This window comes from Pseudomonas sp. ANT_J28 (assembly GCF_008370005.1).
GTDB classification, from domain to species: Bacteria; Pseudomonadota; Gammaproteobacteria; order Pseudomonadales; family Pseudomonadaceae; genus Aquipseudomonas; species Aquipseudomonas frigoris.
Window position 1 is genome coordinate 113,646 of record NZ_VOBM01000007.1, and the last position, 85,486, is coordinate 199,131.

The 85,486-nt window shown below is 58.9% G+C and carries 83 protein-coding genes, 2 tRNA genes, 4 pseudogenes and 1 riboswitch (1 of these 90 running past the window's edge); of the genes and pseudogenes, 46 read left to right on the forward strand and 43 right to left on the reverse strand.

What is annotated here, in order from left to right:
- Positions 1-88, forward strand: the 3' end of a protein-coding gene (locus FQ187_RS06685; RefSeq protein ID WP_149628869.1) for a PP2C family serine/threonine-protein phosphatase. Its footprint begins 731 nt before the window's first position; only the last 88 of its 819 coding nucleotides appear in the window; the start codon falls outside the window, past its left edge; the stop codon is at positions 86-88.
- 54 nt (positions 89-142) lie between these two features.
- On the opposite strand, the gene FQ187_RS06690 is transcribed toward FQ187_RS06685, so the two are convergent.
- From FQ187_RS06690 to FQ187_RS06710, 5 genes are all read right to left on the reverse strand, one after another.
- Positions 143-2,881: a LuxR C-terminal-related transcriptional regulator gene (locus FQ187_RS06690; protein ID WP_149628870.1), complete on the reverse strand. Its 2,739-nt coding sequence runs from the start codon at positions 2,879-2,881 to the stop codon at positions 143-145.
- Between the two features lie 176 nt (positions 2,882-3,057).
- Positions 3,058-4,422 carry a DUF1329 domain-containing protein gene (locus FQ187_RS06695; protein ID WP_129441335.1) on the reverse strand — a complete coding sequence of 455 codons (1,365 nt, stop codon included), beginning with the start codon at positions 4,420-4,422 and terminating at the stop codon, positions 3,058-3,060.
- 28 nt (positions 4,423-4,450) lie between these two features.
- A complete protein-coding gene (locus FQ187_RS06700) occupies positions 4,451-6,388 on the reverse strand; it encodes a DUF1302 domain-containing protein (protein ID WP_149628871.1) in 1,938 nt (645 codons plus the stop codon).
- A 336-nt stretch (positions 6,389-6,724) separates the two neighbouring features.
- Entirely contained in the window at positions 6,725-8,407 is a 1,683-nt protein-coding gene (locus FQ187_RS06705; RefSeq protein ID WP_149628872.1) for a fatty acid--CoA ligase, read from the reverse strand.
- Positions 8,408-8,568: 161 nt separating this feature from the next.
- Positions 8,569-9,198: a LysE family translocator gene (locus FQ187_RS06710; RefSeq protein ID WP_046048281.1), complete on the reverse strand. Its 630-nt coding sequence runs from the start codon at positions 9,196-9,198 to the stop codon at positions 8,569-8,571.
- A 91-nt stretch (positions 9,199-9,289) separates the two neighbouring features.
- Between FQ187_RS06710 and FQ187_RS06715 the strand changes: the two genes are divergently transcribed.
- The 3 genes from FQ187_RS06715 to FQ187_RS06725 all read left to right on the forward strand — a co-directional run bounded on the left by FQ187_RS06715 (position 9,290) and on the right by FQ187_RS06725 (position 12,136).
- Positions 9,290-10,255 carry a 2-hydroxyacid dehydrogenase gene (locus tag FQ187_RS06715; RefSeq protein ID WP_149628873.1) on the forward strand — a complete coding sequence of 322 codons (966 nt, stop codon included), beginning with the start codon at positions 9,290-9,292 and terminating at the stop codon, positions 10,253-10,255.
- A 34-nt stretch (positions 10,256-10,289) separates the two neighbouring features.
- Positions 10,290-11,288, forward strand: coding sequence for a class I SAM-dependent methyltransferase (locus tag FQ187_RS06720; RefSeq protein WP_149628874.1), 999 nt, complete (start codon positions 10,290-10,292; stop codon positions 11,286-11,288).
- A 51-nt stretch (positions 11,289-11,339) separates the two neighbouring features.
- A riboswitch (yybP-ykoY riboswitch) is annotated at positions 11,340-11,462 on the forward strand.
- Positions 11,463-11,551: 89 nt separating this feature from the next.
- A complete protein-coding gene (locus FQ187_RS06725) occupies positions 11,552-12,136 on the forward strand; it encodes a TMEM165/GDT1 family protein (RefSeq protein ID WP_008155932.1) in 585 nt (194 codons plus the stop codon).
- A gap of 142 nt (positions 12,137-12,278) precedes the next feature.
- Here FQ187_RS06725 and FQ187_RS06730 read toward each other — a convergent pair whose 3' ends face one another.
- On the reverse strand, positions 12,279-13,094 hold the full coding sequence (locus FQ187_RS06730) for a M48 family metallopeptidase (protein ID WP_129441321.1): 816 nt from the start codon (positions 13,092-13,094) through the stop codon (positions 12,279-12,281).
- Positions 13,095-14,381: 1,287 nt separating this feature from the next.
- Here FQ187_RS06730 and FQ187_RS30835 point away from each other — a divergent pair.
- Together FQ187_RS30835 and FQ187_RS30840 are read left to right on the forward strand one after the other, a co-directional pair.
- Positions 14,382-14,576, forward strand: a pseudogene (locus FQ187_RS30835) (HAMP domain-containing protein); the annotation flags it as partial.
- Positions 14,577-14,690: 114 nt separating this feature from the next.
- The gene (locus FQ187_RS30840; protein ID WP_370693218.1) at positions 14,691-15,434 is read left to right on the forward strand and encodes a methyl-accepting chemotaxis protein; all 744 of its coding nucleotides are present in this window, start codon (positions 14,691-14,693) and stop codon (positions 15,432-15,434) included.
- Between the two features lie 126 nt (positions 15,435-15,560).
- Here FQ187_RS30840 and FQ187_RS06740 read toward each other — a convergent pair whose 3' ends face one another.
- From FQ187_RS06740 to FQ187_RS06750, 3 genes are read right to left on the reverse strand one after another with little or no spacing between them, the layout of a single operon-like run.
- The gene (locus FQ187_RS06740; RefSeq protein WP_149628876.1) at positions 15,561-16,184 is read right to left on the reverse strand and encodes an SOS response-associated peptidase; all 624 of its coding nucleotides are present in this window, start codon (positions 16,182-16,184) and stop codon (positions 15,561-15,563) included.
- 35 nt (positions 16,185-16,219) lie between these two features.
- Positions 16,220-16,480: a putative signal transducing protein gene (locus FQ187_RS06745; protein ID WP_033061286.1), complete on the reverse strand. Its 261-nt coding sequence runs from the start codon at positions 16,478-16,480 to the stop codon at positions 16,220-16,222.
- 12 nt (positions 16,481-16,492) lie between these two features.
- Positions 16,493-16,675, reverse strand: a complete 183-nt coding sequence (locus FQ187_RS06750) for a CPXCG motif-containing cysteine-rich protein (protein ID WP_129441317.1) — start codon at positions 16,673-16,675, stop codon at positions 16,493-16,495.
- A gap of 142 nt (positions 16,676-16,817) precedes the next feature.
- On the opposite strand from FQ187_RS06750, the gene FQ187_RS06755 reads away from it, so the two are divergent.
- Positions 16,818-17,981 carry a 1-acyl-sn-glycerol-3-phosphate acyltransferase gene (locus FQ187_RS06755; protein WP_178122682.1) on the forward strand — a complete coding sequence of 388 codons (1,164 nt, stop codon included), beginning with the start codon at positions 16,818-16,820 and terminating at the stop codon, positions 17,979-17,981.
- Positions 17,982-18,000: 19 nt separating this feature from the next.
- On the opposite strand, the gene FQ187_RS06760 is transcribed toward FQ187_RS06755, so the two are convergent.
- Positions 18,001-18,285, reverse strand: coding sequence for a hypothetical protein (locus FQ187_RS06760; protein ID WP_149628878.1), 285 nt, complete (start codon positions 18,283-18,285; stop codon positions 18,001-18,003).
- Between the two features lie 190 nt (positions 18,286-18,475).
- Here FQ187_RS06760 and FQ187_RS06765 point away from each other — a divergent pair, with 190 nt between their 5' ends.
- Positions 18,476-18,682 (forward strand): hypothetical protein, encoded by a 207-nt coding sequence (locus tag FQ187_RS06765; protein WP_010458215.1) that lies wholly within the window; start codon positions 18,476-18,478, stop codon positions 18,680-18,682.
- A 189-nt stretch (positions 18,683-18,871) separates the two neighbouring features.
- On the opposite strand, the gene FQ187_RS06770 is transcribed toward FQ187_RS06765, so the two are convergent.
- The gene (locus FQ187_RS06770; protein WP_033061281.1) at positions 18,872-19,456 is read right to left on the reverse strand and encodes a YajG family lipoprotein; all 585 of its coding nucleotides are present in this window, start codon (positions 19,454-19,456) and stop codon (positions 18,872-18,874) included.
- Between the two features lie 203 nt (positions 19,457-19,659).
- Here FQ187_RS06770 and FQ187_RS06775 point away from each other — a divergent pair, with 203 nt between their 5' ends.
- Both FQ187_RS06775 and mqo read left to right on the forward strand, forming a co-directional pair.
- On the forward strand, positions 19,660-19,893 hold the full coding sequence (locus tag FQ187_RS06775) for a hypothetical protein (RefSeq protein WP_149628879.1): 234 nt from the start codon (positions 19,660-19,662) through the stop codon (positions 19,891-19,893).
- A gap of 740 nt (positions 19,894-20,633) precedes the next feature.
- Positions 20,634-22,142, forward strand: a complete 1,509-nt coding sequence (gene mqo / locus FQ187_RS06780; RefSeq protein WP_149628880.1) for a malate dehydrogenase (quinone) — start codon at positions 20,634-20,636, stop codon at positions 22,140-22,142.
- Positions 22,143-22,209: 67 nt separating this feature from the next.
- Here the strand turns inward: mqo and FQ187_RS06785 are convergent, their stop codons facing one another.
- The 4 genes from FQ187_RS06785 to FQ187_RS06800 all read right to left on the reverse strand — a co-directional run bounded on the left by FQ187_RS06785 (position 22,210) and on the right by FQ187_RS06800 (position 24,184).
- Positions 22,210-22,497, reverse strand: coding sequence for a PA4642 family protein (locus tag FQ187_RS06785; protein ID WP_008153397.1), 288 nt, complete (start codon positions 22,495-22,497; stop codon positions 22,210-22,212).
- A gap of 63 nt (positions 22,498-22,560) precedes the next feature.
- Complete coding sequence (locus FQ187_RS06790; protein WP_149628881.1) at positions 22,561-23,046, reverse strand: hypothetical protein; 486 nt, start codon at positions 23,044-23,046, stop codon at positions 22,561-22,563.
- Between the two features lie 102 nt (positions 23,047-23,148).
- Positions 23,149-23,622, reverse strand: coding sequence for a WbuC family cupin fold metalloprotein (locus FQ187_RS06795; RefSeq protein ID WP_129441302.1), 474 nt, complete (start codon positions 23,620-23,622; stop codon positions 23,149-23,151).
- A 4-nt stretch (positions 23,623-23,626) separates the two neighbouring features.
- The gene (locus tag FQ187_RS06800; protein ID WP_033061274.1) at positions 23,627-24,184 is read right to left on the reverse strand and encodes a hypoxanthine-guanine phosphoribosyltransferase; all 558 of its coding nucleotides are present in this window, start codon (positions 24,182-24,184) and stop codon (positions 23,627-23,629) included.
- 178 nt (positions 24,185-24,362) lie between these two features.
- On the opposite strand from FQ187_RS06800, the gene upp reads away from it, so the two are divergent.
- A complete protein-coding gene (upp, locus tag FQ187_RS06805) occupies positions 24,363-25,001 on the forward strand; it encodes a uracil phosphoribosyltransferase (protein WP_134418993.1) in 639 nt (212 codons plus the stop codon).
- Positions 25,002-25,003: 2 nt separating this feature from the next.
- Positions 25,004-26,278 (forward strand): uracil-xanthine permease family protein, encoded by a 1,275-nt coding sequence (locus tag FQ187_RS06810; RefSeq protein WP_134418994.1) that lies wholly within the window; start codon positions 25,004-25,006, stop codon positions 26,276-26,278.
- A gap of 127 nt (positions 26,279-26,405) precedes the next feature.
- Here the strand turns inward: FQ187_RS06810 and hemH are convergent, their stop codons facing one another.
- Together hemH and FQ187_RS06820 are read right to left on the reverse strand one after the other, a co-directional pair.
- Positions 26,406-27,431, reverse strand: coding sequence for a ferrochelatase (gene hemH / locus FQ187_RS06815; protein WP_149628882.1), 1,026 nt, complete (start codon positions 27,429-27,431; stop codon positions 26,406-26,408).
- Between the two features lie 13 nt (positions 27,432-27,444).
- Positions 27,445-28,347, reverse strand: coding sequence for a TIGR01777 family oxidoreductase (locus FQ187_RS06820; protein ID WP_149628883.1), 903 nt, complete (start codon positions 28,345-28,347; stop codon positions 27,445-27,447).
- Positions 28,348-28,543: 196 nt separating this feature from the next.
- Between FQ187_RS06820 and FQ187_RS06825 the strand changes: the two genes are divergently transcribed.
- The 11 genes from FQ187_RS06825 to FQ187_RS06875 all read left to right on the forward strand — a co-directional run bounded on the left by FQ187_RS06825 (position 28,544) and on the right by FQ187_RS06875 (position 38,403).
- Complete coding sequence (locus tag FQ187_RS06825; RefSeq protein ID WP_149628884.1) at positions 28,544-29,530, forward strand: NAD(P)/FAD-dependent oxidoreductase; 987 nt, start codon at positions 28,544-28,546, stop codon at positions 29,528-29,530.
- Between the two features lie 132 nt (positions 29,531-29,662).
- Entirely contained in the window at positions 29,663-30,622 is a 960-nt protein-coding gene (locus FQ187_RS06830; protein ID WP_149628885.1) for a DUF523 and DUF1722 domain-containing protein, read from the forward strand.
- Positions 30,623-30,632: 10 nt separating this feature from the next.
- A complete protein-coding gene (locus FQ187_RS06835) occupies positions 30,633-31,574 on the forward strand; it encodes a MerR family transcriptional regulator (protein WP_134419002.1) in 942 nt (313 codons plus the stop codon).
- A gap of 20 nt (positions 31,575-31,594) precedes the next feature.
- Positions 31,595-33,040: a deoxyribodipyrimidine photo-lyase gene (gene phrB / locus FQ187_RS06840; RefSeq protein ID WP_149628919.1), complete on the forward strand. Its 1,446-nt coding sequence runs from the start codon at positions 31,595-31,597 to the stop codon at positions 33,038-33,040.
- The gene (locus FQ187_RS06845; RefSeq protein ID WP_129441288.1) at positions 33,033-33,455 is read left to right on the forward strand and encodes a nuclear transport factor 2 family protein; all 423 of its coding nucleotides are present in this window, start codon (positions 33,033-33,035) and stop codon (positions 33,453-33,455) included. Before phrB ends, FQ187_RS06845 begins: the two co-directional genes overlap by 8 nt.
- On the forward strand, positions 33,452-34,234 hold the full coding sequence (locus FQ187_RS06850) for an SDR family oxidoreductase (RefSeq protein ID WP_129441286.1): 783 nt from the start codon (positions 33,452-33,454) through the stop codon (positions 34,232-34,234). Before FQ187_RS06845 ends, FQ187_RS06850 begins: the two co-directional genes overlap by 4 nt.
- Positions 34,231-35,478: an NAD(P)/FAD-dependent oxidoreductase gene (locus tag FQ187_RS06855; RefSeq protein WP_149628886.1), complete on the forward strand. Its 1,248-nt coding sequence runs from the start codon at positions 34,231-34,233 to the stop codon at positions 35,476-35,478. The genes FQ187_RS06850 and FQ187_RS06855 overlap by 4 nt, the downstream gene beginning before the upstream one ends.
- Positions 35,475-36,290 (forward strand): DUF1365 domain-containing protein, encoded by an 816-nt coding sequence (locus FQ187_RS06860; protein WP_046053441.1) that lies wholly within the window; start codon positions 35,475-35,477, stop codon positions 36,288-36,290. The genes FQ187_RS06855 and FQ187_RS06860 overlap by 4 nt, the downstream gene beginning before the upstream one ends.
- Entirely contained in the window at positions 36,277-37,548 is a 1,272-nt protein-coding gene (locus tag FQ187_RS06865; RefSeq protein ID WP_129441282.1) for a cyclopropane-fatty-acyl-phospholipid synthase family protein, read from the forward strand. Before FQ187_RS06860 ends, FQ187_RS06865 begins: the two co-directional genes overlap by 14 nt.
- Positions 37,541-38,044 carry a DUF2878 domain-containing protein gene (locus FQ187_RS06870; protein ID WP_149628887.1) on the forward strand — a complete coding sequence of 168 codons (504 nt, stop codon included), beginning with the start codon at positions 37,541-37,543 and terminating at the stop codon, positions 38,042-38,044. Before FQ187_RS06865 ends, FQ187_RS06870 begins: the two co-directional genes overlap by 8 nt.
- A gap of 53 nt (positions 38,045-38,097) precedes the next feature.
- Entirely contained in the window at positions 38,098-38,403 is a 306-nt protein-coding gene (locus tag FQ187_RS06875; protein WP_149628888.1) for a YkgJ family cysteine cluster protein, read from the forward strand.
- Positions 38,404-38,466: 63 nt separating this feature from the next.
- Here FQ187_RS06875 and FQ187_RS06880 read toward each other — a convergent pair whose 3' ends face one another.
- From FQ187_RS06880 to hemA, 6 genes are all read right to left on the reverse strand, one after another.
- Positions 38,467-38,985, reverse strand: coding sequence for an acyloxyacyl hydrolase (locus FQ187_RS06880; protein WP_046053445.1), 519 nt, complete (start codon positions 38,983-38,985; stop codon positions 38,467-38,469).
- Positions 38,986-39,073: 88 nt separating this feature from the next.
- Entirely contained in the window at positions 39,074-39,889 is an 816-nt protein-coding gene (gene murI / locus FQ187_RS06885; protein ID WP_149628889.1) for a glutamate racemase, read from the reverse strand.
- Positions 39,882-40,637, reverse strand: coding sequence for a molybdopterin-synthase adenylyltransferase MoeB (locus tag FQ187_RS06890; RefSeq protein ID WP_149628890.1), 756 nt, complete (start codon positions 40,635-40,637; stop codon positions 39,882-39,884). The genes murI and FQ187_RS06890 overlap by 8 nt, the downstream gene beginning before the upstream one ends.
- A complete protein-coding gene (gene prmC, locus FQ187_RS06895; RefSeq protein WP_149628891.1) occupies positions 40,631-41,461 on the reverse strand; it encodes a peptide chain release factor N(5)-glutamine methyltransferase in 831 nt (276 codons plus the stop codon). The genes FQ187_RS06890 and prmC overlap by 7 nt, the downstream gene beginning before the upstream one ends.
- On the reverse strand, positions 41,462-42,544 hold the full coding sequence (gene prfA, locus FQ187_RS06900) for a peptide chain release factor 1 (RefSeq protein WP_046048306.1): 1,083 nt from the start codon (positions 42,542-42,544) through the stop codon (positions 41,462-41,464).
- On the reverse strand, positions 42,541-43,830 hold the full coding sequence (hemA, locus tag FQ187_RS06905; protein WP_149628892.1) for a glutamyl-tRNA reductase: 1,290 nt from the start codon (positions 43,828-43,830) through the stop codon (positions 42,541-42,543). The genes prfA and hemA overlap by 4 nt, the downstream gene beginning before the upstream one ends.
- Before the next feature lie 182 nt (positions 43,831-44,012).
- On the opposite strand from hemA, the gene FQ187_RS06910 reads away from it, so the two are divergent.
- From FQ187_RS06910 to ychF, 8 genes are all read left to right on the forward strand, one after another.
- The gene (locus tag FQ187_RS06910; RefSeq protein WP_149628893.1) at positions 44,013-45,737 is read left to right on the forward strand and encodes a tetratricopeptide repeat protein; all 1,725 of its coding nucleotides are present in this window, start codon (positions 44,013-44,015) and stop codon (positions 45,735-45,737) included.
- A gap of 4 nt (positions 45,738-45,741) precedes the next feature.
- On the forward strand, positions 45,742-46,359 hold the full coding sequence (gene lolB / locus FQ187_RS06915; protein ID WP_149628894.1) for a lipoprotein insertase outer membrane protein LolB: 618 nt from the start codon (positions 45,742-45,744) through the stop codon (positions 46,357-46,359).
- A 2-nt stretch (positions 46,360-46,361) separates the two neighbouring features.
- Positions 46,362-47,213 carry a 4-(cytidine 5'-diphospho)-2-C-methyl-D-erythritol kinase gene (ispE, locus tag FQ187_RS06920; protein WP_149628920.1) on the forward strand — a complete coding sequence of 284 codons (852 nt, stop codon included), beginning with the start codon at positions 46,362-46,364 and terminating at the stop codon, positions 47,211-47,213.
- 37 nt (positions 47,214-47,250) lie between these two features.
- A tRNA-Gln gene (locus FQ187_RS06925) sits at positions 47,251-47,325 on the forward strand.
- A gap of 45 nt (positions 47,326-47,370) precedes the next feature.
- Positions 47,371-48,312 carry a ribose-phosphate pyrophosphokinase gene (locus FQ187_RS06930; RefSeq protein WP_003208392.1) on the forward strand — a complete coding sequence of 314 codons (942 nt, stop codon included), beginning with the start codon at positions 47,371-47,373 and terminating at the stop codon, positions 48,310-48,312.
- A 141-nt stretch (positions 48,313-48,453) separates the two neighbouring features.
- Positions 48,454-49,056: a 50S ribosomal protein L25/general stress protein Ctc gene (locus FQ187_RS06935; protein ID WP_129445115.1), complete on the forward strand. Its 603-nt coding sequence runs from the start codon at positions 48,454-48,456 to the stop codon at positions 49,054-49,056.
- A 170-nt stretch (positions 49,057-49,226) separates the two neighbouring features.
- Entirely contained in the window at positions 49,227-49,811 is a 585-nt protein-coding gene (pth, locus tag FQ187_RS06940) for an aminoacyl-tRNA hydrolase (RefSeq protein WP_008153430.1), read from the forward strand.
- A gap of 23 nt (positions 49,812-49,834) precedes the next feature.
- The gene (gene ychF / locus FQ187_RS06945; protein WP_134419017.1) at positions 49,835-50,935 is read left to right on the forward strand and encodes a redox-regulated ATPase YchF; all 1,101 of its coding nucleotides are present in this window, start codon (positions 49,835-49,837) and stop codon (positions 50,933-50,935) included.
- Positions 50,936-51,125: 190 nt separating this feature from the next.
- Here the strand turns inward: ychF and FQ187_RS06950 are convergent, their stop codons facing one another.
- Both FQ187_RS06950 and FQ187_RS06955 read right to left on the reverse strand, forming a co-directional pair.
- Positions 51,126-52,031 carry a DMT family transporter gene (locus FQ187_RS06950; RefSeq protein WP_134423132.1) on the reverse strand — a complete coding sequence of 302 codons (906 nt, stop codon included), beginning with the start codon at positions 52,029-52,031 and terminating at the stop codon, positions 51,126-51,128.
- Positions 52,032-52,204: 173 nt separating this feature from the next.
- A complete protein-coding gene (locus tag FQ187_RS06955) occupies positions 52,205-52,828 on the reverse strand; it encodes a glutathione S-transferase family protein (protein WP_149628895.1) in 624 nt (207 codons plus the stop codon).
- 83 nt (positions 52,829-52,911) lie between these two features.
- Here FQ187_RS06955 and FQ187_RS06960 point away from each other — a divergent pair, with 83 nt between their 5' ends.
- Positions 52,912-53,757 (forward strand): AraC family transcriptional regulator, encoded by an 846-nt coding sequence (locus FQ187_RS06960; protein ID WP_149628896.1) that lies wholly within the window; start codon positions 52,912-52,914, stop codon positions 53,755-53,757.
- A gap of 290 nt (positions 53,758-54,047) precedes the next feature.
- Here FQ187_RS06960 and FQ187_RS06965 read toward each other — a convergent pair whose 3' ends face one another.
- Entirely contained in the window at positions 54,048-55,265 is a 1,218-nt protein-coding gene (locus FQ187_RS06965) for an MFS transporter (RefSeq protein ID WP_149628897.1), read from the reverse strand.
- Between the two features lie 332 nt (positions 55,266-55,597).
- Between FQ187_RS06965 and FQ187_RS06970 the strand changes: the two genes are divergently transcribed.
- Entirely contained in the window at positions 55,598-57,655 is a 2,058-nt protein-coding gene (locus FQ187_RS06970) for a methyl-accepting chemotaxis protein (RefSeq protein WP_149628898.1), read from the forward strand.
- A 116-nt stretch (positions 57,656-57,771) separates the two neighbouring features.
- Positions 57,772-57,848 (forward strand) — tRNA-Met (locus FQ187_RS06975).
- A 251-nt stretch (positions 57,849-58,099) separates the two neighbouring features.
- On the opposite strand, the gene FQ187_RS06980 is transcribed toward FQ187_RS06975, so the two are convergent.
- The 3 genes from FQ187_RS06980 to FQ187_RS06990 all read right to left on the reverse strand — a co-directional run bounded on the left by FQ187_RS06980 (position 58,100) and on the right by FQ187_RS06990 (position 60,586).
- The gene (locus tag FQ187_RS06980; RefSeq protein WP_129441252.1) at positions 58,100-58,402 is read right to left on the reverse strand and encodes a hypothetical protein; all 303 of its coding nucleotides are present in this window, start codon (positions 58,400-58,402) and stop codon (positions 58,100-58,102) included.
- Between the two features lie 63 nt (positions 58,403-58,465).
- Positions 58,466-59,170: a YafY family protein gene (locus tag FQ187_RS06985; RefSeq protein ID WP_256667280.1), complete on the reverse strand. Its 705-nt coding sequence runs from the start codon at positions 59,168-59,170 to the stop codon at positions 58,466-58,468.
- Positions 59,171-59,476: 306 nt separating this feature from the next.
- The gene (locus FQ187_RS06990; protein WP_149628899.1) at positions 59,477-60,586 is read right to left on the reverse strand and encodes a DUF2817 domain-containing protein; all 1,110 of its coding nucleotides are present in this window, start codon (positions 60,584-60,586) and stop codon (positions 59,477-59,479) included.
- 165 nt (positions 60,587-60,751) lie between these two features.
- Here FQ187_RS06990 and ggt point away from each other — a divergent pair, with 165 nt between their 5' ends.
- Complete coding sequence (gene ggt / locus FQ187_RS06995; RefSeq protein ID WP_149628900.1) at positions 60,752-62,584, forward strand: gamma-glutamyltransferase; 1,833 nt, start codon at positions 60,752-60,754, stop codon at positions 62,582-62,584.
- Positions 62,585-62,776: 192 nt separating this feature from the next.
- Positions 62,777-63,148, forward strand: a complete 372-nt coding sequence (locus FQ187_RS07000; protein ID WP_149628901.1) for a type II toxin-antitoxin system HigA family antitoxin — start codon at positions 62,777-62,779, stop codon at positions 63,146-63,148.
- A 24-nt stretch (positions 63,149-63,172) separates the two neighbouring features.
- On the opposite strand, the gene FQ187_RS07005 is transcribed toward FQ187_RS07000, so the two are convergent.
- The 4 genes and pseudogenes from FQ187_RS07005 to FQ187_RS07020 form a co-directional block, all read right to left on the reverse strand.
- Positions 63,173-63,601, reverse strand: a complete 429-nt coding sequence (locus FQ187_RS07005; protein ID WP_149628902.1) for a molybdopterin-binding protein — start codon at positions 63,599-63,601, stop codon at positions 63,173-63,175.
- Positions 63,602-63,637: 36 nt separating this feature from the next.
- A pseudogene (locus FQ187_RS07010) lies at positions 63,638-64,130 on the reverse strand (D-alanine--D-alanine ligase A); the annotation flags it as partial.
- Between the two features lie 207 nt (positions 64,131-64,337).
- Positions 64,338-64,551: pseudogene (locus FQ187_RS07015) on the reverse strand (helix-turn-helix domain-containing protein).
- Between the two features lie 7 nt (positions 64,552-64,558).
- Positions 64,559-65,119, reverse strand: coding sequence for a DUF2975 domain-containing protein (locus FQ187_RS07020; RefSeq protein WP_149628903.1), 561 nt, complete (start codon positions 65,117-65,119; stop codon positions 64,559-64,561).
- A gap of 165 nt (positions 65,120-65,284) precedes the next feature.
- Here FQ187_RS07020 and FQ187_RS07025 point away from each other — a divergent pair, with 165 nt between their 5' ends.
- Together FQ187_RS07025 and FQ187_RS07030 are read left to right on the forward strand one after the other, a co-directional pair.
- Positions 65,285-66,094, forward strand: coding sequence for an AraC family transcriptional regulator (locus tag FQ187_RS07025; protein WP_149628904.1), 810 nt, complete (start codon positions 65,285-65,287; stop codon positions 66,092-66,094).
- Between the two features lie 76 nt (positions 66,095-66,170).
- Positions 66,171-66,539 carry a cupin domain-containing protein gene (locus FQ187_RS07030; protein ID WP_111451254.1) on the forward strand — a complete coding sequence of 123 codons (369 nt, stop codon included), beginning with the start codon at positions 66,171-66,173 and terminating at the stop codon, positions 66,537-66,539.
- Between the two features lie 12 nt (positions 66,540-66,551).
- Here the strand turns inward: FQ187_RS07030 and FQ187_RS07035 are convergent, their stop codons facing one another.
- The 4 genes and pseudogenes from FQ187_RS07035 to FQ187_RS07045 form a co-directional block, all read right to left on the reverse strand.
- Positions 66,552-67,151, reverse strand: a complete 600-nt coding sequence (locus FQ187_RS07035) for a flavin reductase family protein (protein WP_149628905.1) — start codon at positions 67,149-67,151, stop codon at positions 66,552-66,554.
- Positions 67,152-67,208: 57 nt separating this feature from the next.
- The gene (locus FQ187_RS30845; RefSeq protein WP_256661697.1) at positions 67,209-67,817 is read right to left on the reverse strand and encodes a methyl-accepting chemotaxis protein; all 609 of its coding nucleotides are present in this window, start codon (positions 67,815-67,817) and stop codon (positions 67,209-67,211) included.
- Positions 67,797-68,525 (reverse strand): annotated as a pseudogene (locus FQ187_RS30850) (PAS domain-containing protein); the annotation flags it as partial. The pseudogene FQ187_RS30850 and the gene FQ187_RS30845, both read right to left, overlap by 21 nt.
- Before the next feature lie 129 nt (positions 68,526-68,654).
- Positions 68,655-69,968, reverse strand: a complete 1,314-nt coding sequence (locus FQ187_RS07045) for an MFS transporter (protein ID WP_149628907.1) — start codon at positions 69,966-69,968, stop codon at positions 68,655-68,657.
- Positions 69,969-70,169: 201 nt separating this feature from the next.
- Between FQ187_RS07045 and FQ187_RS07050 the strand changes: the two genes are divergently transcribed.
- The 4 genes from FQ187_RS07050 to FQ187_RS07065 all read left to right on the forward strand — a co-directional run bounded on the left by FQ187_RS07050 (position 70,170) and on the right by FQ187_RS07065 (position 74,150).
- Entirely contained in the window at positions 70,170-71,588 is a 1,419-nt protein-coding gene (locus tag FQ187_RS07050; protein ID WP_149628908.1) for a short-chain fatty acid transporter, read from the forward strand.
- Positions 71,589-71,802: 214 nt separating this feature from the next.
- Positions 71,803-72,123: a hypothetical protein gene (locus tag FQ187_RS07055; RefSeq protein WP_149628909.1), complete on the forward strand. Its 321-nt coding sequence runs from the start codon at positions 71,803-71,805 to the stop codon at positions 72,121-72,123.
- Between the two features lie 185 nt (positions 72,124-72,308).
- A complete protein-coding gene (locus FQ187_RS07060; RefSeq protein WP_149628910.1) occupies positions 72,309-73,481 on the forward strand; it encodes a hypothetical protein in 1,173 nt (390 codons plus the stop codon).
- Positions 73,482-73,625: 144 nt separating this feature from the next.
- Positions 73,626-74,150: an SET domain-containing protein-lysine N-methyltransferase gene (locus tag FQ187_RS07065; protein ID WP_149628911.1), complete on the forward strand. Its 525-nt coding sequence runs from the start codon at positions 73,626-73,628 to the stop codon at positions 74,148-74,150.
- A gap of 6 nt (positions 74,151-74,156) precedes the next feature.
- Here the strand turns inward: FQ187_RS07065 and can are convergent, their stop codons facing one another.
- Positions 74,157-74,801, reverse strand: coding sequence for a carbonate dehydratase (gene can / locus FQ187_RS07070; RefSeq protein ID WP_149628912.1), 645 nt, complete (start codon positions 74,799-74,801; stop codon positions 74,157-74,159).
- A 151-nt stretch (positions 74,802-74,952) separates the two neighbouring features.
- On the opposite strand from can, the gene FQ187_RS07075 reads away from it, so the two are divergent.
- On the forward strand, positions 74,953-75,357 hold the full coding sequence (locus FQ187_RS07075) for a serine kinase/phosphatase (protein ID WP_149628913.1): 405 nt from the start codon (positions 74,953-74,955) through the stop codon (positions 75,355-75,357).
- Positions 75,358-75,400: 43 nt separating this feature from the next.
- On the opposite strand, the gene rimI is transcribed toward FQ187_RS07075, so the two are convergent.
- Together rimI and FQ187_RS07085 are read right to left on the reverse strand one after the other, a co-directional pair.
- Entirely contained in the window at positions 75,401-75,853 is a 453-nt protein-coding gene (rimI, locus tag FQ187_RS07080) for a ribosomal protein S18-alanine N-acetyltransferase (protein WP_008145534.1), read from the reverse strand.
- Positions 75,846-76,604 carry an energy transducer TonB gene (locus tag FQ187_RS07085; protein ID WP_149628921.1) on the reverse strand — a complete coding sequence of 253 codons (759 nt, stop codon included), beginning with the start codon at positions 76,602-76,604 and terminating at the stop codon, positions 75,846-75,848. The genes rimI and FQ187_RS07085 overlap by 8 nt, the downstream gene beginning before the upstream one ends.
- A gap of 206 nt (positions 76,605-76,810) precedes the next feature.
- On the opposite strand from FQ187_RS07085, the gene mksB reads away from it, so the two are divergent.
- Genes mksB through mksF form a run of 3 tightly spaced genes read left to right on the forward strand, consistent with a single transcriptional unit; the run spans position 76,811 to position 81,616 of the window.
- Positions 76,811-78,088 carry an Mks condensin complex protein MksB gene (mksB, locus tag FQ187_RS07090; protein ID WP_178122683.1) on the forward strand — a complete coding sequence of 426 codons (1,278 nt, stop codon included), beginning with the start codon at positions 76,811-76,813 and terminating at the stop codon, positions 78,086-78,088.
- Positions 78,078-78,779 (forward strand): Mks condensin complex protein MksE, encoded by a 702-nt coding sequence (mksE, locus tag FQ187_RS07095; RefSeq protein ID WP_149628915.1) that lies wholly within the window; start codon positions 78,078-78,080, stop codon positions 78,777-78,779. Before mksB ends, mksE begins: the two co-directional genes overlap by 11 nt.
- Positions 78,776-81,616 carry an Mks condensin complex protein MksF gene (gene mksF / locus FQ187_RS07100; protein ID WP_149628916.1) on the forward strand — a complete coding sequence of 947 codons (2,841 nt, stop codon included), beginning with the start codon at positions 78,776-78,778 and terminating at the stop codon, positions 81,614-81,616. Before mksE ends, mksF begins: the two co-directional genes overlap by 4 nt.
- A gap of 76 nt (positions 81,617-81,692) precedes the next feature.
- Here the strand turns inward: mksF and FQ187_RS07105 are convergent, their stop codons facing one another.
- The 3 genes from FQ187_RS07105 to FQ187_RS07115 are packed head-to-tail and all read right to left on the reverse strand — an operon-like array spanning position 81,693 to position 85,258.
- Positions 81,693-83,996, reverse strand: a complete 2,304-nt coding sequence (locus FQ187_RS07105; RefSeq protein WP_149628917.1) for an intermembrane transport protein PqiB — start codon at positions 83,994-83,996, stop codon at positions 81,693-81,695.
- Positions 83,989-84,612, reverse strand: a complete 624-nt coding sequence (locus tag FQ187_RS07110) for a paraquat-inducible protein A (protein WP_008145542.1) — start codon at positions 84,610-84,612, stop codon at positions 83,989-83,991. Before FQ187_RS07110 ends, FQ187_RS07105 begins: the two co-directional genes overlap by 8 nt.
- Positions 84,599-85,258 carry a paraquat-inducible protein A gene (locus tag FQ187_RS07115; RefSeq protein WP_149628918.1) on the reverse strand — a complete coding sequence of 220 codons (660 nt, stop codon included), beginning with the start codon at positions 85,256-85,258 and terminating at the stop codon, positions 84,599-84,601. The genes FQ187_RS07110 and FQ187_RS07115 overlap by 14 nt, the downstream gene beginning before the upstream one ends.
- Positions 85,259-85,486: the final 228 nt, after the last annotated feature.

Consider the following 85,486-nt stretch of genomic DNA (forward strand, 5'->3'; position numbering starts at 1 on the left):
TGACTGCTCCATAGGCTTACTGTCGATCCTGAAACGCTCCATCGACATGGGGCAGACATCCGAAATGAACGTCTCAGAGGAGAATTGACCAAAAACCTCTGATCGCAAGACCCAACTTGTTTCGCAGGTCTTCAAACGGCGATTACTGCAATACACCCAACTCTTTCGCCCTGGCGACTGCTTGCGTTCGCCGCTCCACCCCAAGCTTGCTGTTGATATGACTGGCGTGAGTTTTAACTGTGTGCAGCGAAATAAACAGCTGATCGCTGATTTCCTGATTCGAGCAGCCCTGGGCGATCAGTCGCAGGACAGCCATTTCCCGCGTACTGAGTTGCTCCGCCGCGGCGGATGACTCCGCTGCGGGACGGGCAGTCACTGCCGGAAGTTGTTCTGAAAGGCTCTGTGAAACGGGCGTCGGCGCACCGAGTTGAAGTTGGTTACGTAGCCAGTCCGGATGTTCAGCCAACAACCTGTCAAACGGTTGCAGCACTCCACCGGCCGCCGCTTCCAGCGCCTGACTCAGGGCCTTGCGGGCCTCGAGTTCGCGTCCGCACCCCAGCAATAACGTCACTTTCTGAGTCAGTGCCATCACGCTGAGCAGCTGCCTGCCGGTTTGCTGCCCATGCTCAAGCAACGCATTCAATCGTCCTTCGGCCAGCATCGGCTGCCCCTGAATGACCTCCAGCAAAGCCTGCTGCAACTCGATATGCAGCGGCAGTTGCGGATGGAACTCCGGAGGGGCTGCCGCGTGTTCGCCGTTGTAGGTCTGACCCAAGCGAGCGAGCCAGGCTTCGGCCAGATCGGTACGTCCCTGAGCCAGCCAGAGTTCGCATTTGACCAGGGTGATCATCGCCAGGTAGTAGATCGGTGGCACGTCCCAGATGTGCATCAGGCGCTCGGCTTCGGCGAGTTCGGCGAAGGCTTTGGCGAATTCGCCGCTGCTGCCCTCAAGCCTGGCGATCACGCAGTGGCCGATCAATACGCTGATATCGCGACAGGCGCGTGCCTCACTCAAACCGGCTTGCAAGCGTGCTCGCGCAGCTTGGGGTTGCAAGCGCAGGGCCAACAAAAAGCCTTCGTACAAGGTCAGTCGGGCACGCACCGCATACAGCCGTTGCGGGGATAACCGTTGCAGGCGTTGCAGCCCCTGACGCACTTCATCCAGCGCACGAAGGATTTCCCCTCGTGCTTGCAGCACGCGAGCACGGTCGTAATGGGCCAGCGCTTCGAACAGCGGGTTGCCGACCCGTTGCGCCAACTCCAGAGATTCACGGTTCAACCCGCGCGCACGCCACAAGTCGCCGTCGGCAATGGCCAGGTTAGACAGGGTCGAGAGGCACATCAGGCGTTGCCCGTAGCGTTTGGCGGGCAGGCTCTCCTGCGCTTCGGTGCAATAGAGCAGCGTCAGCTCGCGATTGCCGCGCCCGCGGGCGATGATCCCGCTCAGGGCCAGCCATTGCGCCAGCATGGATTTCTGCGCAGTGGCGGACGGGGCCGGCAGGAAGCGGCTCAAATGACTGGCCAGCTCCTCGGCGGCGTCCAGCTGACAAGCCAGCCCCAACGCCCAGCTGTACAGCACGATCAACCGTGGCGTGCTGATCAGCAGGCTGTCGGGCAAGTCCATTTTCCAGCGCAGTAACATGCCGACGTTCTGTTCGGCCAGCAGTTGTTCTTCGGAGAGGTTCTGCACCAGGTTCGCCGCGACGTCCAGGTGCCCGGCACGCAACGCCTGCTCCACCGCTTCATCGAGCAGCCCCTGGGCATTGAACCAGCGACAGGCGCGCAGGTGCAGGCTGGCCGCCGGTACTATCGCTTGCGCGGTAGGCCGGGTGCGCAACAGGTCGGAAAACAAATGGTGGTAGCGATACCAGTGACCGTTTTCATCCAGTGGCACCAGGAACACCTGATGGGCCAGCAGAAAACGCAGGATCTCGGCACTGTCATGGGCTTCGCGAACAGCGTCGCACAGTTCGCTGCAAAAGCGTTCCTGAGGTGCTGTGTCATAAAGGAATGACTGCACCTCGGCGGGCAGACAATCGATGACTTCTTCCAGCAGGTAATCGCGGATCAGCCCTTCCCCTCCATGCAAGGCCTGCGGTAAAGCACCCTGGGAGCCCGCTTCAGACGCCGCGAGCAGCCAGAAACGCAGTCCGGCGACCCAACCTTCGCTGCGCTGGATGAGGCTCTCCAGCGCTTTGCCGCGCAAGGAGCTGCTGTGCCGATCAAGCAGGGTCAGGGCTTCATCGTGAGTCAGGCGCAAGTCCTGTTCATTCAACTCGAGCAGTTGCCGCGACAGCCGCAGGCGCGCCAGATGCCAGTCCGGCCGCTGCCGACTGGTGACCATGACCAGCAAGCCGTCAGGCAGGTGATTGAGGAAAAATTGCAGGCAGCGATCGAGAACCGGGCCCTGCGCCAGATGGTAGTCATCCAGCACCAACAGCAGGGGCGTACTCGTAGACAGGTGCACGGCCAACTCATCGAGCAAACCGTCCAGCCATTCTTCAAAGGCAAACGGCTGATGCCGCTGGCGCATTTTCAGCAGGCCCAAAGACTGGCTGCCCAGTTGCGGAAAAAAGTCCTGGAGGCCTTCGAGCAACCGCTCAAGAAAACGTCCAGGATCGCTGTCTCGCGGACTCAACCCCAGCCACAGACTTTGCCAGTGAGCCGGCAAGCCCTGACAGAACTCCACCGCCAACGAACTCTTGCCAAACCCCGCCGGTGCGCTGACCAGCAACAACCTGCCACCGAGGCCCGCACTCAGGCGCTCGCACAGACGAGGCCGCAGCACATGGCCGTCAGGCAACGGAGGCCGAAAAAAACGCCCGTCCAGTGCCGCGACGGCAACGCTTGCAGGGCCCGGGTGTGGGGACAGATCAGTCATGGCCGGCTCTTGTTTGAATGGCGGTTGGCGGCGTTGCAGATGTCCGCAGCCTAGCGGTAAACGAAGAGGGAATGAAGGTTATTGCTACAAATGGCTACAAAAAGCCTACGAACAAAAAAAAACGCCCCGAACCAGTCGGGGCGTTTCTCGAGGATGCGGCCTCTGTTCAGAGCAGCTTAGCGAACACCATCCTGGCGCAGAGCGGCCGGAGTGAAGTCGCTGGTGGTGGCGGTGAAGCCGAAGTCATACGCCGATTTCTCTTCGTTCTTCATGCCCAGCGCCAGGTAGCGGCCCGATTGCAGGTCGTACAAGGTTTCCAGGGTGTACCACGGCACTTGAACGTTGTAGTAGTTCTGGGAGTGAGCTTCCGCCACACGCCACAGTTGATTACGACCGTCGTAGTGGTCGATCACGGCCGCTTGCCAGGTGTCTTCGTCGATGTAGAAGTCACGCTTGGCGTAGATGTGACGCTGACCTTCCTTCAAGGTAGCCACCACATGCCAGACCCGGCGCAGCTCGTAACGAGCCAGGTCCTGGTTGATGTGACCGGCCTTGATGATGTCGTCGTACTTGAGTTGCGGCGAGTCGAGTTTGTAGGCGTCGGAGGCGATGTACATCTCTTTCTTGCCTTCGAGTTTCCAGTCGTAACGATCCGGTGCACCGTTGTACATGTCCAGGTTGTCGGAGGTACGCAGGCCATCGGCTGCGGTACCCGGCCCGTCATAGGACACTTGTGGCGCACGACGCACACGACGCTGACCGGCGTTGTAGACCCACGCCGAACGCGGCTCTTTCACCTGGTCGAGGGTTTCGTGCACCAGCAGCACACCACCGGCCAGACGTGCCGGCGCGGTCACTTTCTGCTTGAAGTAGAACAGGATGTTGCCCGGGTTCGCCGGATCGTAATCCTTCATCTTGTCGCGGAACACGAACTGGTCCTGGAAGTACACCAGGCTGTACGAGCCGTTCGGCTGCGGCGTGGCCTGGGTCACCAGACGGGTCACGCTGCCACCGCGATAGCGGGTGATGTGGTTCCAGATGACTTCGACGCCGGTCTTCGGAATCGGGAATGGAACTGCAGTTTCGAAGTTCTCCAGACCGTTGCCGCCGGACACCAGGTTAGTGGCGGTAGCATTTTTCTTGATGGAGGCAAACACAGCATCCGGCACGGTCGCGCCGCGATGGGACGGGTAGACCGGCATTTTGAAGGTTTCCGGGTAGCGCTTGAACATCGCGTACTGACCCGGTGCGAGTTTGTCCTTGTACTGGTCGACGTTCTGCGCCGTGATGGTGAACAGTGGTTTTTCACTGGCGAACGGGTCGGACAGGAAACCTTTGCTGTCGGCGGTGCCGGCGTTTTTCGCCATCGGCTTCCAGGCCGGGATCGATCCGTCAGCGTTGCCCGCCATCTCGGCGCCCATCGGGGTCAGGCTCTTGCCCAGTTTGTCCGCTTCGGCCGCAGGGACCGCCGCCATGACACCGGTCGCCAGCAGCGAAAGCCCCAGAACACCGACGTGGAACAGACTCTTTGTTATTTTCATAGGTGTGTTCGTCCTGATAATGCAGTGCTTAGAAGTTCACGCCGAAGCTGAGCGCAACGAAGTCGCGGTCATCGACGGTGGTGTACTTGCCATCAAAGAAGTTGGTGTAAGCCAGGCTTGCGGTGTAGGTGTTCTGGTACTCGGCATCGACGCCCAGGCTCACCGCTTTGCGACCCTCCTCGAAGTTGCCGCCAGGGCCAGGCGAGTAGCCTTCCACGTCATGAGACCAGGCCACGTTCGGCTTGAGGTTCACACCGGCGAATACGTCGTTGTATTCCCAGATGGCACGACCACGGTAGCCCCAGGAGTTTGCGGTGGTGAACCCGTCGTTTTCGCAATAGCGACTGACGTTGTTTTGCGGTCCGCCTGCCAGGGTAGAGGTGTTCAATGCCACGCACTGACCACTTGGCAATGGGCCAGGGCCGTAGCTCGGGTCACGGCCATAGCGGGCTTTCGAGTTGCTTTCCAGTCCGCCGACGTGGGTCCAGCCAACCTCACCCACCAGAGTCAGTCGCTCAGCGCCCATCACTTGGTCGAAGAAGTGAGTAAGGGTCGTCTGGAGCTGGGTCACTTCCTTGCGGCGATAGCCTTTTTGATCCTGCCCTGGCGTACCCTGGAGTACGGAAACGTTAGGATTCAGAGGCGTCAGACCGGAAAAGAGAATGTCGGTGGTGTTGAGCTGAACCGGAGCATTCGGCCGGTAGCTGACTTCACCACTCCACGCAGTACCCGTAGGTAACGTGGTGGAGAAGCTCAAGCCATACAGGCGAATATCTTCAGGGTACTCGACGTAGTAGCTGGAGTTACCGGCCACATTCAATGGCAACAAGGTCGGTGCCAGGTTACGTGCGACAGCGAGAGGAACACCCCTGGCCACCAGCGAGCCCACCAGGCCCGCCGCGCTGTAAGCGCTCGCCGGAGCACCTTTGCCGCTGAAAATCGGCGCACGGCTGTGGTAGTTCATGAAGTAGGCGCCGAACTCGGTGTCCAGCGGATCGAACATGTATTTGAAGGACACGCCAAATTGACCGCTGTCACGGGCATCGCGATCCGGACCGCGACGAACGATGACACCTTCATCCGGGTCACCCCAGGTCACGCCCCTGGCAGCGAGGGTGTTGATGGTTGCATTACGCAGCGAAGCCGGCAGCCCTGCAGACGTCAGTGCACTGTTGAGTCCGTTACGGGTGCGCAGTACGGCCAGGTTGTTGTCGCAGCCATCCGAAATCACGTCCGGTTGCGAGAAGAAAGTGCCGCAGTTGTCGGTAACGGTCTGGTCCCATTCGAGCTGGTAGAAGGCTTCAGTCGAGAGGTTCTCGGTGAGGCTCTGGGACACGTAGAACATGTTGACCGGGATCAGGCCTTCCTTGATCTCGGCACCTGGACGACGGAACGCGGACACGTCGATCGGGTTGATCGAGTTGATGCCGCCGCCGATGAAGGTACTTTCACCCCAACTCACTACTTGCTTGCCCAGACGCACGGAACCCGGCTGATCGGCAACGGAATAGTTGTGGTAGACAAAGGCGTCGAGGATCTGACCGCCGGAGGATTTGGCGCCTTCCTTGCGGTTACTGTCGCTGATGTCCTTGAACTCGCGGCTTTCGTCCTTGAGTTCAAAGTCGTACCAGTATTTGCCACGGACGAAAACGCCGGTGTCGCCGTATTTCAATTCAAGGTCATGGATGCCCTTGAAGATCTTGGAGAACGTTTCGCCGCTCTTGAAGTTCAGGTGACCGTCGTCGGAAGTCTGGGACAGGCCGCGGCCGCCGTTGTTGACGCCGATGAGGTTCTTGTTGGCATTTTCAGTAGACCAACTGGCACCGATCGACAGGGACGAGTCGAACTGACCTTCGATTTCACCAACGTTGAAACTGACGCCGAATGCTGGCCCGGCGAGCGTAGAGGCAAGACTGACCGCCAGGGGCAGTTTCGCCCGGCGCCAGAACTGGTTTACTGATGTCATCGACGCTACTCCATGTGCATTATTGTTATGGCAGTGAGCACTTCTAAAAACGCTGTGGATGACTGGGAGCCAAGGTGTCCCTAAGTCATTCCAAAGTTGCATCGCCCCGGTTTGTGCGTTTGCTCCGTTCTTAAAAATCCTTGGGCGGACTATAGCCAGCAGGTAGTACTGCTTGATCCCTCTAAAGTGTGATTTGCAGCTGCCAGCCACTCTGGAACAGTCCTTTGCCAAGCCGACGCCCGTCGGCCCGTCTAGGATGGCTGAAAATTCGGATTTGACAAGCCAAGCGCTTGCTTGGTGGGGCTGGCGTGCCCTTTTGGGCACGCCAGGTGACGCTTAAAGCGTCGAGAGGAAGGTGCTGTTGTTGGCTTGCCATTCGGTGATGTCGACACGAATACGTTTCTTGTCGAGTTTGCCGACACTGGTCTTGGGAATTTCAGTAACAAGGGCGATCTGGCTCGGGATGGCCCACTTGCTCAGGTGCCCCAGTTCCACGAACGGTTTGAGGTGTTCCTTCAGTTCTTTGGCCCCGATCACATGGCCTTCACGGACCACCAGCAAGGCAAACGGACGCTCGCCCCACTGCGGATCGGCAATCCCCACCACTGCTACTTCGCGTACCGCAGGGTGGCGGCTGATCAAGTCCTCAAGGTCCAGGGAGGAGATCCACTCGCCGCCGGTCTTGATCACGTCTTTGATCCGGTCGCGAATGTCGATCACACCCATGCTGTCCAGGGTCGCTACGTCACCGGTGTGCAGCCAGCCACCGGCCCAGAGTTCGGCGCCCTTTTGCGGTTCGTTGAAATAGCCCTCGGTGAGCCACGGCGCACGCAGCACCAGTTCGCCTTGGGTCTCGCCATCGGCGGGCAGGAAGTTGCCGTCGGTGTCGACGATCGCCGCCTCCACCAATGGCCCCGGCACACCGGCCTTGATCCGGTACGTGGTGCGTTCGTCTTCGGTGCCGGCCATCAGCTCGTCGTTGAGGTGCGCGCACGAGATCAGCGGTCCGGTTTCCGACATGCCGTAAGCGGCGGTCAGCTGAATGCCATTGGCCTTGGCGGCTTCGTACAGCGTGCGGTTCAACGCACTGCCGCCGATGACGATTTTCCAGCCACCGAAATCCGTGCCTTGCGCCGCTTTGGAATTGAGGACCATTTGCAGGATGGTCGGCACGCAATGGGAAAAGGTGACCTTCTCCTTACGCCACAGCTCCACCAGGTACTCAGGGTCATAGCGACCGGGATAGACCTGCTTGAGCCCGAGCATGGTCGCCACATACGGCAGGCCCCAGGCGTGCACATGGAACATCGGGGTGATCGGCATGTAAACGTCGTTGGTGCCCAGCAAACGCACGCTGTCGATGGCGCCCATGATGGTCGACACGCCCATGGTGTGCAGCACCAGTTGCCGATGGGTGAAATACACGCCTTTGGGATTGCCGGTGGTGCCGGTGGTGTAGAACGTGGTCGCGACCGAGTTTTCGTCGAAGTCCTGGAAGTCATACTGCGTACTCGCCGCCGCCAGCAACTGCTCATACTCGCCGATCAGGTTCGGCAAGTCGGCGGTTTTTTCCGGCAGATCGGTCAGCAGCAGGGTTTTCTCCACCGAGGTCAGGTGCCCGGCAATGGCCTGGTACAACCCGACGAACTCGCTGTTGACCAGCACAAAGCGGTCCTCGGCGTGGTTCATGGTGTAGAGGATCTGTTCCGGTGACAGGCGCACGTTAATGGTGTGGATCACCGCGCCGATCATCGGGATGGCGAACATGCATTCCAGATAACGATGGCTGTCCCAGTCCATCACCGCCACGGTATCCCCGGCCTTGACGCCGGCCGCCGTCAACACGTTGGCCAGCCTTGCGACCCGTTCGATCAGGGTCGGATAGCTGTAGCGCAACTGGTCGCGGTAAATGATCTCGCGGGTCTTCTCATAACGAGCGCCGGACATCAGCAGCCGTTTAATCAGCAATGGATACTGGTAAGCGCCTTCGGCTGGGGGGATAACGCGAGTCTGCAACATAAGAGTCCCTTTTCTGACTGCACGGTCGTGGCTGAAAGTAAGCACTTTAGTGCCCTTGGACGCCAGCCAAATCAGCCAAAGGAATGATTTGCAAAGTCGTGCAAATGCTAGCGTTGCGCCAGCATCCGTGGATATTTCTTAATCCATGACTCGTAACGCGATCAATGCATCTCGGTAAACGCGAGTTTCACACCGATAGCGATCAGTACCGCGCCCATCGTCCGATCGAACCAGTGGCCCATCCGGGCAAAACCTGCACGCACGCGCTGCTGGCTGAACAGCATCGCCACCAGGCAGAACCACACAGCGGTGGCCACCGCGAGGTAAATGCCGTAGCCCGCCTGTACCGCCAGCGGCGTGTGCGGATTGATCACCACAGTGAACAGCGAGAGGAAGAACAGCGTCGCTTTCGGGTTCAGACCGTTGGTCACGAAACCCGACGTGAAGGCGCCGCGAGCAGTGCGCTCGCCCGCTTCCTTATGCAGATCGTCAGCCGCAGGTTGGGCCGGCTGTGCTCGCAGGGCCTTGAAGCCGATGTACAGCAGGTACGCGGCGGCCGCCCATTTCAGGGCATTAAACAGCACGATGGACTGGGACACGATCAGGCCAATGCCGAGCAACGAATAGCCGACGTGCAGGAAAATGGCCGTGCCGACACCCAGCGCCGTCCAGGTGCCAGCGCGACGACCATGGGTCACGCTCTCACGCACCACCACGGCAAAGTCCGGGCCGGGGCTGGCCACGGCCAGCAAGTGAATCAGGGCAACGGTCAAAAACTCTGTCCAGTACATGGGGGATCCTTTTGGCCAAGCGTAACTGTTTGTTTCATCTGGTAGGCTCGGCAGATTACGCCTTCAGTCCATTGCACAAAAGGTACAGTTGATGACGAACACTCACCGCGCCGTTTTCCTCGACCACCCGTCCCTGGACCTGGGCGACCTCGACCTCAGCCCGCTGCAAGAGTGTTTCAGCGATTTACAGCTTTTCGCCCAGACCACGCCGGACCAGGTGATCGAACGCCTCAAGGGCGCCACCGTTGCCATCAGCAACAAAATCCTGATCGACGCCGCCGCCATCGCCGCCAGCCCCGAGCTGAAGCTGATCCTGATCACCGCCACCGGCACCAACAACGTTGACCTCGCCGCCGCCCGCGCCCACGGAATTACCGTCTGCAACTGCCAGGGTTACGGCACGCCGTCGGTGGCGCAGCACACGATCATGTTGCTGCTCAATCTGGCAACGCGCCTGGCCGATTATCAAAAGGCTGTCGGCGAAGGTCGCTGGCAGCAGGCGAAACAGTTCTGCCTGCTGGATTACCCGATTGTCGAACTGCAAGGCAAAACCCTCGGCCTGCTCGGTCACGGCGAACTGGGCGGCGCGGTCGCACAACTGGCCGAAGCCTTTGGCATGCGTGTACTGCTCGGTCAGATTCCCGGGCGCCCTGCCCGACCGGATCGTTTGCCACTGGAGGAACTGCTGCCGCAGATCGACGCGCTGACCCTGCACTGCCCGCTCAACGAACACACCCGCCACTTCATCGGAGCCCGTGAGCTGGCCTCGATGAAACCCGGTGCGTTCGTGGTCAATACCGCACGCGGTGGCTTGATCGACGAACAAGCGCTGGCCGATGCCTTGCGCAACGGTCACCTGGGTGGCGCGGCCACCGACGTGTTGAGCGTCGAGCCACCGACCACCGGCAATCCTCTGCTGGCCCAAGACATTCCACGGTTGATTGTCACCCCGCACAACGCTTGGGGCAGTCGCGAGGCACGCCAGCGGATCGTGGGCCAGTTGACCGAAAACGCGCAGGGATACTTCAGTGGTAAAGCGCTGCGGGTCGTCAGTTGATAGACTGCGGCACTTTTTTTCACAGGAGCAGAGTATGGATCCGCGCAGTGAAGTACTGCTTCGTCAGGCCGAGTTATTCCAGGGTTCGGTGCTGCTGGCCGGTTTGCCCGCCGATGACCTGCTGGGCCGTCTGCCCGACGCTCATGGCTGGTGCTGGCATGCCGGCGATCAAGCAGCGCTGGATGCCCGCTTTGCCGAGCGCAGCCATTTCGGTGTGACTGTAACGGAGCGCGCGTTCGACACCGCCGTGGTGTTTCTGCCCAAGTCCAAGGACCTGACCGACTACATCCTCAACGCCCTCGCCTCCAGACTGGCCGGTAGTGAACTGTATCTGGTGGGTGAAAAACGCAGCGGCATCGAAGGCGCGGCCAAGCAACTGAACCCCTTCGGCAAACCTCGCAAGCTCGACAGCGCGCGGCACTGCCAGCTGTGGCAGGTGACCGTGGCCACTGCGCCAGAAGCCAAGTCGCTGGAAAGCCTGGCCCAGACTTATGAATTGCCGCTGGCCGAAGGTCCGCTAAAAGTCATCAGCCTGCCGGGCGTGTTCAGCCACGGTCGGCTGGATCGTGGCAGCGCGCTGTTGCTGGAACATTTGGACAAATTGCCGAGCGGCCATTTGCTGGACTTCGGTTGCGGCGCCGGTGTGTTGGGAGCAGCGGTGAAACGCCGTTATCCACACAACCAGGTCACCTTGCTTGATGTGGATGCGTTTGCGGCTGCCAGCAGTCGCCTGACATTGGCTGCCAACGGTCTGGAAGCTGACGTGATTACCGGTGACGGTATCGACGCAGCACCGATGGGCTTAAGTGCAATTCTGAGCAACCCGCCGTTCCATGTCGGCGTTCATACCGACTACTTCGCTACCGAGAACTTGCTGCGAAAAGCGGCCAAACATCTGAAAAATGGTGGTGAACTGCGCTTGGTGGCGAACAGCTTCCTGAAGTATCAGCCGCTGATCGAGGAGCATCTCGGGGTGTGCGCAATCAAGGCTGAAGGACAAGGTTTCAGAATCTATCGGGCCAAACGCGGCTAGAACCTCTTTTAAAAAAGAGGCTTGCCCAATGGGATTTGCCTAGGCAGAATCCGCTCCGTCCTAGGGGAGTAGTCTCCCACGAGCGCCATGCTCGTCCGGCATACGTCAACATACTTGGTCAACAGACCATGGCGTATGCGACCCAAGCGTCCGCATCAGACGGATCGCAGGGTTTGACAAGACCTATGACACGAACACCTTACCCGGGGCGGGAAGGCTGTACGTGTCATAGCCGTGTCGACCCGCCCCTTAGGAAACCCCTGATGTTGGATTCACTTCTCGTTCCCACCGCAATCGTTGCCTTGGCCGAAATCGGCGACAAGACGCAACTGCTCGCGCTCATTCTCGCCGCTCGCTTTCGCAAACCCTGGCCGATCATCGCCGGTATCGTCGCTGCAACCCTGGCCAACCACGCGGCAGCCGGTGCGGTAGGCGCCTGGGTCGGTAGTTTCTTCTCGAATGCGACGCTGCACTGGATCCTCGCCGCGAGCTTCACCGCGACCGCATTGTGGACCCTGGTGCCGGACAAGATGGATGACGACGAAGCCAGCACCGCCCGCAAGTTCGGACCGTTCCTGACCACGTTGATCGCGTTTTTCCTTGCGGAGATGGGCGACAAGACTCAAGTCGCCACGGTGATGCTCGCTGCGCAATACCCGGAACTGTGGCTGGTGATCATCGGCACTACCGCCGGCATGTTGATTGCCAACGTGCCAGTGGTTTTGGCGGGTAATTTTGCGGCGGATAAATTGCCGCTGACCCTGATCCGTCGCCTGGCGGCGTCGGCATTCTTCATCCTCGCCATTGTCGCGGTGTACAAGGCGATGCAGAGCAGCGGTTGGGTCTGATGCGGTAGGTCTATAGACCGCGTTATCGTTCTTCGCGAGCAAGCCCGCTCCCACATTCGACCGCATGCTCTGGAAGAACTCGGTCAAATGTGGGAGCGGGCTTGCTCGCGAAGGCGTCAGTGGCCTCACCACATGACTATCATTATTTCTTGGCTTTCTCGTACAGCGGCATGACTTTCGGGATCGCCGCCTGCAACGAAGCAATACGACTCGCCGACGCCGGGTGAGTGCTCATGAACTCCGGCGACGAACCTTCCGAAACCTTGGTCATCTTGTTCCACAGGGTGATCGCGGCGTTCGGGTTGTAACCGGCGCGAGCGGCCAGTTCCAGGCCGATCAGGTCCGCCTCGTTTTCATTGGCGCGACTGTTGGGCAAGGTCATGCCGTAGTTGGCCACGGTATCCGCCAACGCCAGGCTGTCCTGCCCCAGACCGAACAAGGCACCGGCGCCCTGTTTGGCCATTTCGATGCCATAAGCCTTGGACATCGCTTCACGACCGTGCTCGCGCAGGGCGTGGGCGATTTCGTGGCCCATGATCGCGGCGATCTCATCATCGGTCAGTTGCAGTTTGTCGATCAGGCCGGTGTAGAAAATGATCTTGCCGCCAGGCCCGCAATTGGCGTTGAGCTCGTCGCTCTTGATCAGGTTGACTTCCCATTTCCATTGGGCCGAATCCGGACGAAAAACCGGCGCCTGGGCAATCAGCCGGTCGGCAATCGCCTGGACACGTCTGGCCTCGTTACTGGTCTTGTCCAGCACGCCTTTGGTGTTCGCCTCGCCGACAGTCTTTTGATAAGACTGGGCGTACATCTGATTGACCTCGTCAGTCGACAACATGCTGAACATGTACTGTTTGCGCTCAACGCCCACCGCGCCACCGCTGGTGGTGTTGACCGACTGACAACCGGCGAGGAGCAAACCTGCGCTCAGCGCACACAAAACCAATGTCTTGTTCATCAAAAATCTCTCTGAAAACATGCCGCGTATCCTAGGCGGTGAATTGTATCGACGCCAGACACAACGGACGTGTAGCACACACTAATTCATTTACGACATCAAACATTCCAAAACAGCCAATTCGGCAAACCCCGCTCACGGCCATCGCCTCCCCTGCCGATACAGCACCGCAGACGTCCTCTTGCGTGCGGAGCACCCATGAAATTCAAGTCGATCCAGTTTTCCGTGGCGGCCCTCGCCGGCGCCATCGTTCTTAGTGTCGTGGCAGCCCTGGTGCTGTACGCGTTGTTTTCCGGCGCACGGACACAGGACATGGTCCAGCAGCGGACCCAGGCACAATTCGAGCAAGTCATCGAACAACGCCTGACGTCACTGGCGCAAACCCAGGTCAGCCAGATCCAGCGCGAGCTCGAAGCGCCCCTGCTGATTGCCGGCGGACTGGTGCGAGTCAACGCATTGATCGGCACACCGGGCGCCGATGGCCAGCCGCAGCTGAGCCTCAGTCGTGAGCAGTTAATCAGCCTGATCAAGGAAAACGTCACCAAGAACCCGAAAATTCTCGGCACCTACATCGGCTGGGAAAAAAACGCTCTTGATCACAACGACGCGGCCTACGTCGACACCCAGGTGGTCGGCATCGACGCCAGCAACGGCCGCTTCCTGCCTTGGTGGTTCCGCAACGAAGACGGCAGCCTGGGCCTGGACAAACTGGTGGACGTCGACGACCAGAAAACCCTGTCCACCGGCGTACGCGCCAGCGAGTACTACCTGTGCTCGAAAGAAACCAAAAAATCCTGCGTGATCGATCCGGCGCCCTACAAGGTCGGCGACAAGATCGTCATGCTCGCCTCCTTTATAGAACCGATCATGCTCAACGGGGCCTTCCAGGGCATCGTCGGCGCCGACCTCTCGGTGAACTTCATCCAGGAAATGCTCCTCGGCGCGAATCAGAAGTTGTACAGCGGCGCGGGTGAAATGGCCCTGATTGGCGGCAACAGCCGGATCGTTGCCTACACCAAGGACCCGAGCAAATTCGGCGAGAAGGTCAGCGACATCCTCGACAGCCAGCAGATCGCCAACATGGCCAATCTCAAGCGCGGCGAAGTCACCTACACCGTCGACAAAGCCCAAGGCCGGATCGAGTTGTACCTGCCGTTCGGTATTGGCCAGACCGACGCTCGCTGGACCCTCATGCTGCAATTGCCGCTGAACGCGGTGATGGCCGACCTGCAAAAACTTCAGGGCGATCTGGACGCCCAGCGCAAGTCCGACACCTTCGGCATGGCCATGGTCGGCTTGTTGATTGCCGGTATCGGCTTGCTGGTGATCTGGCTGGTGGGGCACGGCATTGCCCGGCCACTGAAGCAGATGGTTGCCATGCTCGACGACATCGCTCAGGGCGAAGGTGACCTGACTCGACGCCTGACCAGCGACCGCGCCGACGAATTGGGCTCGATCGCCAAAGGCTTCAACACCTTCCTGGCCAAGTTGCAGGTGATGATCACCCAGGTGGTGACTTCGGTGCAGAGCGTCAGTGATTCGTCGGAACACACCGCCGACATCGCCATCCGCACCAACATCGGCGTGCACAAGCAAATGGCCGAGATTGATCAGGTGGCCACGGCGGTGCATGAAATGACAGCGACCGCCCAGGACGTGGCACGCAACGCGACTCAGGCTGCGCAAGCCGCCAGCCATGCCGATCAAGCAGCGGCGCAGGGCATGCAAATCGTGCGCGATACGTCGAACTCGATTGGCGTGCTGGCGATAGAAATCGGTAAGGCTGTCGGCGTGGTGCAAACCTTGGCCAAGGACAGCGAGAACATCAATGCGATCCTGACGGCGATTCGCGGGATCGCCGAACAGACCAACCTGCTGGCCTTGAACGCGGCCATCGAAGCGGCGCGAGCCGGCGAACAGGGACGCGGTTTTGCAGTGGTGGCCGATGAAGTGCGCAACCTGGCGCAGAAAACCCAGAAGGCCACTGAAGAAATCCAGACCATGATCCAGCAGCTGCAACAAGGCACCCGCGATGTGGTGCGGGTGATGGAGGACAGTCAGAACCGTACCGACGAAAGCGTGCAGCACGCGGCGAAAGCGGCCGAGGCGCTGGAGACGATTACTCAGGCGGTGTCGGTGATCAACGACATGAACACCCAGATTGCCAGTGCGGCTGAGGAGCAGAGTGCGGTGGCTGACGACATCAACCGTAACGTGATCAACATCGGGCAAGTGGCCAATGAAGTGGCGGGCGGGGCGGATGAGTCGAGTGCGGCGAGTGCGGATCTGACCAAGTTGGCTGAGCAGCAGCGGCGGTTGATCAATCAGTTCAAGGTCTGATCAAAGGACCCCTTCGCGAGCAAGCCCGCTCCCACAAGGGACTCCCTGTGAACACATTATTTGTGAACACTAAAAGTCAAATGTGGGAGCGAGCTTGCTCGCGATGGCGGCGGTACAAGCGCCCAATCAGCCGGGGGTAAGACACTCCGGCCCATTCAGCTTCGGATCATTCACCAGATTCGCCAACACCCGCTCGCGCAACGCCGCGGGTTCACTGGCGAGCAACGCTTGCAAGGCATGCAACGGCGTCTCTGGATTGAGCCACGCCTCCTGCCCCGCCGCATCGAGAATCAACGGCCGACGCTGACTCGCCGCCGGTTGCGTGATCACCGCCGTGCTCAGCCACACCTGCTCCTGCACCGGATACGCTTCCCAAATCGCCGCAAAGAACAGCGTCGAGCCCTCCCCCGGTGTCAGCCAATACGGACGCTTGCGGGTCGTGCCGCGCCATTCGTAAAAACCGTTGGCCGGCAGCAGGCAACGGCGTTCGCGCAGGGCCTGGCGAAACATCGGTTGTTCAGCGACGGTTTCGGCCCGGGCATGGGCTGGCGTACGGGACAAATCGGTCAGCCACGGCGGCGTCAAACCCCAACGCGCGCGGGCCAACTCGCGCTGGCCGTCAACACCCGCGCGCAGCATCAACACCGAATCGTTGGGAGAAATATTCCACTGGGCATGCTGATCGGCGGGGAAGCCAGGCAGGGCCGCGAAGGCGGGATTCCAGCGAAACAGGGCATAACGTCCACACATGGGGCAACACGACTCTTGATAAAACGAACGTCAGCCTAACAGACCAGCGTGCCGGGAAAACTCTCCGGTTCATCACCGGGCATCGGTAGCGCGGCATTGTACGCAGTGATCAGCTCCCGAGCGTACTCGGCCTCGTCGTTATCGACTGACAGGCCCAGCAGGCCAAAGATCGGCAATTCGCCGCTGCCACCGAGCAAATCGCGGCCCACCAGATGCGCTTCGATGCCCTCGCTGGCCAACATGCTTTGCAGCAACTCACCTTCCATGAGGTTTTCCGGCTCGTAGATTCGCTGCATGGGGTGCCCCTTTCATTCGTTTTCGCTGTGAACTTCAAGCAACCATTCGTGACCGTCAGTCTGCAGAACAAACGTGATGGGGCGACAACACACCGGACAGTCTTCGATATAGGTCTGATCGCCACCGGACAAGTCCAGAACGGCCTCAGCCTCCTCACCACAATACGGACATTCGTAGCGCTCGGTTTCCAGCATCGCGGTCTCCCAGGTGACTTGTGCGTATAATCGCCGGTCTATTTGCAGGGCTATTTTTGTCTGGCTAACTTTTCAGACCGTGCCCCGTTGGTTTTCGATCAAAACCTTTACTTACCCTAGCCGTTTCTAACAAGAGAGCATGATGGGCGAATTCGATGCCATCCGACCTTACAATGACAGCGAAGTCCCGGCAGTGCTGGACCGGCTGCTCGGCGACAAGGCGTTTCTAGATATCCTCATCCACTTCCGCTTCCCGCGTTTTGCCGGTGCTTTCGGCTGGATGCTCAAACCTCTTATAGCTCATCGGCTGCGCCGTGAGTTCGCCGGCGTTACGTCGGTGGCCACGTTGCAGGATAAAGTCGAGATGTACGTCGACCACACCATCGAGCGAGCCACGGACGGTGTGACGTACACCGGCGTCGAGCAGTTCAAGTCCGGCAGCGCCTACCTGTTCATTGCCAACCATCGCGATATCGTGATGGACCCGGCCTTCGTCAACTACGCCGTGTACCACGCCGGCCTGCCGACACCGCGCATCGCGATCGGCGACAACCTGCTGCAAAAGCCCTTCGTCAGCGATCTGATGCGCCTGAACAAGAGCTTCATCGTGCACCGTTCGATCACCGGTCGCCGCGAGAAGATGGCGGCGTATCAGCTGCTGTCGGCCTACATCAACCACTCGATCCGCAAGGATTGCGCCTCGATCTGGATCGCCCAGGCCGAAGGCCGGGCCAAAGACGGCGACGACCGCACCGAGTCGGCCATCCTCAAGATGTTCCACATGAGCCGCAAGGACGAGCCGTTCGGCGAAGTCATTCGTTCGCTGAACGTCACCCCGGTGTCGATCAGCTACGAATATGACCCGTGTGATCAAGCCAAGGCTCGCGAGCTGTTCATCCGCGCCACCACCGGCAGCTACACCAAAGTGCCGGGCGAGGACGATGTGAGCATCGCCAAGGGCATCACCGGCTACAAGGGCCGGGTGCATGTGAACTTCGCCTCGCCGATCACCGAGCTGTTCGACGACACCAAGCAATTGGCGATCGAGATGGACCGGCAGATCCTCGGCGGCTACCGCCTGTTCCCGGTGCACTACCTCGCCTACGCCCAGTGGAAAGACGCCGACCCGCAATTGCAGGTGCCAAAAGCCTCTGAAGTGTTCGCGGCCGACGAACTGGCCAAGGCTCAGGAGCAATGGCAACAGCGTCTGGACGCGTGCCCCGAGGAGCATCGTCCGTTCATGGTCCTGCAATACGCGACGCCGGTGCGCAATCAATACCGTGTGAAAGCCGGTTTGCCGCTGTAGGATTTTATTTAAAGCAAGATCAAAAGCGTGTGCTGATCCACGACACCACCAGCGCCACACCCAGGCAGGCAAAACCGAAGCGATAGAAAAACCGGTTCATGCGCTGGGTGGCGCCATCCAGCATCAACGTCGCGTCATCAATAGGACGGTTCTGGGTGGCGGCCTCAAGCACGGCTAACGCGCGCTGTTCGCGGCGACGAGTGGCATGCAGCAACCAGCCGCCCGGAAAGGCAAACAACAAAGCCAACAGGTTGATCAACTTGGCGGGATGGTTGGTAAACAGCGAAATCAAATGCAACGACATCACGAACCTCAGCAAAACAGGTGGCAGACGCCGAACCGACGACCGCGGCGCGGATTCTACCGAAAGCCTCGCCACCTGCCCTTGCTTTCCGACAAATAACGAACCATTTGACCGATTCCTGTCCTGTGTCACGGCGCCGTCATTTGAATACGCCAGTCTGGCGCCCCTCGAAACCGACACGGAAACCGTCATGCTGCACGCCGAAAACCAGGATCGCCTCTACCTCATTGCTCAAAGCGACGAACAACAAAACCTCGTTGGCAGCCTCGCCTTCAACGTTCAGGACCGTCACTGGCTGGTGTATTGCGCATTGGGTGGGCATCAACATGCGGATTTGCCGGAGACGGATTTGCTGACGGGCGTGAGTGTTCTGGATTTTTATTCGCAGGCCGCCTGACACCGCTGAACCCTTGTGGGAGCGGGCTTGCTCGCGAAGGCGGTGTGTCAGCTGCATTGATGTTGACTGACACTCCGCCTTCGCGAGCAAGCCCGCTGTTGTTCAGTGCAGGTCCGTGGGAAATTGACAGACATGAAAAAGCCCGGCGCCATTGCTGGCCCCGGGCTTTTTTTTGAATCCAGCGAACGCTTACTCGCCGAGAATCTGACCAATCGTCGGATCCTTGAACAGACGCGTCAACGCGTCGCTCAACACATCGCTGACCAGCTTGGTATTGGTTTCCTGATTCGGCGCCATACCAAAACGCTGATCCAGGGACGCACCATAACGACCGCTGTAACGACGATTGGCATTCTGCACATCGGAGCGGAACGTCGCGCCAATGGTGGCCTCAGTCACATACATGCCTTCTTTAGGCGACTGATACTTCAGCTCGGCCAGGGTCACGGTCAACTGCGGAGCATTCAGCGCATTGGAGGTTGGGGTGAAGCCCAATAACCGCACGGCTGCTTCGGCCTGAGCCTGCAACTTCGGCAGAATCTGCGCGCCCTGTACGGTGATTGCGCTGGTCTCAGGGTACAGGCCACCACGGGTGCCCAAAGTCGGCGACGGACGACCGTCCACCACACGCACCACCACCGGCTGACCGTGGCCGACCGGTGCCAGCTGAGTCGTCAGCTTCGGTTCCGGATTCAGTTGTTGCGGGCTGTGGGCGCAGCCGACCAGGGTCAAACTGGTCACAGTGATCAAACCGAACAACAGGCGTTGCAACATGCGCTTCTCTCCAGAATCAGGCACTAAGGCCCGCAGTATAGCGGTGCGCCACTGCGGCTAACTAGAGCCCTTCAGTGATATCTGAAATGTCTGACAAACCCTTGGGAAGCGGGTTCCTGTCACAGAGATGTCACCGCCCATACACTTGCTCGTCACGGCTCGCTGGCAACCTTCACAGCAGTCACCCCACAAGGTACTTCGCCATGCGCTATCTCATCTCGCTGTTCACTCCGCGCCCTCTGCATCGCTGCTTCGCCCTGCTCGACCGCAACGGCCACTGCCAGGCATTCAAACAGTGCAACCTTCAGCCGATGGGCGATGGCTGGGTCGAAATCGAAGAAATCCGTCTCAACTGGCTGCACCATCCCCTGCCCCCTAGCGCCCGTGTCAACCAGCGCCAGCCACGTGCGCGGGCTCAGCAACTGTTGACCACCTGACCGAACACCTAATAAAAGTCATTAAACACGACCATTTCCCTGCGTTTCTTCGCTACAATCTCCCCCCGATTATAAGGACGTCTCCTGATCGGGCCTCGCAGCATCGTCAATGCGCTTGTATTGACACCCCGCACCGCCCTACAGAGAGCCGCCCACACAGATCGAGTGAAGCTGGCGCGCTTGCTGTTCCTTGAGCAAAACCCCCACTTTTCGCGGATCTGCAGAGCTGTCATTACGCTCGGTCACTGAGCTGTTTGCCCGTTTTGCCTGTCATGTATCCCATGGCGGCAATCCATCCGGGCACGGTGCCAGGCTGGGGCAGCCCTTTTTTGAGGTTCACGTCTTCAAAAGAGCGTGAAAAAAACGGGTTTTCACAACTTCACAAGAGTGTGGCGAGCAAATGAATAGTTTTGCGTCTGAATATGCACCATTAGCGTCTGAAACAGCCCAACGACACAGGACCGAGTACGCCTCGAACACCGGAGCCTGAAGCCTGTCCTCTACGGATTTGGTTGCACAAACGGATGTATCGACCATAAGTCGAATTGCCAGCCGCGCGTTGAAGTGAGTTCATGTAACTCTTTTAGACCCGGCCGGTAGCGTCCGTCGAAGTTGCGAAAAATTGCGAAGATTCGGACATGGCGATACTGCCATGGGTACCTGGGGCATCACTGACACGCCCCTGAACGCCTGGCAGCCATGCCGACAATTTGGTGCTGCAGATTTTGGAGACGCGTTAAATGGCGCATAACGAAGCAGTCGACGTAGTACTCGTTGGGGCCGGCATCATGAGTGCCACCCTCGCTGTACTGCTCAAAGAGCTCGACCCCGCGATCAAGCTGGAAGTCGTCGAGCTGATGGATTCCGGTGCCGCGGAGAGTTCGAACCCGTGGAACAACGCCGGTACCGGTCACGCCGGGCTGTGTGAGCTCAACTACACGCCGCAGGCCGCCGACGGCACCGTCGACATCAAGAAAGCCGTGCACATCAACACCCAGTTCGAGGTGTCGAAGCAGTTCTGGTCCTACCTGACCAGGAAAAGCACCTTCGGCTCGTGCAAGACGTTCATCAGCCCGGTGCCGCACCTGAGCTTCGTCCAGAACGACGATGGCGTTTCCTTCCTCAAGGAACGCTTCAAGACGCTGAGCAAGCACCACGCCTTCTCGGACATGGAATACACCGAAGACAAGGCCACCATGGCCGAGTGGATGCCGCTGATGATGCCTGGCCGGCCGGCCGACGAAGTCGTCGCCGCCACCCGCGTCATGAACGGCACCGACGTCAATTTCGGCGCCCTGACCAATCAACTGCTCAAGCACCTGACCAGCGCACCCGATGCCCAGGTCAAGTACTGCAAGCGCGTGACCGGCCTCAAGCGTAACGGCAGTGGCTGGACCGTCAGCATCAAGGACGTCAACAGCGGCAATTCCCGTGACGTCGACGCGAAATTCGTATTCCTCGGTGCTGGCGGTGCGGCACTGCCGTTGCTGCAAGCTTCGGGCATCGAAGAAAGCAAAGGCTTCGGCGGCTTCCCGATCAGTGGCCAGTGGCTGCGTTGCGACAACCCGGAAGTGGTCAAACACCACCAGGCCAAGGTTTACAGCCAGGCGGCTGTGGGTTCGCCACCGATGTCGGTGCCGCACCTGGACACCCGCGTAGTCGATGGCAAGAAGTCCCTGCTGTTCGGACCTTACGCCGGTTTCACCACCAAGTTCCTCAAGCACGGCTCCTTCATGGACCTGCCGATGTCGGTTCGCGCCGGCAACATCGGCCCGATGCTGGCCGTGGCCAAAAACAACATGGACCTGACCAAGTACCTGGTCAGCGAAGTGATGCAGTCGATGGAGCAGCGCCTGGATTCCCTGCGTCGCTTCTACCCTGAAGCGAAAGCCGAAGACTGGCGCCTGGAAGTGGCCGGCCAACGGGTGCAGATCATCAAGAAAGACCCGAAAAAGGGCGGCGTTCTGCAGTTCGGTACCGAACTGGTCGCGGCCAAGGACGGCACCCTTGCTGCCCTGCTCGGCGCTTCGCCAGGCGCGTCGGTGACCGTTTCGATCATGCTGGAACTGATCGAAAAATGCTTCCCGAACAAAGCGTCCGGTGAGTGGGCTGCCAAACTGGCGGAAATCTTCCCGGCTCGGGAAAAGGTTCTGGAAACCGACGCGGCGCTGTATCGCAAGATCAATGCGCACAACAACGTCGCGCTGGAACTGGTTGAAGCCAGCAACGAGACCGAAAGCTACGCTTGATTCGGCCGCATAAAAAACGCCCCGTTCTCATTGAGAGCGGGGCGTTTTTTTGTGCCTTTAAAAAATCTTAACCGCGAGCCTTTTCGATCAGTTCGATGTACTCGGCCGCATTGCGCTGATCCTTGATCAGGGCGACGAAGTCATTGCCGTGCTCATCCTTGCCGTCCAGATCCAGACCGGCTTCGACGAAGAACGTCAGAAAACGCCCGAAGTCATCGATGCGCAGGCCGCGATAGGCCTTGATCAGTTTGTGCAGCGACGGTGACGTGGCGTCGACCGGTTCGAAATCGAGGAACAGCTTGATCTGCTCATCGCCGATCTCGTCACCAATCACTTGCTTCTTATCTTTACGCATTGCCGACTCCAGCTCGCAGACATTTCACGGGGCGGGCAGTTTACCCCTCCCTTGCCACCGGGCTCAACGCGGACGAACAGCGCCCGTGTGCAGATCGGCCCAGACATGGCCGTTGGCGTAGCTGAGGAACTGGCAATACACCGAGTCATTGCGCAACAAGTCGATCACAACGCGGTACTGGGCCATCGGGTAAAACAGCGTCAGGGTTTTGCTCTTGTCGTCGTAGATCGGCTTTTTCAGGCTTTTGCTTTCGCCATCGAAATTGACAAGCACCTGGTTGATGGTCGCGCCCTTGTTCAAGGATTTGCCCTTGAGACGAATCAGCAACGGTGAGGTCACCGGAATCGGCTGCTGGTTGGACTGGCGCTGGCTGCCGACCACCACCGAGTACTCGGTGACCTGCAACAGCTGTTGCTGCTCGGGTTCCGCATCACGCAGGGTCAGGTCATCCGGAGGCAGGAACTGCGCATGCATCGGCGCCGGGCCGGCAGCCAGAGGCAGGCTGACGGTCAGCAACAGGGCGGCGCAGCTGCGGATCAAAAGGCTCATGACAGGCTCCCAAGGCGAAGCCGAGCACTGTAGCAGCTGGCGCAGCCTGCGTCCGGCTTGGGCGAGTCCATCCAATTACAGAAGTCTGCGGCGGGCTGAAGATCAATCGAACTGCGCGCGCATCCACGCCTGATACTCAGCCACACCCGGCTCGCCTTCACGCGGTGCCCAGTGCGCAAGTTCACCCTCACCAACCGGACGATAAGGGCCGGCCTTGCACTCGAACATCAGGCTGTCAGCTTCCAGTACCACCAAGCCATGGAACACACCGGTTGGCAGATCCACGCCGACACAGTCACCACCGGCTACGAGGACTTGTTTCGTCACGACCACGCCAGACTCATCGAAGATCAGCAAACCGAGCCGCCCTTTGAGGACCAACAAGGTTTCAGCCTTGTTGTCGCCCAAGTGTCGGTGAGGCGGGATATACGTGTTTGGCTGCAAGCCCACCGCCATGCGGTGGCACGACTCTTCCATCTGATGGAAGTTGTGATGCTGACGCCCGCGAGGATTCGCCGCCGCTTTCTCGGCCAACCCGGCGAACAGTGTTTGATCAAGAAAGCTTGGCGCGGTCATGTTCTTACATTCCTTTAACGGCAAAAATCCCGTTGGCGTTCCGCCAGTAGCCCTTGTAGTCCATGCCGTAACCGAAGATATAACGGTCGATGCATGGCAGGCCGACAAAATCGGCTTTCAGGTCCGGGCGAGCCTTGCGGTCGTGGTCCTTGTCGATCAGCACGGCGGTGTGCACGGCGCGGGCGCCAGCGTGTTTGCAGAAGTCGATGATCGCGCCCAGGGTGTGACCTTCGTCGAGGATGTCGTCGATGATCAGCACGTCACGGTCGATGAACGACACTTCCGGCTTGGCTTTCCAGAACAGATCGCCGCCGCTGGTTTCGTTGCGATAACGAGTGGCGTGCAGGTAGGACGCTTCGAGCGGGAAGTTCAGATAGGTCAGCAGCTTGCCGGAGAAAATCAGCCCGCCGTTCATCACGCAGAACACCACCGGATTGCTTTCAGCCAGCTGGTCGTTGATTTGTGCACCGACGCGGGCGATAGCCGCCTCGACTTCAGCTTCGGTGTACAGGCAGTCAGCCTCTCGCATGATTTGACGGATATGCTCGAGATCAGCGGACATGGCGCTCTCCTGGGGGGTGGTAACGGGGGGGGACTAAGTGAGGAAAAGCGGGCAAAGGTACGCATCAAGCGAGGCCAGATCAAGCGTTTGTGGACTAACGTACTGTATGTCTATAGGACAACACCCTCGGATAGATTAATCTAGGCCGGTTTTTTTGCCCGCCGCCGGAGCCTTTCCCATGCCCATCCTTGAGATCCGCCATCCGCTGATCCGTCATAAACTCGGCCTTATGCGCCGCGCCGACATCAGCACAAAGAATTTTCGTGAGCTCGCTCAGGAAGTCGGTGCCCTGCTGACCTATGAAGCCACCAAAGACCTGCCGCTGGAAACCTACGATATCCAAGGCTGGGCCGGCACTGTGTCGGTCGAGAAAATCGCCGGCAAGAAAATTACTGTAGTACCGATCCTGCGCGCCGGTATCGGCATGCTCGAAGGCGTGCTGAGCCTGATCCCGGGCGCCAAAGTCAGCGCCGTCGGCGTGGCCCGCAACGAACAGACCCTGCAGGCCCACACCTATCTGGAAAAACTGGTTCCGGAAATCAATGAACGCCTGGCGATGATCATCGACCCGATGCTCGCCACCGGCAGCTCCATGGTCGCTACCATCGACCTGCTGAAAAAGGCCGGTTGCCGGGATATCCGCGCGATGGTGCTGGTGGCTGCCCCTGAAGGCATCGCCGCCGTAGGCAAGGCTCACCCGGACGTGACCATCTACACCGCCTCCATTGACGAAAAACTCAACGAACACGGTTACATCATTCCAGGCCTGGGCGATGCCGGTGACAAGATCTTCGGCACCAAGCAGAAGGACGCTTGAGCATGCAGCAAGAGTTCAACGATCCGCTCTGGCGCACGGTGCTGTCGGGTGCGCAGATGCTGTTCGTGGCCTTCGGCGCTCTGGTGTTGATGCCGCTGATTACCGGCCTCGACCCGAACGTGGCGCTGTTCACCGCAGGCCTGGGGACGATTCTGTTCCAGATCGTCACCGGGCGTCAGGTGCCGGTGTTCCTGGCGTCGAGCTTTGCCTTCATCACCCCGATCATTCTCGCCAAGGGCCAGTTCGGCCTCGCGGCGACCATGGGCGGCGTGATGGCGGCCGGTTTCGTCTACACCTTCCTCGGCCTTGCGGTGAAGATCAAAGGCACCGGTTTCATTGACCGTCTGCTGCCGCCAGTGGTGATTGGCCCGGTGATCATCTCCATCGGCCTGGCCATGGCACCAATCGCCGCCAACATGGCGATGGGCAAGGCCGGTGACGGCACCGAACTGATTCATTATCAGACGGCCATGCTGATCTCGATGCCAGCGCTGCTGACCACCCTGATCGTCGCAGTGTTCGGTAAAGGCATCTTCCGCCTGGTGCCGATCATCTCGGGCGTGCTGGTGGGTTTTGCGATGGCGTTCTACTTCGGCGTCGTTGATACCGCGAAAATTGCCGCCGCACCGTGGTTTGCGATCCCGCACTTCACCGCGCCGGAATTCAACTGGCAGGCGATTCTGTTCATCGTTCCGGTGGCCCTGGCCCCGGCCATCGAGCACATCGGTGGCGTGATCGCCGTCGGTAGCGTGACCGGTCGCGATTACCTGAAGAAACCCGGCCTGCACCGCACCCTGCTCGGCGATGGCATTGCCACCACCGCAGCCGGCCTGTTTGGCGGTCCACCCAACACCACCTATGCCGAAGTGACGGGCGCGGTGATGCTGACCAAGAACTACAACCCTAAGATCATGACCTGGGCGGCGATATTCGCCATCAGCCTGGCGTTCATCGGCAAGTTCGGCGCGCTGCTGCAAAGCATTCCAGTGCCGGTGATGGGCGGGATTCTGTGCCTGTTGTTCGGTTCGATCGCGGCGGTGGGCATGAACACGCTGATTCGCCACAAGATCGACCTGGGCGAAGCGCGCAATCTGGTGATTGTCTCGGTGACCCTGGTGTTCGGGATTGGCGGCGTATTGGTCGGCACCGGCACAGGGCCGGACGACTTCGGCCTCAAAGGCATCGCGCTGTGCGCCGTGACGGCGATTGCGCTGAACCTATTGCTGCCGGGTAATGACAGCTGGAAGCACAAGAAGGCGAATGATCAGTTGCTTTGAAGACTTAAGGTCTTTATTGCAGTGAGATAGCCATCGCGAGCAAGCTCGCTCCCACACTGGATCTTCAGTGAGCACAAAGATCAAATGTGGGAGCGAGCTGGCTCCGGGCGGCGATCCGACGATGCTTTTAAAGGGCCAACGGGGCTCTTTCGCACAAGGTGCTCAACGCCCGCGCCCACTGCGGATCGTCGTTAAGGCACGGCACCAGCACCAACTCCTCTCCCCCCGCTTCGCGGAACTGCTCCCGCCCGCGATCACCGATCTCTTCCAGGGTCTCGATGCAATCGGCAACGAACGCCGGGCACATCACCAGTACCTTCTTCACGCCCATTCCAGCCAATTCATCGAGGCGCGCTTCGGTGTAGGGTTCGATCCATTTCGCTCGACCCAGACGCGACTGGAACGACACCGACCACTTGCCGTCCGGCAGCCCCAGCCGCTTGGCAAACTCGGACGCCGTGCGCAGGCATTGGGCGCGGTAGCAGGTCACCAATACTTCTGGCGAAGCGTTCAGGCAGCAATTATCGCTTTTGAAGCAATGGTGACCGGTAGGGTCGATCTTGGTCAGGTGCCGCTCCGGCAATCCGTGAAAGCTTAGCAACAGGTGATCGTGCTCCTGCGCCAGATGCGGCTTGGCGCTGGCCACCAGCGCATCCAGGTATTCCGGCTGGTCGTAAAACGGCTGAAGTATCGAAAACTGCAGGTCAAGGTTCTTCTCCCGCACGACCCGTTTGGCTTCTTCGATCACCGTGGTCACGGTGCTGTCAGCGAACTGCGGATACAGAGGCGCCAACGTAATACGTTTGACCCCCTGCCCTGCCATGCGCACCAGCACCGACTCCATCGACGGCTCACCGTAACGCATCGCCAGTTCCACCGGACCGTGGGTCCACTGGGCCGTCATGGCCTGTTGCAGGCGACGGCTGAGCACCACCAACGGCGAGCCCTCTTCCCACCAGATCGAGGCGTAGGCGTGGGCAGACTGCTCCGGGCGCCTGAACAGGATCAGCGACACCAGCAAACGTCGCACCGGCCATGGCAGGTCGATCACATACGGGTCCATCAGAAATTGATTGAGGTAACTGCGCACATCCGCCACCGAGGTGGAGGCCGGAGAGCCCAGATTGACCAGAAGCAATGCGTGATCGGTCATGCAACGTCCTATTTCAAAGGCGGCTGGAAAGGTCGTCCAGAGCCGCGCGCAAATCAGTGAACTGGAAAGTGAAACCCGCATCCAGCAAGCGAGCCGGTACGGCCTTCTGGCCGCCCAGCAACAACAATGACAACTCACCCAGACACACCTTTAACGCCAGGGCCGGCATGGGCATGAACGTCGGGCGGTGCAGCACGCCGCCCAATGTCTTGGCAAACTCGCGGTTGCGCACCGGTTTGGGCGCGCAGGCATTATAAGGACCACTGGTGTCTTCCTGATGCAGAAGAAAATCAATCAAGGCGATTTGATCGTTGATATGGATCCACGGCATCCACTGCCGGCCATTGCCGATAGGCCCGCCCAGTCCCATTTTGAACGGTAGCAACAGCCGCGACAAAAAGCCGCCCTCGGCCGACAACACCAGCCCGGTGCGAACGAAGATCACGCGAAGGCCCAAGCCTTCGGCACGCTGGGCGGTTTCTTCCCAGGCGATGCACAACTGGCTGGCAAAATCATCGATGACCGGTGGAGATTTCTCGGTCAATTCCCGCTCACCCCCGTCACCGTACCAACCGACTGCAGACCCCGAAATCAACACCTGCGGTTTTTGTTCACAGGTTTCGACCCAGGCCAGCAGGGTTTCGGTCAGGGTGATGCGGCTACTCCACAACAGCGCTTTGCGTCTGGTTGTCCAGGGCCGATCGGCAATCGGTGCGCCTGCCAGATTGATAATCGCATCCACCGGCTCCTGGCCGATGTCCTCGAGGCGGGCCACTCCGCGCACTTGGGCACCGCAGATTTTCGCAACTTTTTCAGGCTTGCGACTCCAGACCGTCAGGCGATGCCCCTGACTCAACCAGAGTCCGCAGAGCTGACGTCCTATCAAACCAGTACCGCCGGTCAGCAATATGTGCATGACTACTTCCTCGCGTGGCGTTTAACCCTGATCACTAGTCTATTTTTATAAGCAGGGATCTTTGTTATCGGGCAGGCTCTGTGTTTAACAATAGGCCAAGCTGTCAGAACGAGAACGCTAAAAGTTATACCAAAAAACAATATTGTACAGGTTTCAACCACGGCGTAGTCTGTACAGAAAGGTAAACGAGGCCCCTATGACTTTACCTATCGCAATCATCGGCACCGGCATCGCCGGGCTCTCCGCCGCCCAGGCCCTGACAGAGGTCGGGCATGTCGTTCAACTTTTCGATAAAAGCCGCGGCAGTGGCGGACGCATGTCAAGCAAGCGCAGTGATGCGGGGGCTCTGGACATGGGCGCGCAATATTTCACTGCCCGCGATCGCCGCTTCGTCACTGAAGTCCAGCGCTGGCAAGGCAACGGCTGGGTCGCCGAGTGGATGCCGCAGCTCTACACCTATCACGGTGGCCAGCTCAACCTGTCGCCGGACGAACAGACGCGCTGGGTCGGCACGCCGCGCATGAGCGCAATCACCCGTGGCCTGCTCGGCGACCTGGAAGTGCATTTCGCCTGCCGCATTACCGAGGTCTATCGCGGCGAAGAGCACTGGCATCTGCAGGACGCCGAAGGCTTCACCCACGGCCCGTTCAGTCATGTGATTATCGCCACGCCGGCGCCACAGGCGACGGCACTGCTGGCCTCCGCGCCGAAACTCGCCGGCGCCGCCGCCGGGGTGAAAATGGACCCGACCTGGGCTGTCGCTCTGGCGTTCGAGACACCGCTGGATACTCCCATGGAAGGCTGCTTCGTACAGGACAGCCCGCTCGATTGGCTGGCCCGCAACCGCAGCAAGCCCGGACGCGACAACACCCTCGACACGTGGGTATTGCATGCGACCAGTGCCTGGAGCCGACAACATATCGACCTGCCCAAAGAAGCCGTGATCGAGCAATTGCACGGCGCATTTGCCGAGCTGCTGCACAGCGCCATGCCCGCCCCGACCTTCAGCCTCGCCCACCGCTGGCTTTACGCCCGGCCCGCCAGCAGCCATGAATGGGGAGCACTGGCCGATGCCGATCTGGGCCTCTATGTGTGTGGCGACTGGTGCTTGTCCGGTCGTGTCGAAGGCGCCTGGCTCAGCGGCCAGGAAGCCGCCCGCCGCTTGCATGCGCATCTGCAGTGAACCGCATCAATCCGGTAGGAGGCCGACGGTAAAACTTATACAAATAGTTTGACTTGTACACCTTTGAATCTATGATGAAGTTATGTTGTACAGACCGAACAGTCTGTACAGGTTTAGATTCGAGGTGCTCCGATGCCCCACATCACCGTGAAACCAAAGATTGCCATCAGCGCCTGCCTGATGGGCGCAGAAGTGCGTTTTAACGGCGGGCACAAGGAATCGCGGCTGTGCAGTCGCACCCTCACTGACTATTTCGATTTTGTCCCGGTTTGCCCCGAAGTCGCCATTGGCCTCGGTATTCCCCGTGAACCGATCCGTCTGGTGGGTGATCCACAACATCCCGAAGCCGTCGGCACCGTTAACACAACACTCAATGTCACCCGGCCACTGGCCGAATACGGTCAGAAAATGGCCGCAGAACTGGTCGACCTCTGCGGCTATATCTTCATGCAGAAATCCCCGTCATGCGGCCTGGATCGGGTCAAGGTCTACCACGCCAACGGCGCGCCGGTGGACGGAGGTGGCCGTGGCATCTACGCCCAGGCGTTCTGTGCGCGGCATCCGGATTTACCGGTGGAAGAAGACGGCCGACTCAACGACCCGGTGCTGCGAGAAAACTTCCTCACCCGCGTGTTCGCCTACAGTGCCTGGCAGCAGTTGCTGCGCGACGGCCTGACTCGCCGTGGCCTTACGGACTTTCACTCGCGCTACAAATACCTGCTGATGGCCCACAACCCGGTGCAATACAAAACCCTGGGTACCCTGCTGGGCAACATGGGCCAGACCGACCCGAACGAACTTGGTCCACGCTATTTCAGCGAGCTGATGACGGCCTTGAAAAAATGCGCCACACGCCGCAGCCACACCAACGTCCTGCAACACATCAGTGGCTATCTCAAACAGGCAATCAGCCCTGAAGACAAACAGGAAGTGCAGCACGTCATTGGGCAATACCGCCACGGCATCGTGCCGTTAGTGGTGCCGTTGACGCTGCTCAAACACTACTTTCGCCAACATCCGGATCCGTACATTGCGCAACAGGTTTACCTGCAACCGCATCCGGAAAATCTCAGTCTGCGAAACGCGATCTAATGACAATCCAATGAAAAGCCCACTCGACACCAGCGCCAGCGAAGACCTCGGCGCCGACTTCAAGAAAGCCCTCGACGAAGGCTGGCTGCCGATCCGTGAAGTCGCGCGGCAGACCGGCGTCAACGCCGTCACCCTGCGGGCCTGGGAACGGCGTTATGGCCTGATCGTGCCGCAACGCACGCCCAAGGGGCATCGGCTGTTTTCTGCCGAACACGTTCAACGCATCCTGACGATCCTCACCTGGCTCAACCGCGGTGTGGCCGTCAGCCAGGTCAAGCAACTGCTCGACACCCCGCAGGCCTTTACCGAATCAGTCGAAAACGATTGGCAAGTGCTGCGCCATACGCTGCTGCAGGCGGTCACTCAACTGAACGAGCGCACTCTCGATGACACCGTCAATCAGGCCATGGCGCTGTATCCACCACGGACCTTGTGCGCACAACTGCTGATGCCGCTGCTGGCTGAACTGGAGCAACGCTGGCAAGGACAGTTCGGCGCGCAGATGGAGCGGGTGTTTTTTTACTCCTGGTTACGCAGCAAATTTGGCGCACGCATCTACCATAACAACCGTCAGTTACGTACCGCGCCACTGTTGTTGATCAATCACTCGGACCTGCCACTGGAACCTCACCTGTGGCTGACCGCCTGGCTGATCAGCAGCGCCGATTGCCCGGTGGAGGTGTTCGACTGGCCACTCCCAGCCGGCGAACTCGCGCTGGCGGTCGATCACCTGCAAGCCCGCGGCGTACTGCTGTATTCCAGCAAAGCCATGAACCTTTCGCAGTTGCCGAAACTTTTGAATGGTGTCAGTTGCCCAAAAATGATTGCCGGACCAACGGTATGCATCCACCACGCCGAGTTGTCCGTAAAAACTACTGAGATCGCTGATTTGTTCTTGGCCGAAGACCCGCTAATCGTCCATCAGGACCTGATTCAGCGTGGACTGATTTAATGAAACGTACGGACACCACCATGCAATTGATCTGGTTGCGCAGCGACTTGCGCCTACATGACAACACCGCCCTTTCGGCGGCCGCTGCTCGCGGTCCGACGGTAGCGGTGTACCTGCTGAGCCCGGACCAATGGCTGGAGCACGACGATGCGCCGTGCAAAGTGGATTTCTGGTTGCGCAATCTTGGCGAGTTGAGCCGTACGCTGGGCGAACTGAATATTCCTTTGCTGATCCGCACGTCATCACGCTGGGATGAAGCGCCGAAGGTGCTGCTTGAACTGTGTCAGCAATTGAAGATCGACGCGGTGCACGTCAACGAGGAATACGGCATTCATGAAAGCCATCGTGATGACGCCGTGGGCGAATCGCTCAAGGCCCATGGCATCGATTTCTATAGCTACCTCGATCAACTGCTGTTCAAACCGGGCAGCGTGCTAACCAAGACCGGCACTTACTTTCAAGTCTTCAGCCAGTTCCGCAAAGCCTGCTACGACCGTCTGCGCGCGTCGTTACCAGGGCTGGTCGTCGCACCCGCGGTTCAGGGGCCACTTGCTATCGGCAGCGACAAAATCCCATCAAGCGTTGAAGGTTTCAAAACGCCGATCCTCAGCCTGCGCACACTCTGGCCTGCCGGTGAAGCCGAAGCCAGGCGCCGTCTCGACACCTTCGCCGACGCCCAGATTGACTATTACAAAAACGAGCGAGACTTCCCGGCCAAACCGGGCACCAGTCAGCTCTCGGCTTATCTTGCCGCCGGGGTGATTTCCCCTCGCCAATGCCTGCGCGCTGCCCTGCAAAGCAATCAAGGGGAGTTCGAAAGCGGCAAGGTCGGCGCGGTGACCTGGATCAACGAACTGCTGTGGCGCGAGTTCTACAAACACATTCTGGTGGGCTACCCACGGGTCTCGCGTCACCGTGCTTTCCGCCCGGAAACCGAAGCCCTGGCCTGGCGCGACGCCCCGGAAGAACTGCTGGCGTGGCAAGAAGCCCGCACCGGCCTGCCGATCATCGACGCGGCCATGCGCCAATTGCTCGAAACCGGTTGGATGCACAACCGACTGCGCATGGTCGTGGCGATGTTCCTGACCAAAAACCTGCTGATTGACTGGCGTGAAGGCGAGCGCTTTTTCATGCGGCACCTGATCGACGGCGACCTCGCGGCGAACAACGGTGGCTGGCAGTGGAGCTCGTCTACTGGCACCGACTCGGCGCCCTACTTCCGGATTTTCAATCCGTTGAGCCAGTCGGAAAAATTCGACAGCGAAGGCGTGTTCATCAAGCACTGGCTGCCGGAACTGGCCGGGCTGAACAAAAAGGACGTGCACAACCCGGCCAACCTTGGTGGGTTGTTCGGCGTGGCAGATTATCCGTCGCCAATCGTCAACCTAAGCACCTCGCGCCAACGGGCGCTGGCCGCGTTCAAGAACCTGCCATCAAGACAACAGGCCGGAGGACACGATGAGTGATTTCCTGCGCCGTTTTGCCCAACAGTTTGCAGCCTTGGACAAGGACAACCTGCTACGCCTAGATCAGCTCTACACCCACGACGTGCACTTCACCGATCCTCTGCACGAAGTTCAGGGCCTGGTGCAAATGCGCAGCTACTTCGCCGAGCTCTACGCCAACGTCAGCGATCTGCACTTCGACTTTCATGGCTTAGACCAGATCAGCGAAGGCGAGGGCTATTTGCGCTGGGTCATGAGTTATCGCCATCCGCGTCTGGCGGGCGGTCAGTTGATTCGGGTCGATGGCTGCTCGCACCTGCTTTGGCGCGATAAGGTTTATCGCCATCGGGATTACTTCGATGCCGGGGCGCTGCTTTACGAACATGTACCCGTACTGGGTCGGGCGATTGCCTGGCTGAAAAGGAGAATGGGATGAGTTTTACACCACCACGGCGATACTGGTTAACCGGCGCCAGCAGCGGCATTGGCGCCTCGCTGGCCGAAGAAATACTGAAAACCGGCGCCCACGTCGCCGTCAGTTCACGCTCGGCGGCAGTACTGAAAGTCTTGTCCCTGCGTTATCCGGGGCAAGTGCTGGTGGTGCCCGGTGACTTGACCAACAGCCAGACAGTCCGCGAAATCGGCGCGCAAATTGCCGAAGACTGGGGATCACTGGACACGGTGATTCTCAACGCAGGCACCTGCGAATACGTCGACGTTCAGCAATTCGATTCGTCGATTGTCGAGCATGTGGTGCGCACCAATTTGCTCGCCAGCGCGTACTGCATCGAGGTGGCCTTACCGCTGCTGCGCAAGGGTACCGCGCCGCACTTGGTGGGCGTCGCCAGTTCGGTGACGTATTTGCCGCTACCCCGCGCCGAAGCTTATGGTGCGTCAAAGGCCGGGCTGCGCTACTTGTTCGAATCGTTGCGCATTGATCTGGCGCCGGAAGGCATTGAAGTCACCGTGGTCAGCCCGGGGTTTGTCGAGACACCGTTGACGGCGAAGAACGATTTCCCGATGCCGCTCAGTTGGCCTGTGGATAAAGCTGCGCAGCACATCTTCGCCAAACTCAAAAAACGCCCACTGGAGATCGCGTTTCCCGGACTGTTCATGGCCGCGCTCTGGCCGCTGTCAAAAATGCCCAACGGCGTGAAACTGGCGATCGGCAAGCGCATGGTGCGCAGCAGTCCGCCGATCAAGGATGTCCCTTGAACATCGCCATCATCGGCAGCGGGATCTCGGGGCTGACCAGCGCCTACCTGCTCAATCGCAGGCACGAGATCACTCTGTTCGAGGCCAGCGACTGGGTCGGCGGTCACACCCACACGGTGGACGTGACTGTCGATGGCCAGCGCTATGCAGTGGACACTGGCTTTATTGTGTTCAACGACTGGACCTACCCTAATTTCATTCGCCTGCTGGGCCAGCTCGGCGTGGGCTTCAAACCCACCGAGATGAGTTTCTCGGTCACCGACCCGGACTCGGGCCTTGAGTACAACGGCAACAACCTCAACAGCTTGTTCGCCCAACGTCGCAACCTGATGTCGCCAGGGTTCTGGGGCATGTTGCGGGACATCCTGCGCTTCAACAAAGAAGCCCAGCGCGACCTCGAAGAACAACGGATCGCCGCCGACACCACCCTCGATCAATACCTGAAGGCCGGCGGTTACGGCGAGCGCTTTATCCTGCATTACATCGTGCCGATGGGCGCGGCGATCTGGTCGATGTCCATGGCCGACATGCTCGGTTTCCCGTTGCAGTTCTTCATCCGGTTTTTCAAGAATCACGGCTTGCTGTCCGTCAGCAATCGTCCGCAATGGAGTGTGATCGAGGGTGGCTCAAGCGCTTATGTCGCACCTCTGACCGCGTCTTTTAAAGGCAAGATCCGCCTCAATTGCCCGGTGACCCGCGTTGAACGCGATGAAGACGGCGTCGTTATCCATAGTGCCGCCGGCAGCGAGCGTTTCGACAAAGTGGTGTTCGCCTGCCACAGCGATCAGGCCCTCAAACTGCTGGCCAAACCGAGCAGCGCCGAACAGTCGATCCTCGGTGCCCTGCCCTACGCCGACAACGAAGTGGTGTTGCACACCGACACGCGCTTGCTGCCGGTGCGAAAACTTGCCTGGGCAAGCTGGAATTATCGCCTCGGTGGTCCCGGTCACACGCTGGCCGCCGTCACTTACGACATGAACATTCTGCAAGGCATCCAGAGCGACACCACGTTTTGCGTCAGCCTCAATCAGAGCGCAGGCATCACCCCGAACAAAGTGCTGGCCAAATTCACCTACGCCCATCCGCAATACAGCCTGGCTGCCGTCGCCGCGCAAGCGCGTTGGGATGAATTGGACGGCGCGCACCACACCTGGTTTTGCGGCGCTTATTGGGCCAGTGGTTTCCATGAAGATGGTGTGGTCAGTGCGCTGCGGGTTGCTCGCTCACTGGGAGAAGTGTTGTGAACAGCGCCCTTTATAGCGGCTGGATCGCCCATCGGCGGTTTGCCCCGCGGCGCCATGAATTCCGTTACCGGATCGGTCTGCTGTACCTGGACCTCGATGAACAGGACGCGGTGCTTGGCTTGTCGCCGCTGTCCGGCACCAGCCGTTTCGCGCCGTTTTCGTTTCGCGAAACCGATTACTTGAAAGCCTTCACTGGCAGTGGCATGCGTTTGATCGACGCGGTACGCCAGCAAGTCGCCGAGGTAATCGGCCATGTGCCACACGGCTCGATCTGCCTCCTGACCCAAGCCCGCAGTTGGGGCCTGTCGTTCAACCCGGTGAGTTTTTTCTACTGCCATGAGGCCGACGGCCAACTGGCGGCGATTCTCTGCGAAGTCACCAATACGCCGTGGCGCGAGCGTTACCACTACGTGTTGCCGGCCAAGGCACCGACGAACGTGCAGGACTTCCACCAGCATTTCGCCGTGGCCAAGGCGTTTCATGTGTCGCCGTTTCTACCGCGCGATATTGAATACCGCATGAGCTTCAGCCCCGCCGCGCAAAAACTCGGCGTGCACATGGCGGACTGGCAAGGCGAACTGAAACTGTTCGACGCCACGCTCAACCTGCACCGCGAAGCCCTCACCCGCGGCAGCCTGCACCGTTACTTGCGGCGCTTTCCGTGGATGACCGCGAAAACCTGTCTGGCGATTTATTGGCAGGCCGTGCGCTTGTTACTGAAACGCACACCGATATTTGCTCATCCTGCTGCCGATGGCAGATTTCAGACCACCATTGTTCCCCCCAAGGATCGCCGCCATGAAATCCTCTAGTGTCTCGGCCAAAACCAGCCTGTTAAGTACCAACAGCCTAACCGGATCGTTGCTGCGCCGTGGTGTGTTGCGGCAGATGGCGCAGCTCAAACACGGGCAACTGGTGGTCTTCGAAGACGGCGAACGGCACGTCTTCGGTACCGCCGGCAGCCATCCCGTGGGCGAAATCCATATCCTCGACGCCGCGGTCTGGGGACTGGTGGCGAGTAACGGCTCGATTGGCGCGGGCGAAGCGTTTATCCACGGCTACTGGAGTTCGCCGGATTTGACGGCAGTGGTGCGTGTCTTCGTCAGCAACCTTGACGTGCTGGATGCGCTGGAAGGTGGACTGGCAAAACTGAGCCGCCCGTTCGTGCAGAGCCTGCACTGGCTCAATCGCAACACGCGCAAGGGCTCGCAGAAAAACATCGCTGCACATTACGACCTCGGCAATGACTTGTTCGAGCAGTTTCTCGACCCGACCATGATGTATTCCGCCGCGCAGTTCCTCACCCCTGAAGACACCCTGGAACAGGCGCAACTGAACAAGCTCGAACGTATCTGCCAGAAACTCGCGCTGCAACCCAGCGATCACCTGCTGGAAATCGGCACCGGCTGGGGCAGCATGGCGCTTTACGCCGCCCAGAATTACGGCTGCAAAGTCACCACCACCACGCTGTCGAAAAAGCAGTACGCCTACACCGCGCAACGGATCGAAGCCCTGGGTTTGCAGGACCAGGTCACACTGCTGCTGTCCGATTATCGCGACCTGAGCGGGCAGTACGACAAACTGGTGTCGATCGAGATGATCGAGGCGGTTGGTCATCGCTTCCTGCCGACCTACTTCAAGCAATGCGCGCATCTGCTCAAGAGCAACGGCTTGATGCTGTTGCAAGCGATCACCATCCGCGAGCAGCGCTACGAACAAGCCAAGAGCAATGTCGATTTCATCCAGCGTTACATCTTCCCCGGCGGCGCCCTGCCCTGCGTGCAGAAAATGCTGGAGATTGTCAGCCGTGACACCGACATGAACCTGCTGCACATGGAGGATTTCGGCCTGCACTACGCCCAAACCTTGCGCCTGTGGCATGAGAATTTTCGCCGCGCCCACGGTCGCTTGAGCGAAATGGGCTACGACGACTATTTCCTGCGGCTGTGGGAATTTTATCTGTGCTACTGCGAAGGTGGTTTCCTGGAACGCACCATCGGCACGGCGCAATTGCTACTGGCCAAACCCGCCGCAATGCCGGCGCCGCTGCTCGGCCGATTCGATGCATGAACGATTGGCAAATGCCGCGCTATTTCAGATCGGCTGGTTTGCCTGCGTGATCGGAGGCAGTGGTCTGTGGTTGCTGGTGGCGTTGGCGGTGCTGGTGATTCATCTGTTGTGGATAAGTCGCGGGGCCAATGAAGGCCGACTGATCCTCAGCGTGGTGCTGCTGGGAACGACGGTCGACAGTTCGTTGCGCTGGCTTGGGGTGTTCGACTTCAACGATGTCGCGCCGCTGATTCCGCCGTGGCTGATGCTGTTGTGGGCGTTGCTGGCAACCACTTTGCGCCATTGCCTGCAATGGACCGCCAATCCCTGGTGGCTCGGCAGCCTACTGGGCGCCGTCGGTGGGCCGCTGTCGTATTACGCGGGAGGACAATTGGCCGGGGTGCAATTTCCCTTCGGGCAATCGCCGACACTGATCGGCATCGGATTACTGTGGGCGCTGCTGTTTCCCACGCTGCATTTCATGGCTCAGCGGCTGGCGTCCGACACCCACAGCTGAGCGTCCGTCAGGCCTTTCACACAGCCCCGGCCCACTGCCTTACACTGCGAGCCATGAAAACCATTCCCCACATGCAAATCGTCGAACCGGTGGTCACTTGCTCGACCTGCGCAGCTTGCTGCTGTCAGCTCGAAGTCATGCTGATCACCGACACAGGCGTGCCCGAACGTTTTATCGATACTGATGACTGGGGTGGGGAAGTCATGTTGCGTCTGGATGACGGTTGGTGTGCTGCGCTGGATCGCAACAGCATGATGTGCACCATCTATGAAAAACGCCCGTTGATTTGCCGGGAGTTCGAGATGGGCGCACCGGAATGCATCGACGAACGCCAGGGGATTACCACGGCGTATCGATGAAGTCGAAGTCAGTCGAATACGAATGTGGGAGCGAGCTCGCTCCCACATTAAAAGCACTGAGGCTTACAACGGCATCGTGTAGTGCAGCGAGTAGCTTTCTACGCCGTCGTTGTAACTGTTAAGACCGGCATTGGAGTAGTGCGTTGCACGAATCCCGACTTCATGTCCGCCCGCAAAGCGCAGACCAAAGCCGAATCGGTCTTCGAACTGAAAAGCACCACCGAGGTTGTTGCTTTCAAGTTCGCTATGAGAGAACAACGCCACGCCAATCCCGGCCTCCAGGTACGGCTTGACGTTCTGACCGGCAAACTCGTAAACAAACACTGGCGAGAACGACAGGCTGTGGTTGCTGGAGGTCTTGTCGCCTTCCCAATAGGTGTAGGCACCGCTCCAGTAACCGGTCACGCGACCGACATCACTCTGCAACCAGCTCTTGTCCCAATCGAATTGCATGCCCAGTCTATAGGTCATGGTCGAGTCGCTGGTCTCGCCAACCGCGAACTCCACGCCTGCCGCCTGTGCAGTAAAACTGTGCCCCATCAGTGCGGCCGCAATCGCGGCCAAGCAGAATAGTCGCTTCATTAGAAACATCCTTTTCCGAACAATTTCGTATGGTTTTTTTGTTGCTTGACGCTATAGAAGTCGACGATTAATCAGAAGCTCACCCCAGCTACTCGTTTGCCTCGAGTTTTGTTTGCTCCTTGAAGCTTCGCACAACGCCAGCGGTATTCCACAGTATTGGCAAGATATTTCTGAAATGCTCCGGATCGGCACTCGTCCAGAACTGTGCAGCACGAGCAGGCTCCTCGGCGAGCAATTCACGCTCGGCCAACAGACGCTGAAGTTGCCGCGCTACAGCGGCGCCTGTGTCGATCAAGCTGATGTCATCGGGGATCATCTGCTTAAGCAACGGCTTTAGGAAGGGGTAATGCGTGCAGCCGAGAATTATTGTGTCGCACCCGGCACCGAGCAGCGGTTCGACATACCTGGCCAGCAATTGGCGCAGGGTCGGACTGTGCAAATCACCGTTTTCAATCAGCTCCACCAGGCCGGGGCACGGCTGAGTGATGACTCGCACATCGGTGGCGAATCGGTCGAGCAACGCGGCGAACTTGGCACTCTGCAAGGTGCCGGTGGTGGCGAGCACACCGACCACACCGCTGCGGGTGGCGGCAGCGGCCGGTTTGACCGCCGGCTCCATGCCGACGATGGGCCACTCGGGATAATCGCGCCGCAAGTCTGCAACGCCAGCGACAGTCGCCGTGTTGCAAGCCAGCACCAAGGCCTTGGCGCCCTGCTGCTGAAAAAAACCGGCCATCACACTGCAACGATGACGGATGAATTCCGGGGTTTTCTCGCCGTAGGGAATATTCCCGCAATCGGCGACGTACAACAGTGACTCGTTGGGCAGCAAACGCTGGATCTCGGCCAGCACCGAAAGCCCACCGACGCCGGAGTCGAACACGCCAATCGGCGCTTCACGCATGCTTCGAACCACAGACGCTGCAGCCCGGATCACGCTTGACCCGCAGTTCGCGAAAGCGCGAGCCCAAGGCATCGATCAACAACAGACGCCCCACCAGCGGCTCGCCGAAACCCACCAGCAACTTCATGGCTTCCAGCGCCTGAAGGCTGCCCACCAGGCCAACCAAAGGCCCGACGACGCCGGCTTCGCTGCACGTCAGTTCGGCTTCGCTGCCGTGACCATATAAACAGTGGTAGCACGGACTCTCCGGGCGACGCGGGTCGAACACCGACAACTGCCCTTCCAGCCGAATCGCAGCGCCACTGACCAGCGGTTTGCAGGCGGCGACACACGCAGCGTTGACCGCTTCGCGGGTGGAGAAATTATCGGAACAGTCCAGCACCAGATCCACCGCAGCCACAGCGGCGGCCAGCGAATCTTCGTCCAGCGCGGTGCGATGGGCGATCAACTGAATCTCGGGATTGATCGCACTCAGTCGGCGGATCGCCGAGTCGACTTTGCTCAAGCCGACACTGTTGGTGTCGTGAACGATCTGGCGTTGCAGGTTGGTCAAGTCGACGGTGTCGAAATCCGCCAAATGCAACTCGCCGACGCCGGCGGCTGCCAGATAAAGCGCAACCGGCGAGCCGAGACCGCCGAGACCGACGATCAACACGCGGCTCTCCTTCAGTCGCAACTGGCCGTCGATGTCGACGTGCTGCAACAGAATCTGCCGACTGTAGCGCAACAATTCCTGATCATTCAGCACGGCAGGCGCCCCAGGCTGATACGTTCGTGACCGCCCAGATCGGTGCGGCTGTGGACTTCTTCAAAACCGCGAGTCAGCAGTAAATCGCGTACTGCTGTGGCTTGATCATAACCGTGTTCGAGCATCAGCCAACCGCCCGTCTCCAGATAATCCGGCGCCTGGGCGACGATCAGACGCAGATCGTCGAGCCCGTCGACGCCAGCCACCAAGGCACTGGCCGGTTCAAAGCGCACATCGCCTTCCACCAGGTGCGGATCGGCGGAGGCGATGTAAGGCGGGTTACTGATGATCAGTTGAAAACGCTGACCTTCCAGCGCGCTGAACCAGTGACTGCTCAGCACGGTGGCGTTGTTCAGGTGCAAGCGCTGGCGATTGCGCTCGGCCAGGGCCACGGCTTCGAGCACGCGATCCACGGCGGTCACCTTCCAGGCCGGACGCTCGCTGGCCAGGGCCAGGGCAATGGCGCCGCTGCCGGTGCCGAGATCGAGGACCTTGGCAGGTGTCGCGGGCAACAATTCCAGTGCGGCTTCCACCAGCAGTTCGGTGTCCGGACGCGGAATCAGCGTGTGCGGTGCAACTTCCAGATCAAGCTTCCAGAAACCTTGCTGGCCGAGGATGTAGGCCACTGGCTCACCGCTACGACGGCGTTGCAGGTATTCGGAAAATTTCAGCGCCGCTTCGCTCGGAACGATGCGCTCGGGCCAGGTGTGCAGAAAACTGCGGGACTTGCCCAACGCAGCGGCCAGCAACAATTCGGCATCCAGGCGCGCGGTGGGCGAATCCGGCAGGTCGGCGGCGCGTAACAAACTGGCAATGATCGTCATTTACTCACCTATCGCCGCCAATTGGTCGGCCTGGTATTCGGCCAGCAACGGCTCGATCACCGCATCGACACCGCCCGCGAGGATTTCGTCGAGGGAATACAGCGTCAGGTTGACCCGGTGGTCGGTGACCCGGCCCTGGGCAAAGTTGTAGGTGCGGATCCGCTCGGAGCGATCACCCGAGCCCACCAGCAATTTACGCTCGCTGGCGATGGCATTGGCGGCGGCGCTGGTCTGCTGATCGTTGAGCTTGGCCGACAGCCAGGACATCGCCCGGGCGCGGTTCTTGTGCTGGGAACGCTCTTCCTGGCACTCGACGACGATACCGGACGGCAAGTGCGTGATGCGGATCGCCGAGTCCGTCTTGTTAACGTGCTGACCACCGGCACCGGAAGATTTGTAGGTATCGATGCGCAAATCCGAGGGGTTGATCTCGATCGCTTCCTGTTCGTCCGGCTCGGGCAATACGGCTACGGTGCAGGCCGAGGTGTGGATGCGCCCCTGGGACTCAGTTGCCGGAACCCGTTGTACGCGGTGTGCACCGGATTCGAATTTCAGCTTGCCGTAGACGTTGTCGCCTTCGACGCGAGCGATGACTTCTTTAAAGCCGCCGTGTTCACCGATGTTCTCCGAGAGGATTTCCACCCGCCAGCCACGACGCTCGGCGTAACGCGAATACATGCGGAACAGGTCGCCGGAGAAAATCGCCGCCTCATCACCGCCGGTGCCGGCGCGGATTTCGAGGAACACGTTGCGCCCATCGTTCGGATCCTTGGGCAGCAGCATGCGTTGCAGGCTGGCTTCGATGTCGATCAGTTGCTCTTTGGCTTCGCGGACTTCTTCCACGGCCATTTCGCGCATGTCCGGATCGCTGTCCTTGAGCAGCGCCTGGGCGCCTTCAAGGTCGCTTTGTACTTTGAGCAACTGTTTATAGGTTTCGACAATCGGTTCGACTTCCGCGTATTCCTTGGAATAGGTGCGGAATTTATTCTGATCGGAAATGACTTCGCCGTCGCCAAGCAAGGCAGTCAATTCCTCGAAACGGTCCTGGAGGATGTCCAGCTTATTGAGCAGTGACGCTTTCATTGCGGTTTCTTATCCGAAAAGCTATCCGATGAGCCCTCATTCAGGGCAAAGAGTTCCTGGGCCATGGCCAGCGCATCGAGGCGGCCTTCGGCAGAGAGCTTTTTCAATTGCACGCTCGGTGCGTGCAAGAGTTTGTTGGTCAGCCCCCGCGCCAGTTGCACCAGCACGTCTTCGGCGCTGGTGCCGTTGGCCAACATGCGCTGGGCCTTCTGCAATTCTTCGTCGCGCATGCGCTCGCTTTGTTGGCGATAGGCCTTGAGCACATCCACCGCCGCCAGCTCACGCAGGCGGACCATGAAATCTTCGGCACCGATCGAGACCATCTCTTCCGCCGCCTGAGCTGCGCCCTGGCGACTCTTGAGGTTCTCGGCGACCACTTCGTGGAGATCGTCGACGCTATAAAGGTAAACGTCGTCCAGTTCGCCGACTTCCGGCTCGATATCCCGGGGGACGGCGATGTCTACCATAAAGATCGGCTTGTGCTTGCGCAGTTTCAAGGCGCTTTCCACCGCGCCTTTGCCAAGGATCGGCAACTGGCTGGCGGTGGAGCTGATGACGATGTCGCTGCGCACCAGTTCCGCCGGGATGTCCGAAAGCAACACCGCGTGGGCGCCGAACTGCTCGGCCAGAATGCTCGCGCGCTCCAGGGTGCGGTTGGCGACGACGATGCGCCTTACACCCAACTCGTGCAGATGGCGGGCGACCAGGGTGATGGTCTCGCCGGCGCCGATCAGCAAGGCCTGGCTGCGTTGCAGGTCGCTGAAAATCTGTTTCGCCAGACTGACCGCGGCAAACGCCACGGACACCGGGTTCTCGCCGATGGCGGTGTCGGTGCGCACCTGTTTGGCGGCATTGAACGTGGCCTGGAACAGCCGCCCGAGCAACGGACCGATGGTGCCGGCCTCGCGGGCCACGGCGTAGGCCGATTTCATCTGACCGAGAATCTGCGGTTCGCCCAACACCAGCGAATCAAGCCCGGAGGCCACCCGCATCATGTGACGAACTGCCGCATCATCTTCGTGCACATAAGCGCTCGCGCGCAGCTCTTCGAGGCTCAAATGGTGATAATCAGCCAGCCAGCGCAAAATAACGTCAGCCGAAAGGTGATCCTGTTCTATATAGAGTTCACTGCGATTGCAGGTGGAGAGGATCGCAGCTTCGCGGCTGTCGGTGAGTCGGCAGAGCTGCTGCAAGGCCTCCACCAGCTGCTCAGGGGTAAAGGCCACGCGCTCGCGGACGTCTACTGAAGCAGTCTTGTGGTTAATACCGAGTGCAAGGAAGGCCATTCAAGGTCGCTGATAGTGACGTGAAGCCGGCAATTGTCCTACTTCGACAGAGCCAGAACAACTACCGCTGACTATTGTCCCAATGACCCGCCTCTATAAAGACACCCATTGAGACTCGGTTATGTTTGGCCGAAGGCTTGTGTCATGATGATCCGACCGCAGGTTAGTCGTCCTCTTCCTATATGAATAGATCTTCCGCGTTGCTCCTCGCTTTTGTCTTCCTCAGCGGCTGCCAGGCCTTGGCACCCGTTTCGTCGGACGGTACGCCGCCGGTCGAAGACAGCACTCCAGCCCCTGAAAAGCCCAAGGTTTACAGCTCATTCAGTGAAGAAACCATCTTCAATCTGTTGAGCGCCGAACTGGCTGGCCAGCGCAATCGTTTCGACATTGCCCTGGACAACTACGTGACCCAGGCCATCAATACTCAGGATCCGGGCATCTCCGAGCGGGCATTCCGTATCGCCGAATACCTGGGCGCCGATCAGGCTGCCCTGGACACCGCGTTGATCTGGGCGAAAAACGCCCCGCAAGACCTTGAGGCGCAACGGGCAGCTGCCGTGCAACTGGCTCGTGCCGGGCGTTATGACGACTCCATGGTCTATATGGAGAAAGTCCTGCAAGGCAAGGGAGACACGCATTTCGACTTCCTCGCCCTGTCTGCGGCCGATACCGACCAGGACACGCGCAACGGCTTGATGAAAGGTTTTGATCGCTTGTTGCAGCGCCATCCGAAAAACGGCCAGCTGATTTTCGGCAAAGCCTTGCTGCTGCAACAGGACGGTGACGCCAAAGGTGCGCTGGGCCTGCTGGAAGACAATCCGCCGGAGGACGGCGAAATAGCGCCAATCCTGCTGCGCGCACGCCTGCTGCAGACCCTCAGGCGTGGCGATGAAGCCTTGCCGCTGCTGCAAAAAAGCATCAAGAAATACCCGGACGACAAACGCCTGCGCCTGACTTACGCGCGCATGCTGGTTGAACAGGACCGCATGGACGATGCCAAAGCCGAGTTCTCGAGCCTGGTTCAGCAGTACCCGGAAGACGACGAACTGCGTTACTCCCTGGCGCTGGTCTGCCTGGAAGCCAAGGCCTGGAATGAAGCCAAGGGCTATCTGGAAGACTTGATCGCCCGGGAAAGCCACGTCGATTCGGCGCACTTGAACCTCGGTCGTATCGCTGAAGAGCGCAATGACCCTCAAGGCGCGCTGATCGAGTACGCCCAGGTCGGCCCAGGCAACGATTTCCTGCCGGCGCAATTGCGTCAGGCCGATATCCTGATGAACAACGGCAAGACCGCCGAAGCCCAAAGCCGTCTGGCTGCGGAGCGCGATGAGCAGCCCGATTACGCGATTCAGTTGTATTTGATCGAAGCCGAAACCTTGTCCGCCAATAAACAGCCCGACAAAGCCTGGAATGTATTGCAGCAAGCGTTGCAGCAATACCCGGACGATCTGAACCTGCTGTACACCCGCGCCATGCAAGCGGAAAAACGCAATGACCTGTCGCAGATGGAAAAAGACCTACGACTGATCATCAAGCGCGACCCGGACAACGCGATGGCGCTGAACGCCCTCGGTTACACCCTGTCCGACCGCACGACGCGCTACGCCGAAGCCAAGGCCTTGATCGAACAGGCACACCAGATCAATCCTGAAGACCCGGCGGTACTCGACAGCCTCGGCTGGGTGAACTTCCGCATGGGCAATCTCGACGAAGCCGAACGCCTGCTGCGCAAGGCGCTGGAGCGCTTCCCCGATCAGGAAGTCGCCGCGCACCTGGGTGAAGTCCTGTGGGCCAACGGCAAGCAACGGGAAGCCAAACAAATCTGGAGCAAGTTCCTCAAGGAGCAGCCCGACAGCCCCATCCTGCGCAGCACCATCAAGCGCCTGACCGGATCAGAGACTCTTTAAGATTATGTTTTTGCGCCACCTCATTGTTTTCAGCTTCATCGCCCTGCTCGCCGGTTGCGCGGGCTTCGGTGCCCGCGAATCGGTCCAGGGTCAAGGCAACCCGGCCCAATGGGGCGAGTACAAACAGCAACTGACCAGCCTTGACGGCTGGCAGATCAACGGCAAGATCGGCATTCGCGCCCCGAAAGATTCGGGCAGCGGCACATTGTTCTGGCTGCAGCGACAGGATTACTACGACATTCGCCTCTCCGGCCCCCTGGGTCGCGGCGCAGCACGCCTGACCGGTCGCCCCGGCAAGGTCTCGCTGGAAGTTGCCAATCAGGGCCGCTATGAAGCGCCGACGCCTGAAGTGTTGGTCGAAGAACAACTGGGCTGGAAGCTACCAGTGTCGAATCTGGCCTGGTGGGTTCGCGGGCTCCCGGCTCCGGACAGCAAAAGCCGTCTGACGCTGGATGCCGACAGCCGCCTCGCCAAACTTGAGCAGGATGGCTGGCAGGTCGAATACCTCAGCTATGCTGAGCAAAACGGCTTTTGGCTACCCGAGCGGATCAAACTGCACGGCACCGACCTTGACGTCACGCTGGTGATCAAGGAATGGCAACCTCGCAAATTGGGGCAGTGAACATGACCGCTCCGCGCTTGACGCTGCCCTCCCCGGCCAAACTCAATCTGATGCTGCACATCCTCGGTCGCCGTGAAGACGGCTACCACGAGCTGCAGACTATTTTTCAGTTTCTCGATTACGGCGATGAAATCACGTTCGCCGTTCGTGATGACGGCGTGATTCTACTGCACACCGAATTCGATGGCGTTCCTCACGACAGCAATCTGATTGTTCGAGCTGCAAAAAAACTTCAGGAGCAATCCGGTTGTTCACTCGGTATCGACATATGGATCGAAAAAATTCTGCCCATGGGCGGTGGAATCGGTGGCGGCAGTTCAAATGCCGCGACCACTTTGCTCGGCCTCAATCATCTCTGGCAACTGGGTTGGGATGAGGATCGGCTGGCCACTTTGGGCCTGACGCTTGGCGCGGACGTCCCGGTTTTCGTGCGTGGGCACGCGGCTTTTGCCGAAGGCGTGGGGGAGAAACTGACCCCTGTTTACCCCATCGAGCCGTGGTATCTCGTGCTTGTGCCGCAAGTCTCTGTAAGTACAGCAGAAATTTTTTCAGATCCGTTGTTGACACGTAACTCTTCTCCCATTAAAGTGCGCCCCGTTCCCAAGGGAAACAGTCGAAATGACTGCTTGCCGGTGGTAGCAAGGCGTTATCCAGATGTACGTAACGCATTGAATTTGTTAGGTAAATTTACCGAAGCAAAACTCACCGGAACTGGAAGTTGTGTGTTTGGGGGCTTCCCAAGCAAAGCTGAAGCTGATAAAGTCTCGGCCCTTCTTACAGAGACCCTTACAGGGTTTGTAGCAAAGGGAAGCAACATTTCGATGTTGCATCGCAAGCTGCAAAGTCTGCTCTAAAAGGAATCGAGTACTGGGTACTCGTTGCAACAGATACAGGGGCGTCGCCAAGCGGTAAGGCAGCAGGTTTTGATCCTGCCATGCGTTGGTTCGAATCCAGCCGCCCCTGCCATTTTCTATACTCATCCAGGTTACCCTCAGCCTCTAGGTACTGCGCGTGTCCAAGATGATGGTCTTTACGGGGAACGCTAACCCCGATCTGGCTCGGCGTGTTGTACGTCAGCTGCATATCCCTCTCGGTGACATCTCTGTCGGTAAGTTCTCCGACGGCGAAATTACTGCCGAGATCAATGAAAACGTCCGCGGTAAAGATGTTTTCATTATTCAGCCGACTTGCGCTCCGACCAACGACAACCTGATGGAACTGGTAGTGATGGCTGATGCCTTCCGCCGCTCCTCGGCTACTCGTATCACTGCTGTTATTCCTTACTTTGGTTATGCCCGTCAGGATCGCCGTCCGCGTTCCGCACGTGTGGCTATCAGCGCGAAAGTCGTGGCTGACATGCTTACCGTAGTCGGCATCGACCGTGTTCTCACGGTTGATCTGCATGCTGACCAAATCCAGGGTTTCTTCGATATTCCGGTAGATAACATCTACGGCTCCCCGGTACTGGTGGATGACATTGAAGATCAGCGCTTCGAAAACCTGATGATCGTGTCCCCGGACATTGGCGGCGTCGTGCGTGCACGTGCTGTTGCCAAATCCCTGGGCGTGGATCTCGGGATCATCGACAAACGCCGTGAGAAAGCCAATCACTCTGAAGTGATGCATATCATCGGTGATGTCGAAGGGCGTACCTGTATTCTGGTCGATGACATGGTCGATACCGCCGGCACTCTGTGCCACGCGGCCAAGGCCCTGAAAGAGCATGGCGCTGCCAAGGTTTTCGCCTACTGCACACACCCTGTGCTGTCCGGTCGGGCGATCGAAAACATCGAAAATTCCATGCTGGACGAACTGGTGGTGACTAACACCATCCCGTTGTCCGCTGCTGCTCAAGCCTGCTCGCGTATCCGTCAACTGGATATCGCGCCGGTAGTTGCCGAAGCGGTTCGCCGCATCAGCAACGAAGAATCGATCAGCGCGATGTTCCGTTAAGGGCCCTGCCCTTCTCGAATATCTCGTTGACGAAAAGCGCCCCGCCCCGGCATTCCTGTCGGGGCGGGGCTTTTTTGCCCATATCGCCTTTAGCGCTGGTCGCAAACGCTGGGGCGAATGTGGTTATTTTGGAGATACAACATGAACGATTTTACTCTGAATGCTGAAGTGCGTTCCGACCTGGGGAAAGGTGCGAGCCGCCGCCTGCGTCGTCTCGCAAGCCTGGTACCTGCTGTAGTTTACGGTGGCGAAAAAGCCCCTGAATCCATCAGCATGCTGGCTAAAGAAGTTGCCAAACTGCTCGAAAACGAAGCGGCTTACAGCCACATCATCGAGCTGAACGTTGGCGGCACCAAGCAAAACGTAATCATCAAAGCTCTGCAGCGTCACCCGGCCAAAGGCCACGTGATGCACGCTGACTTCGTACGCGTTGTAGCTGGCCAGAAACTGACCGCTATCGTGCCTGTACACTTCGTTGGCGAAGAAGCTCCGATCAAGAAAGGCGGCGAAGTTTCGCACGTTGTTGCTGAAATCGAAGTTTCGTGCCTGCCGAAAGACCTGCCTGAATTCATCGAAGTCGACCTGGCTAACGCCGAAATCGGTTCGATCATTCACCTGTCTGACCTCAAAGCCCCTAAAGGCGTTGAGTTTGTTGCTCTGGCACACGGTGATGACAAGGCAGTTGCCAACGTCCACGCTCCACGTGTTGCTCCAGAAGCTACCGAAGAAGGCGCAGCAGAGTAATTCACTCTGTGATGCCGGAGTGATCAAGTAACATCGCGGACTGGAACGTAGCGAGAAAGCGGGCGAGAACGCGGAGTTTACATAATGGTAAATGAGCACTTGTCGTCCACTTTCGCCGCACACAACTGTCGCGGCGATGTTATCCACCACTCCAAGGAAGGGCCCCTATCGTGACTGCCATCAAACTGATCGTTGGCCTGGGAAATCCAGGCGCTGAATACGAACAGACCCGGCATAACGCAGGGGCCCTTTTTGTTGAGCGCATCGCGAACGCACAAGGCGTAAACCTTGTGGCGGATCGCAAATATTTCGGCCTGACCGGGCGCTATTCGCATCAGGGTCAGGATGTTCGTCTGCTGATTCCCACCACCTACATGAACCGCAGCGGCCAGGCCGTCGCGGCACTTGCCGGCTTCTTCCGCATTACGCCTGAAGAAATCCTGGTGGCGCATGACGAACTCGACCTGCCACCGGGTGTAGCCAAGCTCAAACAGGGCGGCGGCCATGGCGGTCACAACGGGTTGCGCGACATCATCGCGCAACTGGGCAATCAGAATACCTTTCACCGCTTGCGGCTTGGCATTGGCCACCCGGGCGTTGCCAGTATGGTTTCAAATTTCGTCCTGGGTCGTGCGCCACGCGCCGAACAGGAAAAACTCGATGCCAGCATCGACTTTGCCCTCGGCGTGCTGCCGGATATCCTCGCCGGTGAATGGAACCGCGCGATGAAAAACCTGCACAGCCAGAAGGCCTGACTCTACTCCTCGGGGAAAACACCATGGGATTCAATTGCGGCATCGTCGGCCTGCCTAACGTCGGCAAGTCCACCCTGTTCAACGCCCTGACCAAATCCGGGATCGCGGCCGAGAACTTCCCCTTCTGCACCATCGAACCGAACACCGGTATCGTGCCGATGCCGGATTCGCGTCTGGAAGCCCTGGCGGCCATCGTCAATCCCAAGCGCATCCTGCCGACCACCATGGAATTCGTCGACATCGCAGGCCTGGTAGCCGGCGCCTCGAAAGGTGAAGGCCTGGGCAACAAGTTCCTCGCCAACATCCGTGAAACCGATGCCATCGCGCACGTAGTCCGCTGCTTCGAAGACGAGAACGTGATTCACGTCTCCAACAGCGTCGACCCGAAACGCGACATCGAAATCATCGACCTGGAACTGATCTTCGCCGACCTCGACAGCTGCGAGAAGCAACTGCAGAAAGTCGCCCGAAACGCCAAGGGTGGCGACAAGGACGCCGTGGTCCAGAAAGGCCTGCTGGAGCAATTGATCGCTCACTTCACCCTCGGCAAGCCTGCGCGTACGCTGATGAAAACCATGGGCGCCGACGACAAAGCGGTGATTCGTGGTTTCCACCTGCTGACCACCAAGCCGGTCATGTACATCGCCAACGTCGCTGAAGACGGTTTCGAGAACAACCCGCTGCTGGACATCGTCAAAGCCATCGCCGAAGAAGAAGGCGCCATGGTGGTTCCGGTCTGCAACAAGATAGAAGCCGAAATCGCCGAGCTGGATGACGGCGAAGAGAAAGACATGTTCCTCGAAGCCCTGGGCCTCGAAGAACCTGGCCTGAACCGCGTAATCCGCGCCGGCTACGAAATGCTGCACTTGCAGACCTACTTCACCGCCGGTGTCGAAGAAGTCCGCGCCTGGACCGTCCGCGTCGGTGCCACCGCACCACAAGCCGCTGGCGTGATCCACACCGACTTCGAAAAAGGCTTCATCCGCGCCGAAGTCATCGCCTACGACGACTTCATCCAGTACAAGGGCGAAGCCGGCACCAAAGAAGCCGGTAAATGGCGTCTGGAAGGCAAGGACTACATCGTTAAAGACGGCGACGTGATGCACTTCCGTTTCAACGTGTAACAGGAACCGTGGATTTACACGGATCTCGATAGACACAAAATCCCCGTAATCACTCGCTGATACGGGGATTTTTTCGTCTTGGGATCACCATCCTCCTCGACTACACGCAGACCTTGCGGGCCTGCGCATAACGTATTGGGCAGGGTCACGGCAGCCCGTCGTTCACGATACCGCCGTGATACATCGTCTGTCAGGTCGCTTCGGGTAAAGGGTGCGCTTTCTCAGGCGGTTTGATTGAACCAATGTAAACCGCAAAGATAGTCACCAGCGCGCCGCAAATCTGCAGTGTGGAGCTGGCCTTGCCGAGAAAGGTGACATCAATGAAATAAGTGATCACCGGCTCCAGCAACAGGATCAGTCCGGCCAACCCCAGGCTGATGGCTCCGATCGAACGGTTGACCAGCAACCAGCCGACAAACTGCACCAGTACCCCGTATATGATCAGCATCAGCAAGGTTTGCCCATCCACGATGGCCAAGCTTTCTCCAGTTGCCAGCGCGTATGTCAGCAGAACCAGTGCCGCCCAAAGACTCAAATTGAGCATCTGTGCGATCTTGTCACCCCCGCCGTCAGGCAACTGGGTATTGATCTTCAGGAAGTACACGCAGATGGCATACGCCAGCCCCGACAGTACGCCATACACCACGCCCTTCATCCCTACCGCACTGGTCATCTCGGGTAGCAACAACAGATAGAGCCCAACAAATGCCAAGGTGATGGATACCAGGAAGTAGATCGAAGGTTTTTCCTTCAGCAGGTATAACCCCAGCAGGGTCATGAAGAACACCTGACAGTTGGTCAGGATCGACCCGATGCCCGGGCCGACGATATAGATGCTCTGGTGCCAGAGCACCAGGTCGATGGCCAAAAACACCCCAGCCAACGCGGTGTACAGCTGCGCCTTGGCGCTTTTGAGCAGTACCGGTGTTTTGCGCACCTTGAGCAGCAGGAAGAACAGGATCGAGGCGAACAACATCCGATAGAACCCTGCGCCACCCGCGCCGATATGGGCGAAAGCGACGGCTAGAGCAGACAGACTGAGCATCAGTCCGCCGATGGTCAATTCAATGATTGCCCGATTGTTATTAGTCGACATGAGAAACCTCATTGATAAAGACCGGTATTAACTTTATGAACGCTCATAACCGCCCCCGGACAACAAATATCAGACTCGATAAAGCAGAAAAGCCCCAAAGGTCTTTTCTGCCACGAGTCAAAAAAAACAACTGATTTTTAATTGACCTTATTAGTTATCAGCAGCACAACTCTTTAAACTTCTTGCGCGGCCAACTTCAACCATTGCTGTACCGGTGCATAACCCAGGATGTTTTCGACATAGCCCTGCAGTTGCGCAGGAATGGCAATACCATAACGACGGAAGCGGAACACCACCGGAACAAACATCGCATCAACAATGCCGAAGTCACCGCAGAGGAACTGTGTTGAACCGCTCACCTCACGGAGCTGGTTCCAGATAGCGAATACCCGCATGATTTCCTCTCGGGTCTCGCCGGTCAGGCTTTCCGGGATGTCACCGGTGTTCAGGCCAAACGACATCTGCGTGCGCAGATGGGTGAAACCGGAGTGCATCTCTGCCGCAGCTGCTCGTGCCAGGGCCTTGACCCGCGAGTCCTGGGGCCAAAGGTTGGCTGCCGGATATGTGCCGGCAATGTATTCGCTGATGGCCAGGCTGTCGTTGATGACGACATCATCAAGCAGCAGCGCCGGTACCTTGCCGGAAGGCGAGTGCTCCAGAATGCGCTGGCGGGTGTCGGTTTGTTCCAGTTTGATCTGAAGGGTTTCAAATGCAACATCCGCTGTCACAAGAACCAGCCACGCACGAAATGACCATGAAGACTTATTAAAATCCCCAACTACCAGTTTTGTAGACATCGCAACCCCTCGCTTGTGTTATGAAATAGGTGCTAAATTTAGCGACCTTTTTTTCATACGTATTGCACAAAACTGGACAATTCATGGACGAGAATCGCCTTAACAAAGCCCCTCGAAATGACAAGGACTTTGTTCAATTCTGGCGTATACCCGAAGGCGACTGTGAGTTGCTATCTGCGCGCTACAGTACTCAATCTTTCGGCCGACATTCACATGACCGGTACGCTATCGGCGTTATAAGTAGCGGTGTTGAAAAACTTTTTTATCGCGGCAGTTACTACATGGGGGTCGCTGGCAGTGTGGTCACCATTACCCCCGGGGAGATCCACGACGGCTTGCCAGGCCATGATGATGGCTGGATGTATCGAATGCTCTATATCGACCCCGAATGGGTCAATCGGATGGTGTTTCAAGGGCGTTTTTCAAACGATCATATTCATCTTTTTCAAACAGCTCTGAGCCAGGCCCCCGACTTCGCCCGGACCTTTTTGCATCAACATCAAATCATTGAAAAATCCCCCTCCAGCCTTGAACGGGAAACTATCCTGCTGGATCTGGTGACGCAGCTCTTCGAGCGCAGCGGAGCGCCCATCGAACCGGTCAGTACGGCTGAGCAGCACGCAGTGCAAAAGATCAAGAGGAAGCTCGAAGACGAGTTCGACCAACATCTGTCTCTGGAAGAACTGGCGCAACTGGTGAACCTTGACCCTCTTTACCTGATCCGGGTGTTCAAAAAAAGCGTTGGCGTCTCCCCCCACAGCTATCAAATCCAGAAAAGAATCGCCCAGGTCCAAAAACTGCTGCGCACCGGGTCCAGTCTCGCAGCAGCGTCATTCGCTTGCGGCTTCTTCGATCAAAGCCACATGACCCGCGCCTTCAAAAAAGTAGTCGGCATCACACCCGGCAGTTTCCGCAACAGCAGTGCTTGAGCCTGTAAGTAACCCCATAGCCTGACTCGTTTGAGTCAGTCCTGAAATGCCTTGTAGTATCTGCGTGAAGCGCCCTTAGTGCCCTCGATGTGAAAACACCCGCCCAAGAAAAAGCCGCGTTCACACGCGGCTTTTTTGTGCCTGAAATAATCACCCACCACACCACCGATCAACTGTGGGAGCTTGCTCCGGGCGGCGATCCGACGATCGCGGAGTGTCAGTCGGCGAAGGTATCGAATCTGAAATCCTCATCGCGAGCAAGCTCGCTCCCACAGGGGGCATGTGTTGGGTCAGACTTTTTTGGTCCGTGGCAAGAAGATCGCCAACACCCCGAACAACGGCAAGAACGAACACAGGAAGTACACGTATTCGATGCCTTGGATATCCGCCAAATGCCCGAGCAACGCCGCACCAATCCCGCCAAAGCCGAACATCAATCCGAAGAACACTCCGGCAATCATTCCGACATTGCCCGGCACCAGTTCCTGGGCATACACCACGATCGCCGAGAATGCTGACGCCAGAATGAAGCCGATCACGACGCTGAGGATGCTGGTCCAGAACAGGTCCGCATGAGGCAGGATCAGGGTGAACGGCGCTACGCCGAGGATCGAGAACCAGATCACCGCCTTACGCCCAATCTTGTCGCCGATCGGCCCACCAAAGAAGGTCCCCGCCGCGACCGCGCCGAGAAACAGGAACAGGTGCAACTGTGAACTGGCCACCGACAGGTCGAATTTCTCGATCAGGTAGAAAGTGAAGTAGCTGGTGAAGCTGGCCATGTAGAAATACTTGGAGAACACCAGCAGCCCGAGCACTACCAGTGCACTGATCACGCGGTTCTTCGACAAGCCATGCGTCGCCGCCTGGCCTTGCTTGAGTTTGAACAGACTCAGGTGGTTGGCGTACCAGCGGCTGATCCGATAGAGCACGAACAGCGCAAACACCGCGAACAGTCCGAACCAGGCCACATGGCCCTGACCGAAAGGAATGATGATCGCCGCAGCCAGCAACGGACCGAAGGCAGACCCGGCATTACCGCCGACCTGAAACGTCGACTGCGCCAAACCAAACCGCCCGCCAGACGCTAATCGCGCCACACGAGAAGCTTCCGGGTGAAAGGTCGAGGAGCCGATACCTATTAGCCCTGCAGCCAGCAAAATCATCGGAAAACTGCCGACCACCGACATCATCAAAATGCCGATCAATGTGCAAATCGTCCCGGCGGGTAGCAACCAGGGTTTTGGGTGCCGATCGGTGTAGTAACCGACCCACGGCTGCAACAGCGAAGCCGTCAGCTGGAAGGTCAAAGTGATCAAGCCAACCTGGGTGAAGGTCAGGCCATAGTTGGCCTTGAGCATCGGATAGATCGACGGCAGCACCGACTGGATCAAGTCGTTGATCAAATGCGCCAGCGCCACAGCGCCGATGATGCGCATGACCAAAGGGCTGCTTTGTGAAGTCGCGGATGCCGGCTGCGCGCCGGTCTGGACATTGCTGATAGCCATAAGAGTTTCCGTACATCAGATGGGTGCACACGGGCAGGTGCGTCAATGTGCCATTTTTCGGTGCAGCAGCGCCATCCCATTAGCCTGCTAACGACCTCGGTTTTCATCGCGGAAAAGGTGATAGCGCAACGCCATGGTCTGAATCTTGCCTTGGTAATCCGCTTCAACGCGGCCCCTTACAAAGGGGACCGAGAATGGGAAGTTTCGCTACAGAGCCGGCCTACAGAGCTGACGAGGGTGAACTTTCGAGGCCTTTTAAAAGGGCACAGGTCGCGGCCGCAACGGTTGCGACGCACGCCAATGGCGCGTGGTGTCCAGAGGAGTTTTGGGGCATGCAGGCTTTTTTATCACCGGGGATCGGGTTGCTGGGGCGTTTTGGCTTCGCACGCAAATTTCAGCTGCTGTTTCTGCTGTTTATCCTGCCGCTGACGGGCAGTCTGTGGATGATCGGTCAAGACTATCGCGACAAACTGAACCTGATTTCCGGCGAACGTGCCGGGGTTCGGCAACTGCTCGCCCTGGATGCTCTGGATAACCTGCTCGCCGCCCAGCGTGACCGCGCGGCTCGCTGGCGCGCCACGGAAACCAATCGCCAGCCGACACCCGCGACGATCGCGGCGATGGCTGCTTTCGATACGGTTCAGCCCGCCGTCGCCCAAGCCACCACAGACCTCGGCAACGCACTGCAAACCGAAGGCGCCGAGGGCGAAACCCTGGCCCGTTATCAAACCTTGCAAACCGCCCTCAACGGCCTCGACTCTAAAAGCCTGAGCAGCGTCGGCTGGTGGCCGGACGGTTACGATCGTTTCACCAATGCCTTGAGTGCCCTGCAAGCCTTGCGCGAACAGATCGCCATGGACAATCGCCTGACCCTCGCGCCGTGGCTGGAGACCTATTTGCTGACGCAGATCTCCACGCAGCACGCGCCAGACCTGATTGAACGAGTCGGCCGTCTCGCGAGCGTCGGCCAGGCGTCAGTGGTATCCGGACAGTTCACCCTGCAAAGCCGTCTGCAACTGCGGGACTTGCGCAGCCGCATCGGCGATGCCCGGGAGCAGTTGGTCAAAACCGCAAGCCTGCTGGAAGCGCGGCTGCCCAGCGCGTTGCAAGCCTGGGCCGGGCAATACCATGACAGCCTCAAGCACCTGGACGCCGAGTTGAAAGTCCTCGATGACGGCGTATTCGGCGGCAGCATCAAGCTCAAGCCGGAAGAGTTCGAACGCAGCCTCGACGGCCTGCTCTCCGACCTCGCTTCGCTGCGCCAGCAGTCGTTGGTGTCACTAGATCAGCGTCTGGACTATTACCACGGTTCGGCAATCCGCCAGTTCATCCTGGTAGCGACCATTTTTGGCTGCCTGCTGCTGGCCGCGCTGTACCTGTTCATCTGCTTGCAGGCCTCGATCCGTCGCAGCGCCAGCGGCATTACCCTGCTGGCCGAAGCCTTGCGCGACGGCAATCTGAGCCTGCAAGTACCGGTGGAAGGCCGCGACGAACTGGCCGCCATCAGCACCGCCCTCAACGTCGCGGTGGTGCAGCTGCGCAACAGCCTGCTGGGAGTCGATCATGAAACCTTGCAGCTGAGCAACGCGGTGCGCACCCTCAACCATCACTCCAGCGGCGCCCTTGGGGAAGTCGAAGCTCAGCAGTTGCAGATCAGCCAGATCGCGGCGGCGGCCACGCAATTGGCAGCGACCTCGCAAGGGGTCGCCCAGAGTTGCGAACAGGCTTCTGGCAGCGCTCAGCACACCCAGCGCATCGCTGCCGACAGCAGCCGTGACAGCCAGCGCACGACGGCGAGCATTCAGCAACTCAATCAGCGCTTGAACGACACCGCTGCGGCACTGGGCCGGGTCAGTGAGCAAGGGCAGCAGATTCAGTTGGTGGTGGATACCATTCGCGGGGTTGCCGAGCAGACGAATCTGTTGGCACTTAATGCCGCCATCGAGGCCGCTCGCGCGGGTGAGCAAGGTCGCGGCTTTGCGGTGGTGGCCGATGAAGTGCGCAGCCTGTCGCAACGCACCCAGTCCTCCACCGCGCAGATTGCCGGCACTGTCGACAGCCTGCGCAACACGGTGAACGAAGCGGTGAGCCTGATGGAAGCCGCTTGCGGCCAGGCTCAGTCCGACGCCCAAGCCGTCACTGGCCTCGGCGAACGCCTGGGGGAAATTGCCAGTGCCGTGCAAAGTGTCACTGACACCCTGGCGCAGATCGCCACAGCGGTCGACGAGCAAGCGACCACCGCCGACGAGGTCAGCGGCAACATCCAGCAAGTCGATCAGGCGGCGGTACGCTTGCTCGAAGGCGCGCGGGCGGTGAACCTGGCAGCGGACACCTTGAGCCAGGGCAGCAAGGCCTTGAGTGCCAATACCGGGAGATTTCAGCTCAGTTGACGCCCTCCCCTGGCCCGTTTTTTCGGGTCAGGCGGATAAGCGGTTGAAAGCGTAGAGAAATATTTTATATTTACGCTTGACACATCTCTGTTACGAGCCAATAATGCGCGCCACTTGGCTACATAGCTCAGTTGGTTAGAGCATAGCATTCATAATGCTGGGGTCCGGGGTTCAAGTCCCTGTGTAGCCACCAAGTACCTGTTTACAGATGTCTCCATGAGTCTCTAAACAACCTCAAGAAGCCCGCCTAGTGCGGGCTTTCTTGTTTCTGGCTATCTCTCCCTGTATCTCTCTATACCTTCCCTCCGTGTATCCCCTGTGTATCCTCGACAAATAATTGAACCGAGGGGATACAAGCCCAAATGAAGCGATCCGAGATAAAACGCCGCCCCTTTCCGATACCGCGTTGGCGCGAAGGGAGCCTAAGAGCAGGGCGCTGAGCTTCTACTCGGGGTAAAAATGTCCCATGAACGTAAGCGCTTCAATCGCCTGGGCGTAAGGGGCAAATCTCGGATCTCCACCCTCGAATGCCTGTGCGACTTTCTGAGCATTTTCAAGGTTGTCCCATTTAGCCAAGTCAGCGAAAACACGGCCTTGTGGTTCGGGACAATAACCTGAGAACTCAATCAACCCATCAAACCCTTTGAGGGTTTCCCGAAGCATCAACCGCAACTCAGGCATTTGGCTTTCGAAGCCTTCCTTGACGGTAAAGATTGCTAGCTCGAGTACATGGCTGTTCTGCGTCATATGTCACTCCAATTGTGTGGTGAGGAGCGACCAGTATCTTGGGGTCGTACTGACACCGTACTGTCAGTGCTTGAAAGGTTGTTGGGCCGTCCATTGATCAGACTGAAACTGCATGTATGACCGCAGGTTCCATTCCGCCTCAAGCTTCTGTCCATCCGTCATGATCTGCAGGCTTCGTATCCGGTCAACTCGAAAGTCTCTGTATGCCTTTCTGGACGTACACCATGTTCCGACAGTCCACTTTCCTCCCCAGTAGAAAAGGCCCAAGGGGAACACCGTCCTGCCCGAGATCTCTTCACTCAAGCTGAAATATGAAAAGTGGACGGCTCTCGCCTGCTGAATAGCGCGGTGGAGATCGTCCAAATATCGTTGGTCTGGTGTGACAGGCTTAGCCCTCAACGCGCGGATATTGGAGAGTGATGGTTCTGTATTGCGAAACGGCAATACGGCAGCAACTTTGCTCAACAGCGTCCTTGCAGAAGAAGCGAGTTCAGGGCCTGCGGAATTTGAAAGCATCTCAACGCCCAACATCAGCGCGTCGAGTTCATCCTGGGTGAGTGTCAGAGGCGGTAACTCAAACCCTTCGTGCAGAGCATACCCAACGCCAGCGACGCCATAGAGAGGAATACCGCTCACAGACAGGTCGTCGATATACCGATAAATCGTGCGGACTGAGACCCCGATACGCCCCGCCAAGTCTTCCGCTGTAATCGGCTGATGTACCCGGATCAGGTTTACTACCTGGAATAGCCGATCTGATTTACGCATGTACTGAAGGACCAATGTGCTCGATTTTAGGAAGGGCGTTGCCATTGCCTCCGACGCATCCCATGTGTCGGGCGCATCTCGTCTGCGGGGCACTGGAGTGAATCAAAAACTGCTCTACTCAGAGCTGAAGTGTTCATTCTCCCCCTTTTGGGGAAACAACCCCATGGAAGGCTCGCGTCAAGTACCGGCCGGCATGTTTTCGCGCAGTGTTTCGCGCACACCCTTCACGCACCTTGAAGTGCGCGAACTTTCCGGAGGAGCGAACTGTGAGGCGTGCCCCTACGCCGAGCCACCCAAGAAGTCGCATCAGGAACAAATCGCCGGCAACGCTGACAACGCCCGCTCCCATATCTGCCAGGTACGCAGCCAGACCATCGCCTGCCAGTCGCTGTCGGCGGGATAGAACTGCTCAACCAGATTCAGTTTGATCCCGCGCCCCACGGCATCACTCGGATTGCCGTGCAGATGCAGCCAGTGATCATCGCGCAGATGACGATGAACCTCGGCGCCGGGATACGTCCCGCACTCGATCACAAATGGCATCAACCGCACGTGCGGCAGCGCGTTGATCAACGCCTGCGAGGTGTAGCCGGTGGCGGTGGCCGCGACGCCGGTTTCGCTCAGCGTGTCGGCGCCCGTGTGCAAGGTATAGAGCCAAGGACCATAAATCGCCTGCGCATCTGCAAGTGCTGGATATGCCGCCTCGGTAATGGTCAGCAACATCGGATGACCATACTCCCCGGCGCCGGTGTGCAAATCGAAGCACATGGCCACTTCGGCATGGGAAACATGCTTTTGAATGATTTGATGCAACGTGCGGTTCGACCAGCTCGGTGCCAGTCCGCCGTAGAACAAACCATCGGAATGACGGTGCTGGCCGCCCTCGACAATCGACATCACCGCTGGCCAGCCGTGTTTGCGTATCTGTTCGTCGAGCAAGGCATCGGCGCGATCACGCTCCGGGCCTTGCAACTGCGTGCAGGCATAGATTTCATTCAGCGCTGCGTAGGCCTGATTGTCTGGCAGCGGACGCCCGAAGTTCAGATGATTGCGGTTCAAGTCGATGTTGTCTTCGTTGACCCGACGCAGCCACGCAGTGCCCCACGGATTGATCAGGTGGATCATCACCACCGCGACATCGGCCGGCAGCGAACGCTTGCCCAACTCCTGCAACCACTTGATCTGACATCCCGAACCATAGAAGCCTTCGACGCCGTGAGTGCCACTCAGCGCAATCAGCAAACGCTTGGCGCGCGGATCACCCAGCACGGCCACATCGGTGCTCAATGGCTCACCGAACGGCCCTTTGAGTGGATGCGTGTACTCGGTCAACGTCGCACCGGCCGCGGTCGCGGCGGCCAGGAATTGATCACGCTGGGTGCGGTAACTTGGCTGGGTGGGGAATTCGGTCTGCATGTCTGCCTCTTGTTGATCTTCTGGCCAGTCTGTTGCCCTCGACCCTACAGAAAATCCGTGGAGTCATGAAGGACAAAAACATCTTTGCAGCAGGCCTTGGTTTGCGTCACTTCCTTTCGGCCGATAAAGTCCCCTGATCTTTTCCCACGGACGGAGTGCCCCCACGTGTTCTCAGCCTTCCACTTGAGTCGCTATCGCCTGTCAGCCCTTTCGCTGATCGCCGCTGCTTTAACCCTCGCAGCCTGTAGTGCTCCGACCTCTTCGTCGTTGCCTGTCGCGCCGGAAATCGCGTCAGGTTATCGCACCGATCTGCAGACCCAATACGCCTCAAAACACATGGCGGCCGCGGCCAATCCGCTGGCGGCCGAGGCCGGGCGGGAGATGTTGCGCCAGGGCGGTTCGGCAATCGATGCCGCGATTGCGATGCAGGCCGTGCTGACCCTGGTCGAGCCGCAATCCTCGGGCATTGGCGGTGGCGCGTTGATCGTGCTGTGGGATGGCAAGGCTGTGCGCACTTATGACGGTCGCGAAGCCGCTCCGGCCGGCGCCACCGAGAGGCTGTTCCTGCAAGCCGACGGCAAACCGATGCCGTTCACCCAGGCGCAGATTGGCGGTCGTTCGGTGGGGACACCGGGCGTGTTGCGGGCACTTGAGTTGGCCCATCAGAAACACGGTCATCTGCCATGGGCGCGGCTGTTCGAACCGGCGATCAAACTCGCGGAGCAAGGCTTCGCCATCTCGCCACGCCTTCACCAGTTGATCGCCTCGGACTCGTCCATACGAAGCTCACCGGACATGGTGGCCTACTTCCTGAATGCCGATGGCAGTCCGAAAGCCGTCGGCACGGCGCTGAAAAACCCGGCGCTGGCAGCCGTGCTCAAACGCATTGCCAAGGAAGGACCGGATGCGCTGTACAAAGGCCCCATCGCACAGGAGATCGTTGCCAAGATTCAAGGCCACGCCAACCCCGGCAGCCTGTCGCTGAACGACCTCAACGGCTACAGCGCCAAGGAGCGCGCGCCGCTGTGCACCGCCTACAAACACTGGCAGGTCTGCGGCATGCCACCACCGTCGTCAGGCGGGATCGCCGTGGCGCAGATCCTCGGCACCTTGCAGGCCCTGGAAACCCGCGACCCGCATTTTGCCCTGGCGCCGCTCAAACCGGTCAAGACCAGCCAACCTGCGGGCATTGAGCCGGCGCCTGAAGCCGTGCACCTGATCTCCGAAGCCGAACGCTTGGCCTACGCCGACCGCGCGCTGTACGTGGCCGACGCAGATTTCGTGCCCGTCCCCGTCAAAGGTCTGGTGGACCCTGCGTATCTGGCCGACCGCGCGGCCCTGATCGGCGATCGCAGCATGGGCACGGCCAAACCCGGCACCCCGCCGGGCATTCAGGTCGCCTACGCACCGGACCGTTCGCCGTTGCGCATCTCCACCTCGCAAGTGGTGGCGGTGGATGACGAAGGCGGCGCCGTGTCCATGACCACCACCGTGGAATCCGCGTTTGGCTCGCACCTGATGGTTCAGGGCTTCCTGCTCAACAACCAGATGACCGACTTCTCGTTCATCCCAGAAGAAAACGGCCAGAAGGTTGCCAACCGCGTCGAACCCGGCAAACGCCCACGCTCGTCCATGGCACCGACCCTGATTTTCGAACGTCAGAGCGGCGAATTCCTCGCCACCATCGGCTCCCCCGGCGGCTCGCAGATCATCGAATACGTCGCCAAATCCACCATCGGCCTGCTCGACTGGAACCTCGACCCACAAGCCGCCATCAGCCTGCCCAACTTCGGCAGCCGCAACGGCCCGACCGAACTGGAACAGGGGCAGTTCAGCCCGGCGCTGATTCAGGTGCTGAAAGACAAAGGGCACAGTGTGAACGAGATCGACATGACCAGCGGGACCCAGGCGATTGTCCGAATCAAGGATGCGCAGGGGAAAACGTCGTTGGCGGGCGGGGCTGATCCGCGGCGTGAGGGGGCGGCGCTGGGGGATTGAGTCGTACGCGGGAATGAGCAAGGGCTTACCGGGTGGTAGGCCCTTTTTTATAGCTAATGAATACTGATCGGTAATCTCGCGCAGCCTTTTCCTACCCGCAAATGACTGCTTCTTGGATAGAGTGTGGAAATTGTCGGCATCCACAAACACTACGACGCGATCGACGCTGATACCGTCGAGATGGAGTAACCCATGAACGTACGCCCCATTCACACCGACGAGGACTATCGTGCAGCCCTCAAGAACGTGTCAGCGCTGTTCGACAACGAACCAGAGCCCGGCACCCCTGAGGGTGATTACTTCGACATTATGATCACGCTGATCGAAGCCTATGAATCGAAGCGGTTTCCCGTGGACTTGCCCAATCCGATCGATGCAATCAAGTTTCGTATGGAGCAGTCCGGACTGTCTGCTGCTGACCTTGCACCCGCCATTGGCCGCACAAACCGAGTGTATGAAGTGCTCAATGGCAAACGCGCGTTGACGCTTCCGATGATCTGGAAACTTCACAATTTGTTCGGGATACCCGCGCAAAGCCTGATCAAGCCGATAAAGCAGGCTTGATCAGGTGTCAGTAGACTCCTGGAATCAGGCCGGCACCCCCAAAATGATATGCGACGCCTTGATCACCGCCGTCGCACTCACGCCCGGCGCCAGTCCCAGTTCTGCCACAGCCTGACGTGTCACGATCGAATAGACCTCGGTGCCGCCATCGAGCTGGATGACCACTTCGGCGTTCACCGCGCCATCGATAACACTGGTGACCTTGCCTTCCAGGCAGTTGCGCGCCGAAAGGCGAATGTCGCTGGACTCGGTCATCAACATGACCCACGGCGCCTTCACCAGCGCGATTGCTTCCTTGCCGACCGCCAGGCCGAGGTTCTTCACGCTTTCCATGGTCACCACCGCTACCAACTCATTGCCGCCCGATAATTTGAGCGAGACTTCGGCGTTGACCGCGCCTGGCTGCAATTGACTGATGGTGCCTTTGAATACGTTACGTGCGCTGACTTTCATGACGCGTCTCCTCGAGTAATTATTTTTGTATTTGGCCTAACGAGAGATCTTCAGCGCCTGTCGCGCCTGATGTTTCTCCAGCGCCAGCTCGATCAAACGGCTGACCAGCGCGCTGTACGTCATACCGGTGGCCTGCCATAGCTTGGGGTACATGCTGATGCGGGTGAAGCCGGGCAACGAGTTGATCTCATTGATCAGCACTTCGCCACTCTCGACAACCGCTAGCGATGGCGTCTTCATTGCCGAGCACCGCGCATTCAATCTCTCGGCCGCTGACGGCGGACTCCACCAAGACTTTCTCATCGAAACCCAGGGCCAGTTCTACTGCTGCCGCGTACTCGGCTTCGTCATTCACCTTGCTCACGCCGACGGAAGATCCCTGGTTCGCCGGTTTGACGAACAGCGGCAAGCCGAGTTTGCCTTGCACCTCGACGAACCCGGGGCGCGCAGCGGTGGCGCGGGTCAGGGTGACAAACGGCGTGACCGCCAACCCGGCGTCACGCAACAGACGTTTGCGGATGTCCTTGTCCTGTTTTTCGCCGATTGCAGCGACACTTCGTGTTCAGCCGAACGGCCGCCAAAAATAATGCCTACCCGCAGTTTGCTCATTCAGAACTCCTTAACGATTGGCCACCAGATGCGCGCCGAACAGTCTCCAGCCGATGCCAGCAACACACCGCCGAGGCGTTAACATGTGGACGCAGCACAACAAGCAGGCGCAATGGAGCGCTTACTTTTACTCGACGTCAGGCACATGGATCAACAGGTCACCCGGCTGACAATTCAAATTGTTTGCAAATCGCGTCCAGCGTCGCCAGGCGCAGCCCCTTGACCTTGCCCTGCTTCAACAGCGACAGGTTCGCTTCGGTAATGCCGATAGCGGCGGCGAGGTCTTTGGATTTGACTTTGCGCAGTGCGAGCATCACGTCCAGCTGAATGACAATTGACATAAAATTCTCAAACAAAGGTGCGGTATTCAGAGTCCACTTCACTGGCCTGCCTGAGAATACGCGCAATGATCGATATACACGCAGCCAGGAACAACGCGACAAAGGTGGGAGCCGTGACACTGAGGGTAATCAGCCGTTCACCGACCGGCTCATTCATTGTCACCCAGAAGCTGAGTACGGGCTCGCACAAAAAATCGAGCAACACCCAGAGCGCCACGGCCCTTCCGACCAGACCTAAATGAACAGCCGACTCACTGGAAAAATACTCACCGCGCGAATAGTTCCGGAACAGTCGACGCAAGTTTCCCAGGCCGTATGCCAGCGCCAGCAAAGGCACGCTCGACAGCAGAATACCGCCTAGTATTTGCCACCACGGGAAAAACATCGCTTTATCGGTGATATGCGAGAGCTGGCGTTCGGTAAGCGCAAAACCGAGCCCCCATCCATCCTTCGCAGCCAGGAAAGGAAAGAGCCAAAGCACAACATTGATCGCCAGCATTGCGATGATAAGAAAAAGAGTCACAGCAGCCATGCGTTGGCTCAATTGAGCGAGACGATTGGAAGTCACGGCAATACCTCACAAGGAATGAATGTGAGCAAACGCCAAACCACAAATTATCGCAAAGCAATAATTTATTACTGTGATACACACATAGAAACGCTTCCGCAGACATAAAGCCCCCTCCTGGGGTAATGTTCCACTCACAGCTTCAAGGCACTCGAGCATCCTCGGATGGGTAAAAAAATCATTCACCACGACTGGTTCCACCGCGCGCCCGACGTCGGCGGGCTTCAGCGTTTCGAGGCGTTTTTTGCAGGACACGGCTACGACCTTCACCGCCACGACACCTTTGCAATCGGCCACACACTGGCTGGCGTGCAGAGTTTTCAGTACCGCGGTGGCTGGCGCCACAGCCTGCCGGGCGGGACCATGGTGCTGCACCCGGACGAAGTTCACGATGGCGAAGCCGGCACCGAGACCGGCTTTCAATACCGAATGATGTACATCGAGCCGGCGCTGATCCAGCAGATGCTCGGCGGCCAGCCGTTGCCATTCATCAAGACCGGCCTGTCAGCCGATCCACGTTTGTTCGCCGCCACCGCCGTGCTGCTGCGAAGCCTCGATTGTCCCCTCGAGCCTCTGGAAGAGCAGGATGCGCTGTTCGATCTGGCCCAAGCCTTGAACAGCGTTTCCGGCGTGCCTGCCACCCGCCAGAGCTTCGACTACGTGGCCGCCGAACGCGCGCGGGAATTCATTCATGGCGCGCTGGATCGCACCGTAACGCTGGAAGAACTGGCGCAACACAGCGGTCGCGACCGCTGGAGTCTGTCGCGGGATTTTCGCCTGTTGTTCGGCACCAGTCCTTATCGATACCTGACCATGCGCCGCCTCGACCTGGTCCGCTCGCTGCTGATCCTGGGCCAGTCACTGGTCAGCGCCGCGCTGATCGCCGGCTTCACCGATCAGAGCCACATGACCCGGCAGTTCAGCAAAACCTACGGCCTGTCGCCGGCCCGCTGGATGAAAATGCACCGCCGCTGAGCCACGCACAATCGTTCAAGAAGCACACCGATGCGCGGGCTATCGTGGATTTACGATCAACCACGAGAGCTGCTTCATGAAAGCTTACGAAAGCCTGAATTTCGCTGAAAAAATCGCCAGGATCGGCCCGTACTGGACGCCTAGGGTCATCGCCGAAATGAACGACTACCAGTTCAAGGTGGTGAAACTGCTGGGGGATTTTATCTGGCACGATCACCTTGATACCGACGAAACCTTCATCGTCCTCGAAGGGCAACTGCGCATCGACTTTCGCGATGGCCACGTGCTGGTGAACGCTGGCGAAATGTATGTGGTGTCAAAAGGTGTCGAGCACAAACCGTTCGCCGAGCAGGAGGTGAAACTCCTGCTGATTGAGCCCAAGGGTGTGCTGAACACGGGTAACGAAGGTGGCGAGCGCACTGCGCAGAATGACGTCTGGGTGTGAAAGGCCGACTGCTTACGGCTGCAAGGTTTTGCCGTCCACTGGATCGCCGATTTTCAGGAAATGCCCGCCAGCCACATGGTGCAAGGTGCGCAACGTGTCTTGCCCTTCGAAGTGCCAGCGACCGTCACTGAACACCCGCTCGTCTGCCTGAGCGGCAATCACTTCGGCCAGGAACAGATCGTACTGCTGGTGATTGTCGGGTTCCGGCAGCAGTCGGCACTCCAGCCAGGCGACACAGCCTTCGAGCATCGGTGCATCGATCAACTCAGCGCTGAAGGTCGGCAAACCATAGACCTGGAATTTGTCCCGGCCTTGGTCCCGGGTCAATTCCAGGCCGGACGTCGAACCCACGGTCTGGACGATATCGGCCTGGGCGGCGCAGGGAACATTCAGCACAAACGTGCCCGAAGCCTCCAGCAATTGCCGTGTCCAGGTGGACTTGTCCAGCACCACGGCAATTTTCGGCGGCTCGAAATCCAGCGGCATGGCCCAGGCCGCCGCCATGATGTTGCGCTGGCCGTCATGGGCTGCGCTGACCAACACGGTCGGGCCGTGATTGAGCAGACGATAAGCTTTGACCAAGGGAACCGGGCGGCGGTGAGAAACGCTCATGATGGCTGCTCCTGGGGAAAACGCCGATTGTAGCGATTTACGCCGCGATGGCAGGCATCAAGTCGTCAACTGATTGGCAAACTGGCCGACCGCATTCACCACTTTCTGTGCACCGTCCTGAATCTCGACAATCACCGTACCCGCCTCTGCCGCTAGCGCCAGCCCCTGTTCAGCCTGGAGTTTGCCCTCGGTCATCAGCGCCACGGCGTTGCGCGCCATGTCCTGGTTCTGCCGCACTACTCCGACAATCTCATCGGTTGCCTGGCTGGTGCGCGAAGCCAATTGCCGGACCTCATCCGCCACCACCGCGAAACCACGCCCCTGTTCCCCGGCCCGAGCCGCTTCGATGGCCGCGTTGAGCGCCAGCAGGTTGGTCTGTTCGGCAATCCCGCTGATGGTTTTGACGATGGTGCCGATCACCAGCGACTGCTCGTTCAGAGCTTCGATGCCTTCACCGGCGGTCTGCATGTGCCTGGCAAGGTCACGCATCACGTTGACCGCCTGAGTCACCACCGCGTTACCGCGCTGCGCGCTGCTGTCGGTTTGCTGCGAGGTGCTGTAGGCAATGTTGGCCGCTTCGGCGACCGCTTGTTCCTGATTGACTTGATCGGTGATCACCGTGGCGAATTTCACCACTTTGTAGAGCTTGTTGTTGGCATCGATCACCGGGTTGTAGGACGCCTCCAGCCAGACCCCGCGGCCGTGGCTGTCGACGCGTTTGAAACGCTCGGCGAAGAACTCGCCTGCATTCAAGCGACGCCAGAAGTCCTGATACCCGGCGCTGTTGTATTCCTCGGGTTCGCAGAACATGCGGTGATGTTTGCCCTTGATCTGCGCCAGGCTGTAACCCATGCCGCTGAGAAACCGTTCGTTGGCCGCCAACACGTTGCCATTGAGATCGAACTCGATCACTGCCGTGGAGCGCACGAGGGCGCCGATCAGGTTCTCATGCTCACGAGATGCCTCGATGGTGCGGGTCAGGTCACTGGAGTAAATCGAGAAGTGTTTGATCCGCCCGTCCGCGGACCGGACCGGCTGCACGATCGAGCGCAGCCAGGCTTCCTGACCATTGCCGCGCAACAAACGCACCGTGCCGGCAAAGTGCTCACCACGGGTCAACGAGACCTTGAAGCGCTGGTGGAATTCGTCCGACTTCACATGGGCCGGGACGATGTCTTCGATGTGTCGCCCTATCAGGTCGCTGCTTTTGTAGAGCATCTCACCGATGAAGTTCTGGTTGACCGATTGAATCCGCCCATCGACATCGAGGGTCAGGACCAGCATCTCGCTTTCCAGACTTTCCTTCACTTGCTGGAGGCTGGAGAGTTCTTCGCGAAGAGCCGACAGCTCCTGCTTCAAGCGTTTGTTGAACATGGGGATACACCGATGGACAGGGATAGAAAGCGGTATGCAGCCTAACCATCGGCCTCAGGGATATTTTCTGAAGAGTGCTTCAGGGTTGTCCTACAAAAATAGTTGCTATACGTACGGTGCTGCCTTCGATTACATCGCGCCAGCAGTCGAGCATTTGCCAACTCTTGGCATCCGCGTCCCGAAATACGCCGCACTGCTCACCCCCACAGCCCCCATCACCGCGCAGAAAATCACACAGATCCATGGGCTCCACGGCATCAGACCGATCAGCAACAACGGTGTGATACTCGCCCAGACGGCGTAGGCAATGTTGTAGGTGAAGGAAATCCCCGAGACACGAATCCGCGCCGGGAACAGGCTGACCATCACCGACGGCACCGCGCCGACCACCCCGCAACCGAGGCCGGCCACCGCGTACGCCAGACCGATCCAGTTGCCACCGATGATCAGGCAGGTATAGAGAACGCCGATGCCCAGTGGCAGCAGCAAGCTATAGAGCATCACCGTGCGCCAGGCGCCAATGCGGTCGACCAGCAGCCCGGCGAGTACGCAGCCGATGTTCAAAAAGACAATGCCCAAGGCACTCAGGGCGAAGGTGTGACTGGCGGTCATACCGAAGGTTTTCTGCATCATGGTCGGGGTGATCACCACGAACACCACCACCGCAGAGGTCAGTACGCAGGTGAGGATCATCGCCGGCAGCATGGCCAGACGGTGTTCACGCAAGACCGTGCGCAGCGGCAATTCAACGGCCGCCTCACGTTGGGCCTGCATGGCCATGAACACCGGGGTTTCGCTGAGCCAGCGGCGTAGCCAGACGCCGATTACGCCGAACACGCCGCCCAGCAGGAACGGGTAGCGCCAGGCGTAATCAAGGATTTCTGCCGGGGAGAACGCCTGTGCCAGAAAAGTCGCCGTTAGCGCACCGATCAGGTAACCAAACGTCAGCCCGGCCTGCAGGAAACCGAGGGCATAACCGCGATGCCCGGCGGGTGCGTGCTCGGCGACGAACACCCAGGCGCTCGGCACTTCACCGCCCACCGCCGCGCCCTGGAGGATTCGCAGGGCCAACAGCAACAGCGGTGCGAAATAACCGATCTGGGCGTAGGTCGGCATGATGCCGATCAACAGGCACGGCAGCGCCATCATCAGGATGCTCAGGCTGAAGACCTTCTTGCGACCCAGCCGGTCGGCGAAATGCGCCATCAGAATCCCGCCCAACGGCCGCGCCAAATAACCGGTTGCGAAGATCCCGAAGCTTTGCAGCAGTCGCAGCCACTCGGGCATTTCCGGCGGGAAGAACAGCTGGCTAAGGGTCAGGGCAAAAAATACGAAAATGATGAAATCGTAGATTTCCAGCGCGCCGCCAAGGGCCGCAAGGCCGAGGGTCTTGTAATCCGAGCGGGTGAACGGCGCCGGGCGCGAGTGGGTGTTGGCGGTCATGAAAAGCACTCTGGCATAGGCAAAAAACCAAGGCGCCCATGGTCTACGCAAACGCGCCAACGGACAACCCGTTAGACCAAAGTCCTAGACGCGTAAAACCTCGTCACAAAATAGAACCGATTGTTTTACTGTTGCCACCTGTCTAGACGGGCCTTTGCGGTCCTGAAGACCACAACAAACATAAAAATTCGAGGTACACCCGTGGCCGCTGATATCGAAGATACCCGCTCTGCCCGCTTTGCCCTGCGCTGCTCAAGTTTTGCCGAACGCTGGTTCCCCGACTCCTGGGTGTTTGCCGCACTGGCGGTGATTATCGTCGCCGTGGCCACCCTGTTCATGGGCGCCAAACCCACCGACGCCGCCATGGCCTTCGGTGACGGCTTCTGGAGCCTGATCCCGCTCACCATGCAGATGGCTTTCGTGGTGATCGGCGGTTATGTGGTCGCCAGCTCGCCACCGGCAGTGAAACTGATCGACCGGCTGGCGCGGATCCCGAAAAACGGCCGCTCGGCCGTGGCCTGGGTTGCGTTGATCTCCATGGTCGCTTCGCTGCTGAACTGGGGGCTGTCGCTGGTGTTTGGCGGTTTGCTGGTGCGTGCCCTCGCCCGCCGTACCGATCTGAAAATGGACTACCGTGCTGCCGGTGCTGCCGCCTATTTGGGTCTCGGCGCAGTGTGGGCCTTGGGCCTGTCCTCGTCCGCCGCGCAATTGCAGGCCAACCCGGCCAGCCTGCCGCCGTCGATTCTGTCGATCACTGGGGTCATTCCCTTCACGCAAACTATTTTTCTCTGGCAGTCCGGCGTGATGTTGCTGGCGCTGATCGTGATCTCGCTAATCATTGCTTACGCCACTGCACCCGGCCCGAACTCGGCCCGTGATGCCAAAGCCTGCGGCATCGATCCGAGCTTTAACCTGCCGCCCTTGCAACCGCGCACCCGCCCCGGCGAATGGCTGGAGCACAGCCCGCTGCTGACGATTTTGCTGGTGCTGCTGGCGGCCGGATGGCTGTTCCACGAGTTCTCGACCAAACCGGCGATCAGTGCGATTTCCGGGCTGAACACCTACAACTTCCTGTTCATCATGCTCGGTGCGCTGCTGCACTGGCGCCCGCGCAGCTTCCTTGACGCTGTGTCCCGCGCGGTGCCGACCACCACGGGCGTACTGATTCAATTCCCGCTGTACGGCTCGATCGCGGCGCTGATGACCACCGTCAAAGGGACTGACGCTCAGACGCTGGCTCACCACATCTCGACCTTTTTCGTACAAATCGCGTCCCACGACACCTACGCGCTGCTGATGGGCGTGTACTCGGCGATCCTCGGTTTCTTCATCCCGTCCGGCGGGGGCAAGTGGATCATCGAAGCGCCGTACGTCATGCAAGTGGCCACCGACCTGAACTACCACCTGGGCTGGGCCGTGCAGATCTACAACGCCGCCGAAGCCTTGCCGAATCTGATCAACCCGTTCTACATGCTGCCGCTGCTGGGTGTGCTCGGTTTGAAGGCGCGGGACTTGATCGGGTTTTCGTTCGTGCAACTGCTGGTGCACACGCCGCTGGTGCTGTTTCTGCTGTGGGCGTTGGGAACGACGCTGACGTATACGGCGCCGGTGATGCCGTAACACGTAAGTGATTGCACCTGCTGCGGGCAGGTGCAATCCGTTCACCCGGCTTGAGCATGAAACAAACGCCTGGATTTATCCTACAAACAGGCTCGATTGCGCCTGACATGAAACCCGGAGAGTTCTTATCTCCAACCTATAAATCGTTGAGTAAACTCCGACAGCTCACAAACTTTTTAAAGCAAGACAGCACTGACCAAGGATGAACAAACACATGTCTTTAATATCGAAAACGCTGGAAGAGATGATTAACGAGATTTACCAGGACGGTAGGGTTTCAGTCGTTGAATATAAAAAGCTGCGTGATGATGCAGATCGCCGTATGGACGCTGTCGTCCGCGAGTTCGGCCAGCACAACAATTTGACCGCCCTTCAAAAAGCAATGGATGTAGTAATGCAATTAACGCAAACGTCCATCATTGATGCCAAAAAAGCCAAACTGACTGATACAGGAGAGGCCATCGTCAAGGATGCCGTATTTGCACAGCTCGAGTACCTGCGCGCCGGCACTCATCTGGCACTAAAGCTGTTGTAACGCTTCAACCTCCGTCTGGCCCATAGACATCAAGCCCGGGCCGGACTCCATAACCGAGGGTTCCTGGCATACACACCGCAGGCTCTACGCAAAAAAACTACACGCACACACTGTTCTGTGTAACGCCGCTGATCCAGTATGGCGCGTACCCCAATCAACGGGACCACGCTGAAAAGGATCTGAGCATGTTCAAATTCGCTGGACTCACCCTCGCGGCCCTCACCCTGAGCGCCGCCGCCCATGCTGATGTCGACCTGAAGCTGGGCAGTACCGAACGCGTCACCCGCCTGTTCGCCTATCCCAACAACTGCAACGTGATCTGCTTTCGCAACTGGACGCTGGAGCAAACGGTCGAGCATTACCTGACCCAAAGCGTGCAGCGAGATGGTTACAGCGCGGCGAAAGTGCTGGTCAAAACCGATAACAATCAGCTCTACGCCGAAATCAGCGGCGTACCCCATGGCTATGAAAAACCGCTGGCGGCGTTGCTCGATGCCGGTGATCTGGCCTATACCGGCGCCAGCAAGCTGAATGCCGATGGCAAGTGGGCTTACAGCTGGTATCTGTTCCTGCCACTGGGCATGGCCCTGGAAAACCGCAAAAGCGTTGAACTGTTGCACTTCCCGCCGGATTATTCGCTGACCCAGGCCCAAGACTATCTGGAGTCCAAGACCACCGACCGTTGGGCCACGCTGCTGACGGCCAACGGTATTCCTGACGACCAGACGCCGGGCTACCAGACCATCATCGACATCGCACCGATTGCCGCGCCGTCCAACGCCGGCAAGGATCTGGAAGGCGTCTACGACTATTTCAAGGACTACCAGACCACCATGGTCAAGCAACTCAGCCAGAACGCAAGTGGTGCGGCGTTGCCGATGGTCGCCTTCGGCGCGCCAGTGCGTAACTGGATCAAGCAGCAATACGGGCCGACCGTGAACGTGCTGGGCCTGGTCAGCATCAGTCCGAGCGACGGAGTGAAAGTGCCAGTGCTGGGTTCCAACCACCCAAGCTACATTTGGTACGCCGCCGACCCGCAAAGCTATACCGGCAACGATGCCCAGGCCAAAGCCGACGCGGCTGGCCTTAAAGTCATGGGCCAGGATTTGAGTGCCGCGTGCTGGCAGGCCGCCATGGGCCGCCAACCGGACAGTAATCCCGACATTGAACTGAGAAGTTGCACCCAAACCTGGCAAGTGGCTCAGTCAGAAAAAACCTGCGAGCTGTTCTACACCTCGATTCGCAACCTGACGCCCGAAAAAGCCATGGCCAAGTGCGCGACGGCACCGATCAAAGCTCAGCTTAAACAGCTGAAAGCCCCGGTACCTGCGACTGCGATCCCTGTCCCGCCTCTGTAAAACGATGAACGGCGGGTCTACTGTCATAACTGACAGTAGACCCGCCGTTTCATTTGCGAGAGGCTTGAGTCGTTCCCATGTGTTGCAGTGCTGACAGGATTGTCAGCTAATGGAGGTCGCAGCACCCAGCCGACAAGGATCGTTATGAAAACCCACGCCCTGCACGAGACGCTTGCTCAACCTCCCGATGGGATTTATCCATTTGCGGAGCTGCCCGTTCGCCTTGGATTCCCCTCCAGGGCCGACTTCGAGATTATCGACAACACCAACGGATCGGCGGCAGCCGTCGCAGTACTTCGGGACTTTCCACGCATCAGCCGAATTTGTCGGGCTTCGGGGCATCTGCTGCCTTATCGGTGTCGGCATACCCGGCAACTGGCCCGTGGCATCCATGTCTACGACCCGCGCTTCTGCGGGCTGCTGCGACACTCCTGCGACCCAAACGTATTTCTCGACATGAGCGAGCTGTGGCTATGGGCGCTGAAGGACATCAAAAAAGGCGACCGACTGACGATGGACTACGCCACCACCGAAGACAAACTCATGCGTCAGTTCGCCTGCCAGTGTGGCTCGTTCGACTGCCGTGGCTGGATCACCGGCTACGATGAATCGCCGAACGCCGACGGCCAGTTGTTTCTGCAGCACTGGCGCCGGCGAAGTCTATGCTGAAGGGCGTTACAACGCCTCGACCGGACGCAGACGGTATTGCGGCGGCAATTGCTCGAAACCACTGATGGTGGCGTTCAGGCTTTTCCAGCGACCGTCCTTGATGCCATAAATGCAGCCGTGAACAGACAGGCTCTGCCCGCGGTGCCAGGCGTTTTGCACAATGCTGGTGTGCCCGACATTGGCCACTTGCTGGATCACGTTGTATTCGCAGAGGCGGTCGACCCGCTCTTCGTCAGTGGGCAATTTGGCGAGTTCTTCGCGTTTCTCATAATAGAGATCGCGAATCGAGCGCAGCCAGCCGTCGATCAGGCCCAGCTGACGGTCCTGCATTGAGGCGCGCACGCCGCCGCAGCCATAGTGACCGGTAACGAGGATGTGTTTGACCTTCAGCACGTCGACCGCGTACTGAATCACCGACAGGCAGTTGAGGTCGGTGTGCAGCACCACGTTGGCCACGTTGCGGTGTACAAACAGATCGCCGGGCAGCATGCCGACGATCTCGTTCGCCGGCACCCGGGCGTCGGAGCAACCGATCCACAGGTATTCCGGGGTTTGCTGACGGGCCAGCTTGGCGAAGAAATCAGGATCTTCTTTGGTGATTGCGTCAGCCCAGCGCTCGTTGTTATCAATCAGATCTTGTAATTCGTTCATGCAATGAAACCTCGAGAATGATGCGCTTCTATGACAGACAACCATCTGTCGGGGTCACGCGCCAGATGCAGATACCCGGTTTTCCATGCCGGAGGAATTCTCAGCAGCCCAGGGGGTCCACCTAGTAAGGCCTACAGTATGAGGAATTGCCATGACTGAATCACGACGTCCGTACGATGCGGTGCAACCCGAGCCCATCGATGACAACGAAGACCGCATGGGCTCGATGCATGAGCTGGATTTCGACGAGGAAGAACCCAGCGCCAAAATCGGCGACGAGCTGACGCAAACTGAGCGTGAACGCCTGATGCCTCGAGAACGCGTACGTGAAGCCGGCATGACCGGGGCCTCGACCGAGGACCATGAGTCTACCAACGACGACATGAGCCCGGAAACCCTGATCCATGAAGACGGCGCACGGGACGCCCACGAAGCGGGTGAAGGTGGTCAGGCCGATTGGGATTTGAGCATTGTCGATGAAGACGACATCGGCGGAGGCAATGGGCTGGATGAAGAGGAACTGGCGCGGCGGGATCCGATGGACGGTAATCGGTGATCTGTGGCGAGGGAGCTTGCTCCCTCGCCACAATAGCTGTAGCTCAATCGACGAGGGTGCAGGCCATGACGACAGCATCTTCCCGCCCGCCAACTGCCGGGTAGTAATCGCGCCGCCGACCAATCTCGTTAAACCCATAACGCTCATACAACTTGAACGCGCCACGGTTGCTGTCGCGCACTTCCAGAAAGCACTCCCGCGCCTTGGCGTCATACGCCCGGGACATCAAATGCTCCAGCAACGTCAAGCCCAGGCCACGGCCCTGGTTCTCCGGTTTGACCGTGATGTTCAGCAGGTGCGCTTCATCAAGGATGATCTGCACCACCCCGTGGCCGACTTGCTGCTGGCCTTCAAACATCAGCCATATCTGATATTTACCCAGCCCGTCGAGAAAAATCCCGCGAGTCCAGGGATGGCTGTAAGCCGCGTATTCGATTTTCAGTACAGCGTCCAGGTCCGCCTCGGTCATCGGGCGAAACGATACAGCGTCACTCATTCGATTCTTTCCAGCGCGCCATCAGCCGACGCATGGCTTGCCAGACATCAGCCTTACGCTGTGGCTCTTCCATTAATAATTCCAGACCCGGCAGGGCCCAGACCGAGCCCAGGCCTTCGACCTGGAGTTCACGGTTGAAGGATTCGGCGTTCGCCTCACCGGCGAAACGCACCGCCGGCAAGCCGATCAGCCACACGCAGACGCACGGTGCGTCTTCCAGCCGGGCCGAGAGAAAACCTTGCACGAAGTCGCGAGCCGCTTCCGGGCCTTGATCCATGGTGCCCCGAGACAACAGCGGCCAACGCACCGGCTCGCCGACGATCTGCGGGCTGTCCGGGAGGCCGGCGGCGCGCAGCATGTCTTTGAGCAACAGATAGGCGGGGTCGCGGGTCTGGAACGATTCGCCTGTGGGTAACTCCACCAGCAGCAAGCAACGCCCGGCCCGCAGCAATTGCAGAGCGAAACGCGGTGGCGGCACGACTGGCGCCTTGGCCACAACCGGAGCGGCCTCTTCTTCAACCTTGGCATTCGTGCGCGTGCTGGCCAACGATGGCCGCGGAACCTCGATTTTCACCCGTTCGGCCGGTTTGACCAGCGGTTCCACGGGTGAATCAGCCACAGGCGCGGGCGCAACCGGGGCAACCGGGGCAACCGGGGCGACGACCAACGGCTCGGGCATCTCCAGCAATTCAGGGCGCGAGGGCGCAGCAAAAGGCAATTCGGTGCGCGGCAGCCAGTTGACCACCTGCATGGCGGTCAAATAGGCGCGGCGACGGGACTCGATAAGCAAAGGTCGGCCACTTGTGGATAACTAAAGTGCGGTGATTCTACCGCCCTTCGCTCAAAATCGCCCACGCTTGATCGATAGAAAGCCAACTGTCCGTCCCGAGAGTGAATCGCAACGGGCGTGATGCAGTACAATCGCTGCTTTTATTCGTCAACCAGCCGGCCATTCCGATGATCGAACCCAAGCGCGTCTTGCGCGCCCTCGCTGAACACTGGGCACTTCTGGAGCCACTGTGCGAGCACTTCGACCAAGGCACCTTGAGCCTCAACGAACTGCGCACTCAACTGGGCGCCCAGCAACTGGACAGTACGCCGCAGGACATCACCAACCTGCTGGACGTGTGGATCCGCCTCGACATTCTGGTTCCCGTGGCGAAAAGCCCGAACCGTTTCGAGCTCAACGCGCAAATCCACGACTTCCTCGCCTACCTGCGCCGTGAGCACCGTTTGGGCCTGTGCCTGGAAATCGAAGCCTATTTGCGCCACCTCGAACGCCTGGCCGGTTACATCCAGGACGCCTTCGACATCCGCGATGGCCACGACCTGGCGCGTCAATTGCGCTTGCTCGACATGCGTGTACGTGACGTTCTGAAGAAACTGGCCAACGACGAACAAGCCCTGGTGGCCGTCGCCGAACGCGCCAAAACCAGCGACCGGCAGATCCCGCTGCGTCAACGTTACGCCGAAGTGCTGGCGACCTGGGACGAATACGTCGAGCCGATGATTCAGTTGGTGAACGCCGACGGCGCCTTCGAGCAAGGCGTGCGCAAGGTCGAGAACGTCCTGCTGCGCATGCTCACCGAACAACAGCGCCTCGGCCATCTGGTCGATGACGACATGCTGCTGCGCACCCACGCGCGCATCCTCGAAATGCAGACCAGCGCCCAGCTGACCCTGCGCCATGCCCGCGAGTTGCTGCTGCCGCTACGTGAAGAGGCCCGTCGGCATAACGCCGTCACCCGTGGCGCGGCGCTGGCCTTGTCGGCCATCCGTCGCAAAGGCCTCGATGCGGTGCCACAAGCGGCGATGCCGATGTTCACTCGGCCGCAAAGCACCTTCTTGGGTAGCGCCAGTCAGGTCGAAGCCTACGTTTATGCGCTAGCCCGTTTCGAGCCGAAACCGGCGCGTTTCCCCAAGGCCCACAAGACGCAGAAAGGCGAAGCGCCGCGCGCGCCACGCACGGTTCGGGAAATGCTCGAACGTTGCGAAGACGCCCTGCCGATGCCGGACTTGATGACATGGCTGCTGGAGCAGGAGCCGGACGGCGCCACCGACGAATTGCTGTATTGGTTCTCGCGCCTGTCACGCGAGAAACGCTTCAAACGCGAGCGTCTGGAACGCCGCGACTACCACACTCACGAGCACCAGGTCAGCCTGCGCTCCTTCGCCCTGCTCTCGGCCGCCGACACCGCCGCCGAGGATTCTGCGAGCACCCCACATGCATCTTGATCTATCCGAACTGTCCCAGCTGGCGCCGATCTTTCGCGAGCTGTTCAAGGGCTACCACGTCAGCCGCCGCGACCCGGAGCTGTACGCGCAACTGTCGAACTTCCAGGACCAGTACCGCACGCTGTTCAAGGCGCTGGGCTTCGAACTGGTCTGCGACACCCGTGGTTTCTACTACTTCGTGCCGGACCTCGCTGCTGCGGCGGTGAACAAGACCGCGCAACGTCTGGCGCTGTTCACCTTCATTCTCGTCGAGCACCTGGCCGATCAGGGCCGCGATCCAGTCGCCGTGCTCGACGGTGGCAGCCTCGGCCGTGATGAATTGCCGTCGTTGCTGGAAAAGTACCGCGACCTGTTTATCCAGGCCGAAGTGCAGACCGTCGAAGAACTCGAAGAAAAAATCATGCGCCGCATGACCCAGCTCGGTTTCGCCGGCGAAGAAAACGGCATCTACCGTTTCCTGCCGCCGATGCACCGCTTCCTCGATGTCTGCCTGTCGGTTCAACAAGACCGTGACCTGGCGGCCAGCCTGCATAGCGTGCTGCCATTGCCGGTACCCGTGCTGATCGATGACGACAGCGACGAAAAGCTATTGGAAACCGATGACCCCCTCGATCTGAGCGACTTCGCTGAAGAAAGCGAAGAAGACGCCATGGCCCGTGCCATTGCCGAAGAACAGGAGACCGACGCATGAGCAAGGAACGCTACGGCATTCGCCGCTTCGCCCTTTTGAACACCGCCGGTTACAGCCTCGGCCTGTTCCCGCTGGAAGAACCGTTGTCGGTTTACGGCGCGAACAACCTCGGCAAATCCGCCTCGATCAACGCCTTGCAGTTCCCGATCCTGGCGCGCATGTCGGACATGAGTTTCGGCAAGTACAGCCTGGAACAATCCCGTCGTTTCTACTTCGCCTCGGACACCAGCTACATCCTGGTCGAAGTCTCGCTGCCCCACGGCCCGCACGTGATCGGCGTGGTCGGTCGCGGCCCGGGCGGTGGTTTCGGTCACCAGTTCTTTGCCTACGCCGGCAAACTGGATCTGGCCCATTACCAGAAAAACGACACCTGCCTGCGTCAGAAAGAATTGTTCACCAACCTTGAGCGCGAAGGCCTGAAAGCCTACGAGCTCAAGCCGGATGAATTGCGTCGTTTGCTAGTCGGCGGTCACACCTCGATTCCGCTGGACCTGACGCTGATCCCGCTGCGCTCCACCAGCGAGCAGAGCCTGAAGACGTTCCGCGCGCTGTTCATCAACCTGCTGCACATGCGCGAAATCACCGCGGCCAAGCTCAAGCAATTGTTCCTCGATGCGTTCGAGCACAGCCTGCGTTCCGGCAGCGTCGATTACATCGCCGCGTGCGAAGAAGCGTTCCGCGATGTACGACGCATGGAGCAGGACTACAACTCGCTGGTCACTGCCGGCCCATTGGTTGAAGCCCTTGCGGCAGGCGTGACCCAGCGCAACATCCTGCGCGGCAAACTGCACCGGATCTCGCCGCTGCTCGATTCCCTGCTTGGCACCTGGTCGGACTACGCCAGTGCGCGCAAGGAAGAACTGACGATTCAGGCCGAGCACTACCGCAACGAGCAAGACGCCCTGCAAAACGATCAGCGCGGCGGCACTCAGGAGCTGATGCGTCTGGAACGTGAAATCACCGGCATCCAGCGCTGGCTCGGCGAGTTGTCGGTGCTCAAGCATCGCTTCGCCTTGGTCGATGACGTCAAAGTGCTTGAGCAGCAACTGCTCGCGGCCAAGGACGCGCACGATGAACTGGCCGGTGCGCTGGCGCAGTCGCGGCAGTTCAGCGCCGAAGATTTGGAAGAGCGTCTGCGGGATCTGGAAAAACGCCTGAAGTCGGTGAAACAGCAACTCGATCACGCCGACAACAACAGCTATGCCCGTCTGCGTGAAGAGTTCTCGCAACAGGATGTCGAGCGCCTGATGCGTTTGTTCAACAGCGCGCTGTTCAGCCTGCCGTTGGGTGAGCACGGTATTACGCTGGACGAGGACGGTCAGTGGGTCAAATCCATGGAGCTGATCCTCGACGGTTTCAAGGGCGAGCGCTTCGAAGTGCCGGGACTGTCCATCGACATCTCGCACATCGAACCGCCAGCACTCCAAGCCTTGGCCGACCGCGCCGCGTTGCGCGATCAGAAAGAGCGTCTGGACAAAGAACTCAAGCAACTGAAAACCCAGCAAGCCGTTGCAGCCGACCGCGCCGCGAGCAAGACCCAGACCGAAGCGCTGTACCAGCAAGTGCTGGATGCACAGAAAGCGCTGGAAGATTTCCGCCGCGCGCAAACCCTGAGCGCCGAAGAAGGCGACAAGCTGGAACAACTGGCGCAGATGGAAGCGGCGCAGGACGAGTTGAAGCGCTCCAGCGACGCCTTCACCGAACGCGTCCAGCAACTGTCGGCCAAGCTGCAACTGGTCGGCCGGCAGATCGGCGACATGGAAGCCAAGCAACGCACCCTCGACGACGCCCTGCGCCGCCGTCAGCTGCTGCCTGCAGACCTGCCGTTCGGTACGCCGTTCATGGACCTGATCGACGACTCCATGGACAACCTGCTGCCGTTGCTCAATGACTATCAGGACAGCTGGCAGGGTTTGCAGCGCAGCGATGGTCAGATCGAGGCGCTGTACGCTCAGGTCCGCCTCAAAGGCGTGGCCAAGTTCGACAGCGAAGACGATATGGAGCGTCGCCTGCAACTGCTGATCAATGCGTACGCGCACCGTACCGACGAAGCACTGACCCTTGGCAAGGCCCGTCGTGCGGCGGTTACCGACATCGCCCGGACCCTGCGCAACATCCGCAGCGACTACGACAGCCTTGAGCATCAACTGGCGCTGTTCAACCGCGAGATCAACAAACGTCAGGTCTCCAACCTGCAAAGCTTCCGCATCGTCCTGGCACCGAACAAGGAAGCGCTCAAGCACATCGACCAGATCATCCATAGCGCCGGCCAGTATGAAGAAGGCGAAACCCTTTCGGTCTTCGACCTGAGCCAAAGCGCCGATCAGGACAACAAGAACGAAGAAGCCAAGGAATACCTGGCGCGGCTGGTGGCGGCTAACCACAACCAGCTCGGCCTCAAGGACTTGTTCGAACTTGCGTTCGAGATCACCAAGGTCAACGGCCAGCCGGTTATCCACACCGACATCGACGGAGCGGCATCCAACGGGACCACGATGACCATCAAGGCGCTGACCAACATGTACTTGTTGCTGCACTTGATGGACCGTGACCAGGCCGGTCGCGTGCGCCTGCCGTACTACCTCGACGAGGCAGCGGACATTGACGAGAAGAACCAGGCAGCGTTGCTGGAAACCAGTCTGCAACTGGGCTTCGTGCCAATCCTGGCGAGTGTGAAGCCGCAGGTCTGCGCCAGTGTTGCGATTGACCTGGAAGGTGGCAGCGGGCCGAACGGGATCTACATCGACGAGGCGGACTGGAAGTACATTCGTCGTCACGATGAAGTGAAGGCTGCCGTTCCCGTTGAATTAGATGAACCGGAGCTGGATGCCGTCTGATTTTCGTTAATCGACAGCAATAAAAAAGGCCGCGATCCAATGGATCGCGGCCTTTTTCATGCCTGTTGTTTTGGGCTTACTTGCCGATTGAAATCTTCGGCGCCCAGGTCAGCCATTCGTCTTCGAACTTATCGAACAGCGGGAATGTTTGCTCAGCTCGCGCCGGACTGCCCATGCGCTCGCCGTCCGGCGTGGCGAAAGCGATACCGCCCTGAATCAGCGTCTCCAGCGATTCGGTCCGTATCGTCGCACCTTTGAACAAGCCGTAATCAAAGCCAAAACCACTGGAGTTCCAGAAACGCGTGCCGCTGCGCACCAACGGCGCGTACTTTGGCTCAATCAGGATGTGCACCAACACACGGTCCGCCGTCTGGCCGAGCTCATAGCCTGTCACCTTGCCTACGGTGATTTCGCGATAGGTGACCGGCACACCTGTTTTCAGCGAACCACGGCGGGCAGCGCTCAACACCAGACTCAAACCGGCTTCTTGTTTAGCGGTTTCCGGCGGATTGGCCAGGGCCACGAAGTTCTTCTGCGGGCCGAGGTTTTTCGCGGCCGGTTGCACTTCGATGTATTGGCCTGTGACCAGCGTTTCGAGGTTGGACGTCTTGATCAGACCCAGTTCAGGTTTGACGACCCAGAACTGACTGCCCACCCGAGCGATACGCTCTGGCACTTCTGTGATTCGTGCCGTCAGCAGCACCGATTGCAGGTCATCGCTGAGGTCGACGTCTTCAATCTTGCCGACATCCAGGCCTTTGAATCGAATCGGCGTGCCGCTGCGCAAGCCGTCGGCGCGATCAACCCTGATCATTACCACGGTGCCTTTTTGGTTGGCCTCGTCATGGTTGGCGAACAGACGGAAACGTGGAATACGTTTCTGCAATGGCGCATTCGCTTGCGGGGTTTCGAAGGCGATACCACCAGCCATCAGGCTTTGCAGCGACTCACTTTTGACCTGGATGCCGCCGGTCAGTCCACCTGTGAGCGTGATGCCGCTGGCATTCCAGAACCGTGTCGAGGCGTTGACCAGACCTTCGTATTCCTTCTCGATGTGTACACCAATCACCAACTGCTTTTTGGTGCGTGAGAACTGATAGCTCTGGACCGAACCGACCTTGACCTGTTTGTAGAGAATCGGGCTGCCGACTTCCAGCGAACCCAGGTTCTCTGTGAACAACACCAGATGCAGGCCCGGGGAACGCAGATCCAGCGGCGGCGCCTTGGCCCGGGCCACGAACTCGCGCTGCGGCGCTGCGCCTTTGTCACCTGGGCGCACGGCGATGTAGTTACCTTTGACCAGAGCTTCCAGGCCGGTGATTCCCGCCAGCGAGATCGACGGCTTGACCACCCAGAACTGAGTGCCTTGGACTAGGTAGTCCTCGGCTAATGGATCGAGGGTCAGTTCGGCGGTGGCGCCAGACAGATCCGGATCGATCCTCAGCGCTTTCAGATTGCCGACCTGGATGCCTTTGTACATCACCGGTGTGCGACCGGCCTGCAAGCCTTCGAAATCGCTGAGTTTGACCTTGACCCGAATGCCGGCAGCGGCCGCATCAAAATCTTCGTAGAGACGGAACGGCAGACTCGGATCGGTGGGCGGACTGTCCTTGCGGTTTTCCGGCGTGGCGAACGCGATACCACCGGCGACGATGCTCGCAAGGGACTCGCTGCGCACTTTCACACCCGACAGGTTGGCGTCGATGCTGATGCCGCTGGCGTTCCAGAAACGTGTGTGTTTGCGCACCAGTTTGGCGTAGGTTGGCTCGATGAAGACTTTGAGCTCAACCGTGCTCTGGTCTTCAGAGAGCAAGTAGCTTTTGATCTGGCCAACCTTGATCTGCTTGTAGAACACCGGACTGCCGCGGTTCAGCGAGCCGAGGCGATCAGCCTTGATGGTCAGGTGCAAACCGGGCTGGGCGTCTGAAAGTGGCGGCTCTTCGGCCAAGGCTTTGAACTTGCGAGTCGGCTCGCCCTCGCCCGGGCTTATCGCCACGTAATTACCCGAGACCAGCGTCTCCAGGCCAGTGATGCCGGCCAGTGTCACGCTCGGCTTGACCAGCCAGAAACGGGTACTGGTCCGCAGGTATGGCTCCACGTCCTTGTTCATTTCGACGGTGGCGATCACGCCTTTGGAGTTGCCTTCGTCATCGAGCTTGAGGGTCTTTACCTTACCCACCGACATGCCTTTGTAAACGACTTCGGTCTTTTTGGCCTGAATGCCTTCACCACTTTCGAAACGCACCTGAATCTCGATGCCGGTCTCGTTGTAAGCACGCCAGCCGAGCCAGCCGCCGATGATCAGGGCGATCAGGGGCAACACCCAAATGGCTGACCAGTTCGAGGCAGGTCGGGTTTTTGCTGTAGGCAAATCAGTCATGGTCGTCGTCCGACTCCGTGTTATCCCAAATCAGTCGGGGATCGAAAGTTACTGCGGCAAGCATCGTCAGAATCACCACACTGGCGAAAGCGATGGCGCCAAGATTGGCTTCGACGCTGGCAAGCCGTCCGAAATTCACAACCGCCACCAGGATGGCGATCACAAAAATATCGAGCATTGACCAGCGGCCAATGAACTCAATAAAGCGGTACATCCAAATGCGTTGGCGAGCCGACAGTGGCTGGCGGCGCTGCACGGAAAACAGCAGCAATGCGATGCCCACCAATTTGAACGTTGGTACCAGAATACTGGCAATAAAAACCACGGCGGCGATGGGGATCATGCCGTGCTGAACCAACTGGATCACACCGGACATGATGGTGCTGGGATCGCCCTGCCCCAGTGAGCTGACGGTCATGATCGGCAACACGTTGGCCGGGATGTAGAGAACCGCGGCGGTAACCAGCAACGCCCAGGTACGCATCACACTGTTCGGACGACGGGCGTGAACCAGCGCACCGCAACGGGTGCAGACCTGTTCGTCGGTGTCGGCTTCCTGCTTGTTCAATTCATGGCATTCGGCGCAAATCAGAATGCCTGCATCAATCGCCCGCATGGGCATCCTCTCCTGATAAAGCCTGCCAGATCTGATGGGGTGACATCACTACCTCCAACCAGACCTGAACCAACAACAAACCGATAAAGCACGCCAGGCCAAGCCCGACGGTAATTGCTGCCATATCTGCCAGTTTGACGATCGCTACCAGTACGCCCATGAGGTAGACCTCGAGCATCCCCCAATCGCGTAAATGGTGATAAATGCGATAAAGCAACAGGCCGTAACTACGTCCGATATCAAAACGGATACTCAGCAGCACAACCAGTTGGCAAAGCAACTTGAGCAGCGGGATTCCCATGCTGCAGAGAAACACCACGACTGCTACGCCCTGCATGCCGGTATCGAACAGGCCAACAACACCAGTCCAGACGGTGTCACGCGATGACTGCCCGAGTAGATGGAGCTGCATGATGGGTAAAAAGTTCGCCGGGATATACAACAACAAAGCGGCGATAACCAGGGCGAGACTGCGCTGTACGACGTTATGCCGATGGGCGTAGAGCTCGTAGCCGCAGCGCGGACAAAGGGCTTTCTCGCCATGGGCGAGTTCGGGCTTGCGCATCAGCAAGTCGCACTCATGACACGCTACCAAGTCGTCCAGCGGTAATTCTGACAGCCCTGGGGTGTCAACCGGATCTGGCATAAAGGCTCTGGCCTCCGAAAAAGTTGGACCCATTCTAGTGTCATGGATCGAAAATAACTGTGCAAATTTGTGCTGTAGCTGAAGCCACTTTCCTGCGGACAAAACAAAACCCCTACCTGCATACGCAGATAGGGGTTTCGGAATTTAATCTTGACGATGACCTACTCTCACATGGGGAAACCCCACACTACCATCGGCGATGCATCGTTTCACTGCTGAGTTCGGGAT

Excerpts from the sequence above, each read along its gene's own strand:
- FQ187_RS06910 (WP_149628893.1), top strand. The coding sequence starts at position 44,013 with ATGAATAGATCTTCCGCGTTGCTCCTCGCTTTTGTCTTCCTCAGCGGC.
- FQ187_RS06725 (WP_008155932.1), top strand. The coding sequence starts at position 11,552 with ATGTTGGATTCACTTCTCGTTCCCACCGCAATCGTTGCCTTGGCCGAA.
- FQ187_RS06705 (WP_149628872.1), bottom strand. The coding sequence starts at position 8,407 with ATGTTGCAGACTCGCGTTATCCCCCCAGCCGAAGGCGCTTACCAGTAT.
- prmC (WP_149628891.1), bottom strand. The coding sequence starts at position 41,461 with ATGACGATCATTGCCAGTTTGTTACGCGCCGCCGACCTGCCGGATTCG.
- FQ187_RS06955 (WP_149628895.1), bottom strand. The coding sequence starts at position 52,828 with ATGTCTACAAAACTGGTAGTTGGGGATTTTAATAAGTCTTCATGGTCA.
- FQ187_RS07075 (WP_149628913.1), top strand. The coding sequence starts at position 74,953 with ATGACTGAATCACGACGTCCGTACGATGCGGTGCAACCCGAGCCCATC.
- FQ187_RS07085 (WP_149628921.1), bottom strand. The coding sequence starts at position 76,604 with ATGCAGGTGGTCAACTGGCTGCCGCGCACCGAATTGCCTTTTGCTGCG.
- FQ187_RS06760 (WP_149628878.1), bottom strand. The coding sequence starts at position 18,285 with ATGTCGTTGCATTTGATTTCGCTGTTTACCAACCATCCCGCCAAGTTG.
- FQ187_RS06880 (WP_046053445.1), bottom strand. The coding sequence starts at position 38,985 with ATGAAGCGACTATTCTGCTTGGCCGCGATTGCGGCCGCACTGATGGGG.
- FQ187_RS06985 (WP_256667280.1), bottom strand. The coding sequence starts at position 59,170 with ATGCGTAAATCAGATCGGCTATTCCAGGTAGTAAACCTGATCCGGGTA.
- FQ187_RS06695 (WP_129441335.1), bottom strand. The coding sequence starts at position 4,422 with ATGAAAATAACAAAGAGTCTGTTCCACGTCGGTGTTCTGGGGCTTTCG.
- FQ187_RS07035 (WP_149628905.1), bottom strand. The coding sequence starts at position 67,151 with ATGAGCGTTTCTCACCGCCGCCCGGTTCCCTTGGTCAAAGCTTATCGT.
- FQ187_RS06850 (WP_129441286.1), top strand. The coding sequence starts at position 33,452 with ATGAGTTTTACACCACCACGGCGATACTGGTTAACCGGCGCCAGCAGC.
- FQ187_RS06715 (WP_149628873.1), top strand. The coding sequence starts at position 9,290 with ATGACGAACACTCACCGCGCCGTTTTCCTCGACCACCCGTCCCTGGAC.
- FQ187_RS06865 (WP_129441282.1), top strand. The coding sequence starts at position 36,277 with ATGAAATCCTCTAGTGTCTCGGCCAAAACCAGCCTGTTAAGTACCAAC.
- FQ187_RS06785 (WP_008153397.1), bottom strand. The coding sequence starts at position 22,497 with ATGCGTAAAGATAAGAAGCAAGTGATTGGTGACGAGATCGGCGATGAG.
- prfA (WP_046048306.1), bottom strand. The coding sequence starts at position 42,544 with ATGAAAGCGTCACTGCTCAATAAGCTGGACATCCTCCAGGACCGTTTC.
- hemA (WP_149628892.1), bottom strand. The coding sequence starts at position 43,830 with ATGGCCTTCCTTGCACTCGGTATTAACCACAAGACTGCTTCAGTAGAC.
- mksE (WP_149628915.1), top strand. The coding sequence starts at position 78,078 with ATGCATCTTGATCTATCCGAACTGTCCCAGCTGGCGCCGATCTTTCGC.
- FQ187_RS06775 (WP_149628879.1), top strand. The coding sequence starts at position 19,660 with ATGCGCTATCTCATCTCGCTGTTCACTCCGCGCCCTCTGCATCGCTGC.
- FQ187_RS06965 (WP_149628897.1), bottom strand. The coding sequence starts at position 55,265 with ATGGCTATCAGCAATGTCCAGACCGGCGCGCAGCCGGCATCCGCGACT.
- hemH (WP_149628882.1), bottom strand. The coding sequence starts at position 27,431 with ATGACCGATCACGCATTGCTTCTGGTCAATCTGGGCTCTCCGGCCTCC.
- FQ187_RS06710 (WP_046048281.1), bottom strand. The coding sequence starts at position 9,198 with ATGTACTGGACAGAGTTTTTGACCGTTGCCCTGATTCACTTGCTGGCC.
- FQ187_RS30840 (WP_370693218.1), top strand. The coding sequence starts at position 14,691 with ATGGCCGAGATTGATCAGGTGGCCACGGCGGTGCATGAAATGACAGCG.
- FQ187_RS06690 (WP_149628870.1), bottom strand. The coding sequence starts at position 2,881 with ATGACTGATCTGTCCCCACACCCGGGCCCTGCAAGCGTTGCCGTCGCG.
- murI (WP_149628889.1), bottom strand. The coding sequence starts at position 39,889 with ATGCGTGAAGCGCCGATTGGCGTGTTCGACTCCGGCGTCGGTGGGCTT.
- mksF (WP_149628916.1), top strand. The coding sequence starts at position 78,776 with ATGAGCAAGGAACGCTACGGCATTCGCCGCTTCGCCCTTTTGAACACC.
- FQ187_RS06875 (WP_149628888.1), top strand. The coding sequence starts at position 38,098 with ATGAAAACCATTCCCCACATGCAAATCGTCGAACCGGTGGTCACTTGC.
- FQ187_RS06740 (WP_149628876.1), bottom strand. The coding sequence starts at position 16,184 with ATGTGTGGACGTTATGCCCTGTTTCGCTGGAATCCCGCCTTCGCGGCC.
- FQ187_RS06810 (WP_134418994.1), top strand. The coding sequence starts at position 25,004 with ATGCAGCAAGAGTTCAACGATCCGCTCTGGCGCACGGTGCTGTCGGGT.
- FQ187_RS07105 (WP_149628917.1), bottom strand. The coding sequence starts at position 83,996 with ATGACTGATTTGCCTACAGCAAAAACCCGACCTGCCTCGAACTGGTCA.
- mqo (WP_149628880.1), top strand. The coding sequence starts at position 20,634 with ATGGCGCATAACGAAGCAGTCGACGTAGTACTCGTTGGGGCCGGCATC.
- FQ187_RS06820 (WP_149628883.1), bottom strand. The coding sequence starts at position 28,347 with ATGCACATATTGCTGACCGGCGGTACTGGTTTGATAGGACGTCAGCTC.
- FQ187_RS06755 (WP_178122682.1), top strand. The coding sequence starts at position 16,818 with ATGGGCGAATTCGATGCCATCCGACCTTACAATGACAGCGAAGTCCCG.
- mksB (WP_178122683.1), top strand. The coding sequence starts at position 76,811 with ATGATCGAACCCAAGCGCGTCTTGCGCGCCCTCGCTGAACACTGGGCA.
- FQ187_RS06935 (WP_129445115.1), top strand. The coding sequence starts at position 48,454 with ATGAACGATTTTACTCTGAATGCTGAAGTGCGTTCCGACCTGGGGAAA.
- FQ187_RS06790 (WP_149628881.1), bottom strand. The coding sequence starts at position 23,046 with ATGAGCCTTTTGATCCGCAGCTGCGCCGCCCTGTTGCTGACCGTCAGC.
- FQ187_RS06750 (WP_129441317.1), bottom strand. The coding sequence starts at position 16,675 with ATGCTGGAAACCGAGCGCTACGAATGTCCGTATTGTGGTGAGGAGGCT.
- FQ187_RS06970 (WP_149628898.1), top strand. The coding sequence starts at position 55,598 with ATGCAGGCTTTTTTATCACCGGGGATCGGGTTGCTGGGGCGTTTTGGC.
- FQ187_RS06765 (WP_010458215.1), top strand. The coding sequence starts at position 18,476 with ATGCTGCACGCCGAAAACCAGGATCGCCTCTACCTCATTGCTCAAAGC.
- ispE (WP_149628920.1), top strand. The coding sequence starts at position 46,362 with ATGACCGCTCCGCGCTTGACGCTGCCCTCCCCGGCCAAACTCAATCTG.
- rimI (WP_008145534.1), bottom strand. The coding sequence starts at position 75,853 with ATGAGTGACGCTGTATCGTTTCGCCCGATGACCGAGGCGGACCTGGAC.
- FQ187_RS06980 (WP_129441252.1), bottom strand. The coding sequence starts at position 58,402 with ATGACGCAGAACAGCCATGTACTCGAGCTAGCAATCTTTACCGTCAAG.
- FQ187_RS06700 (WP_149628871.1), bottom strand. The coding sequence starts at position 6,388 with ATGACATCAGTAAACCAGTTCTGGCGCCGGGCGAAACTGCCCCTGGCG.
- FQ187_RS07110 (WP_008145542.1), bottom strand. The coding sequence starts at position 84,612 with ATGCGGGCGATTGATGCAGGCATTCTGATTTGCGCCGAATGCCATGAA.
- ychF (WP_134419017.1), top strand. The coding sequence starts at position 49,835 with ATGGGATTCAATTGCGGCATCGTCGGCCTGCCTAACGTCGGCAAGTCC.
- FQ187_RS06770 (WP_033061281.1), bottom strand. The coding sequence starts at position 19,456 with ATGTTGCAACGCCTGTTGTTCGGTTTGATCACTGTGACCAGTTTGACC.
- FQ187_RS06950 (WP_134423132.1), bottom strand. The coding sequence starts at position 52,031 with ATGTCGACTAATAACAATCGGGCAATCATTGAATTGACCATCGGCGGA.
- FQ187_RS06990 (WP_149628899.1), bottom strand. The coding sequence starts at position 60,586 with ATGCAGACCGAATTCCCCACCCAGCCAAGTTACCGCACCCAGCGTGAT.
- FQ187_RS07055 (WP_149628909.1), top strand. The coding sequence starts at position 71,803 with ATGTCTTTAATATCGAAAACGCTGGAAGAGATGATTAACGAGATTTAC.
- FQ187_RS06800 (WP_033061274.1), bottom strand. The coding sequence starts at position 24,184 with ATGTCCGCTGATCTCGAGCATATCCGTCAAATCATGCGAGAGGCTGAC.
- FQ187_RS06870 (WP_149628887.1), top strand. The coding sequence starts at position 37,541 with ATGCATGAACGATTGGCAAATGCCGCGCTATTTCAGATCGGCTGGTTT.
- FQ187_RS07025 (WP_149628904.1), top strand. The coding sequence starts at position 65,285 with ATGGGTAAAAAAATCATTCACCACGACTGGTTCCACCGCGCGCCCGAC.
- FQ187_RS06825 (WP_149628884.1), top strand. The coding sequence starts at position 28,544 with ATGACTTTACCTATCGCAATCATCGGCACCGGCATCGCCGGGCTCTCC.
- FQ187_RS07030 (WP_111451254.1), top strand. The coding sequence starts at position 66,171 with ATGAAAGCTTACGAAAGCCTGAATTTCGCTGAAAAAATCGCCAGGATC.
- FQ187_RS07000 (WP_149628901.1), top strand. The coding sequence starts at position 62,777 with ATGAACGTACGCCCCATTCACACCGACGAGGACTATCGTGCAGCCCTC.
- phrB (WP_149628919.1), top strand. The coding sequence starts at position 31,595 with ATGCAATTGATCTGGTTGCGCAGCGACTTGCGCCTACATGACAACACC.
- FQ187_RS06795 (WP_129441302.1), bottom strand. The coding sequence starts at position 23,622 with ATGACCGCGCCAAGCTTTCTTGATCAAACACTGTTCGCCGGGTTGGCC.
- FQ187_RS07005 (WP_149628902.1), bottom strand. The coding sequence starts at position 63,601 with ATGAAAGTCAGCGCACGTAACGTATTCAAAGGCACCATCAGTCAATTG.
- FQ187_RS07065 (WP_149628911.1), top strand. The coding sequence starts at position 73,626 with ATGAAAACCCACGCCCTGCACGAGACGCTTGCTCAACCTCCCGATGGG.
- FQ187_RS06730 (WP_129441321.1), bottom strand. The coding sequence starts at position 13,094 with ATGAACAAGACATTGGTTTTGTGTGCGCTGAGCGCAGGTTTGCTCCTC.
- FQ187_RS06835 (WP_134419002.1), top strand. The coding sequence starts at position 30,633 with ATGAAAAGCCCACTCGACACCAGCGCCAGCGAAGACCTCGGCGCCGAC.
- lolB (WP_149628894.1), top strand. The coding sequence starts at position 45,742 with ATGTTTTTGCGCCACCTCATTGTTTTCAGCTTCATCGCCCTGCTCGCC.
- FQ187_RS06845 (WP_129441288.1), top strand. The coding sequence starts at position 33,033 with ATGAGTGATTTCCTGCGCCGTTTTGCCCAACAGTTTGCAGCCTTGGAC.
- FQ187_RS07115 (WP_149628918.1), bottom strand. The coding sequence starts at position 85,258 with ATGCCAGATCCGGTTGACACCCCAGGGCTGTCAGAATTACCGCTGGAC.
- FQ187_RS07060 (WP_149628910.1), top strand. The coding sequence starts at position 72,309 with ATGTTCAAATTCGCTGGACTCACCCTCGCGGCCCTCACCCTGAGCGCC.
- FQ187_RS06720 (WP_149628874.1), top strand. The coding sequence starts at position 10,290 with ATGGATCCGCGCAGTGAAGTACTGCTTCGTCAGGCCGAGTTATTCCAG.
- FQ187_RS07045 (WP_149628907.1), bottom strand. The coding sequence starts at position 69,968 with ATGACCGCCAACACCCACTCGCGCCCGGCGCCGTTCACCCGCTCGGAT.
- FQ187_RS06830 (WP_149628885.1), top strand. The coding sequence starts at position 29,663 with ATGCCCCACATCACCGTGAAACCAAAGATTGCCATCAGCGCCTGCCTG.
- can (WP_149628912.1), bottom strand. The coding sequence starts at position 74,801 with ATGAACGAATTACAAGATCTGATTGATAACAACGAGCGCTGGGCTGAC.
- FQ187_RS06745 (WP_033061286.1), bottom strand. The coding sequence starts at position 16,480 with ATGCAGCGAATCTACGAGCCGGAAAACCTCATGGAAGGTGAGTTGCTG.
- FQ187_RS06960 (WP_149628896.1), top strand. The coding sequence starts at position 52,912 with ATGGACGAGAATCGCCTTAACAAAGCCCCTCGAAATGACAAGGACTTT.
- upp (WP_134418993.1), top strand. The coding sequence starts at position 24,363 with ATGCCCATCCTTGAGATCCGCCATCCGCTGATCCGTCATAAACTCGGC.